83 protein-coding genes, 4 tRNA genes and 1 riboswitch (1 of these 88 only partly in view) are annotated in these 108,130 nt (G+C 55.1%); of the genes, 41 read left to right on the forward strand and 46 right to left on the reverse strand.

The window, feature by feature from the left end; translation table 11 throughout:
- Positions 1-1,033, forward strand: the end of a protein-coding gene (locus VPK24_RS13440; protein ID WP_393014074.1) for a M1 family aminopeptidase. Its footprint begins 1,628 nt before the window's first position; 1,033 of the gene's 2,661 nt are visible here — the last part of the coding sequence; its start codon lies beyond the left edge, outside the window; its stop codon occupies positions 1,031-1,033.
- Between the two features lie 102 nt (positions 1,034-1,135).
- On the opposite strand, the gene VPK24_RS13445 is transcribed toward VPK24_RS13440, so the two are convergent.
- Positions 1,136-2,395 carry an S-layer homology domain-containing protein gene (locus tag VPK24_RS13445; RefSeq protein WP_393014076.1) on the reverse strand — a complete coding sequence of 420 codons (1,260 nt, stop codon included), beginning with the start codon at positions 2,393-2,395 and terminating at the stop codon, positions 1,136-1,138.
- Between the two features lie 628 nt (positions 2,396-3,023).
- Here VPK24_RS13445 and VPK24_RS13450 point away from each other — a divergent pair.
- Complete coding sequence (locus VPK24_RS13450; RefSeq protein WP_393014078.1) at positions 3,024-4,211, forward strand: GNAT family N-acetyltransferase; 1,188 nt, start codon at positions 3,024-3,026, stop codon at positions 4,209-4,211.
- Between the two features lie 10 nt (positions 4,212-4,221).
- Here VPK24_RS13450 and radC read toward each other — a convergent pair whose 3' ends face one another.
- Together radC and VPK24_RS13460 are read right to left on the reverse strand one after the other, a co-directional pair.
- On the reverse strand, positions 4,222-4,953 hold the full coding sequence (gene radC / locus VPK24_RS13455; RefSeq protein WP_393014080.1) for a RadC family protein: 732 nt from the start codon (positions 4,951-4,953) through the stop codon (positions 4,222-4,224).
- A gap of 260 nt (positions 4,954-5,213) precedes the next feature.
- Positions 5,214-7,898: a DUF3536 domain-containing protein gene (locus VPK24_RS13460; RefSeq protein ID WP_393014082.1), complete on the reverse strand. Its 2,685-nt coding sequence runs from the start codon at positions 7,896-7,898 to the stop codon at positions 5,214-5,216.
- 151 nt (positions 7,899-8,049) lie between these two features.
- On the opposite strand from VPK24_RS13460, the gene VPK24_RS13465 reads away from it, so the two are divergent.
- Together VPK24_RS13465 and VPK24_RS13470 are read left to right on the forward strand one after the other, a co-directional pair.
- Positions 8,050-10,263: a DNA polymerase III subunit gamma/tau gene (locus VPK24_RS13465; RefSeq protein WP_393014206.1), complete on the forward strand. Its 2,214-nt coding sequence runs from the start codon at positions 8,050-8,052 to the stop codon at positions 10,261-10,263.
- Positions 10,264-10,475: 212 nt separating this feature from the next.
- A tRNA-Met gene (locus VPK24_RS13470) sits at positions 10,476-10,552 on the forward strand.
- A gap of 194 nt (positions 10,553-10,746) precedes the next feature.
- On the opposite strand, the gene VPK24_RS13475 is transcribed toward VPK24_RS13470, so the two are convergent.
- Positions 10,747-11,439 (reverse strand): calcium-binding protein, encoded by a 693-nt coding sequence (locus VPK24_RS13475; RefSeq protein ID WP_393014084.1) that lies wholly within the window; start codon positions 11,437-11,439, stop codon positions 10,747-10,749.
- Positions 11,440-11,544: 105 nt separating this feature from the next.
- Complete coding sequence (locus VPK24_RS13480; protein WP_393014086.1) at positions 11,545-12,117, reverse strand: hypothetical protein; 573 nt, start codon at positions 12,115-12,117, stop codon at positions 11,545-11,547.
- An 818-nt stretch (positions 12,118-12,935) separates the two neighbouring features.
- Between VPK24_RS13480 and VPK24_RS13485 the strand changes: the two genes are divergently transcribed.
- The 5 genes from VPK24_RS13485 to VPK24_RS13505 all read left to right on the forward strand — a co-directional run bounded on the left by VPK24_RS13485 (position 12,936) and on the right by VPK24_RS13505 (position 18,943).
- Entirely contained in the window at positions 12,936-13,718 is a 783-nt protein-coding gene (locus VPK24_RS13485; RefSeq protein ID WP_393014088.1) for a TIGR03943 family putative permease subunit, read from the forward strand.
- Between the two features lie 146 nt (positions 13,719-13,864).
- Positions 13,865-15,502 (forward strand): Ig-like domain-containing protein, encoded by a 1,638-nt coding sequence (locus tag VPK24_RS13490; RefSeq protein ID WP_393014090.1) that lies wholly within the window; start codon positions 13,865-13,867, stop codon positions 15,500-15,502.
- 49 nt (positions 15,503-15,551) lie between these two features.
- Positions 15,552-16,667: a calcium/proton exchanger gene (gene cax, locus VPK24_RS13495; RefSeq protein WP_393014092.1), complete on the forward strand. Its 1,116-nt coding sequence runs from the start codon at positions 15,552-15,554 to the stop codon at positions 16,665-16,667.
- 30 nt (positions 16,668-16,697) lie between these two features.
- Entirely contained in the window at positions 16,698-17,558 is an 861-nt protein-coding gene (locus VPK24_RS13500) for a DUF6671 family protein (RefSeq protein ID WP_393014094.1), read from the forward strand.
- Between the two features lie 680 nt (positions 17,559-18,238).
- On the forward strand, positions 18,239-18,943 hold the full coding sequence (locus tag VPK24_RS13505) for a phycobilisome rod-core linker polypeptide (RefSeq protein WP_393014096.1): 705 nt from the start codon (positions 18,239-18,241) through the stop codon (positions 18,941-18,943).
- A 361-nt stretch (positions 18,944-19,304) separates the two neighbouring features.
- Here VPK24_RS13505 and VPK24_RS13510 read toward each other — a convergent pair whose 3' ends face one another.
- Both VPK24_RS13510 and VPK24_RS13515 read right to left on the reverse strand, forming a co-directional pair.
- Positions 19,305-19,598: a DUF3288 family protein gene (locus VPK24_RS13510; RefSeq protein ID WP_099534356.1), complete on the reverse strand. Its 294-nt coding sequence runs from the start codon at positions 19,596-19,598 to the stop codon at positions 19,305-19,307.
- A gap of 64 nt (positions 19,599-19,662) precedes the next feature.
- Positions 19,663-20,049: a hypothetical protein gene (locus VPK24_RS13515; protein ID WP_393014098.1), complete on the reverse strand. Its 387-nt coding sequence runs from the start codon at positions 20,047-20,049 to the stop codon at positions 19,663-19,665.
- Positions 20,050-20,224: 175 nt separating this feature from the next.
- Between VPK24_RS13515 and VPK24_RS13520 the strand changes: the two genes are divergently transcribed.
- Positions 20,225-20,671 (forward strand): DUF6636 domain-containing protein, encoded by a 447-nt coding sequence (locus tag VPK24_RS13520; protein ID WP_190355205.1) that lies wholly within the window; start codon positions 20,225-20,227, stop codon positions 20,669-20,671.
- Here the strand turns inward: VPK24_RS13520 and VPK24_RS13525 are convergent.
- The gene (locus VPK24_RS13525) at positions 20,668-21,477 is read right to left on the reverse strand and encodes a DUF362 domain-containing protein (protein WP_393014100.1); all 810 of its coding nucleotides are present in this window, start codon (positions 21,475-21,477) and stop codon (positions 20,668-20,670) included. The two genes, VPK24_RS13520 and VPK24_RS13525, sit on opposite strands and share 4 nt — an antisense overlap.
- A gap of 113 nt (positions 21,478-21,590) precedes the next feature.
- Positions 21,591-23,273: a GTPase family protein gene (locus tag VPK24_RS13530; protein WP_393014102.1), complete on the reverse strand. Its 1,683-nt coding sequence runs from the start codon at positions 23,271-23,273 to the stop codon at positions 21,591-21,593.
- Positions 23,274-23,697: 424 nt separating this feature from the next.
- Between VPK24_RS13530 and VPK24_RS13535 the strand changes: the two genes are divergently transcribed.
- Positions 23,698-24,984: a M16 family metallopeptidase gene (locus tag VPK24_RS13535; RefSeq protein ID WP_393014104.1), complete on the forward strand. Its 1,287-nt coding sequence runs from the start codon at positions 23,698-23,700 to the stop codon at positions 24,982-24,984.
- Positions 24,985-25,110: 126 nt separating this feature from the next.
- Here VPK24_RS13535 and VPK24_RS13540 read toward each other — a convergent pair whose 3' ends face one another.
- The 3 genes from VPK24_RS13540 to trpD all read right to left on the reverse strand — a co-directional run bounded on the left by VPK24_RS13540 (position 25,111) and on the right by trpD (position 30,131).
- Entirely contained in the window at positions 25,111-26,403 is a 1,293-nt protein-coding gene (locus tag VPK24_RS13540) for a lipopolysaccharide biosynthesis protein (RefSeq protein ID WP_393014106.1), read from the reverse strand.
- Between the two features lie 83 nt (positions 26,404-26,486).
- A complete protein-coding gene (locus VPK24_RS13545) occupies positions 26,487-28,409 on the reverse strand; it encodes a glycoside hydrolase family 9 protein (RefSeq protein WP_393014208.1) in 1,923 nt (640 codons plus the stop codon).
- A 657-nt stretch (positions 28,410-29,066) separates the two neighbouring features.
- On the reverse strand, positions 29,067-30,131 hold the full coding sequence (gene trpD / locus VPK24_RS13550; protein WP_393014108.1) for an anthranilate phosphoribosyltransferase: 1,065 nt from the start codon (positions 30,129-30,131) through the stop codon (positions 29,067-29,069).
- Positions 30,132-30,305: 174 nt separating this feature from the next.
- On the opposite strand from trpD, the gene VPK24_RS13555 reads away from it, so the two are divergent.
- A tRNA-Gly gene (locus VPK24_RS13555) sits at positions 30,306-30,377 on the forward strand.
- A 28-nt stretch (positions 30,378-30,405) separates the two neighbouring features.
- On the opposite strand, the gene VPK24_RS13560 is transcribed toward VPK24_RS13555, so the two are convergent.
- Entirely contained in the window at positions 30,406-31,230 is an 825-nt protein-coding gene (locus VPK24_RS13560; RefSeq protein ID WP_393014110.1) for an HAD family hydrolase, read from the reverse strand.
- A gap of 173 nt (positions 31,231-31,403) precedes the next feature.
- On the opposite strand from VPK24_RS13560, the gene VPK24_RS13565 reads away from it, so the two are divergent.
- A complete protein-coding gene (locus VPK24_RS13565) occupies positions 31,404-33,560 on the forward strand; it encodes a D-Ala-D-Ala carboxypeptidase family metallohydrolase (protein WP_393014112.1) in 2,157 nt (718 codons plus the stop codon).
- Positions 33,561-33,652: 92 nt separating this feature from the next.
- Here VPK24_RS13565 and VPK24_RS13570 read toward each other — a convergent pair whose 3' ends face one another.
- Positions 33,653-34,873 (reverse strand): molybdopterin molybdotransferase MoeA, encoded by a 1,221-nt coding sequence (locus VPK24_RS13570; RefSeq protein WP_393014210.1) that lies wholly within the window; start codon positions 34,871-34,873, stop codon positions 33,653-33,655.
- A 196-nt stretch (positions 34,874-35,069) separates the two neighbouring features.
- Here VPK24_RS13570 and xseB point away from each other — a divergent pair, with 196 nt between their 5' ends.
- Complete coding sequence (gene xseB / locus VPK24_RS13575) at positions 35,070-35,315, forward strand: exodeoxyribonuclease VII small subunit (protein ID WP_393014114.1); 246 nt, start codon at positions 35,070-35,072, stop codon at positions 35,313-35,315.
- A 78-nt stretch (positions 35,316-35,393) separates the two neighbouring features.
- On the opposite strand, the gene VPK24_RS13580 is transcribed toward xseB, so the two are convergent.
- Positions 35,394-36,236: a Uma2 family endonuclease gene (locus tag VPK24_RS13580; protein WP_393014116.1), complete on the reverse strand. Its 843-nt coding sequence runs from the start codon at positions 36,234-36,236 to the stop codon at positions 35,394-35,396.
- A gap of 269 nt (positions 36,237-36,505) precedes the next feature.
- On the opposite strand from VPK24_RS13580, the gene VPK24_RS13585 reads away from it, so the two are divergent.
- From VPK24_RS13585 to VPK24_RS13630, 10 genes are all read left to right on the forward strand, one after another.
- A complete protein-coding gene (locus VPK24_RS13585) occupies positions 36,506-38,110 on the forward strand; it encodes an NAD(P)H-quinone oxidoreductase subunit 4 (RefSeq protein WP_393014118.1) in 1,605 nt (534 codons plus the stop codon).
- Between the two features lie 276 nt (positions 38,111-38,386).
- Complete coding sequence (tsaE, locus tag VPK24_RS13590) at positions 38,387-38,890, forward strand: tRNA (adenosine(37)-N6)-threonylcarbamoyltransferase complex ATPase subunit type 1 TsaE (protein WP_393014120.1); 504 nt, start codon at positions 38,387-38,389, stop codon at positions 38,888-38,890.
- Between the two features lie 122 nt (positions 38,891-39,012).
- Positions 39,013-40,374, forward strand: a complete 1,362-nt coding sequence (locus VPK24_RS13595; RefSeq protein WP_393014122.1) for a GGDEF domain-containing protein — start codon at positions 39,013-39,015, stop codon at positions 40,372-40,374.
- Positions 40,375-40,658: 284 nt separating this feature from the next.
- Positions 40,659-41,837: a hypothetical protein gene (locus tag VPK24_RS13600; RefSeq protein WP_393014123.1), complete on the forward strand. Its 1,179-nt coding sequence runs from the start codon at positions 40,659-40,661 to the stop codon at positions 41,835-41,837.
- A gap of 236 nt (positions 41,838-42,073) precedes the next feature.
- Positions 42,074-43,486, forward strand: coding sequence for an O-antigen ligase family protein (locus tag VPK24_RS13605; protein ID WP_393014125.1), 1,413 nt, complete (start codon positions 42,074-42,076; stop codon positions 43,484-43,486).
- 475 nt (positions 43,487-43,961) lie between these two features.
- Positions 43,962-44,843, forward strand: coding sequence for a DUF6492 family protein (locus VPK24_RS13610; RefSeq protein ID WP_393014127.1), 882 nt, complete (start codon positions 43,962-43,964; stop codon positions 44,841-44,843).
- Positions 44,844-45,141: 298 nt separating this feature from the next.
- Positions 45,142-46,269 carry a Gfo/Idh/MocA family protein gene (locus tag VPK24_RS13615; protein ID WP_393014129.1) on the forward strand — a complete coding sequence of 376 codons (1,128 nt, stop codon included), beginning with the start codon at positions 45,142-45,144 and terminating at the stop codon, positions 46,267-46,269.
- A gap of 120 nt (positions 46,270-46,389) precedes the next feature.
- Positions 46,390-47,301, forward strand: coding sequence for a glycosyltransferase family 2 protein (locus tag VPK24_RS13620; protein WP_393014131.1), 912 nt, complete (start codon positions 46,390-46,392; stop codon positions 47,299-47,301).
- Positions 47,302-47,503: 202 nt separating this feature from the next.
- Positions 47,504-48,118, forward strand: a complete 615-nt coding sequence (locus tag VPK24_RS13625; protein WP_393014133.1) for a heavy metal-responsive transcriptional regulator — start codon at positions 47,504-47,506, stop codon at positions 48,116-48,118.
- A gap of 69 nt (positions 48,119-48,187) precedes the next feature.
- The gene (locus VPK24_RS13630) at positions 48,188-48,862 is read left to right on the forward strand and encodes a hypothetical protein (protein WP_393014135.1); all 675 of its coding nucleotides are present in this window, start codon (positions 48,188-48,190) and stop codon (positions 48,860-48,862) included.
- Here the strand turns inward: VPK24_RS13630 and VPK24_RS13635 are convergent.
- The 6 genes from VPK24_RS13635 to VPK24_RS13660 all read right to left on the reverse strand — a co-directional run bounded on the left by VPK24_RS13635 (position 48,801) and on the right by VPK24_RS13660 (position 58,921).
- Positions 48,801-50,270 carry a DUF697 domain-containing protein gene (locus VPK24_RS13635; protein WP_393014136.1) on the reverse strand — a complete coding sequence of 490 codons (1,470 nt, stop codon included), beginning with the start codon at positions 50,268-50,270 and terminating at the stop codon, positions 48,801-48,803. The two genes, VPK24_RS13630 and VPK24_RS13635, sit on opposite strands and share 62 nt — an antisense overlap.
- A 235-nt stretch (positions 50,271-50,505) precedes the next feature.
- A complete protein-coding gene (locus VPK24_RS13640) occupies positions 50,506-51,492 on the reverse strand; it encodes a phosphatidate cytidylyltransferase (RefSeq protein WP_190355920.1) in 987 nt (328 codons plus the stop codon).
- A 198-nt stretch (positions 51,493-51,690) separates the two neighbouring features.
- Positions 51,691-52,638, reverse strand: a complete 948-nt coding sequence (locus VPK24_RS13645; protein ID WP_393014138.1) for an NAD(+) kinase — start codon at positions 52,636-52,638, stop codon at positions 51,691-51,693.
- Between the two features lie 320 nt (positions 52,639-52,958).
- Positions 52,959-54,437 (reverse strand): alpha-amylase, encoded by a 1,479-nt coding sequence (locus VPK24_RS13650; protein WP_393014140.1) that lies wholly within the window; start codon positions 54,435-54,437, stop codon positions 52,959-52,961.
- Between the two features lie 193 nt (positions 54,438-54,630).
- Positions 54,631-57,117: an ATP-binding protein gene (locus VPK24_RS13655; RefSeq protein WP_393014142.1), complete on the reverse strand. Its 2,487-nt coding sequence runs from the start codon at positions 57,115-57,117 to the stop codon at positions 54,631-54,633.
- Positions 57,118-58,198: 1,081 nt separating this feature from the next.
- Positions 58,199-58,921: a response regulator transcription factor gene (locus tag VPK24_RS13660; protein ID WP_190355924.1), complete on the reverse strand. Its 723-nt coding sequence runs from the start codon at positions 58,919-58,921 to the stop codon at positions 58,199-58,201.
- An 831-nt stretch (positions 58,922-59,752) separates the two neighbouring features.
- Between VPK24_RS13660 and VPK24_RS13665 the strand changes: the two genes are divergently transcribed.
- Positions 59,753-60,373, forward strand: coding sequence for a CPP1-like family protein (locus VPK24_RS13665; protein WP_190531203.1), 621 nt, complete (start codon positions 59,753-59,755; stop codon positions 60,371-60,373).
- Between the two features lie 233 nt (positions 60,374-60,606).
- On the opposite strand, the gene VPK24_RS13670 is transcribed toward VPK24_RS13665, so the two are convergent.
- Positions 60,607-62,157, reverse strand: a complete 1,551-nt coding sequence (locus VPK24_RS13670; protein ID WP_393014145.1) for a trypsin-like peptidase domain-containing protein — start codon at positions 62,155-62,157, stop codon at positions 60,607-60,609.
- A 204-nt stretch (positions 62,158-62,361) separates the two neighbouring features.
- On the reverse strand, positions 62,362-64,170 hold the full coding sequence (locus VPK24_RS13675; RefSeq protein WP_393014147.1) for a tetratricopeptide repeat protein: 1,809 nt from the start codon (positions 64,168-64,170) through the stop codon (positions 62,362-62,364).
- Positions 64,171-64,535: 365 nt separating this feature from the next.
- Between VPK24_RS13675 and rpiA the strand changes: the two genes are divergently transcribed.
- Both rpiA and VPK24_RS13685 read left to right on the forward strand, forming a co-directional pair.
- Positions 64,536-65,246: a ribose-5-phosphate isomerase RpiA gene (rpiA, locus tag VPK24_RS13680; protein WP_099533153.1), complete on the forward strand. Its 711-nt coding sequence runs from the start codon at positions 64,536-64,538 to the stop codon at positions 65,244-65,246.
- Between the two features lie 448 nt (positions 65,247-65,694).
- Positions 65,695-66,552, forward strand: coding sequence for a cyanophycinase (locus tag VPK24_RS13685; protein WP_099533151.1), 858 nt, complete (start codon positions 65,695-65,697; stop codon positions 66,550-66,552).
- Between the two features lie 258 nt (positions 66,553-66,810).
- Here VPK24_RS13685 and petM read toward each other — a convergent pair whose 3' ends face one another.
- Both petM and VPK24_RS13695 read right to left on the reverse strand, forming a co-directional pair.
- Positions 66,811-66,915, reverse strand: a complete 105-nt coding sequence (gene petM / locus VPK24_RS13690; protein ID WP_099533150.1) for a cytochrome b6-f complex subunit PetM — start codon at positions 66,913-66,915, stop codon at positions 66,811-66,813.
- 230 nt (positions 66,916-67,145) lie between these two features.
- Positions 67,146-67,889: a pentapeptide repeat-containing protein gene (locus VPK24_RS13695; RefSeq protein WP_393014149.1), complete on the reverse strand. Its 744-nt coding sequence runs from the start codon at positions 67,887-67,889 to the stop codon at positions 67,146-67,148.
- Positions 67,890-68,736: 847 nt separating this feature from the next.
- On the opposite strand from VPK24_RS13695, the gene VPK24_RS13700 reads away from it, so the two are divergent.
- The 3 genes from VPK24_RS13700 to fba all read left to right on the forward strand — a co-directional run bounded on the left by VPK24_RS13700 (position 68,737) and on the right by fba (position 71,560).
- A complete protein-coding gene (locus VPK24_RS13700) occupies positions 68,737-69,759 on the forward strand; it encodes a glycosyltransferase family 2 protein (RefSeq protein ID WP_393014151.1) in 1,023 nt (340 codons plus the stop codon).
- 214 nt (positions 69,760-69,973) lie between these two features.
- A tRNA-Lys gene (locus VPK24_RS13705) sits at positions 69,974-70,045 on the forward strand.
- A 441-nt stretch (positions 70,046-70,486) separates the two neighbouring features.
- The gene (gene fba, locus VPK24_RS13710; protein ID WP_393014153.1) at positions 70,487-71,560 is read left to right on the forward strand and encodes a class II fructose-bisphosphate aldolase; all 1,074 of its coding nucleotides are present in this window, start codon (positions 70,487-70,489) and stop codon (positions 71,558-71,560) included.
- 411 nt (positions 71,561-71,971) lie between these two features.
- Here fba and VPK24_RS13715 read toward each other — a convergent pair whose 3' ends face one another.
- The 3 genes from VPK24_RS13715 to VPK24_RS13725 form a co-directional block, all read right to left on the reverse strand.
- Entirely contained in the window at positions 71,972-72,367 is a 396-nt protein-coding gene (locus VPK24_RS13715) for an aspartate 1-decarboxylase (RefSeq protein WP_190355930.1), read from the reverse strand.
- A gap of 268 nt (positions 72,368-72,635) precedes the next feature.
- Positions 72,636-73,721 (reverse strand): tRNA dihydrouridine synthase DusB, encoded by a 1,086-nt coding sequence (dusB, locus tag VPK24_RS13720; protein WP_393014212.1) that lies wholly within the window; start codon positions 73,719-73,721, stop codon positions 72,636-72,638.
- Positions 73,722-74,117: 396 nt separating this feature from the next.
- On the reverse strand, positions 74,118-74,819 hold the full coding sequence (locus VPK24_RS13725; protein ID WP_393014155.1) for a hypothetical protein: 702 nt from the start codon (positions 74,817-74,819) through the stop codon (positions 74,118-74,120).
- A gap of 528 nt (positions 74,820-75,347) precedes the next feature.
- Here VPK24_RS13725 and VPK24_RS13730 point away from each other — a divergent pair.
- Positions 75,348-75,420: transfer RNA gene (locus tag VPK24_RS13730), tRNA-Glu, on the forward strand.
- A 287-nt stretch (positions 75,421-75,707) separates the two neighbouring features.
- Here the strand turns inward: VPK24_RS13730 and VPK24_RS13735 are convergent.
- Positions 75,708-76,148, reverse strand: a complete 441-nt coding sequence (locus VPK24_RS13735; RefSeq protein ID WP_099533142.1) for a hypothetical protein — start codon at positions 76,146-76,148, stop codon at positions 75,708-75,710.
- Positions 76,149-76,345: 197 nt separating this feature from the next.
- Positions 76,346-76,446, forward strand: a riboswitch (TPP riboswitch).
- Between the two features lie 10 nt (positions 76,447-76,456).
- Here VPK24_RS13735 and thiC point away from each other — a divergent pair.
- On the forward strand, positions 76,457-77,845 hold the full coding sequence (thiC, locus tag VPK24_RS13740; RefSeq protein WP_099533161.1) for a phosphomethylpyrimidine synthase: 1,389 nt from the start codon (positions 76,457-76,459) through the stop codon (positions 77,843-77,845).
- Between the two features lie 83 nt (positions 77,846-77,928).
- Here the strand turns inward: thiC and VPK24_RS13745 are convergent, their stop codons facing one another.
- Complete coding sequence (locus VPK24_RS13745) at positions 77,929-79,194, reverse strand: leucine-rich repeat domain-containing protein (RefSeq protein WP_393014157.1); 1,266 nt, start codon at positions 79,192-79,194, stop codon at positions 77,929-77,931.
- A 454-nt stretch (positions 79,195-79,648) separates the two neighbouring features.
- Here VPK24_RS13745 and VPK24_RS13750 point away from each other — a divergent pair, with 454 nt between their 5' ends.
- Positions 79,649-80,332: a hypothetical protein gene (locus tag VPK24_RS13750; RefSeq protein ID WP_393014159.1), complete on the forward strand. Its 684-nt coding sequence runs from the start codon at positions 79,649-79,651 to the stop codon at positions 80,330-80,332.
- An 11-nt stretch (positions 80,333-80,343) separates the two neighbouring features.
- Here VPK24_RS13750 and VPK24_RS13755 read toward each other — a convergent pair whose 3' ends face one another.
- From VPK24_RS13755 to VPK24_RS13800, 10 genes are all read right to left on the reverse strand, one after another.
- Positions 80,344-81,402, reverse strand: a complete 1,059-nt coding sequence (locus VPK24_RS13755; protein WP_190531217.1) for a hypothetical protein — start codon at positions 81,400-81,402, stop codon at positions 80,344-80,346.
- Between the two features lie 217 nt (positions 81,403-81,619).
- Positions 81,620-82,324, reverse strand: coding sequence for a M15 family metallopeptidase (locus VPK24_RS13760; RefSeq protein WP_393014215.1), 705 nt, complete (start codon positions 82,322-82,324; stop codon positions 81,620-81,622).
- A 79-nt stretch (positions 82,325-82,403) separates the two neighbouring features.
- The gene (gene proC, locus VPK24_RS13765) at positions 82,404-83,237 is read right to left on the reverse strand and encodes a pyrroline-5-carboxylate reductase (protein ID WP_393014161.1); all 834 of its coding nucleotides are present in this window, start codon (positions 83,235-83,237) and stop codon (positions 82,404-82,406) included.
- A 177-nt stretch (positions 83,238-83,414) separates the two neighbouring features.
- Positions 83,415-84,116, reverse strand: coding sequence for a cell division protein SepF (locus tag VPK24_RS13770; protein WP_099533630.1), 702 nt, complete (start codon positions 84,114-84,116; stop codon positions 83,415-83,417).
- Between the two features lie 667 nt (positions 84,117-84,783).
- Positions 84,784-85,452, reverse strand: a complete 669-nt coding sequence (locus tag VPK24_RS13775) for a YggS family pyridoxal phosphate-dependent enzyme (RefSeq protein WP_393014217.1) — start codon at positions 85,450-85,452, stop codon at positions 84,784-84,786.
- Positions 85,453-85,524: 72 nt separating this feature from the next.
- The gene (locus VPK24_RS13780) at positions 85,525-85,794 is read right to left on the reverse strand and encodes a PipX family protein (RefSeq protein ID WP_099533635.1); all 270 of its coding nucleotides are present in this window, start codon (positions 85,792-85,794) and stop codon (positions 85,525-85,527) included.
- A 365-nt stretch (positions 85,795-86,159) separates the two neighbouring features.
- Positions 86,160-86,288, reverse strand: a complete 129-nt coding sequence (locus VPK24_RS13785; protein ID WP_393014163.1) for a hypothetical protein — start codon at positions 86,286-86,288, stop codon at positions 86,160-86,162.
- Positions 86,289-86,451: 163 nt separating this feature from the next.
- The gene (locus tag VPK24_RS13790) at positions 86,452-86,997 is read right to left on the reverse strand and encodes a holo-ACP synthase (RefSeq protein ID WP_393014165.1); all 546 of its coding nucleotides are present in this window, start codon (positions 86,995-86,997) and stop codon (positions 86,452-86,454) included.
- 58 nt (positions 86,998-87,055) lie between these two features.
- Positions 87,056-88,429, reverse strand: a complete 1,374-nt coding sequence (locus VPK24_RS13795) for a hypothetical protein (protein ID WP_393014167.1) — start codon at positions 88,427-88,429, stop codon at positions 87,056-87,058.
- A 137-nt stretch (positions 88,430-88,566) separates the two neighbouring features.
- Positions 88,567-89,826 (reverse strand): extracellular solute-binding protein, encoded by a 1,260-nt coding sequence (locus VPK24_RS13800; RefSeq protein WP_393014169.1) that lies wholly within the window; start codon positions 89,824-89,826, stop codon positions 88,567-88,569.
- Between the two features lie 507 nt (positions 89,827-90,333).
- On the opposite strand from VPK24_RS13800, the gene VPK24_RS13805 reads away from it, so the two are divergent.
- Together VPK24_RS13805 and VPK24_RS13810 are read left to right on the forward strand one after the other, a co-directional pair.
- Positions 90,334-90,585 (forward strand): hypothetical protein, encoded by a 252-nt coding sequence (locus VPK24_RS13805; RefSeq protein ID WP_393014170.1) that lies wholly within the window; start codon positions 90,334-90,336, stop codon positions 90,583-90,585.
- A gap of 767 nt (positions 90,586-91,352) precedes the next feature.
- Positions 91,353-92,477: a hypothetical protein gene (locus VPK24_RS13810; RefSeq protein ID WP_393014172.1), complete on the forward strand. Its 1,125-nt coding sequence runs from the start codon at positions 91,353-91,355 to the stop codon at positions 92,475-92,477.
- A 64-nt stretch (positions 92,478-92,541) separates the two neighbouring features.
- On the opposite strand, the gene VPK24_RS13815 is transcribed toward VPK24_RS13810, so the two are convergent.
- Together VPK24_RS13815 and leuB are read right to left on the reverse strand one after the other, a co-directional pair.
- On the reverse strand, positions 92,542-93,360 hold the full coding sequence (locus tag VPK24_RS13815; RefSeq protein ID WP_393014174.1) for a TlyA family RNA methyltransferase: 819 nt from the start codon (positions 93,358-93,360) through the stop codon (positions 92,542-92,544).
- Between the two features lie 142 nt (positions 93,361-93,502).
- Entirely contained in the window at positions 93,503-94,594 is a 1,092-nt protein-coding gene (gene leuB, locus VPK24_RS13820; RefSeq protein WP_393014176.1) for a 3-isopropylmalate dehydrogenase, read from the reverse strand.
- A 142-nt stretch (positions 94,595-94,736) separates the two neighbouring features.
- Here leuB and VPK24_RS13825 point away from each other — a divergent pair, with 142 nt between their 5' ends.
- From VPK24_RS13825 to VPK24_RS13835, 3 genes are all read left to right on the forward strand, one after another.
- Positions 94,737-95,753 (forward strand): thioredoxin domain-containing protein, encoded by a 1,017-nt coding sequence (locus VPK24_RS13825; protein ID WP_190356134.1) that lies wholly within the window; start codon positions 94,737-94,739, stop codon positions 95,751-95,753.
- 334 nt (positions 95,754-96,087) lie between these two features.
- Entirely contained in the window at positions 96,088-96,300 is a 213-nt protein-coding gene (locus VPK24_RS13830) for a hypothetical protein (RefSeq protein WP_099533621.1), read from the forward strand.
- 90 nt (positions 96,301-96,390) lie between these two features.
- Positions 96,391-96,948, forward strand: a complete 558-nt coding sequence (locus VPK24_RS13835) for a glutathione S-transferase family protein (RefSeq protein WP_393014177.1) — start codon at positions 96,391-96,393, stop codon at positions 96,946-96,948.
- A 206-nt stretch (positions 96,949-97,154) separates the two neighbouring features.
- Here VPK24_RS13835 and VPK24_RS13840 read toward each other — a convergent pair whose 3' ends face one another.
- The 3 genes from VPK24_RS13840 to VPK24_RS13850 form a co-directional block, all read right to left on the reverse strand.
- Positions 97,155-98,360: a hypothetical protein gene (locus tag VPK24_RS13840; protein ID WP_393014179.1), complete on the reverse strand. Its 1,206-nt coding sequence runs from the start codon at positions 98,358-98,360 to the stop codon at positions 97,155-97,157.
- 71 nt (positions 98,361-98,431) lie between these two features.
- Positions 98,432-99,838 (reverse strand): hypothetical protein, encoded by a 1,407-nt coding sequence (locus tag VPK24_RS13845; protein ID WP_393014181.1) that lies wholly within the window; start codon positions 99,836-99,838, stop codon positions 98,432-98,434.
- Between the two features lie 202 nt (positions 99,839-100,040).
- On the reverse strand, positions 100,041-100,307 hold the full coding sequence (locus VPK24_RS13850; RefSeq protein ID WP_393014183.1) for a hypothetical protein: 267 nt from the start codon (positions 100,305-100,307) through the stop codon (positions 100,041-100,043).
- An 887-nt stretch (positions 100,308-101,194) separates the two neighbouring features.
- Between VPK24_RS13850 and plsY the strand changes: the two genes are divergently transcribed.
- The 3 genes from plsY (at position 101,195) to VPK24_RS13865 (ending at position 104,627) form a co-directional block, all read left to right on the forward strand.
- Complete coding sequence (gene plsY, locus VPK24_RS13855) at positions 101,195-101,869, forward strand: glycerol-3-phosphate 1-O-acyltransferase PlsY (protein ID WP_393014184.1); 675 nt, start codon at positions 101,195-101,197, stop codon at positions 101,867-101,869.
- 342 nt (positions 101,870-102,211) lie between these two features.
- The gene (pds, locus tag VPK24_RS13860; protein ID WP_190356128.1) at positions 102,212-103,624 is read left to right on the forward strand and encodes a 15-cis-phytoene desaturase; all 1,413 of its coding nucleotides are present in this window, start codon (positions 102,212-102,214) and stop codon (positions 103,622-103,624) included.
- A gap of 49 nt (positions 103,625-103,673) precedes the next feature.
- The gene (locus VPK24_RS13865) at positions 103,674-104,627 is read left to right on the forward strand and encodes a phytoene synthase (protein ID WP_393014186.1); all 954 of its coding nucleotides are present in this window, start codon (positions 103,674-103,676) and stop codon (positions 104,625-104,627) included.
- Positions 104,628-104,706: 79 nt separating this feature from the next.
- Here the strand turns inward: VPK24_RS13865 and VPK24_RS13870 are convergent.
- Positions 104,707-108,130: ATP-binding protein (locus VPK24_RS13870; protein WP_393014188.1), on the reverse strand; the 3,424-nt coding region annotated here is incomplete at its 5' end.

A 108,130-nucleotide genomic window follows, 5' to 3' on the forward strand; every position in this document is an offset into this window, starting at 1 on the left:
TCGGGAACAAACTTTCTATTTCCCCTTGGAGCAAAAACCAGATTTCGTCAGTTTTGATCCGGGGAATCATTGGCTCAAAACGGTGGAGCTAGATTATCCGCTGCCGGAATTGAAAGCCCAATTGCAGTTTGATCCTGACCCGATCGCCCGGGTGTTTGCGGCTAAGGCGATCGCCCAAAAAGGCACGCTGGAGGCCTTGAATGCTTTGGCCCAATCCCTGACTCGCGATCGCTTCTGGGGGGTGCGTGCCGAGGTGGCCGATAACCTGGCCACCATTGGCTTGGATGGGGTGTTGGCGGCCCTGAAGCCGGGGTTGAAGGATTCGGATCCCCGCGTGCGTCGATCGGTAATTCAGGCCATTGCTTCCCTCAAAACCGAGGCGGCTTATTCGGTGCTGGAGCCGATCGCCAAAAAGGGTGATGCCAGCTATTCCACCGAGTCGGCGGCCTTGGCGGCCATCGGGTCGATCGCGGCCGCCCAGCCGGCCTTGGTCGATCGGGCGATTACGCTGCTCAAATCTGCCCTGAAGAAGCGATCGGGCTGGAATGAAGTGGTGCGATCGGGGGCCATCACTGGTCTGAGCGCCCTCAAAACCTCCGCCGCCGCCCTGGAACTAATTCTGGAAACCAGTCAACCGGGCATTCCCCAGGCCCTGCGCTTAGCGGCCATTCGGGCCCTGGGTGCGGTGGCCAACGGTCAAGAAGCCCCAGCGGTCGATCGGGTCTTGAATGGGCTGCAAACCTATGCCCGCGAGAGCTTTTTCCTAACCCAAGTGGCGGTGGTGGCTGCCCTGGGACAAATGGAAACCACCAAGGCGATCGGGATTTTGCAAGGGTTGGCTAGCCAGTCGCCCGATGGCCGCGTGCGCCGGATGGCAGAAGAAGCCGTGAAGCGAGTGCAGCACAATGCGGGTTCCGATCGCGCCTTGGATCAGGTACGCCAAGAGTTAGATCAACTGAAAAAAGACAACCAAACCCTGCGATCGCGCCTGGAAGATTTGGAAGCAAAATCGAAACCGCAACCCGCAAGCTAAGGGCCATTGCACTCGATCTCGCTCAACGGGATGCTCTCAACGGGACTGAGAACGCTCTGAATCAGGGTCTCAGTCCCGTTGCCGGGCTTGCGGACTTCCCGCCTAGCGAGCCGCCACCACAAAATCATCCGTGAGGGTCAGGTTCAGATTCGTTTCCGGTTGCACCACCAGCACATCGATGCTGTTGCGACCCAAGAACCGCTCGATCAGGCTCAAGAGCGCACCGCCACCCGCACCGATCAGCAGCTCTTCTGTGGCGATCGCCCGATCGCCCGTCACCGCCGAGATAGCCGCCGCCGCCGCCGTCCCGATCGCCGTATTCTTCAGCAACCGACCCAAATCAGCCCCCTTCCGCACCGTTTCCGTCGTTGTAATCACACTGGACGTGGCCTTCAGGGATCGCGTTGAACCATCGGGCATTACAATTTCCTGCGCCACAAATTGCGTCGCCTTGTCACCGGCCGGCTGCAGATTTCCCTTCACTTGGCTGCCCGCCGGAATCAACACCTGGCCCGTGGTGGTGGTGATGTTGTTGCGCACATTAAAAGTCACCGGCAAGGTTTCATCCGGCATCAGCAGGATTTTTTCCTTCATGTAGCTCACAGGAAGGGATGTGCCCGCCGCAATCCGATAGTTGGTGGCCACAGTTTGGGCATTAGCAATATAAGGCGAACTCAGAGCCGCCACGCGCCCTTCACTGGTCAAGGCTTGGTAGAGAAAAGCCGCCACTTCCGCTCGGGTGGCATTGCGCCCGGGGTTCAAATAGCTGACGTTCGGATAGTTCACCACCATCCGTTTTTCAGTGGCTGCCGCGATCGGGCCGCGGGCAAAATTGGAAATGGCTCCACTATCCGCAAAATTGCCTAAAACCTGTTCTGTGGGAGCCGCTGCTTGATAGTTCAAACCGTTTGCCAATGCCACCAAAACCTGTTCGCGCGGAATGTTTTGTTCCGGCAAAAAGATGCCATCGGGATAACCAGAAACAAAGCCCATTTCATAGGCGCGGCGAATGGCATCATAGGCCCAATGGCTGCTGGGCACATCTACAAAATTGATCGCACTGCGAATGCTGCCCCGTTGATAAACCTTGCGCAACATGGCTGAAAATTCTGCCCGAGTGACCGGTGCATCGGGGCGAAAAGTGCCATCGGGAAAACCCGCCAAAATGTTTTGAGAAACCAGCGCACGGATGTAATCACTGGCCCAATGATTGGCAGGTACATCAGGGAATGAAATGCTTTGGGCCACGGCTGGAGCAGGGGCAGCCAAAGGGGCAACCAGCATCGGGGTGATGGTGGTGACGTTCATTCCGAAGGTCATCAACAGAGCGGCGGCGGCTTTCCAGCGATTGCGATTCAGCATGGTTTTAAATCCTGAGGAGCGAGGGGGAACCCGATCAAGAATCCCCTAAAAAATTCTGAGAGAAGCCTTCTGTATGCTTCTTTGAATACTTCTGAAAAGGGGTTTGAAATCCGGAGATCGAAGGGATGGACAGTTGAAAAACTGGCAGATCTTAACGGAGCCGAGTATTTCAAAATTCTCAAACCCGATTGAATTCCGAGTTTTTCCTTCTCAGTTGCTTTATCAGACAACTGTGGCTCTTGGTTGGTTTCCTGGGGTGGGCCAGTTATCAATCTGTCAGGTTCGTAACTACTTGAAGCAACGAATCAGGGTGTTGAATTTTCTAAATTTTGAAGCCTGTGACAATTAAGAATTTGGATGTAAATCACTGAAAATTGGAGTGTTGACGAATAAAGAATCAAGCGATTCTTGAATCAGAAACCGAAAGTGTAAAATCGAAAATAACGAATCCAACGGCTTGAATAGCGGTTAAGGAAGGGGCTGAATTATCCACCCAAAAATTAAGGCCCTAGACCCGATCGCAGTACTGGCGTTTGGGATTGACGATCGGGATTCGCCAACGGTTACCCCACCTGGGAATCAAAACCGCTACAGTAGGAGCAATCTGCCATGTGGGAGCGGCTGCGCGATGCCTGCTTTTTTGCCTCAAAATGCCGATCTTGTCCTGCGAGGGGCCCAATATCGCGATTTGGATGCGATCGCCCAGCTTGCGGCGGACTCAGCGGACTTTGACGGGTTAGGAAGCCCCTTAGAAACGGCCGGGGTGGATTGGTCGCGGCTGCGCACTTGGTATGGCCTATCGGCGCTGGTGGAGATGATGGCTCCCAGCCAGCGACGGTTACGGGCCAGCGTGGCCGAGCGCGATCGGCGGGTTTGCGGGGCGATCGCGGTGATGCCCGTGAATCGATCGCGCAGCACTTGGCGTGTGAAGCAGGTGGCCGTGATGCCGGAATGTCGTAGCCAGGGCATCGGTTCCGAGCTGTTGCGCTACTGCTTTGAAACCATTTGGGAAGCACGCACCTGGATGCTGGAGGTGAATGTGCATGGCAAAGATGCCCTGGCGCTCTATCGCCAAAACGGATTCCAGCCGATCGCCCAGTTAACCTATTGGTCTATTCCGCCGGCCGCTCTCACAGCCCTGGCGGAGCGAGAACCGGACTTGCCCAACCTGATGCCGGTGGGGAACGCCGATGCGCCCTTGTTGTATCAACTGGATACGGCGGCTATGCCCCCCCATGTGCGCCAGGCCTTTGATTTGCGCGTGGATGACTTCAAAGCGGATTGGTTGGCGGCCCTGGCGGACACCCGGCAGCGGATGGATGGGCTGGAAACCACGATGGGTTATGTGTTTGAACCCCAACGGAAGGCCGCGATCGGCTATTTCCAAGTGCGATCGCACCGATATGCAGCGCTGCCCCATCGGACGGAGTTAACCGTGCATCCGGCCTATACCTGGCTCTATCCCGAGTTGATGGCTCAAATGGCGCGGATTACCCGATCGCTCAATCCCGATTTGCCCCTCTTGCTGGCTTCTGCGGACTACCAGCCGGAGCGAGAAGCCTATCTGGAAAGCATTGGGGCCGAGCGGTTTGAGCATTCCTTGCTGCTGTCGCGATCGGTTTGGCACAAGCTGCGGGAGACTCGATCGATCTCCTTGGATGCCCTGCAAGAGATGCTGAACGGCTGGCAACCGGCCAAACCAATGACCGGCGGCGGTCGGGTCTATTGGTCGAGTGCTTGGGATGGGCCCACCTTTGACCCGCCGGAAGACCCGCCGGAGAATCCCGAAACGCCGGAGCCACCCGCCCAACCTTGAGCTAGCCCCCTTAGCCCATGTCGGGATAGGCGGCCCAAAGATCGGTAGTTTCGCGCAGGCTGCGAAATTCCCCATAGCCCACCACCAAATGATCCAATAGCGGCAGTTCCAGAAAATGGGCCCCTGCCAAAAGCTGCTCCGTGAGGGTCAAATCCTCAGGGCTGGGGGTTAGGTCGCCCGAGGGGTGATTGTGGGCCACAATGCAGGCGGCAGCGCCCTGACGAATCAACTCCCGAAAAATATCGCGAGGATGGGCCAGGGTTTGGGTTTCCGTCCCGATCGTCAGGACTTGGGTGGCTAGGAGTCGATTTTTGGAATCTAACAACAGCAGGGCAAACCGTTCCTGCGGTTGCCACATCAAATCCTGACTGAGGGCTGCCGCTGCTGCTGCTGGGGTGTCAATCACGGTTCGATCGAGCGGTCGAGTTTGCAAAATCCGCTTGCCCAACTCCACCGCCGCCAAAATTGCCGTAGCCTTGGCATCCCCCACCCCGTGAATTTGGGTCAGTTCCGCCAAGGATGCATCGCGCAGAACAGCTAGCGGATCCTGGCGATCGCCCCCCAAGGTTTGCAAAATCAGTTGCCCCAACCCCACGGCCGAGAGTTTGCCCGGCCCTTGGCCCGTGCCCAACAAAATGGCCAATAGTTCCGCATTCGAGAGGCTGCGGGGGCCAAAGGCTGCCAACCGCTCCCGGGGGCGTTCTGTGGCGGGTAGATCCTGAATCCGAGGGTTGTAGGTCATAGGGCTGACATTTTGACCGCCCTTTATGATACTGAAAACCGCTGCCACAAAAGCAGGGTAAACCTCTGATATCCCCGAGATTTTTGCGATCCGGGTCAGGAGATACGGCGGCCCGACGGGATCGGCTTTGGGGGCGATCGCCTCGGATTGCCCCTGACCCCGTGGTCTAGTCGAGCAACTTCAGTTGTTTGGTTAGGGCCGGAATCCCCACGTCTTTAGGCTGGGGAGGATGTCAACGACTCAGATTGCTGCCAATTGGCTCAAGATGATCGGGGGCGATCGATCAGCAAATTACTGTAGGGGCCCGGTCGCAGCCGCACGGCCAAGGCTTGTCCCAAATCCCCCAAACAGCCCAACCACCGATCATCCAAGGGCGCGGCGGCCATGGAACCCTGCCACCAGAAAAAGAGCCGTTCCTGCACCAAATCCAGATCTAAGGTGAGTTGAAGCGATCGGCTGAGGCTGGTGAGTCGCTCGATCGCATCCACGGCCACTCGGAACCCGCCCAGGGACTGTTCTGGGTCGGCGGTAGGATGCCCGCTCAGTTCCGTTTCCACCAAGCCCAATGCCCGTTCCAGCAACCGCCCGATCGCCCGCGTAATCCAAGGGGCAATTTCCAGCCCATCCAATTGACAGTGGAGGCGCTGGGCTTCGGCGGCCACCGCTTCCAACTCCGTTAGCGTTCCCGGCCCGGCCTCGATCGCTGCCAAGGGCCAAGTTTCCAACTCGCCGGCCAACCGCTGCACCAAGGACAACACCCGCTGACCCAAGGCCAATTCCGCTGCCACCTGTAATTCACGGGGAACCGGCAGCGCATCTCGATAAAACCGGGTCATGATCCCGCAGTTGTCGCGATAGGCGCGATCGTATAGCGTATCCAGCCTTGCCGTTGTTTCCTGCACCAGCACCCGCATCAGCCGATCGCGATCCTCCGCACAGAGATCTGCCAAGGCAAATCCCCGGGACTGGCCGCCCATGGTGGCACTCAGGGCCAAGACCACCTGGGCCGCACTGGCAGACTCCAACGCCGCAAACAGCCGCTCCTTCAGCTTGCTGTAGGCTAATCGGCCTTGGAACGGCTGCACACAACAGTGAAAATCCCAACCGCCCAAGTGCAAGGCTCCAAAGACAAAATGGGCAGACTCGCCCGCAATATCCGAAGTCACCACCAACTCGCCCACGGCCAAAGCCAGGGATCCCAGCCGTTGCAGTTGGTAATCCTGCTGTTCGATCGTGTAGCAATAGGCTCGGCTTTGGCGCGGTTGGTTGGGAATCAAAGAGCCGATCGCATGGGCCGCCACCACCTGCTCAAAACTGACATGATCATCCAAAACCAACTGTCGATAAACCTCCGCCCCGTCGCCAAATTCCGGCACGTTGCTAGGGGCCGCCGCCAGTTGGGCCACAAAATCCGGCTCCAAATTCACGCCGGCCACTTCGGCCGCCAGCTCGATCGCCCGACTGGCATAGCGCAAAATCTGCACCCCTTCCGGGCGAGAGATTTCCTCAAAAAACCAGCCGCAACTGGTGAACATCAACAGGGCATGGCGCTGCATTTCCAACAGTCGCAGGGCATCGATCCGCTCCTGGGCTGACAGGGGGCGGGCCCGATGACGTTCCAAAAACGCTGTCATCCGATCGGGCGATCGATTCAAAACCAACTCAATATATTCATCACGCGCCTGCCAAGGATCCCGCAGCAGTGGTGTGGCATAGCGTTCAAACACCGCCACCAGTCGATCGCGCAAATAATTCAAACTGTCTCGCAACGGTCGCCGCCAGCGCTGGTGCCAGCCGCCGCCCCCGCCACAGCCGCAATCATCCTGCCAGCGATCGACCCCGTGGGAACAGCTCCAGGCCGTCACCGGCTTCATGGCCACCTCCCACTCCGGCGGATGCAGGCTCAGGTAATGGGCAAAATTGGTGGTACACCAGCCTCGCCCCGGAAACTCCATGGTGAGGGCATAGGCCAAGCACTTTTCCTTATCGCGCTTGTGGTGACCAAAGGTTTCCCCGTCGGTGGCCACGGAAATGACCTGGCTGGGGCGATCGGCCCGCACCGCCGATCCCAACCGATCAGCAAAGGAAGCGGCACTGGTCAGCACATCCCCAAAACCCATGTCGCCGGAAATTGGCCCATCGTAAAAAAACAGATCAATGTAGCGATCGCGGGCCAAGGTGGTCGCTGGATCCGAAGGCGCTGCCGGGTCGATCGGCTCCGGTTCCCCTCCCTTGGGCACAAAACACCGATAAGACCGAGTGGGATCAATTTGCCCCGATCCCACATCCACCCAATCCGGCTCCGGATCGGCTTCCGTGGGCAGCGGTCGGCAGCGCTGGGCCTGGGATGGGGCAAAAATCACAAACTTAATGCCCTCGTCGATTAGCACATCAAGGGTGGCGTAATCCACAGCTGTTTCCGCTAACCAAATGCCTTCGGGCGATCGACCAAAGCGTGATCGAAAATCCGCCACGCCCCATCGCACCTGGGTTTGCTTATCCCGCCGATTGGCTAGGGGCATGATGATGTGGTTATAGACCTGGGCGATCGCGTTGCCATGGCCCCCCAGCCGGGCCTCGCTCAGGCGATCGCCCTCCAAAATTCGGGCATAGGTGGCCGGGTCAAACCGCTCTAACCAGCTCAGCAGCGTTGGCCCCGCGTTAAAGCTCATCCACTCAAAATTGTTCACCAGTCCCACGATCGCCCCCGAATCATTAAAAATTCGGGCGAAGGCATTGGGTCGATAGCATTCCCGATAAACCCGCTCATTCCAATCGTGGCAAGGGGCTGCGCTGGGCTGCCGCACGATCGCCTCCAAATAGGGATTTTCGCGCGGGGGTTGATAAAAATGCCCATGCACCACCACATAAACCCCAGAAGCGGGGCGATCGGGCATTGGCGAAACGGGGGCTGCGACGGTGCCTTCGTTCGATCGTTTTGCCATCCCCAAGCTCCTAAGCGCCAATTTCCGGTTGATTAACCCTCTAGCGGTTTAACACAAGCGTCGATCTTCCGCAAAATCTCGATCAATCATTCCCATCTTTGTGGCGGTTGTAAGATGGCTGTCTGGTCGCTTCATTGACCCGCTCCTAGCCATGCCCTACGAACCGCTGCACCACAAATATCGCCCACAACGGTTTGCCGACTTGGTGGGCCAACAGGCGATCGCCCAAACGCTGACCAACGCGCTTCAGCAGAATCGAATTGCGCCGGCTTACCTGTTTGCGGGGCCTCGGGGAACGGGCAAAACCTCCAGCGCTCGGATTTTGGCGAAATCGTTGAACTGCCTGAGCAGCGAGGGGCCCACAGCGGAACCCTGCGGCCATTGCCAAACTTGCGTGGAAATTACGCAGGGGCGGGCGCTGGATGTGGTGGAAATTGACGCAGCCAGCAATACGGGGGTTGACAACATCCGGGAGCTGATTGAGCGGGCCCAATTTGCCCCGGTGCAATGCCGCTACAAGGTTTATGTGCTGGACGAGGTGCATATGCTGTCGGGGGCGGCGTTCAATGCGCTGCTGAAAACCCTGGAGGAACCGCCGGCCCATGTGGTGTTTGTGTTGGCCACGACGGATCCGCAGCGGGTTTTGCCGACGATTATTTCTCGCTGTCAGCGGTTTGACTTTCGGCGGATTCCCCTGGTGGATATGGTGAGCCATTTGGGGACGATCGCCCAACAGGAGTTGATCGAGATTGTGCCGGAAGCGTTGACTCTCGTGGCCCAAATTGCACAGGGGGGCTTGCGCGATGCGGAAAGCCTGCTGGATCAACTGAGCCTGGTTCCCACGGGGGTGACGGTGGAGGCCGTTTGGGATCTGGTGGGGGCTGTGCCGGAGCGGGATTTGCTGGCTTTGGTGTCCAGTTTGGCGGCGGGTGACGCGGAAGGGGCGGTGGACTGTTTGCGGCGGCTGATGGATCGGGGCCGGGAACCGACGATCGTGCTGCAAAATTTGGCGAGTTTCTATCGAGATCTGCTGATTGCGAAGACTGCGCCCGATCGGGGTGATTTGGTGGCCCTGACGGAGCCAACTTGGCAGCAACTCTGTGAATTTGCCCGTAGTCAGGAACTGAGCTGGATTTTGCATGGGCAGCAGTACCTCAAAACCGGCGAATCGCTGCTGAAAAACTCCACCCAGCCTCGGTTGTGGTTGGAGGTGACTTTAATGGGTCTGTTGCCGGGGGCAGTGGCTCCGGTGGGGGCTGTTGGGTCGGTGGCTCCAATGCCGCCTCGCCCTATCGCCCCGATCGCGCCTATTTCGGCTCCAATGCCGGCCCCGATCGCGCCTGTTTCGGTTCCTGTGCCGAGCGATCCGCTCTCGGCTCTGTTGGCCCAGTTGGGGCTAGATCCGGGGGCGATCGCCCAATTTGCCCAGGGCGTGACCCAATGGGCCCAAACGAATCCTGGTGCGCTGACGCAGTTGATCGGTTTGTTGCAGTCCATGGGAGGCGTGGCTCCAGCCCTGATCGCAACAAGCACCCCCACCGTAACTACCCCAAGCGCAACAACGACTCCGGCGACGATCGCTCCGGTGGCCGCTGCTCCGGCCCCCGCGCCAACTCCCGTTCCGGAGTCGGCCCCGGTCAGCGCTGGGCCCGATGAAACCTTTGCACCGGAACCCAGCCTGATCGCGCCGGTTCCCGCTTCTGCGGAGCTGGATCAACTGTGGCAAGCGATCTTGGTTCATGTTCAACCCCCGGCCACCAAGATGATGTTGTCGCAAATGGGGCAACTGCTGTCCTTTGATGGTCAAAACGCCGTCGTGGGGATTCCGCCCAGTTGGGTCGCCAAGTTTGAGTCCCGCACCAAGGCGATCGAAACGGCCTTTCAGCAGCACCTGCAACGGAGCGTCACGGTTGCGATTCGGGCGAATGTGGTGATGTCCCCCCAGGCCAGCGCGCCCGCGTCCTTCCCAAAAAATCCACCCAGGGGAACGCCCCCCCCGCCCCCGAACCCAGCCCGGAACCCGAATCCGATGCCGACTACGGCCGCGAACCCAACGGCGGGCGGGTTTGGTGGGATCGCGACTAGGGTGGCCTCACCGCCCACCGTATCCCCAGCCCTGTTGCCCACGGCTCCCGCTGCGAATCCCCTGCCGGCCCCGGGCCGGGCCCCCGCGCCCGCCCCCGATCGCCCTGTGCGATCGCCCCAACCGCCCCCCGCCGCATCCCCCCAATCCGTTTCGCCCCCTTCGCCAGCGGGGCCACCCCCGCCACCGGGGCCCGATGACTTGGTGGCCCGCAGTGCCCGTAGCTTGGCGCAATTGTTCAATGGCGAAATTGTGCAGGTAGACGATCTCGACATGTTTTGACCGGTGGTTGGGGCGATCGCTCAGTTGACCGGTGGGCGGATGGAGCCGATCTCGGCTAAGGCTGGGTCTGGTTGAACCGTTTGCTCAAACCGTTCGCTCAACGTTTTTTCAGCTTTTTCAGCCCCCCTTTGCGCCCTTGTGGGTGGCGCGGGAGAAAATTTTCAGAAAGTAGTTGCTTTTTCTAGAGCTTCCGGTTATATTTGAATTCGCGCCGCGGGGTAGAGCAGTCTGGTAGCTCGTCGGGCTCATAACCCGAAGGTCAGTGGTTCAAATCCGCTCCCCGCCACCAAATCATCTGAACATCAGGTCAGAGCGAACTGAAGAAGAGATCCCTCAAAAGTCTCGAAATCTGAAACCCTAAAGACCGCCCCGCCACGAATCCGTAGCGGGGCGCTTTTGGTTTAGTGCGATCGCCAGATTTTGGTGCGATCGCCGTAGCAACGGATTGATCAACCCTTTGATCAGCCCTCAATTGGCAGCGGGCTACAGGACTCGTGGCCCTTCGGCAAAGGCTTGGGCCACTTGGCGATCGGTCGCATCCACCACAACTCCGATGATGGGGCCCACGGCTCCGCCCACACGAATCAACACATCCTTCACATCGGGACTGCCAAAACCCACAATTCGCGAATAGTCGAGGGAATTATCAAAAAATAGGTCTACCTGACGACTGATCGCGATGAAATCTCCACCGTTGAAGTCAAAATCCACAATCACATCGGCGTTCGCAATGGTTGTGGTGGCATCATCAACCGCCACGACGAAGGTATCGCGCCCAGTGCCGCCGATTAGGGTGTCGATGCCCAAGTCGCCGGCCAGAAGATCATCACCCTCTTGGCCGTAGAGAATATCGTTGTCGCGACCGCCACGGAGGGTGTCGCGTCCTGCGCCGCCTTCTAGTTGGTCGTTGCCCAGGTTGCCCGTGAGCAGGTCATCCCCATCGCGACCAATCACAAAATCAAAGCCCTGGCCCCCAAAGAGCACATCGCTGCCTTCGTTGCCGATCAGGGTGTCGTTGTCGCTGTTGCCATAGAGGGTGTCGTTGTCGCTGGAACCGTTGATGTAATCGTTGCCTGCGAGGGCCCGCACACCCAGGCGGCCCTGCTGGCCGGCTGCGAGGGAGATGGTTTCGCTGTTGTTGGTGAGATCGAGATAGTCAATATCCGTCCGAGCCATGGTGAAGAATCTGTCCTCTGTTCAGGAATGGGTGGTTTTTAGGAATGGGTTAGGAACCGTCCAGCACTGCCGAGATTACTCGGGCAAGTTGAGCTGAGCTGGGTGTTATCGCCGCTCGCGGCTGTTCATGAGGGCTTCCCGAACGCGCTGAATTGACCAGCCCCCCCGCAGCCGTTCGAGGTAGGTGCGCATTCCTCGGCTGTCGGCCCGGCGACCCAAAATTTCTTGATAGGCGCGATCGATGGCGGATTCGGCCTCGCGGCTGTTGGCTAATTCGTCCCGCACCCGTTGCAGTGACCAGTTGCGATCGCGCACCCGATCCACGTAGGTACGCAGTCCGTTGCGATCGGCTGGCCGGCCCAACACTTCGCGATAGAGCCGATCGATCCGATCTTCCAAGTCCCGTCGATCGCCTCGATAGTTGTTGCGATCGTTGTCGTAGTCGTCGCGATACCGTTCTTCGTTGCGATCGTAGTAGCGATAATCATCCCGATCGCGGTCTCGATTCCGGTTGCGATCGCTGTCCGATCGGCTGCCATCATCGCAGCGCAACTGGCCCCCTTCCCAGCGGCAGGAACTTTGGGCCATGGCTGGTTCGATCGCGCCCCCATGGGCCACTCCCAAACCTAATAAGAATGCCGCCAATGCAGTACAGGTACGGTTCACAGAACGGTTCATAAGAATCATCTCCTGATTGAATGGTTGAGCCTCCATTGTGTCTCCCGGGGGGGATATCACGATGGATGAACTAGTTTTTGATTGTTTGACATCACTCTAAATTAGCCGCAAACCTCCAGGCTCAGCCTCTCGACTCTGGGGTCAGAATTCAGAAATTGCAAGGATTTTTTAGATTTTCGCTAGCAGCATTGCTGTTGACGCTTGAGCACTTGGTATTGATGTAAGCGAATCTTGAGGCAATTTTGGTGGAGCAATGGAGACATGATCTCCCATAACTTTGCTTACCACCATTTGCTGGCCACAAGGTCACGATTCACCATCGAAAGATAATCGAAAGATATCCGAGATGCATTGACTAAACCTGGGTTGCTAGTTCTGCTGCTGTTCTTGCATCAACATCAGTGAAATAGCATGGAACGATTCATGAAATTCTCTGTGAAACCATTCATGAAGCCCTCCAAGCAATCACCCGAAAAAGCATCAACAAAACTACTTATGAAACTATCAACAAAACCAGCCATGAACTATCAAGCCTGTGTTCAACGGTAAAGGGGACAACAACCGAATTTGGGCGGGTTTTAGCCGCTTGTTGCATTGTCTTGCCCTCGGAACTTTTTGGGCCATGAGGCCGTCTCGCGCCCCTTCTGAATATTCCGGTGATTGTTGGCTCAGAATGGAGGCTGGAGGGGGCTGAAAGGCTGATTCACTGGTCACTTGAGGGGTGGTGCGGCCACAGGAACGCTAGGTTGGGGTCAAGACCACCCCGTACAATGAAGCCATTCCTTAGCGCGACGGCTCCAATGGGAGCTGCTTCGGCCGTGTTGTCACAACCAAGTCGATCGAACTGGCTGCCTTGGGTCGATGTGGCAGCGATCGCAGCGTGGGGAGCGCTGATGTTGCACTACTGGCACGGTGGCCGCTTGGCCCTGCTGATCCATCCCGCCTATCACGGCTTGGTGGTGGTCACGGGATTTTTGTTGCTGATGACGGCCGCCAGTTTGGCGATTAATTTGGTGCAATCTGGGCGGTTGTTGCGGCGGCGATTGTCGTTGGCGGCGGATGCTGACTCAGAACAACACATCAGTCTGCTGCCCAAGGGGTGGGCAACGCTGTTATTGCTGTTGGCGGCGATCGGGGGGTTTTGGATTGCGCCGCAGCCCCTCACCAGCCACAAAGCTTTGCAACGGGGCATTGGCGACCCCACCACCGCGATCGCCCGTGCGCCCAAGGCCTTTCGCAGCAACAAGCGCCCGGAACAGCGATCGCTGATTGAGTGGGTGCGGACTTTGGAGGTTTATCCCGAACCGGAAGCCTACCGAAACCAACCGGTGAACATCAGCGGCTTTGTCACCAAGGTGGAGGGCTATCCGGCAGATGTGTTCTGGATTTCGCGGTTTACGATCACCTGCTGTGCGGCGGATGCTTACCCGATCGGGCTGCCCGTGCGCCGGCCGGCCAATATGCCGAACTATCCCCCTGATACTTGGCTAGAAATTCAGGGGCGAATGGCGGTGGATGAAATTAAGGGCGAGCGAGTGTTGAGCATTGCGCCACAAACGATGCGCCCGATTCCGGTTCCCAAAAATCCCTATGAGTTCTAGATGAGTGCTAGGCATGACCCTTGGGCGTGACTTTTGGGCGTGACTTTTGGGCGTGATTTTTAGGGGTGATCGGGCGAAAGCAAAGGCGCAATCCGGTGCAATTTGGCGCAATCCGGTGCAATCAACTGAGGAATTTCTGATTGGGTATGTGGCGATCCGTGCAACATCGATGGCAAAACAGCCCCAAGGGCAATCCCCAATGGCAACCCATTGACCGAGCCGCCTGGCTGGTGATCGCGGCTTTGGTGGTGGCGATCGCGGCTTTGTTGGTGCTGGGCGATCGATCGGCGGCGCGGGTGCGCGATTTCTCATGGGCCGATCGCACCATTGGAGCGGACGATCGCGCCTTTGTGTTGGCCTTCAATCGGCCGATGAATCGAGACAGTGTGGAGGCTAATTTAAAACTGGATCCTCCCCTGGAAGGGAAAGTTAGCTGGGCCGGAACTCGCATGGCCTTCACGCTCGATCGCCCAGCACCCTATGGCACCAGCTTTCAGCTCCAGTTGGGAGCCGGGGCCCGCGACACCCGCGAAGACAGCAAACCGGCGGAATCCTTCTCGGCGGCATTTCGATCGCGCGATCGGGTTTTTGCTTACATTGGCACCGAAGGCGAGGAAGCCGGCCGCCTGATTCTGTATGAACTGACCCAGCAGCGAAAAACCATCCTCACCCCGCCGAACCTGTTGGTGAACGACTTCAAGCCCTATCCCAACCGCGATCGGATCCTGTTTTCTGCCACCGAAACCAGCACCCTGGAAAAAACCGACAGCCCCAGCCTGCTCGAACAGCAGTTTTATACGGTCACCACAGGCTTGAGCGTCACCAACCAAGCGCCCGAACCGGCTGGCGAGGTGATGCCAGTCTTGGATAACCGGGATTATCAAAACTTGAAATTTGACTTGGCTCCCGACGGTTCGGCAGCCCTGGTGCAACGGGCGGAGCGCAAAAATGCCAGCAATGTCAGTCTGTGGCTGCTGCGCGATCGGCAAACGCCCCAAAAGCTGGAGAGCCAGGGTGGCGGCGAGTTTGTGATTACGCCCGACAGCCAATCGATCGCCATTACCCAGGGGCAAGGGGTGGCCATTTTGCCCCTACCCAACGTCGATCCGGGCAACAACGATCGCTACCGGCGGGAAATTCAACCCCTGGACTTTTTGCCCAAGTTTGGAACCGTGTTGGGATTTGCCAGCGACGGTTCAGCGGCGGCCCTGGTGAAATTCAACGGTGACTTTACCCGATCGCTCTTTGTGGTCACCCCCAGCGGCGAAACGGAACTGGCCCGAATTCAGGGATCGATTTTGCGTGCTGAATTCACCCCCGATAACCGTGTGCTCTACGCCTTGGTTACCCAACGGGTTGAGGATGAAAACTACCGCGAACAGCCCTATATCGGAGCCTTTGACCTAAAAACCAAGGCCCTGTCGCCCCTGTTGCTGTTGCCGGAGCAGCTCGATATTGCCCTTGATCTATCGCCGGATGGTGCAGCCCTGTTGTTTGACCAAATCGACACCAAGGCAAAGGCCAAGGGCGATCGCGCTGATCAGGCCGAATCAGGCGAAGAAGAAACCACCCAGGGCGATCGGGAGTCAGGACGGGGCAACCGTGCGGATCGATCGACCACCGACCCCGAAGCTGCCCGCCGACCCGAAGCGAGTGATGGCAATAAAATCGAGCACAGCCAACTTTGGTTGCTGCCCGTGGCCCAAAATCCCGATGGAACCTTTGCCAAATTGACCCCGCAGGCGTTACCACTGCCTGGGGCCCGTCCTCGCTGGCTCCCCTAACTGAAGTCCCCCAGCAGAAAACGCAAAAAGCAAACAAACACAAAAAAGAATGAGCAAAAAAGATCTCGTCTTCCTCATCCTTTTGGGGTTTATTCCCGTCTCGATCGCGGCGGAATGGTTGCACTGGAGTCCGCTGGTGGTGTTCATCACCGCTTGCTTGGCGATCGTGCCCCTCGCCGCCTGGATGGGCCATGCCACCGAAGAACTCGCCGGGCTGGTCGGCCCCTCCCTGGGGGGATTGCTGAACGCCACCTTTGGAAACGCCACCGAATTGATTGTGGCCTTGGTTGCGCTCAAAGAGGGCTACGTTGGCGTTGTGAAAGCCAGCTTGACCGGTTCAATCATCGGTAACCTGTTGCTGGTCATGGGGCTGTCGATGTTGTTGGGTGGCTTGCGCTTTAAGGAGCAAACCTTCCAGCCCGTCATTGCCCGCATGAATGCCTCGTCCATGAACCTGGCCGTGATTGCCATGCTGCTACCCACAGCGGTGAACTTCACCTCCGTGGGCATTGCCGAGAGCGTCTTGCAAAAGCTTTCGACGGCGGTGGCGGTGGTCTTGATTTTGGTCTATGTGATGACCCTGCTGTTTTCCATGAAAACCCACAGCTATCTCTACGATGTGGCCGTGGCAGAAGAGGAAGTGCCCGATCCGGAAGCCAGCGACGGATCGGCTGGCGAAGGGGAAGCGCACCGGCCAAACCTGCCCCTGTGGGTGGGGGTGTTGTTGGCGGCCACGATTTTTGTGGCGATCGAGTCGGAATTATTGGTGCATTCCCTGGAAATTGCCACCGAACAATTGGGCCTAACGGAACTGTTCACCGGGGTGATTTTGTTGCCGATTATTGGCAACGCGGCAGAGCACGCCACCGCTGTCACCGTGGCCATGAAAAACAAAATGGACTTGTCCGTTTCGGTGGCCATGGGTTCCAGCTTGCAAATTGCCCTATTTGTGGCTCCGGTGTTGGTGATTGCCGGTTGGTTCTTTGGGCAACCCATGGATTTGAACTTCCAACCCTTTGAACTGGTGGCCGTGGCCGTTTCGGTGTTGATCGCCAACTCCATCAGCTCCGACGGGGAATCCAACTGGCTGGAGGGGTTGCTGTTGTTGGCGGCCTATTTGGTGTTGGGTTTGGCCTTCTTCTTCCACCCCACAATTGCCAGTTAGGATCTTGAGAGCATCGGTTTTTTGGAACTAATGAACCTGACGGATGCTTGGGAAGGGGAGTCCATCACGATCGCCACGATGCATGGCAAGGAACAGGTGATTGCGCCGATTTTGGAGCAAACCTGGGGCCTGCGCTCGATCTTGCCGTCGGAACTGGATACGGATCGGTTTGGCACCTTTACCCGAGAAGTCGATCGACCCGGCGATCAGCTTGCCACGGCCCGGGCTAAGGCCCTGGCGGCCTTGGCGCTAACTGGTGGGTCGATCGCCCTAGCCAGTGAAGGTTCCTTTGGCCCCCATCCCAGTGTCCCCTTCGCGGCGGCTAACCGGGAATTGGTGCTGCTGATTGATCAATCCCTGGGGCTGGAGTTGGTCGGCGAGGCCATTTCCCTCAAAACCAACTATCGCCAAGGGCGGGTTCGCAGTTGGGCGGAAGTGGAAAAATTTGCTGAAACCATCGGCTTTCCCGATCACGGGCTGGTGGTGGGTTGGGGCGAACCCCACAACCTTCAGGGGGTGACGAAGGGCCTGCGCGATCGCTCGGCCCTAGCGGCGGCCGTCACCGAGGCCCTGACCCGATCGCCCGATGGTTCCCTGTGGGTGGAAACGGATATGCGAGCCATGCATAACCCCACGCGAATGCAGGTGATTGCCCAAGCCACGGAAAACCTGGTGGCCAAGGCGCGATTGACCTGTCCTGTTTGTCACTGGCCGGGGTTTTGGATCACGCAGCGGCTGCCGGGGTTGCCCTGTGGTGAATGTGGGTTGCCCACGCCGCTCATTCGCCTGCATCGCTCCATTTGCGATCGCTGCGGCCACCAACAGGACGATCCCTTTCCCCAAGGCGAAGCTACTGCGGATCCCACCTATTGCCCCTTCTGCAATCCTTAGGGCCTCAAAAACCAGGGCCTCAAAAACCGGCTCAAAGCTCGGAACCAAAATCAACAGCCAAATCAAAAGCTCCAGCAATCGATCGGGGACTGCGCCCAAACCGGCCCCGGATGGGTTCGATCGCTCCTCATGGAGATTACATTTTTTTACATACTCTCATTTTCAGAGATTTTGGATCAACAGGCGATCGAGAACAGAATCATTGGCGATCAAGCGCAAATCAAGCGTGAACCCGTTAGAATTTTGCAATTTCCAAGGAAGATCAAATTTGTTGAATTTTCAATCTCTGAGAAAAGCTTACAAATACTTGCAAGAAAACGCCTTTTGAGTTGAGAAGAATTGCGGAATCCTACTTTTCTCAAATGACTAAGCTTAATTACTCATGCCCTAACCTATGCTGAAGCAGGTTGTGGTTTAAACCTCAGAAGAATGTTGTTCAACATTGTTGGCAATTTGATGGATTAATCTATTCAGTTGCCTTCTTTAAAATCTCCTTCCCTGCTAGTGCCAATCTGCTCTGGACTGAACAATCTTTTGATTCCAATTTCCAGAGCAGTTCTTCAGCAAAACTGAGCAGATTCCAAAAATTTGGCTTCAGCTTTGGCTTCGGCTTTGGCTTCCAATCAGGAGCCACCGAGCTTCTATAAATCCGGAATTGAAACTGAAAGAGTGATTGGTTTATGGCACTTCCCCTTCTGGATTACCCCCTGACTTCTCAAAACCAGCGAGTGGATGGTTTTGAAGTTGCAAATCAAGGTGGTTTGCGTCTCATCACCAATGAGATTGATGAGGTGATTCACGCGGCCTATCGGCAAATTTTTAATGAGCAACAGCTAACGGCCAGCAGCCGTCTTTTGGCGCTGGAGTCTCAACTGCGTTGCGGTCAAATTTCGGTGCAAGACTTCATTCGCGGCCTGGCCACTTCCGAAGTGTTTCGCACGCGCAATTACGACACCAATAATAATTATCGCTTTGTGCAGATGTGTGTGCAGCGAATTTTGGGTCGTGAGGTTTATAACGATCGGGAAAAACTGTCTTGGTCGATCGTTTTGGCCACCAAAGGTTTGAATGGGTTCATTGACTCATTGCTCAATAGCGAGGAATATCAAACCCACTTTGGACGGGACACGGTTCCCTATCAACGGCGACGGATTTTGCCTCAGCGATCGAGCGGTGCAGTGACCTTTGCGCACACGGCTCGCTATGGCGAAGATTATCGCGATCGCTTGCCGAAACCCATGGATATGCAGTTTGCTTTGTTCAATTGGGAAACCTTTATGCGCCAGGCCGATTGGCCCACGGCGATCGGTCTGTTGGCGGGCATGTCGCTCTTGATTGCGGCGTTGTTGCTGTTCTCTGTGACGATCGGAAGCAGCGCGGCCTAAGCCGTTTCCCTTTTTTGGGGATGTAGATCAAGCCTTCCCTTACAGATCAACTCGGCTCAATGCAGCCTAGGATTCTGTGAGCAAAGCCAGACGACCCAGATGCTGCTTCGGGAGTTTTCCGTGCTCTCCCGAGGTAGTTTTTTAGATTTTCAAATCGCATTTTTAGATTTTCAGATCGCAATTACCAATCAAGACTGAAGTAGAGGATATCTGAAAGGTATTTTTTAACGTAGGTCAAGCACAAATCGTCGTTGGAGCAAGGGGCTTAAGCCCCTTGTCTTTGTTGGTTGGTTAGACCCGCACAAGGGGGCAATTTAGGCTTTTCAGACCTCCTTGTATTGATAGCCCAATTGATGAGGTTTTAACTCCAATCTTCTTCATCACGACGACGGCTGTTGACCTGATAAATATTGCCTTGGGCGTGCAGTTCGCGGGTTTTTTGATAGAGCGATTCCTCATCAAAACCCCAGCGGCTGAGGGCTTTGTCCAGGTCGGCTTGAATTTGTCTGGCTCCCGGAAAGTTGCGATAGCGAATTCTTAACCTGGCTAATTCACAAACATAAAAATCGGTGGGATCGCTGGTCAAAATGGCTTGCACCAGGTTGCGATCGACCATTTCTTGCGGGTGTTGTTGATCTTGCTGTTTCATATTCAATTACTTTTTTACTGTTTATTTACTTTCAGCTTGCCTTTCTCTCTGCTTTTTCCTTACTTTTCTCTTATTTTTGGTTACTATTTTTGGGCTTTACCGTTTCCCAAACGCCGGCCGTAGCGCTCGCTAAGCCTGATAGCCCCAATGTGGCCAATGTCCCGATCGCCTGGGATAAAAATAGATGCACCAAAAAGCCAAACCCAAGAAAGGGAATGATGCTGAAAATGGAGGCATAAAAAGCGTTTTGAGATTCGCGAACGGGCCGAGTTTTCTCAAATTCTTCCGTGGAAAAATAGAGCGATCGCTCGGCAAAGTCAAACCAGCGAATCAAGAGATCCATCAGCCGATCGCTCACGGCCGGCAACGCCAAATAAAGAGCGAGTGACCACAGGCCTGAACTTGCCAAAAGGGCTGCATCCACATGCAGAGACAATGGCAGCAGATCAGTAAACATAGGGCTTGGGGTCACTCATGGTGCTCGGTATTATACCCGGTTTGTAGCGTGATATACATTTCCTCGTTGTTCACCATCAGCTAGCATCAAGTGATGTTGCGGCAGAACGGCTCAAGGGCTGTTACTTGGCTCGCGATGAGAACAGGGCAAAAGGCCTTAGGAACTGTAGAAACTGATGGATTCTCTTTCGCGACTTTCTCGATGGTTAATTCCGGCGGCGGTGGCTGGCCTCAGTTGGGGCACGGTTCAGGTTCATCCTATGCAGGCTGATTCCGGGATTCAAGGGTTTGTGTTACCCAGCGGTAACATTATCTGTGGCTCTTGGATGGATGGCGGCCAGGGCTATTTGCGCTGCCATGTGCAGTCGGGGTTGCGGCCACTGCCCCCGCAGCCCGCCGATTGTAATTTGGATTGGGGGCACGAAATTTTACTGAATGCCAACGGCCAGACCGAGGTGCTTTGTGTGGGAGACACGATCGCGGGCCCATATCCTCGATTGAATTACAACCAGGTTTGGGAGCGAAATGGATTTCGTTGCGAAGCCAAAACCACCGGCTTAACCTGTCGCGCTCGGAATGGTCGGGGCATGTTCTTGAGTCGAGAACGCTGGCGGAAAATCTAGGAAACATCCATTTGGGTTCTGAGTCGATCGATGGCGGCCAAATAATCGGGCATCGGTTCTTGGCCGGTTTGGCAAGCGAGCCGATCGACTGCAATTAAATCACTGCCAAAAAAGATCCGATCGAGCGGCAGAGTTTGCCCTCGATCGGGTCGATAGTCGGGGCTGAAATATTTGACCGTGCCATCCACCACCGCCCCGTTAAACAGGTGGCCAATGCAGAAATAAACATCCTGCAAAACCTGCGGCACAGAGGGGCGATGGAGCTGGCCACGGGAGTGGGGGCTGCGTGCTTTGTAGCGATCGCGCGGAAAGAGACCGTAGAGATTTTTAAGGGAGGCGGAAATGAGGGGAGCCTCTTTCAAATGGGTGCGTTTGAGGGCCCCGATCGAGATTCGACAGTCCACCTCCCGCAACAGGGCCGGGGCCCACATGGAACGAAAGCGCACGGGCAAGGGCGATCGATTCTCGTATTCCGCCAAGGGCAGGCTGTCCGCATCAACCAGGGCCATGCCCTGATCCAATAACCGATGCAGACCGCGCCGCTGGGCAATTTCCGAAAGGGAAACCGGCGAGCACACGCCTTCCACAATCAAGATTTCCGCTTGGGGAGCAACCGATCGCAAGGTTTGCAAAACAGTGGCCAAGACTCGATCGCCCACGGTGACCGGCGGCCCCACGGGATAGCCCAAATTGGGTTTCACCAAAATTCGCTGTGCCCCGATCGCCTCGGCAGGGGGTTGATAGCTCCAAGCCTCGCTGGCCACAACGGCCGTGGGCGGGATGGCGGGGGAAAGGGTGGCAGTCATGGAGAAAGGGGGACGAAGCAATCGTGATGGAATCGTTGGGCTAGGTGACTTGCCGGCCCGGACAATCCGCAAGAATCATAAACTCGCAATTAACCAGCAAAGGGCGATCGACCCTAGGGAGCTGGTGGTGGGTTGGGTGCGTCGGTGGGTTCCGGATCGGGCGGATCAAGGCGGGAACGATCGAAGGCCCGATCAAACGTGGCTTTCATGGCGGCCTGGATTCGATCGGGATCCGGTTTGCGGCCGCCCATCAAGTCTCCGAAATAGACACAGGCTCCCTCTCCCAAGGCCAGGGTATAGGCCGCCGCCCAGGAAGCGGCGATCGCACTGCCAAAACCGGGGACAAATTTCACCAACTCCCGCCCGATCGCCTGGGCCAAAAATCCGCCCGCGATCGTGCTGATGATGCCCCCCACTTGCGATCGAGTGAGTTTTTGCCCATAGAGCTGTCCCAACAGGCCAACCATGGAAACTTGCAGCGCCGTCAGCACCGGCATGGATGCAAAGGGCAAGGGCACGGCCTCAACTGCCGCCGCTGCCGCCGCAAAGGCCAACACATAGCGCCGCCCCACATCCCGATAGAGGTTGCTGATTTGACGGCCCGGCTCCCCGTCCAAAACCGAATCCAACAATTGATGGATGGTGCGGGCTTCGGCTTCCGGCAGCAAATCCGCCAGGGCATCGCGCAAGGCTTCCAAACCATAAAAAGTGGGGTGATAGTCATCCTCCTCGCGGGTGAAATCCAACAGCACAGCGCGATCGAACAGGCCCGCAAAGGCTTCCTGCAACGCCGCAAAGGGCCGGGCCACCGCCTCCAAGCTCAGAGGATCCGCCGGGTGATCTTCAATCGTTGGTGGATAAACCTCATGCAAACAGGTGACCGCCAACAAGCAAGGCACGGCGGGATAGCGTTGGCGCAGGGTGGCGACCACTTGCCGCAGGGTTTCGGTGGCAAAGTCGTTGATCTTCACCGTGAGGATCAAAATCCTGGCCCGATCGGGATCTTCGTCAAAATCCGTCAGCAGGGCTTGGGCGATCGCCTGGCTGTCCCGTTCCGCATCCCCCAAACCCACCGTGTCCGTGAAAATCAGCAACGGCAACTCATCGGAGGGATAGGCATAGCGTGCCGTGTGTTGAGTATGGGGCCGAAAGCCTTGGCCCACAATTTCTGCCGAAACTCCCGTTAGCCCTCGGACGATCGAACTTTTGCCCGCCTGGGGTTTTCCCAACAGGGGCACTTCCGTGGTGGGCAGTTGGGCCCGCACTTCCGCCAACACCGCCGCCACCCGATCGTCACTGACGCTAAACCATTGGGTCAGGGATTGCACCCCCTGGGCCAGGGTTTCGCCGGGTTTGAGATGACCTAGGGCGGCAGATAGATCCGGCAAATTCTTTGGTAGATTCGGCAAATTTTTTGGCAAATTTGGCAAGTTCGGCAGATTAGGTAAATTCGGCAAATTAACCGACCAATTACGAGGCAAATTGGGTAATTCCGTCGGTAAGTTGGGCAGGTTTGGCAAACTGGGTAAATTCGGCAAACTCAAGCCCGTCAGCCGATCCTTCGCCGATTGCCAAGCATTGGTCCACAACCCCGGGCGCTGTGGCTCGCGGGGCGACTCCCCGATCGGCTCTGGAGACGGCTCCGCATCCTGGCCCGTTGTGCCTTCTGGAATCATGTCCGGCGGCATGACTTCCGGCGGCTCGATCGCCCCCGACGAGGGCCCATCAGCCTGGCGATCGGCCCCTGAGGCTTTTATTTCTGTTGGTTCAGGAGCGGGGGAATCAAAATCCGGCATATCAGCAATAGTTAGCGGTGGTTGCTGTCTGAAACGGGTCTTGAACAGGTCTTGGACGAAGATCGAGTGAAATTTGAATTTCCTTAAAGTTTGACTGGGAATTTTCGCTTGAAATTTAATGAATGCACTCAAATCTCAATAATCCAAAGCATAACTTTAAACCAAGGATTCAATCTCTCAAAATCGCGGCCGCAATCGGTTAGAACAGGTCTAGCGCCTGAAGATTGTCTGCAATTCCTACACCGCTCCTATCATTCAATGGCATTGGTTACGGGTGATGACAGGTGAGCATTCAGCCCTGGTCTGGGACAGCGATCGCCCGTCAAACTACAGAACTGGGATTTTGTAGCGAATCGATCGGTTCCTGATAAAAGGTGCTGGCTACGATGGCGGATCCCAGTTGTGTTTTAGGAGTGGCGATCGGATGGTACAGAGTCCTTGGAGAACTGAGCAAGCTCCTCGCCCCAACCGTCAACAGCCGGAGCTGTGGCAATTGGCCAATGGTTTGCGGGTGGTTTATCACTATGTGCCCGTTAGCCCGGTGGTGACCATGGATGTGTGGGTGAAGGCGGGGGCTGTGGCTGAACCGATCGCCTGGGATGGGATGGCGCACTTCCTAGAACACATGATTTTTAAGGGTACTGACCGGTTGGGCCCCGGGGAATTTGACCGGGCGATCGAGAGTCGTGGCGGAGCCACCAACGCCGCCACCAGTCACGATTATGCCCATTATTTCGTGACCACGGCGGTAGAACATGCGGAAGCCACCCTGCCCCACTTGGCGGAGTTGTTGCTGAATGCGACGATTCCCGACCAGGAATTTGAGCTGGAGCGATCGGTGGTGCTCGAAGAAATCCGCCAGGCCTATGACAGCCCCGATTGGGTGGGATTTCAGATGCTGCTGTCGCGGGTCTATCCCGACCATGCCTATGGGCGATCGGTCTTGGGCAGTGAAGAATCCTTGATGAAGCGATCGCCCGCTGAGATGCGGCGGTTCCATGCCTGTCACTACCAACCGGAAAATCTGGTGGTGGCCCTGGTGGGAGGATTGCCGCCCGATCGCGCCCGTCACTTGATGGAATCGGCCTTTGCGGCCTTTGGTCAGCCCCAAGCCTGTCCTCCCCAGCCGATCGGGCAAACTCCGCCGATTGCAGCCGTCCATCGCCAAGAACTGCATCGGCCCTATCTTGAACAGGCTCGGGTGATGATGGCCTGGACGGGGCCCAGCTTGCAGAACATTGAAGATACCTATGCTCTGGAAGTGCTGGCCACTGTCCTCGGCATCGGGCGCACCTCGCGTTTGGTCAGCGATTTGCGCGAAGACCGGCAATGGGTTTTGGCGATCGACTGCGAAGCCAGCGCCCAACGGGATGCCAGCTTACTCACGATCGGCGCTTGGCTAGATGTGCGAGATGTGGGCGTGGTGGAGGCCTGCATTTGTGATCATCTGGCCCTGCTGCGCGATCACCCCATTAACCCGATCGAGCTGAAGCGGGCCCAGCGTCTCCTGTGCAGCGACTATATTTTCGCCACGGAAACCCCCAACCAACTCGCCAGCCTCTATGGCTACTACGGCCTGTTGGATCAATTGCCAGAAGCAACGGTTTATCCTGATCGGATCCAGGCCGTGGGCCCCGAAGACGTGCAACGGGTGGCGCAAAAATATCTTTCCCCCGATCGCTATGCCATGGTTACTTTGGTTCCGTCCTAGAGTGGGATCGATCGACCAAGACAAGGGGTTTCAGTCCCTTGCGCCCACCACGATGAATGCTGGGCAAGTCCGAAAATCAATCGGCTTGCACAGCAACCAACTCCTAACCGTTGATTAACCCTTGGATTAACCCTTGGCTTTCATGGCCAACTCGCGCCGCCAGAAAAAGGCCGCCGCTCCCCACAATCCCACCATCTTGAACGTTTCCGAAGCCAGCGTCGCCCAAATGGCCCCTGCCCAAGAATAGGACGGAATCAAGATTAGGTTCAGCACCACATTCAACATGGCAGCGGTGACTTGAATTAAGCTCCGTTGCCCCTGGTGACCCGAAGAGGTGAGGCAATCGGCCGCCAAATACTGCATTCCCAAAATCAAATGCACGGGGGCGAACCAACGCAACACCCCGATCGCCTCGCGATATTCCGACCCCAAAATCCACTCCACCACCGGGGCACAGAAAAACATCCCCAATCCCCCCAGCACCCCGTAACCCACGATCAGCGGAAACAGGCGCTTAGCAAATTGAATACTGCCGTCAATGCCATTAGTGCCCGCCTGGAAAAAGCGAGCATAATTCGCCGCGCCAATGGCCAAGATCGGCTGGTAGCCCACATCCACAAACCGATAGCCCGCCCCATAGATCCCGGCAGCCTCTTCATTCACCAAACTGGAGAGCAGGGTTTTATCGGCATTGGCATTAATGGTTTCAGCGGAACCAGCAATGGAAAAGTAAAACCCTTGGCCCAATTCCCAATCGCAATTTGGTTTGGGCCAAAGGGGCCAGCCCGCCTGCCGACTGGCCAACACGAAGGCCGCAAAGGCCGGCAACACTGACGCAATGCAGTAAAAAATCGACCAAGTTTCTGCCGATCGCCAGTCGGGAACCAACCACAGGGCCCCCACCGCCAAAAGCTTCACGGCGCTGAAAGCCACCTTGAGCTGGGCTGGGCGAGCCGCCACCCCCACCGATAAAAACGCCGAGCTGCTAAATTCCAGCAGACAAACGCCCCAATAGTCCCCCAGGGCCATCCACAGCACCAACCAGGGGGAAACTTGGCTGCCCCAAATTCGACTCGCCAGCAACATCACCAACCCAATGCCCAGCAGGGAAGACCAGCCCCAAACGAATAGGGACTTGCCCCACTCGGTGCGGAAGCTGCTGCGATCGCGCGAAACCGTCCGCATCAACAAATGGGCATAACCAACCCCAATGAAAGGTGAAAGCATTGCCACCAAAGACAACACCCCGATCAGTTCGCCATACTCTTTGGATCCCAAAAACCGCGCCACAAAGATGAAGTACAGCGCCTGGATCGCCACGCTAATTACCCTGGCGGCAATCATCCAGAGGTTGTCTTGCACTGAGGATTTCCCCAGAGTGGTGCGCAGGTGTTGCAGGACTCCTCGAAGGTTGGGCATAGGAGCTAGTGAGTGAAGAGTGGAAAGGAGTGGAAAATTGCACCCAAACTAACACCGTCGCCCCACAAAACTTCTGAAAAAGATTACGGACTGGTAATACTGGCCAGCAAACGAACGTAGGCCGCTTGATAGTAAATGGCTGGTTCCGTAAGTTCCCAACTATTCACCGGCCAGCCGGTGGGTGAGTCGAGATAGCGCTTTTGAATCGGCTGTTGCTTCACGGATTCTTGGTTGCCGGTGTAGTCGCGGTTGGGCCCGCCCACCAAATATCCGGGAGCCGGGCCCGGCTTACCGGGGGCAACGCGCTCATACACACCGCGCCCCAACCATTCGTGATACATGCTGGTGATCGATCGCTCGGCTCCCAGACTGCCCATGTTGGTCAGGTACACAAACCCCAAGGGATTCACGCCATGGAGGTAGTGCAAGTGGGCCATGGCCCGGGCTTGTAGGCTGGCGTTGCGATCGGGCACTGCGCCATAGCGAATTGCGTCCCGGTTGCTGTTGCCATAATTGGCCTGGACTTGGTTGCTGCCCCAGTGATATTGCTCATCGGGCAGAGACACTCGATAGGGATCCAGATCCATACGCAAGCCGTAGGCCTGGGTTTGGGTGCGCACCATGTCCACGAATCGATCGCGAATTTGCTTGACCAAGGTGGCATCTGCGTTGGGCAAGCGGGTGTAGAGCAGCAGTGCATCGCCTTCGTGGGCCCGATACCGACCCCAAACGTTGTCGTTCCAAGGCTGGGAAGCGGTGAGATATTTTGCAAGTTGGGTGCTGTAGTCGGGGTTGCCGGTGAGGGCAAACAGGTGAACAGCGGCGGCGGCAGCGTTGCCCTGTTGCTCGGGCACGGGGCGATCGGCATCCCCGGCTTTAATTTCCTGGGTGTCGCAATCGGTCTTGAGGGGATTTTGCTGGAACCAGTTCCAAGCCCGAATGGCCCGCTGTTCCAAATCTCGGGACTCCCCTTGCAGGGCGGGAAACTGCCGATAGACTCGGGCCGCATGGGCAAAGGCGGCCGCCGTGGCGATCGTGGAGGAAGAGCATTTGGGCCCGTAATATCGGGGGCGACGATCTTGGCTGGGGCGATCGGCCGCATTGTGATCCAACACGCCCACCTTGATCAACACGCCGCCATCGGCTTCCTGCATTCGCTTCAGCCAATCCACCTCCCACTTAATCTCATCGATGAGGTCGGGGATACCGTTGCCCGATTCGGGAATGTTGAACCGATCGGTGAAGGCTCGGGGGTTTTCTTCGTAGGCCGTCAGCAGTTGATTCACCACGGGGCCCGCAAAGGTGCTGTATTTGTTCGTATCACCTGCATCAAACCATCCCCCTCGCAGGTCGCGGGCCGTGGCGGGGTCATCCTTGGCACTGACCGATCGAGCCTGGGAATCCTGATTGGGGCCCAAAAAAGCTGCCGCATCTTGCCACTTCCCAGCCACAGAACCCGTTTTGTTAAAACCCGCCCGCTGGTAATAAAACACACGCGTGGCGGTCACCAAGTTTTTTTGGTAAACATTGGCCTGAATTTGAAAGGGAAATGATCGCTCGCCCCGTTCTCGATCGACCACCACATAGGTTCCCGATTGTTTCACGGTCGAAAAATCAAAATGCCAGGCCCGATCGCCCGATTGACCGTGGATTTGGCCCCCATTCCAAGGGGTAAGAGCACCCGAAAAAACCACTGCATTAGTCGAGGTATTTCGGACTTCATAAACCGATCCCGGCGTGAAGGCTCGGTTGGCATTTTCACCCCGCTGCGGAGAAGCAATCACCGCCACTTTGGGATCCTGAGGTCGATAGCCAAACTGATCCACCAAAATTCGAGGAATGGGTTCATTACCACCCCCAGTTCCCCCGTTGAATGGCAGTAATGCCCAAGCCTGCATAGTGTATTGGAACAGCGATCGATTCGCTAAGGATTGAGACCCGAAATCCATAATCCCTAGCCCCGCCAGCAACGCTCCACCCAACCAAACCCACTTCCAACGTTGCATCACAAACCTTTCTCCTTGGGACAGGTGCTATTAGCCAAATTTGATTGCTAAGTAAAGCAATTGAGATCAGAACTCTAGGCAGTTATCTCAGATCATCATTTCAAGAAAAATGAGATTAACTACTTAAGAAAATGATTAGAGTTATTCAATATCAACAGATTATTTAAATATTTGGGTAAAGTAATATTGAAAAATTTTACTGAAAAGTTTGCTTGATATTTTTGGCTTGTATCAAATCAAACAACATAAGCAGGGAACAGAATTGGAATTAACTTCAAAGCTGATCACGATTGAACCAATGAATGGTTGCTTTCAGCCAATCAAATGGGTTGATACCTTGAGATGGTGCTTGTTAATTCCCAAATTTTCAACTTTAAAGTAGGTTGAGCGCAATGTTGCCATGACTGGCCTAGTATTCTTATCATACTAATGAAAAAAGCATCCAAACTCTGAAGGGGGATAGTCTTTAGATTGATCTTTTTTTGAGAGCGGTCTTTAACCGAATCTTCATAAATTAAGTTTCCAGATTTGCATCGTTTTTTGTACAAACTTTCTGGAAATTTGGCAATAATGCCAACGGGCTGCGATCGGGAAGGAGAAAGAACCGCCCAAAATCAGCCCTGATCCCGCCCGATCGCCCCCTGATCCTCGGCAGCTTTAGGCTTTTAGGAATTCTCGTAGCGCCACCAGTTTTTCCCAGGCGGCCCCGCTCGCCAGGATTTCCTTGGCCCGAGCCACACCAACAGCACAGGCTTCCGGCGACCCGATCGGCTCAGCGATCGCCCCGGCAACTTGGAGGGCCAGGGAAGCATTGAGGGCCACGGCATCCCGCTGGGCGATCGAGCCTTGACCCTGAAGCACTTGCCGCAGAATTTCGGCATTTTCGCTGGGATCACCACCCACCAAGGCGGCCGTGGGCGCGGCTGCACAACCGGCCGCCACCGGATCCAACTCAAAGCGGGCGATCGCCCCATCGGCTAAAACAGCCAGATCGGTCACATCGGCCAACCCCCCTTCATCTAAACCTTCGCGCCCATGGAGGACGATCGCCCGCTGAGTGCCCAGCCGATTCAGGGCCCCGGCCATCACCTCAATCAAATCGCTTTTGAAAGTACCGATCACCTGGCCCGTGGGCCGCAGGGGATTCACCAGGGGCCCCAACAGGTTAAACACGGTGCGCACCTTCAGGGCTTGGCGAATGGGCGCGACGGCCTTCATGGCCGGATGCCAACCGGGCGCAAACAGAAATGTGATCCCCACCTGGTGTGCCGCCGCTTGGATTTGGGCAGGATCTGCGCCGAGGCGAATTCCCAGCGCCTCAAGCACATCGGCGGATCCCGACTTGCTGGAAGCGGCCCGGTTCCCATGCTTCACCACCGTGACCCCAGCGGCGGCGGCCACAAAGGCGACGGCCGTGGAAATGTTGAAGGTGGAAGCCCCGTCGCCACCCGTGCCGCAAGTGTCGATCGAGGGGCTGGGCAGCGGATCGCCCATCACGCTCACCGATTGGCTCAGCAAAACCTGGGCCATCCCAGCCAGTTCATCGGCCGTTACCCCCTTGGCCTGGAGAGCAGCCAAAATTGCGCCCGATAGGGCCGGAGCCAGCCCATTATCCAACCAAGCTTGCATCAGTTGGGCGGCCTGAGCTTGGGACAGGGAGGCTCGATCGAGCAGTTGCTTCAACAGGGTGGGCCCATCAAAGGTCGTGGCGGCGGCAGTCATAACCGAAGCTCCAGGGGCGATCGCGCGAGAAAGTCCAGTGCTAGAATACTATCCGCGCTCAAAATTCCGGGCCCCCAAGCCGAGAATCAGCCCACCAATCCCCCTTGCTTGAGGGCTGGCTAGAGGTTGATTCAGTGGCTCAAAGGCAAGCAATTGGGGTAAAGTAACAACCGCGCGGGTGTAGTTCAGTGGTAGAACGTCAGCTTCCCAAGCTGAATGTCGTGGGTTCGAGTCCCATCACCCGCTTGCAATTCACCATACTCAGGTGTCGCCATCAGGCTCCTGAAATCTCAACCTTTTCCTCTGCAAGAATAGCGGCCACTAGTTCGCAAAAACCTTCTCCCTCAGCGCTGGGAGTGATGTGCGCCGGTTGATGGAGCAGCTCGCTGAGGTAGGAACGCACGTTGGCCACGCCGACGGAGCGGGGAAAAAGGGTCGGGTCAAATAGGCTTTCATCATTGGGGCTGTCCCCGATCGTCAGGACTTGATCGAGGGAACAACCGGGCCACAACAGTTCGATCGCCCGTTGGAGTCCCGCAGCCTTGTTTTGTTCTGGGAGCTTGATGTGGGCTTGCACGGCACTGTAGGTAAATCCCCAGCCCAAGGCCGCCAGCGATTCCCCCATGGCCGATAGGGTTTGGCGATCGATGCCCGGCAAATCTGCCAGATCAAAAGTCCAATCGGTGATTCGAAAGCGGTTATCGGGGGCCGGGTGCAGGCGGGGAAAATGATGATGAAATTCTGTTTGGAGGATGCCAAAGACATCGGCCAAGGCATCGCGATGGGTGATCGGGTCGGTTACGTCCACTAGCCATTGTCCCTCGGGTTGATCGCGCCGATAGAGCAGACCGCCGTTTTCCGCGATCGCCCCTGCGATCGGCAGGTATTCCACCAGGGCGCTAACCCAACCGGCCGATCGCCCGGTGACGATCAGGACGGGAATTCCGGCCTGTTGCAAGCGCTCCAAGGCCAAAAACAGGTGACTGGAAAATCGACCCGATCGGGTCAAGGTGCCGTCCATATCGGTGGCGATCGCCCGGAGGCCGGGAGCAAGGGCAGCGGCCATCGCCGCCAGCGAGGACTGAGGAGACAAGGGCATAGCGATCGACCCGTTTGCAAATATCGCAATGTACAGTGGGGAATGTTTTGGCCGCAAGTGGCGCGATCGCCCCATTGTCTGAACAGATTCTGATTCGGCCTTCAACACTCCTTCAAGGCCGTCTAAACCCTGCAAACGTATTTAAACGTATTTAACGGATTGGCTGGACCCATATGGCTACCACCGCACTTGATCGGGACGCGCATCTGTTTCACCTGGCTGCCCAGCGAGCGGGAATTCATATGCCCATTTTGCCCGCGCTCCAGGAAGCCCATGATCAGCCAACCCCAGAAGGGGAAAGGGGGTTGGGCTTAACCAGTGCGGATCAAGAGCAGGTGGACAGCCTGCCAGATCAGGTGATGGAAGCGGCCCTGTTGGTGCGACGGTTAACGGATTCTTTGATCCAATCCGGTTGGAAGGCCGATCGAATCTGGCAGGTGAGTGTTGAGCAATATAGCCCTGAGGTGTTGGCCGTGTTGGCCCGGGGCTTTGAAGACAAAACCAGTGGCGGGCTGATCCTGGCTGGTTGCTCGCTTGATCGGCTCATGGCCGCCTATCGCCAATTTTGCACCTTGGAGCGATCGACCCAGATTGCTCCCGCCAACACCGCCCTCACCGGCAGCACCTTCACCATCGATCGGGCCCTGCTCGACACGATCGAGCGCCTGCCCCAGTTTTATCAAGGCTACGTGCATCAACGGGAAGCCCTGATTGAAGCGACCCGCATTTGGCGCGGCCTGGCCACCCGGGAGGACACCTTGGTTTCCCTGGGATTGCCGGCCTTGAACTATACCGATGTTGCCCTCGACACGGCCTTGGTCACCTTCATCCGGCGTTTGTCGCCCAACTATTCCGGCTTTCCGCACCAACGAGAGGCCCTATTGCGGTTGGTGCAAATTTGGCGGCAACTGGATTCGCGCCAATCGGCGATCGCCTCACTCAGCGACAGCAACTTAAGCCTGTTGCCCCGTAATTACGATCCGGCCCTGCTGGCCTTTGTGCTGCGGGTTCCGGAGTTCTATGCGGGCAGCGGCACTCAGCGCAATGCGGCCACCGAAACCGTCCGCATGTGGCGAGATTTGGACAATCGCAACGCGGCCCTCACCAGCTTGGGGGTGAATCCGATTGTGTTTGCGAATCCGGTGGCCCCCGAAGCCAGCACCGCCGCCGCCCAGCTCGATCGGGAATTGCTCTCTTTTCTGCGGCGGTTGCCAGCCGCCTACCGAGCAACCCCAAATCAACAGGGCGCTTTGACTCGGTTGGTGCAACTGTGGCGCGGTTTGGAAACCCAGCAGGCCGCGATCGGCTCCCTGGAAACGGATCTGCGCACCATGCAATGGCAGGTGATGATCCTGAAACAGAACACTGTTCTCAAAAGTCAACCGGTTCAGGCTAGCGCCCTGCCGCGAAACGAGGTGGCCGCCATGCCCGCCGGGGAACTGTCGCTGATTGACTCGATCGAGCAGGGAACCCACTATCGAATCCTGACCGTGGAGCCAATCCGCGATCGACGGGAATGGTTTGTTTACCGGGGCCATGCAGACTTTTTGGAACCGGCCACCATGTTGGTGAAAACCAGTACCTTCCTCAAAACCCGCCCCTTGCAGTCCAGCAGCTTGGGAAATGCAGAAAAGGTGGCCCTGTCCCCCGGAGAATTCCAAATTCGCAGCTACGAGGATGTGGGTGATCACCTGCGGATTCGGCTGGTGAAACCCATCAATAACCGGCTTGAATGGTTCATTTTTGAAGGCCACATCACCTTGCTGAATGTGGATGACTATCCCTCGCCTCGGGATCCTCAGCCTGCTCCCGCGCCTGCTCCTGTGCCTGCTCCTGTGCCTGCTCCTGTGCCTGCGCCCACGCCCAAGCCAACCCCGGTTCCTACCCCTGCTCCTGTGCCCGATCGGGGACGGCGGATTCAAGTGCCCGGTCTGGGTACGGTCTGGACTCGTGACCCGATTATTCCTCGCGGTAACTTTAGTTGGGGTGAAGCCACCAAAGATGGCACGCGGATTCCCGAAAATTCCACCATCACCCAAAACATCATTGCCATGGCCCGACGAATGCAAGAGGTGCGGGCTCGGCTGGGCAATCGCACCATCACCATCACGAGCTGGTATCGGCCCCCGGCCGTGAACCGGGCCGTGGGCGGGGCCCGCAACTCAACCCACATTCGCGGTTATGGTGTGGACTTTGTGGTGGCGGGGTTGTCGCCGCGTGCGGCCCAACGGATTTTGGATCCTTGGTGGCCCGGTGGTTTGGGCTATGGCTCCTCCTTTACCCATTTGGATAATCGGGGATATCGGGCCCGGTGGAATTACACCAATTAGTGATCCAACGTTTTAACGAGTGATCCAACGTTTTAACGAGTGATCCAACCAATGGGGATGGCAGGGGAGGCCCATCGGGTTCAGTCAAGGGATCACCCAACGGCTCCGCCAAGCAGCAGCACTTGAATTTCGCTGTGGGCGGCGATTTCGCTGGTTCCTTGGGGAACTTTGGCCAGGGCGGTGGTTCCTGCTAGGTTGATCAGGTTGCCAGAACTGTGGCTGCCTTTAGCCTGGCTAAAGACCAGTTGCCCTTCGATGATCTGCAACGACCCCCAAAGGTAAGTTTCTCGCCGCCCGGCCCCTTGCAGATCCTGAGCCGATCGCGCCGTCAGCCACTGCACCCCGTGGGGGCCCGATCGCCCCGATAGCTTCCGCAGCATGGGAGCCACAAATCGCCAACAACCCACCAGGGCCGAAACGGGATTTCCCGGCAAGCCCACATAGACCTTGGGGCCAAAGGTGGCCAGGGTCAGCGGCTTCCCGGGCCGCACGGCCACGGATTTGACGTGTATTTCGCCGCCCAACTCTGCCAAAACCGCATCCACATAGTCATAATCCCCCACGGACACGCCCCCCGTGGACAGCACCAGATCCGCTTGGTCGATCGCCTGCTCAACGGCGGCTTTCAAAGCGGCGCGATCGTCCCGTACCACCCCAAGGGTGATCGGTTCCACGCCCATTTGTTGCAAAAAGGCGATCAGGGCGTATTGATTGGAATCGACAATTTGCCCCGGTTGTAGGGGTTGGTCGATCGTGCCCAGTTCATCACCCGTGGAAAACACCGCGACCCGCGGCCGTCGCACCACCGCGACCCGATCGCACTGAGCCGCTGCCAACACCGCCAATTCAGCGGGCCCGATCGCTAACCCCGCAGGCAAAATCTGATCGCCCGATCGGCAAAACATCCCTTTTGCCCGCACAAATTCCCCAACGGCCGGCTGGCTCAACACTTTCACCCGATCGGGCCCAGCCGGTTCCGTGTCCTCTTGAATGGCAATCGCATCGGCCCCCGGCGGCATCATTGCCCCGGTGAAAATTCGCGCTGCCTGGCCGGGGCCCAAGGTTTGTTGCGGAGCCACCCCAGCCGGAATCGTTTCAATCACCTGCAATTCCGTTGGCCCTTGGGCTAGGTCAGCTTGGCGCACCGCGTAGCCGTCCATGGCGGAGTTGTCCCAGTGGGGAAAGTCCAAGCACGATCGCACCGGTTCCGCCAACACCCGACCCAGGGCCGCCACGCTGGCGATCGATTCAGTGTCAGTGAGCGGTGGCGTGATCCGTAGGGCGATCGCTTCGGCTTCTTGGGCGGAAATCATTGGTGAGTTGGGCATAGGGAGCGATCGTCAGTTTAAAACTCCCGGCCCGTGACCACAATTCCCGCAAGGTGCGATCGCAACTAGCCCGTCTCCATCCTGACCGCCCCAGCAGAATGCGATATCGTTGGGGGCAAGGGGTTGAAACCCCTTGTCTATAGATTGTGATCTGTTACCTGCTTGTTATTACTTTTTGATCATGCCCCGCGCCAAAGCCCAACCCAGCCCTCCTGAAACCGCTCCCGATTGGCATTACGAAACGGCCATGGCCGAGGTGGAAACGATCGTGCGGCAACTGGAAACGGGCGATTTGGATTTGGATCAAGCCTTTGCCCAATTCACCGCTGCGGTCGATCGCCTGCAACAGTGTGATCGGTTCCTGCGCGATCGACAGGCCCAAGTGAGCCTAGCGATCGAAACATTGGATAATCTCGACCTGGAATAAACCAGATATTTCTGATCGTAAAATTAGTAATCTAAGTAATCCATCCGTAGGGGCGCACCGCTGTGCGCCCTTCCGTATCTACCCTTCAGCCTGCCATTGCTGGAGTAACCAAGCGCTGACTTGGCCATGGTCGGCCTCGCGCGATCGCCGCAGGGCTTCTTCAAGAATGTCCAAACTCAGACCCGGCAACACGATCGATTCTTGGATCCGCCGACTGCCGCGCTCAATAATTTCAAACCCGAGGATCAGCGCCTCCGCCACATTCACCACCCAATATTCCCGCACGCCCAAATCTTCATAGAGCAAGCGTTTGCGCCCACAGTCATCGGGCAGGGTGCTATCGGAAATTTCGATCGCCAAGTCCGGCGGCGGCAACTGATCTAAGTCCACAATCTTGGTTTCCCAGTCCAGCGATCCCACCCGATCGCCCACATAAACTGATAAATCCGGTTGAGCTTCCCGTAACCCAGCTTTCCGATAGGTGCAATTGTCGTGGCCATCGATCGGCAAATTCCGCAAAGCCGCGTACAGGCCAAGGGCCGCAATGATAATGAAATGGTCACGGGAGTGGGGGTTTCCGACGGGAGACATTTCGAGCCTCATCATTCCGTCGTGATAATAACCTTTTGTTTTCTCACTGGCTTGGGCGATCGCTTGCTGATATATCTCCCAATCTGCCTTTTGCCAGTCATCGGGTGAGTCTTCGGCAATCACATCGCCTCCTTCAACCAGTTCGGATGCCGGTGTGGCGGCCAATGACTGAGGCTGATCAGATGCAGCAGCCCCAGCGGCAGTCCTAGCAATTGTTGTGGAGTGGTTGGGCCGGATGGCAACCATGGCGGGCAAGTGGGGGCGATCGACTGCTTGGATTTTAGCAATCTCTCCGTTCGGACAGAATGGGTTCTCCGAGCCTGCCGCCATTCAGCCTGAGCGATTGATCTAGTCCGGTGACAAAATGACCGCCCTTGCCCTGCCCATTCGATCGTTAGCTTTGGATCTGCGATCGGCGGAGCGATCCCCTTGGGCGATCGATTGCAGACATGAACTTAACTTTTTGAAACAAATCGTGATCATCAGGAAAAACGATTGGTCACCGTATGTAAAGTTTATTAAACTAAAGTCAGGTAAGTAATTATCCCTACCTCCTTCTCATCGAGTTCGTACCCGACCTTTGCAGCCGGGTGGAGTCAATGGACGCAACATTTCCCTGGTTAAGTTTGATTACGCTGCTGCCTTTGGTGGCGGCGCTGCCGATTCCCTTCCTGCCCGATCGCGACGGAAAAACGATCCGTTGGTATGCGCTGGCAGTGGGCATTGTGGAGTTGGCCCTGATTTCCTACACCTGCTTCGGGCAGTTTGATTTCACCAACACTGAGTTTCAACTGGCGGAAACCTACGCTTGGTTGCCGCAAATTGGCTTGAACTGGTCTTTGGCGATCGATGGCATCTCCATGCCGCTGGTGGCCCTGACCGGTTTGGTCACCACCCTGGCGATCGGCGCTTCCTGGAATGTCACCAAGAAACCCCGGCTGTTCTACACCCTGCTGCTGGCCATGTACAGCGCCCAAATCGGGGTGTTTGTTTCCAAAGACCTACTCCTGTTCTTCTTGATGTGGGAACTGGAGTTAGTACCGGTCTACCTGCTGATTTCGATTTGGGGTGGTGCGAAACGTCGTTACGCCGCCACTAAGTTCATTCTTTACACGGCTCTTGCTTCCCTGTTCATCCTGGTGGCGGCGCTGGCCATGGCCTTCTCAGGCGGCCCGGTCACCTTTGATATGGATGCCTTGGGGCTGAAGAACTACTCCCTGACGGCGGAACTCCTGCTCTACGCGGCCTTCTCGATCGCCTTCCTGGTGAAACTGCCCGCCTTCCCGGGTCACACCTGGTTGCCCGATGCCCACGGTGAAGCGCCCACGCCCGTTTCTATGCTGCTGGCCGGTGTGCTGCTGAAGATGGCGGGCTATGGCTTGATTCGGATGAACATGGAGATGCTGCCGAATGCGCACATCTACTTTGCGCCGGTTTTGGCCATCCTGGGTGTGGTGAACATCATCTACGGTGCGCTGAATGCCTTTGCCCAACGGAATCTGAAGCGACGGATTGCCTACTCGTCAATGTCCCACATGGGCTTTGTATTGCTGGGTATTGCTTCTTTCACCGATGTGGGTCTGAGCGGCGCGGTGCTGCAAATGGTGTCCCACGGGTTGATTGCGGCGGCGATGTTCTTCCTGACGGGCGTAACCTACGAGCGCACCCACACCCTCTCGATCGACGACATGGGCGGCATTGGGCAAAAGATGCCCCGCACCTTCGCGCTGTTTGTGGCGACGACCATGGCTTCTTTGGCCCTGCCCGGCATGAGCGGCTTTGTGGGTGAGCTGACGGTGTTCCTCGGCTTAACCACCAGTGAGGTCTACAGCGCTCCGTTCCGGGCCACGGTGGTGGTGTTGGCGGCGGTGGGCGTGATTCTCTCGGCGGTTTATCTGCTGTCGATGCTGCGGGAAATTTTCTACGGCAAGGAGAATACGGCTCTGACTGAGGTGAATTGGTCGGATCTGAAGCTGCGGGAACTGGCGATCTCCCTGGTGCTGCTGGCCCCGATCGTGGGTGTGGGTATCTATCCCAAGCTGGCAACCCAAACCTATGAAATGAAGTCCACGGAAGTGGCCAGCCGAGTGCGCAGCAGCTTCGCGATCGTGGCAAAGGCTCAGGATTCCCGATTCTACTCAGCGGTGTTGAATGCTCCGAAGCTGGCGGATACGGAGTTGGCGGCATCGGTACTCACCAACTAAGGATCGCTAGCGAAGGGTCTCTAGCGAAGGCTCTCAATGTTGCCCCTGAAGAGGTAACGAACCCCCAACAAATCTCGATGAGATGATTCCATAATCCCGATTTTTCCCTGGTGGAGAATCGGGATTTTGTTTTGATCACCAATCAGCAGCCGTGCGATTCTGAGTTGATGGAATTCCACAGCGATAGTTTTACAGATACCGTTGACTCACCCCCTTGACTAATCCTTGGGGTTTCCTGGTAATGGTTTTCTTTGGCAACCCGGCGACTTTGGTGCAATGACTCTGGAATTCTTTTTGGCAGATGCGACTGCGACCCAAGCCCTGGGCCGGGCGATCGGGCAGATCTTGCGGCCCGGTGCAGTGATCCTGCTGGATGGAGAGTTGGGAGCCGGCAAAACAACGCTGGTGCAAGGCTTGGCGGCGGGGCTGGGCATTGCGGAGCCGGTGGTGAGTCCCACCTTTGTGCTGGTGAATGAATATTTGGAGGGCGCGATTCCGCTGTATCACTTTGACCTCTATCGGTTGAGTCCGGAAGAGGTGGAGCCGCTGGCCCTGGAGCAATATTGGGAAGGGGGCGAGGTGGCTGCGGGAATTGTGGCGATCGAGTGGTCGGAGCGGTTGCCGGAACTGCCGATCGATTATCTCCAAGTGGCCTTGCGATCGGGCATGACGGGCCGCCAGGTGTCGATTGATGTGGTGGGTGAAGTGCCTGGCTGGAACCCTCAACATCTTGAAGATCTTTGCGCAAATTTGGGCGGACTCACGCTGAATCAGGAATGATGGAGGGTGGGCGCTGGTCTGTCGCTAGGTGAACTTTGAGTGAATGCGATTTCTTCATCTCCGATGCTCCCATGGCGCTCCCGTCCTGGAGAACTTAATCAACTCAGTGGGTAAGCCAACCGGTGACGCGCTTTTCTAGTCCGCCGATCAACTGGAATCGATCGCTGCCAACCAAAGTCGGTGCGGCAGTGTTTTTAAGTGTTTTGGGGGGCTGGTTTCTGTGGGCGAGTTGGGAGCCGTTTCCCTTGGCCAAGGTGGCGAGCTGGGCCTTGGCTGTCAGTCTTTTAACGGGAATGACTGCGGCTTGGATCTGTAGTCGGGCCTTGGACTCTATTCGCCTTGCTTGGGTGCTGTTGAGCTGTTTGGATCAGGAGTCTTCTTTTACGAGTGGTTTGGCGGCGAAGGTCAGCGCCCTGACGCAATTGGACGATCAGGATGATTGTGCGCAGTTTGTGCGGCTCACCAGTCGCTTGCTAGTGCGGTATGGCGATCGATTGCAGTTTTTGGAACGACAACGATTAGCCCTGGAAAGTTGGCTCCATGAACATCGCGATCGACTGATTTTGATGGAAGCGGAACAGGAAAAATTGCAAGTGGCCCTCGCCCAGGCCCAAGACCGAATCCGACAGTTGGAAGGCGTTGATCTGGAAACGGGTTTGGCGAATCATCATCGCTTTTATGAAGCGTTGCAGCACACTTGGCAACAGGCGCTGCGATCGGAACAGGTGCTATCGATTGTGGCCTGCGAGGTGGATCATTTGGCGGATTGGGTGAATCTCCAAGGCGAGGCCTTTGGTCAACAAACGATCCACAATCTGGCAACGGTCTTAAGACAACAGGTGCAACGCAGTTCCGATGTGGTTGGCCGCGATCGGGGCGATCGATTCTTGATTCTGCTGCCCAACACCGACTCGATCGGCGCTTTGGCCGTCGCGGAATCGATTCGTAATCAATTCAATCGCTGTGAGACCCAGCAGTCTATGACCCCCACAATTCACCACTGGCCGAGTCACTACGATGACGCTCCGGCTTCTCCCTGGGCTGCTGGTTCATCTTTGCATTTCGCCATTGATTTTCCCCCAACGCGAGATCGGCTACGAAGCAACTTCACCGCCACCAATGACCGGGTTACTGAGCAAGAGGCATCCAGGCCGATCAGTGCCAACATCGATGCCAACGCAGATTTAGCCGATGCGTTCTCGGCAACTGGTTCTGAACCTGCAATGCCTTTTGAAGTAACCCCTGAAACCTCTCCCGAAATCTCTCCTGAAATTCCTTCCGAAATGCCAATGGATCGCTCCCCAGTCGCCCAGGAGCAGATCACAACCGTCGGCGGAGAAGTGACCCTATCTTTAGGCATTGGCACGTTGGTGCCTGATCTCCAGCAACTGCCCGACGCGGCCGTGCGATCGGCCTTGCGGGCCCTTGAGCGGGCCCGTCGGCATGGGGGGAATTGCGTTGAGATGGACGGGCTGGAATATTAACCCGGTTGTTGGTTGTGTTGGCTGGTTGTGTTGGCTGGTTGTGTTGGCTGGTTGTGTTGGCTGGTTGTGTTGGCTGGTCTCGTCCGTTGATTCTGTCTGCTGGTTTTTTCTGCTGGTTTGGTTGGTCTCGTCCGTTGATTCTGTCTGCTGGTTTTTTCTGCTGGTTTGGTTGGTCTCGGTCTGGCTCTGTTGATCCCTTGGTATAGATTGGGGTAATCCATGGATTGGGGTAATCAGCAGTTAAGTTATGGCTACGATCGCATAGTTCAGATGGTGTGTTAGCAGTGAATCGCAATTGGTGGATCGCAGGCACGGTCGCGTTTAGCTTAGGCCTTGGCATTGGGGTTGTGACCGATCGCCAATGGCAAAAGGCCCTCGGTCTCGGAGCCATTGCCCTGTCCGGTGCAGCGGCGATCACCGCCTTAACGCCCGATCGCTCCCGATCACAGCCCGAACCCTGGGATCCTCGCCTCAGGGAAACCATCTCCCCTGAATATGCCAACTGGTTACCCAGCGATCGTCGCCCACCAACCATCAACCCGCCCCTCAGCAGCGACCTCGCCAGCGCCTTGCGCGTGGAGGTCGATCGCCTTGAACGAGAACTGGAACAATCCCTCACCCGTAAGCAGCAACTCGAAGCGGTGATTGGTGTTCTACGCAAGGAAAAGGAAGCAATTCAGTCCCAAATTGATGAAGGCAGCAGTCGAACGCAGAAGATGTATCGCGTGTTGGCTGATCTGGAAACCCAGCGCCAGCAACTCGAAGACAAAATTGTTCAGCATCAAACTCAATTAGCCGATCTGGACGGTCGCAAGGCCAGCATGGAGCGCGACCTTGCTCAGGTCGATCGACTGCGCGCTGAGACAATTGCCCTAGAACAAGAGGCCCAAGAGCGCCAAGCCAACCTCAGCAACCTCCGCCAGCGAGAACAAACCCTCCTCAACAACTGCACCAGCCTTGAGGCCCAAGCGGCCGAACTCAGCGAGCGCACGGCCACCCTCACGCGATCGCTCGCTGACACCATGCGAGAACAGCAGAGCGTAGAAATGACCCTGCAACAACAGCAAACGGCCCTCGAACAAATTCGCACCCAGGCCGATGCCCATCACCGGCGGCGCTACGAACTTCGCCAACAGATCGAAACCCTGCAACAGCAATGCGACGGACTGCCCGCCGCCGTCGCTAAACTACAGGCAGAGCACGATCGACTCGCGGCCCTCTGTCGCGATCGGCAAGTGGAATTAAACCAAATTCACGAAAACATGGCCCAAGCTCGTGCTCAGCAGCAAGCAATCCAAACCGAATTACAGCGCGATCGCCAAGCACTCCTGCGGGTCAACCACAAAAAACAACAGGAAACCAACTCCTTACGGCTATGGCTCAATTTTTTCCTCAAAGACCTGTCCTCCAATGAGCCACCATCACCCAAGCACCGCCGCGCCCCCCGCAAACCCAACGCCTAGTTGCAAGTCAGATAAACTCGCTTAAGAATTGGACTGTAACTACTGAACTCACGGCTCCAGCCGGCGAACCCATGAATCAAACTTGAGCTTGGCATTGAATTAATGTTGTTAATATTGATCTGCCATTGATCTTAAATTGTTTTATTTCGAGTTCGTTTTGAATTTATTTTGATTGTTTACGAATATTGTTCCAAATTCGTTGCCAAACCCCTTGACTAGTATTTGATCAAAAAGAAATGAGCATTTTTTTGATTACAAAGGAAGCAACAGCAAAACTAAAAGAGGTTTATAACCGCAATCCTCTCTTTCTCTTAGAACACATTTTTGTTGTTTTCTTTCTCATTCGCTACTCCCTTGGCATTCTAGAGGTTATTTTAACCAACGGAGCCAGTGAAGGTGATGGGCAAGATATCTTATCTTTTAATTATAAACCGAGCGTGGCGCTCTATTTTTTGAACTACATCGTCACTAATATTTTATTAATTATGCGATGGAAAAAAGTCATTGTGATGCTAATGGCAGCTCCCACAGTGGTTTTTCTCATTGCCATGTTTCCCGTTTCGTTTCTCTGGTCGATCGAGCCGTCTAAGACCCTTAATGCCTCGATCGCCATGATTGGCACCTTTCAATTTGGTCTTTATCTCGCCACTCGCTATTCCCTTAGGGATCAAGTTCGCATCTTGGGAGTAATGTTTGGCATTTCCCAAGTGCTCTGTTTCGTCTTTGGTGTTGCCCTGCGTAAATATGGCGTTATGAGCGCAGTTCATGCCGGCAAATGGCGTGGCATCTATTCCCACAAAAACCAACTGGGTAAAATGATGGCCCTCGCTTCCGGGGTCTTTGTGTTGCTTGGTATTTCCGAAACCTATCGACGATATCGCTATTTAGCTTGGTTTGGCCTCATCACTGCTTTTGTTCTCATTCAACTCTCTGGCTCCAAAAGTCCCTTTATTAATATTGGATTGCTGATTGCCATGAGTGCATTTGGCCAGATTTTTCGCCTACCACACAAATGGATGGTTCGCGCCCTAATTTGGTCAGCCGTCATTGGAATTAATTTATTTTTCTATTGGGATGACATCGTAATCAATATCCTAGGCGCGTTAGGTAAAGATGCAAGCCTAACCGGCAGAACAGATGTTTGGGAATTTGTGATCGATCGAATTAAAGACCGACCAATTTTAGGCTATGGTTTCGGCACATTTTGGAATGGCTTAGATGGAAAGTCAGCCTATGTTGTTCGTGCAGTTCGGTGGCCCGTCCCTGATGCCCATAATGGATTTTTGGAAATATGTATTGATTTAGGTCTCGTGGGCTTAGCAATTTACATTTGGGTCGTTTTTCAAACAATTATCAAAACCCTAGCGCTCATTCGTGCCACTAAAAGCAACGAATATATCTGGGTTTTAATGTTCTTTACCTACAGCACGGTTGCTAATCTTTCAGAAAGCTCCTTGCTGTTTCGTAATTCTTTGCCAAGTGTCATTTTTGCCGCCGTCTCCTTCACAGTGGCAGCAAACTATTATCAACAATTTAAAGTCAACCCTCCAAATTTTTCCACTCAGATTCCGGAACAACCCTTGCCCGAGACCGCTGAGTTCTTGTCGGATGAGTCAAGAGTTGGAATTGAGTATAAGTCCAATTCTTGACTACGAGAAAAACTGAAGGTACTTTAAGAAAATTCAAAATACTTACTTGTAAGCAAATTCTTTAAGAAAAACTCACTTTCTACAATTTACAACTTCTTCTTGATCAAAAATAAAAATTCCTCGAAAATTCTCAAAAAATTCTATAAATCTAAATACAAATCAATTTCGGCAATGCAGTATAATAATAGCGAAAATCTTTGGCTTACAATGGGTGCTTGAAACATAACCTGAAAAGTTGCTTGAACATTACTTCAGGCTTACAAAGCTTCAATCTTGAAAACAGAACAATTTATTTCATGACTGAGAAACTTTTTCTTGATTTACTTTTTCCTGATTCAAATAAAATCAATAAGAATAATTGTTCAGTGCCTTGTTTTCAACTGTCCTGTTTTTAAAAGAACCCTTTGAGTCAGTATTTCGCTTGAAGACGCTTAAGAATCGATAACCTAGCTCTACCTTCAACACCAGTCATCCCATGCAAATCGATAATTCTCAAAATCTGTCTTCCTTTGCAATCATTACTCCGAGCTATGATCAGGATTTCCAACGCTGTCAACTTCTCTGTAAAAGTATATCACGCTTTGTTCAGCCGCCTTTCAAGCACTACATTGTTGTAGAAAAGCGCGATCTCAAACTGTTTTCACAACTCAATAATCAACATACAGAAATTATTATTGTTCAAGATCTGCTCCCCTTTTGGCTTTTTAGGCTACCCAAAATCCGAAAAACCTGGTTCAGCCTAAAAGGAGTTCCAGTTCGTAGCTGGATTATGCAACAAATTTCCAAAATCGCACTCGCTAGAGTAATTGATGAAGAAATTTCAGTATTTCTGGATTCGGATGAAATGTTTATCCGAGACTTTGGCATTTCGAACCTGGTCAAGAACAACCAAGTTCGATTCTATGCTGAGCCAAAAGGCAATCCACTTGGAATGGATACGCCGCATCAACATTGGCACCAATCGGCTAGTCGATTGTTGGGTTTAACGGAAACACCCATGCCAGCCCCCGACTACATTGCTGATGTGATCACGTGGAAACGAGAAAATGTGACAGCGATGTGTCGTCACATTGAGCGAATTTATCATCAATCATGGTTCGAGGCAGTTTCAAAAACCTGGCATTTTTCTGAATACACACTCTATGGAACCTATATTGACCGGGTGCTCCAAGACCGAAGCGGTCATTACTGGGATCCAACCAAAATTCTCAATTCCTATTACGATCCCAATGTGATGACCGAAGAAGAGTTGCGCAACTTTGTTAACTCAACTCGACCTGAGCATGTTGCCATCATGATTTCTGCTAAGGCTAAAATAGCAGTTGATCGATACGCGAGCTTGTTAGAGCTTGAATAGGCTGGTTGTTAATGGTGTGCATGTGTAATCGATCGCTCTTCATGATGGGCGGAGAGTAAATGTTGAGCGAGTCGAAGCAGCCAGCATACGATCGAAAACCCTCGGGCTACTTTCAATGATCCGGTTCCTAGCCACAAATCTTGGTAAAGGATGAAAGTTTGGCCAGGTTTGTGGGGGCCCGCTGCCCAAGGAGTTGGCCAATAGTGATGTTCTTGGTCCTGAAGCCGCCAAAACTAGCTGACTATTTGGGGCATCCCCCTTGTTCTGTTTTTGATCAATATAGACGGGCAATAGTTCCATGAATGTTGCATTGATCGGCTGTGGATTTGTTGCTGATTATTATGTGCGAACCCTAGAAAATCATCCTTCATTAAAAATTCTGGGCGTAATGGATCGAGATTCAGCACGCACAGAGCATTTTTCTCAATTTCATAAACTTCCTAAGTACCCCAGTTTGGAAGCGGTGTTGGCAGATGAGCGCGTGCAAATTGTCATCAACCTAACCAATCCTCGCAGTCACTACGAAGTTTCCAAAGCAGCTTTGTTGGCGGGCAAACATGTTTACTCGGAAAAACCGCTGGGGATGACTTTTGAAGAGGCCAAAGAACTGGTTGAACTAGCGGAATCTAAGCAACTGGAAATTTCCGGTGCGCCTTGCAGCCTTTTGGGCGAAACGGCACAGACAATTTGGAAAGCTTTGCGCGAGCAAGCGGTTGGCCAAGTCAGCTTGGTTTATGCGGAAATGGACGATGGGTTTGTGCCTGCGATGGCTTACCAAACCTGGCTGAGTGAATCGGGAATACCGTGGCCCTACAAAGATGAATTTGAAGTGGGTTGCACGTTGGAACATGCGGGCTATTACTTAACTTGGTTACCTGCTTTCTTTGGGTCGGCTGTTAGCGTCACTGCCTTTGCGGATTGTACGATTCCCAATAAGGGTGTTGATCATCTAGATCCACCCAATACGCCGGATTTTTCAGTTGCCTGTATTAAGTTTGCCTCGGGAGTTGTGGCTCGCTTGACCTGTAGTATTGTGGCTTCCCATGATCACGAATTACGAATTTTTGGAGATCAGGGGGTGATGTATACGGAAGATTGTTGGTTTTATCGATCGCCCGTTTATATTAAACGTCGTCTACGAATTCGTCGCAAAACGATCGAGGGGCCGCTCGCGCAGCGATACCCATTGGTGGGGCCAGTCACCAAGCGGCAAAAGTATCGAGGCGCTCAACAAATGGATTTTGCGCGGGGAATTGCCGACTTAGCAGAGGCAATTGAAAATCAGCGATCGCCCAGGTTGTCAGGACGCTATTCATTACATGTGAATGAAATGGTTTTGGCAATTCACTACGCAACGGCTCAAGGATGTACCTATCAAATGCAAACCGATTGTCCGGTGGTGGAACCGTTGCCTTGGGCACTTTGATCGTGAGGCTTCGATTCAACTAGTCATCATCGCAAAATGAGGGATCACGGGCGGTTTAGGTGCGATTGGTGAGTGCGACTGATTAAGTGTGGCTAATTGAAGGTGATCAATTAAATTTTCATGAAAGTTTCCATCTGCGTTGCCACCTATAAACGACAAGATTTACTGCATCAACTGATCTTGAGCTTGCAGGCACTCAAGTTTGAGCAAATTGCAACTCCTGAAATTGAAATCATTGTGGTTGACAATGATGCAAATGGGTCGGCGCGCGAAACTGTGTCCACTTGGCAAGAAAGCTCTCGCTGGCCAATTCGCTACGATGTTGAAATGCGATCGGGTGTGACCTATGCCAGAAATCGCACCATTCAAAATGCGGCTGAAGATAGTGACTTCATCGCCATCATTGATGATGATGAACAAGCTTGCCACTCTTGGCTAGAGGCGCTTTTAACTACGCAAGCGCAATTTCAAGCAGATATTGTGGGCGGGCCAATCTTGCCCGTGTTTCAATCCAATCAAGTGCCTAACTGGATTCATCAGGGAGAATTCTTTGCGCCTCCTGCCTATAAAACAGGTCAGAACTTGCATGTGGCTTTCACGAACAATGTGTTGCTCCCTGCGCCGTATCTGAAGCAAATGCCCTGTGTTTTTGATGAGCGATTTGCGGTGGGAGGTGGAGAAGATACGCATCTATTTATGCGTCTCCATCAAGCGGGCCTAAAAATTGTTTGGTCAGCAGAGGCGATCGCCTATGAATCGATTCCAGCTAGTCGAACTACGTTTCAATGGTTGTTACGGCGCAACTATTGGGGTTGGAGCATTTACAGTTTGGTTGAAAAAGAACTCTACCCACAGCCCAAGATATTTCTAGTTCGGCTCTGCAAAGGACTTGCGTTAATGATTTTGGGAATTCTGGCGCTAATTCCTGGATTGTTGCGAGGAAAGCATCATTTATATCGAGCTTGTATTCGAACGGCGCAGGGAGCGGGCACAATTATGGGACTACTGGGACGCAGAACCACTTGGGTTTAGCAATAATTCAAGCTCAATTTAATAAAGTTTAGTGAGAGATTGTTGATGCTGCTAGAACCTGAGAGCTGACTCAGGATTTCAACCAAAGCTGAATCTGTAAATCCCTCAATGTAGATATCCTCAAAAGTTGAATGCATGATTGATAAATATTGATAAGCTTAGGTGAACAAAGTCAGATGAATAAAAAATTTCTGAGGTTCCAGTGTCTTGGGAATTTGCAGAGCGTGCTGAAGCACCAGCCCAAAATCTGTTGAAAATTGGAGAGGTGCGATCGCGCAGTGGTTGCTCCATTCAAACAATTCGCTACTACGAAAGTTTGGGACTGATCCAGGCGATCGATCGAACGGCTGGCGGGTTTCGGTTGTTTGCACCGTCCACGCTCGATCGCTTGGCCTTTGTGAAGCAGGCCCAATCTTTGGGCATGAGTTTGCAAGATATCAGTGAGCTGCTGACGGTTTATGACAGTGGTAATGCTCCCTGTTCAACGGTGAAGCATAAGCTGCGGGATAAGTTGGCAGATTTGGATCGCCGCATTCAATCGCTTCAGCGGTTGCGAGATGAGTTGCAATCCCTGTTGGCGGTGGCGGATGACTTGGAACAATCCCCGGGCAATATTTGTCCGATTGTGGAGCGAGCGAGTCAGCTTCATCAGGCAATGGAGGGTGCTGCTTTTGAGGCGGAGACTGCGGTTACTCAGGATTCAATGATTACTCAGTCCCCGATCGCCCAGTCCCCGATCGCCCAGTCAATCCTGCCGCCGTCTGCTGCCGCCGGTTGCTGTGCGAATCGATCACCAAACCCTGGCACTGAACCTTGAAGCCGATCACGCCCTCTAAAATCTTCAAAATTGCCCGTTGCAAGCTGCCGCCAGGATGGTGCAAAAGTCATGCCCAGTCTTTATCGTGTTGCTAACCGTGCTGCTATTGGTTGGGCCATTGGTTTAGGGCTGGGGTTGGGGTTACCGGTGGCAATTGCGCCCGGTGCGATCGCCCGGGAAGGGCCGCCCAAGGCCGATCCGGTGCAGGTGTCCGTGTCGCCAGCCGTGGAAACTTCGGCTTCGGAGGCTGCGGCGGCAGCCGTCACCAGCGGCAGCGATGCACTGTCCGATCAACCCTTGGGGGATCCGGTGGCTGTGGAACTGGAGCCAACCCGAATCTTTCGGCGGACGGGCTGCTTTGGCGATCAACCCATGGCCACCGATCAGGAAATTCGCCAACAGGGCCTGACTCCGCCTAGCCTCTGGCTCACGCGGGATTTGCTGGGGGGAAAAATTGTCGATCGCTGGACGATCCACCGGGGTGATGAGCAGTTGCCGCCTTGGGTGGAAGTGACGTTTAATTTGCAACCTTGGAATAATTTGGAATACCCACGCCAATATGCCTACCTGAATGAATTTGGGCGGGTGGCAAGGGAATATGGCTTTAATGTGCGAGTTTGCAATGGCTCGGGCGATGCATTGGCAGCCCAATTTTGTGATTGGTCACAAATGCGAGCGGGGGTCACTTGTCCGATTTATCTGCCGGGGGGATTTTCGGCGCGGGCACGATCGCGACTGTTTTAGCGGGGTCGGTGGGTTTGGAATCAAGGCCGCCCAGGCCAATGCGCGATCGCCACTCGTCTCGCAGTTGGTGCAGGACGGTTCCCGGCTCCACAAAATCCAGCAAGTCTTTAGCGAGGGTGTCGGGGCCGTCATCTCCCCAAGTGCAGCCCGCTTCGAGGGAACTGCGGGTGGTTTTGGCGATCGCTAAGCTGCCAAAGGCCGCCGCCGCCGCCTGCACCAGGGCCGCCCCCAGGTAGCCACTGAAGCCGTCGCTGCCCGCTTGGAGCGATCGCCCGTCATTCCCGCCCAAAAAACCGCCCCCCACTTCTCCAAGCAGCATGGCTCCCAAGCTGACCAAGCCCGTTTTCCAAAACGACTGCCAAGCCGATCGCACCAGGGGCAAACCATAGAGCCGCGACAGCGATCGCACCAAAAACCAATCCACCAACACCGCCGCGATCGCATCCAACAGCACAAAGGGACTGAGGGCCACGATTACGGCCTTTACTTGAATGAACCGCCAGGTTTGGGCTTCCGCATCGTCGCGTAGGTGGGTGAGGGTTTTTTGGGCGATGGTTTGCTGGGCAGTGCGAGCCTGCATCAGAGCATTCAGGGCCAACAGAGCTTCCCCTTCCCGATCGATGGTGGCCAAAATGGCCGATCGCAAGGCCTCAATCTCCGGTGGGGGCGACTCCCAACCATAGGTCACCCGGCCATCGGGCCATTCTTCCCGCACTTGAATCGGGGCCGGTTCCGCCGCCGCCAGCACAATTTCATCCACGGGCAAGAACGGATCCCAGCGACGTTCAGCAGGATTGTTGGGCGGGTGGGTGGGTGGGGGCTGGTCAGTCGCTTCCAACTGCATGAGCGATCGCAGCCGCTCCACAATCGCCGGCCGCTCCGTTTCGGGAAACAAATCAATTTTGTTGAAGACCAAAATCAGGGGCTTATGGGCCTGGCGCAAGGTTCGCAAGGCCGCATATTCCACCTGGGTTAAGTCGCCAGCGGTGATGAATAGGATCAAGTCCGATCGCTCGGCCACTTCCCGCGAAAGTTCGGCGCGGCTTTCTCCGTCAATTTCATCCAGCCCCGGTGTGTCAATGAATTCCACCTCGATCGGGCGATCACGCCCGGGAGGATGCCACCGCACCGATCGGGGCAAGCGCGTCAGGCCATTCAGGGGCCCCGTTTCCAGCAGGTGTTCCCCCAACAGGGCATTCAAAACGGCGGATTTGCCCCGGCTAACCAAGCCAAAGGCCGCAATCCGCACCACGAATCGATCGAGCTTGTCGAGGGCCCCCGCCAACCGATCCAAATCCGGTTGAATCAGGGCATTCCACCGTTGTGAATCGCGAGTACCCAACTGCTCGATCGCCCGTCGCAGGCTCGATCGGACGCGCTCAAATTGTTCCGACTGGGGCGCGTTCAAGGCTGTGAACTCATCCAAATCAAACTAGTCGCCCCCATTGTAGAAGCGAGGCGATCGTCTCGTTGCATTGGCTCCCGAAAATCCAGCTAGCAGGCGCAGATCGGGTCATTCCTGCCATCAGCACCACGGCCATAGGGCAACTCCTTAGGGAATCGGAGTTTAAGGAATTTAAGGAATCGGAGTTTTTAGAAAATCATGCGCTTTGAACGATTCAGCGGCGGATTCGCTAACACAACTAATTCAACTGAGAAACGAACGGGAGCAATAGGGTCGTGAAGTAATACACCAGGGGAGCCGTGAAAATGTAGCTGTCGGCGCGATCGAGAATGCCGCCATGGCCCGGAATCAAATTCCCGGAATCTTTGACCCCCGCATCTCGCTTCATCAGGGACTCAATCAAATCTCCCAGCAGACTGGAAACACCCACCAGCAGCCCCAACAAAGGCCCCGTGATGAACCACAGGGGCCAATGGCAATAGGCCGCGCCCAGAGTTCCCACCAGTGCGCTGCCCAACGTGCCGGCCAAAGAGCCTTCTACGGTTTTCTTGGGGCTGATGTCCGAGAGGCGGGTTTTGCCCACCCATTTGCCCATGATGTAGGCCCCAATATCGGCCGCCCAAATGCAGCAAAAGGCCAAAATCGTCACCATCAGAGCCTCGGGCCAGGCAGCCGGGTTCCAAGATTCGGGCCAGAACCCATTCAGCGGCAACCGGGCCACGGCTCCATCGTCCAAGGCCAGCCCCGCCCCGACCCGCAGCCGCACCCAATAGCTGGGCAAATAGCCACAGTAAAACAGGCCCATCACCGAGCTGGACAGATCGGCGATCGAGGCCATCTTGGGCATAAACAGCAAATAGAAACAAACCAGGGTGCTGGCGATCGGGACGATCGCATCGGCCACGGACGGCATCCAAGCCGAGGCCGCCACAATCGCTAAACAGGCAATGGTGACGGTTTTCACGGCGGGGACGGCCCCTTTGGCCTGCACCAGGGCGAAATATTCACCCAAGCCCAGATAGACCAACAGGCCAAACCCCGCCGTGAAATACCAGCCGCCCAACACCAGCATGGTGAGGGCGATCGAGATTCCCACCACGGCACTGAAAATTCGCCGCCAGGGCCACCCTGCTAATCGATCGCCCCAACTGCGGCCGGCATTGCCCTGGGCCGCCTTTGGCAAAGCAGACTTGATCGCAGCGGAACTTGATTCACTCAAAGACATGGGACGCAACCAGCACGAGGACAGCAAGGGCAAGCGCAGCGACCAAGAACTGCGACACAGGGTTAAGGAAACGGGGAACCGAGGTTAAGTTGGCCTTAATTAAGGATAAGGCAGTGCGCCTCGGTGTTGTGTGCCGTAGCCCACTAGGGTGATCGCCCTAAAGCCCTCCCTATTCCAGGTTTAGGCTGGGTGCTGGGCTTAATTGCGGCTGGCATGGCCATAGTCAATGCGGGCCCCGGCCCAAAGCAATTTCTCGCGTAGGGTGCGGTAGTAGGAATAGTTTTCCCGCAAGATCACAAACTTGGCCACGCAATCCGCCATTCGCACATCAACCCGCTGACCGGGCCAAAGGGAAGCCCCAAAAACCCCGTCCATCCAAACTTTGGTGGCCAGCTCGTAATCCCCCAAGGGCCAAATGCTGACCACACAGCGGGGGGGCAACACGATCGGGCGGCTAGACAAACTGAGGGGGCAAATGGGGGTAACAGTGATGGCATCCAGGCCAGAATGGAGAATGGGCCCGTTGGCGGAAACGGTATAGCAGGTGGAACCGGTGGGGGTGGCCACAATTAGCCCGTCGCCGTGGTAGCGATCGACGATTTCGCCATCGATTTCCACTTCCAGCATGGTGGTCATCAGGCGATCGTTGGAAATGGGCTTCACGCAAATTTCGTTCAGGGCCAGGAAAGTTTCCCCCACCGGTTCCGTACCCTTGTAGCTGCCATCTTCCAAAGCGGCGAGGGTTTTTCCTTCAAAGACCTGCCCTTGCAACATCATCCGTTGTTGAACGGCAAAGCGATCGCTCTGGAGCCGTTCCCACACCGCTTGGGAGTTTTCAAACAGCTCAAAGGGTTCCGTTAAAAACCCCAAGTGCCCTCCCACGTTCACGGCCAAAATGGGCACTTGCTCCGGGGCCAGGTGCCGGGCAGCGGCCAACACCGTGCCATCCCCCCCCAAGACAATCGCCAGATCGATCGGCTGGGTGACCGAGGCCAAAAACACCGGGTAGGGATTGTCCTTGGGGCCGCTGGGTCCCACGAGCGATCGCGTGCCTAGGGCATCCAGTTCTCGAGAGCAACGTTCTGCCCAGCCTTGGCTGCGAGAGTCTCCGGCTTTATAGATGATGATGACTTGTTTCAGATTCATGGCAAAGGGGGAATGATTCGGTGCAGGTCAGGGCGATCGGCCAAGAGAACGCAGAACAAGACGAGAACTTGGCCCTTGCACCATGTCTCTCTTGCACCATTTCTTTTTGTAGCGTTTCTGGCCAATGCAGAATGCTCGAATCGCACCACCATGCCACCGCAATTCAACCGTTGCGATCGGTCCTCATGATTTGGCTGCTTGATAGTTTGGGATTCGCTGATCTAGCTGGCTTGCCGATCTAGTTTGGCCGATCTAGTTTGGTTGGCCGATCCAGTGGGTTTGCTGACTCGGCGGCTGGATGCAACCATTCCCGAGCGGGATTAAGCCTGCTGAATCCACACCGACACCGATCCCCCGGCACAGCGGAACTCACCCCAGCCCCACTCGTTGGTGTAAACCAGCTCCTTCACATGATCCGTTAGGTCATAGAACGTGGCGTTTGATCGCCCCGTTTCCATCCAAAGGCTGCTGGGGCCACCGTTGCTCAACACCACCGCCATGCTCAGGGGATGAGTAGCATCGCCTAACCGAGTCCAGCCGATCGTGTTGCTGCCAGAGAAGTAGTCATACTGCGGCCCCCAACCAAAGCGCCGACGGGCATAAAGAAACTTATCCAACAGCCAATTGTGTTTGGACAGCGAAACGGTGTGTTGATGGCCATCCCGTCCCCGATCGGTATATTCCGTGCCGTAATAGTCCCCGTAGAACACACAGGGATAGCCCTCCCGCCGCAGCAAAATGATCGCGTAGGCAAGGGGTTTAAACCAAGCCTCCACAGGCGATTCCAGGGCTTGCAGAGGTTGGCTGTTGTGGTTGTCCACAAAGGTGACGGCCAAAGTGGGCTGCTGTTGCATCAGGGTGCGATCGAGAATGGTGCGCAGGTCATAGGCACTGCCCGATCGACTGGCTTGGTGGAAGTTGTAGTGCAACGGCACATCAAACAGCGACATCCGCCCCTCCGTGGCAGCCAAATACCGATGCAGGGCCTCCACGTCGTTTTCCCAATATTCCCCCACCGCAAACAGCTTCCGATGGGGACAGTGATGGCGCACCGCATCGAGCCACTCATTGAAAAAGCTCGATCGAATGTACTTCACCGCATCCAGCCGAAAGCCATCCGTGCCCAGGGTGTCTTGGATCCATTTGCCCCAATGCACTAGTTCTTGGCGCACTTCCGGGTGATTCGTATCCAAATCGCAAGCCATCAAAAAGTCATAGTGGCTATAGCGATGGCTCACTTCCGACTCGAAAATTTTGGGACTGAGGCGATAAACGGCGTGATCGTCCGGATCGTCGGCATTGTGGTTCACCGAATCAAAACAGCGGGCATCCCACTTCATGGCCGAGTAGCGATCGCCCCGACCGAGAAAGGTGAACTTCGACCAAATGCTAATTTCCCGGGCTTCCCCCAGTTCCCAATTGCGGTTATCACTGGCAACGGGCGTGGCCCACACCGTTTCCGTGGCATCGCCCCCATTTTTGTGATTAAACGCCGTGTCCAAATAAACCTGCAAACCCGCTGCCCGCGAGGCTTTCACGGCCGCGATCAGCTCTTCCTTTGTGCCATATTTGGTGCGAATGGTGCCTTTTTGGTCAAACTCGCCTAAATCAAACAGGTCATAGGTGCCGTAGCCCACATCAGAGCTGCTGGTGCCCTTATAAACCGGCGGTAACCAAAGGGCCGTGATGCCTTTTGCGGCCAACTCCCGAGCTTGATCCTGCACCTGACCCCAAAGGGAGCCATCGGCGGGGCAGTACCACTCGAAGTACTGCATGATGACACCGTTTGTTTCTACCATGACCGTTTTCTCCGCTTCCTGGGCTGGCCCTTATCCATGACTGTAGGCCGATCGCCCAGAACTCAGCCCGGTAGTTTGCACAAACTTAAACTCTTTCAGAAAGGGGGCCAATGAACGGATTGGTCGCGATGGCTTTGAGGGGGATGTTGGTGGGTTGGGTGTCAGCAAGCGGTCACGAGAAGGCGGCAGTGGCCTAGCTCACGGCAGCCACAGCCTGGGAAAGGGCCGGACTGGGAATGTCTTGATGAATCGGGATTTCGATATGAAATGCTGTGCCACGCCCCACCTGCGAATCAAACCAGAGCCGCCCTCGATGGGTTTGATGAATGACTTGGTGACTGATTGAAAGCCCCAAACCTGTGCCCTTGCCCACGGGTTTTGAAGTCACAAAAGAATTGAAGACCTGCCCCTGCAAATGTTCAGGAATGCCACTACCATTATCGGCGATCGTGATCCGAATCAGCCGTCCTTCACAGAGGCGTGTTTGAATCCGAATAATGCCAGGATTTTCCCGAATTTCATCAAAAGTCCAACCGGATTGGGATTCTTCGATCGCGTCGATCGCATTGCTCAAAAGGTTCATGAACACCTGATTCAGGGGCCCTAAACAACATTCCACCAAGGGCAAATCCGCATATTCTCGCAACACCTGAATTTCCGGCCGTTCACTGGAAGCCTTAATGCGATGGTTCAAGATAATTAAGGTGCTGTCGAGTCCTTCATGGATATTGGTCACCTGAAAATCGTTGTCATTGGCTCGCGAGAAGGATCGGAGCGATCGCACAATATCCCGCACGCGCTCGGATCCCAATCGCATTGATCGCACCATTTGGGTCAAATCATCCAACAGAAAATCAGGATCAACTTCCTCCAACACCTCTTGTAACTCGTCCGGTACTTCGGGAAAGTAATGTTGATAGCTGCGAATGATGCGGCCCAAATCCTGAACATAGTGGCCCAGGTGTTCCACATTGCCGGAGATAAAGCTAATGGGATTATTAATTTCGTGGGCTACCCCTGCCAACATTTGCCCAACCGCCGCCATTTTTTCGCTTTGAATCACCTGAAGTTGGGTATCTTTCAGTTGATTCAGGGTATTTTGCAAAGAGCTAAGCGAGGTTTCCAATTGCCGATACATGGCTTGGAAAGCATCTTGCAAAAGATCAATTTCATCGAGTCCCAGGGTGGGATCAATCGCAGTGGCAGACTTGGTTGCTAAGGCTGCGGAAGGGTCGATCGCCCCCACCGCGCCCGCTCCTGCGCCGGGAAAGGGCGGCGCGGCGCTGGCCAAGGTAGCCATAGGGGCGATCGATTCGGGCGATCGCGCCGACTCTGGCCCTTTGGGGTTGCTGGGGATTCCCCCTGCCGGGGGCGATGTTTCCTCTTCATTGGTAATTCCGCTAGCAAGCAGCGCCATTTGGCTGCTGTGAACCAGTTCCCGGCAGCCATCAATCATGGGCTTCAAGCGCTGATTCAACCGGTGCACAAAAAACCAAATGCTGCCCAACAGCACCAAACTGGCCACCAAGCTGGTTCCCAAGGCCGTTTGGAAAATGGGGGTAAACAGTCGGCGGCGCGGCACCACCGCCACCATCATCCAGTCTGTTCCCGCGATCGGGCGATAGGCCAAAAACTCAGCGGGAGTTGTCCGAAAACCCAACCGAGATTGGCGAATTTTGGGCCAAATTCGTTCCAGGGAGGGAATTTTCTGGTAGCTCGATAGGCCCGTGGCCCGCTGCGGATCCGGTGGATAGGCCAGCAGTTCCCCCTCATAGCTCAGCAGCACGAAATAGCCGTCCTGCCCCAACACCGGCCGCGCCAAACGTTCACTAAGGTTGGTGATGTCAATATCCGCCACCGTGGATCCCACCTTGTGGCGATCGCGACTGCGCACCGGACTCAGCAGCGTCACCAGCACCTGTTGATTCCAGCGGTAGGGCTTGAGCCACCTTGGCTCCGCCGCACTTGCCTCCTTAGGGGACACCAGGCGGGCTTCCGAAGGGGTGAGTCGCTCCGTCAGGGACTCGGTGCGATCGAGCTGGGCCAAGCGATCGGGGGTTGAAGGCGTGGCCGTGGGCGATGGAGTAGAAGGGGGAATACCATCGCGGATCAACACATAGGGCGGAGCCAGCCGCTTATGGATCATGCTTGGCTCCGAAAAAGCGGTTTTCGGTTCCGACACCGTGGATCGGGGGCCAGCGGGCGTGGGCCGCGATCGCCCTAATTCCGAAGCCCGGTTTACCAACCGCTGCGGCACGATCGAATAATACGGATCGAACTGCTCCCGGCCCTTCAGCAGGGCAAACGGTTCCTGTTGCAACCCCAAACCCGCCACCAGAGGCGGCCGGTTTTTCAAAAATTCCAAAATAATCTGTTCACAACTTTGGGCGATCGCCGCCTCATCCTGGCCCAGTCGGCTGACCTCATAGACAGCAACCCCGAACCCATCCGCAAATTCTTCCACCTGCTTCAGATCGCTTTCGAGGCCTTGCACCTCAATCCTCAGGGTTTTTTGAATCTCATCAACCGTCTGATCCTTCAGCAGGTTGTAAGTAATCCCGGTCATGATGCCCAGCGTTGACAAAATGCCCAGCATCGTCCACAAGAGCATCTGAGCACCAATGGAAGAAAGCCTCGTGGCCTTCAGAATCAGTAGCAGTTCAAAGACGCGATGTCTCATGTGGTCAAGAGGGGGTGAAGACGCGATGCTGATTGGCCAATAGAATGACCATCACTGCAAAACTAGGTAATCTCGGGGTGCGATGGCATGACAATGCCTCAGCTCTCTCGACAACTACACATTTCCTATATCTCAATCAAATTTTGCAGATTCGGGAAACTTCAGAACTTTCTGACCCATCTCATTTTAACGACCTCATCCTGATGACGGACTTTTGATGGAATTTCGGCTAGATCTAGTCTCCAAATGCATCTTTAGCGACAAAATGAGTCGTTGGCAACTGAAGGATAAACCCAATAATTTAGGTTTTTTTCGATTGCTGTTGTAAAGGATGATGCAATGACGATCAAAACAGGAATCGCCTAATACTAATTTGTTAGGCTTTTCTGAAAATTGACTAAAACCAAAAAAGAATAATGAGAAATGACTGCAATCTTGAGCCATTCCTTCAATTAATCATTTTTGAAATTAGTCATTTTTGAAATTATTGGTTCACTCTGAATTTACTCCTAAATTTACTCCTCATCAAACTTCTTCAAGATTGACAAATTTCTCTTGAGAATTGGTGCAATTGACTATTGCCTGAAAACTACCGAATTAGGGCATTAGCTAAACGGTCTGGAATGCACCCATGGGGAGTAGAAAGGACAATTTGATTTATCCAAAATTCCCCTTAGCTTAGGAGATCACCTGGCCTGATCTTGTATTCAAGGCTACCGTATTCCGATGATGATGCTCGGGATTCGCGCCCCAGGTTTCACAAGGCCTTGCGCGAAGGATGTCTGAAAAGCCAGAGTTGACGGCGAGAAAACGGGCTACCTTCGCTGATGCAATGCTGATTCAACATTGACGATTGGGTTTTGAAGTCCCGATCGACCGCCCGATCGACCGCCCCAGCATTTCCCTCTAAATACCCTCGGTAATCCTTAGAGGATGGCTAAAAAGCCGAAACTGCCACCTTATGGGTTTGCATTGAGCGACGAAGACAAGAGGCTTAAGCCCCTTGCCCCTACGGCTACTAGCCTCTTTGCAAGTACCCCAAGTTACTGTTCAGACATCCTCTTAGAACATCCTATTGAGCCTATTGAGCCGGTGGTGCAGCATCGGGAGGATTAAATCGATAACCAACTCCACGCACCGTTTGGATAATTTGGGTTTTCGCGCCTGCACTTTCCATCTTTTTGCGAATTTGACCAATGTGGACATCAACAACCCGTTGGTCGCCCACATAGTCGTAATCCCAAACTCTTTGCAAAAGTTCTTGGCGATTCCAGACTCGTCCTGGATGATTGGCCAAAAAATGCAAAATATTGAACTCTAAGGCCGTTAGGGTAATTAATTGATCATCAAGGGTGACTTCGTGGCGTTCTGGATCGATGATTAGACTGCCAAAGTTAAGGGAAGGTTGCGGTAAATCGCGCGGAGAATTGCCCCGACCCCGCTTGAGAATGGCACTAACTCGCACCCCTAATTCCATCAAGCTAAAGGGCTTTGTCAGGTAATCATCTGCTCCTTGGCGAAACCCCTTAATCTTATCGGCTTCATCGGAACGACTGGTGAGCATCAAAACGTAGACACCCGTTTTGGCTTGCATTTCTCGACACAGTTCGTACCCCGTTGCATCCGGTAGATTGACATCCAAAATCACCAGATCGGGTTGAAACTTTTCAAAGAGCGCTAAGGCCGTCTTCCCGTCAGGAGCCGACTCCATTTGATATTGCTGCTTGCTTAAGAAGCGATGGATCAACTTTCGGATCGCTGGATCGTCATCCACAACCAGCAGCTTTGGAGGCGTGTCAGTCATCGCTTTGAAGCCAAGATAATCGGCAGAGAAATATTATGGGGCCATTGGGGGTGCGACGGTCATCGCGGGGTGGGGATTTGGGTAGCTGTGATGAACCCAAATAAATAGGGGCTGCTCAATTGTGCCCCTTTCACTCAATCAGGTGCAAATCGTGGCCCAATGATCCAACTAGAATTTGTCCAAATTTGTCCAAATAGGATGATTGTCCAAATCATTTGCGGGGCTAATTGGGGTTGCACGCCAGTTTATTGACCCTTTCTACGGGGATCAGGGATCAACCGGATGTGACCAAACGCATCTTTAGCGCATTTGGGTGCTTGATCGCTTGCGGGGGAGTGTTTAGGAAAGTTTTGGACAGTGGACTGCATGTTATTGCGCGTATTCTATCAAACCGGCACTATTTCACTAACGGTTGCGGCGATTCGCTTTTGACCAACTGATGATTGGCAATTGATGGGCCATCATCCCAAACCCTTGGGGGCTGACTGGTGCAAGGTTTTGGCCCAAGGATCCGACTTGTCTGGCGCGGTGGGCCGATTCCTATAGATCCAGATAGATCCGGATAGATCCAGTAGATCTGGCTGAAGATTCGGCTATCTGGCGCAAGGCTTGGGGGGCAAACTGGTTCAATGATGAGGACTTGTTGCCAATCCGAACTGCTCAGGTGCCGGTTGCTTAGAATTTAGACTAGATTTAAATAGTGTTTTCACGGTATTAGGGCGATCGCCAAGTGCCGCGATCATGCAGTGATCACTAAAACAGTACTGAACAGATAGCGTCGAAGTCGCTGTTTCACTCGATCGCCGCCAAGAGACTAGCCCCACCCAACGCATGAGCAACCCGAACCCCTACGAACAGCTTGGCGTGACCGAGGATGCGTCTTTTGATGAGATTCAATCGGCGCGCAATCGGCTCCTCAAGGAACATGAAACAGACCGCCAACGGATGGAAGCGGTTGAAATGGCCTATGACGCAGTGTTGATGGATCGGCTGCGGCTGCGGCAGGAGGGACGAATTAAAGTCCCCGATCGAATCCGGTTTGCGGAGCAGGACGATCGCCCTGCGCCGGCCGCTCCCCAGCCCAGTCAGCCGCCGCAACTGCCCAATTGGTTAGCGGGGTCGATCGATCAGCCCACCCGTACCGATTGGATCCAGGCCGGCGGCACGTTTTCGGTGCTGTTGGTGCTGGGGTTGTTGAACCCTGGTGGTGATGGTGCGCTGCTGCAATTGGTGCTGGCGATCGGGGCAGGGGCGAGCTTGTTTTTCCTCAATCGCAAGGAACGGCGTTTTGGCCGAGCGGTGTTGCTGACGCTGCTGGGGCTGATTGGCGGTCTGATTTTGGGTTCGTTGATCACGGGTCTGATTCCGCCTGTGGTTGGCTTGCGCACGGAGCAGTTGGTGGCGGTGGTGACGCTGATTATCCTTTGGCTTACCAGTTGCTTGTTGCGATAAGCAGGGCGATCGTCATTGCAGACAAGGGCCAAGACTCGGAATTCAAGAGCAAAATCCGAGGGCAAAATCCCAGGACAAAATTCAAGGCAAACGGCAACAATCAAGAACTAAAACTTGAAAGTTAGAGCCAAAACTTGAAAGCCAAAAATGCCCAGCGATCAAGGATAACCGCTGATCGCTGGGCATTTGCCGTTTAGAGGGGTTGGTTGCTGGTTAGTTCATGGAACGCTCCCCTAGTTGCTAACCTCGCGCACCGTGAGTTGATAGCGTCCTCGCCCTTGGGGATCATAGGCATTGACGATGATCCGGTAGGTTCCGGTGCTGGGTAACTGCACCACAAGAGCGGCGTTGGTGTTGGTGTCGCTGATGTCGTCGGCATCGGCCAGTTTTTCATCTTGGGGATCCGCCACCATGAGGTAGGGATCAAAGTCATTGCTCTCCAGCAGGATTTCAATTCGTTGGCCGGCCCGCCCATTGAATCGATATTCCTGGTAGGGGCTGTTGTCGGATTGCAGACGGGGCGAACTGGCGGTCAGGCTGCCGGAATCTTGCAGGATGAGGGAGCCGGGCTGTATGCCGGGATTAGTGGCGGCGGGGCCACCCGATCTCGCCCGCAGGGTATAGCGTCCTTGTTGGTTGGTGGCGGCGGTATTTACAAACACGGTGTACAGACCGCTGCTGGGCAGGGTGGCGGTGATGCGGGCGTTGGTTTGGCCGCCGCTGTCGTCGTCCTGGGCTAGCTCTTCTCCGTCGGGATTGAGCACGATCAGGTAAGCATCGAAGTCGCCGCTGGCCAGGTCGATCGTGACTTGGTTGCCCGCTTCGCCCGTGAAGGTGTAAATGTCGTAGAGGGTTTGGTCTTGGCTCAAAACCCGATCGCCCTCGGCCAGTTCGCCGACCAGGGGCTGATTATTCAAAGCCAGGGTGGTGACGGGGATGGAGGGGCGCAAATCTCCCGATCGCGCCTTGGCCAGAAAGTCCAACACGCGATCGGTGGAGATGGCGAAGCCAATGCCGATGTTGCCACCGCCGTCGCGATCGACATAGATCGAAGTGTTGACCCCAATCAGTTGCCCTTTGCTGTTGAGCAGTGGGCCGCCGGAGTTGCCGGGGTTGATGGCCGCGTCGGTTTGAATTAGCCCTTCAAGGTTGTCCAGACGGCTGACAATGCCCACGGTGAAGGTGTTTTGGAATTTGCCAAAGGGATTCCCGATCGCAAAGGCCCGCTGCCCCACTTCCACGGAACCGGGCGGCGCAATGGGCACCACCGGCAACCCACTCGCCCCCCGCAGCTTCAGCATGGCGAGGTCTAGGCTGCCTTCTGCAAATCCCAGAATATCCGCCTCAAATTTTTGACCATCGGCCAACACCACGGTCACGGGGCTGGCGGCATCATCCACCACATGGGCGTTGGTCAGAATCAGGCCATCGGTGCTGACGATGCTGCCGCTGCCGGTGCTGCTGCTGGTTTCGATCGACACAACGGCGGGGCTGGCGGTGCGATAAACCCGCACGTTCACTTCTTCATCGCTGTTGCCTTGGGCCCGGTGACCGGGAACCACGGGGCGCAACGGCTCGATCGACTCGTTCGCCGGGCCCAGCCGTCTTGCATCGGGGGGCATTTGCCGCGCTGCGCCGGGACTGGCTGCCCAGCCAATGGAGCCGATCGAGAGGAGGATCATTCCTCCCAGCCCCCAGAGGGCATGGGGAAGCCGATATGGCGGCATAGGCTGCGATCGCTGATTGATACTCATGGCCCCAAACCCTTCTGCAACGATGGTCACAACGTGGTCACAACAAAACCGCCAGCGCCGGGCCCCGCTGGTGGGTGCGCTGGCGTTGGCATTGTACTTTTCTTGAACTTAGCAGACCGATCGGGAGATACCGATGCGATCGCAGACAAATCCTGTCTTGGTTTCTGTCTTAGCGGCTCGCTGGGTTGGTGGTTGGAAGCTGAAGAACGTGAGGTTAATCAACCGAAAATTCACTCAGGAACGGGGCCCAAAGGGGGCTAGTCCCGATCGCCATTGGTCGATCGCCTGAGCTAGGGCGGGCCGAACCTGCTGCCAAACGCCCGCCCAATCCCGGGGTTGGAGCTGACGAAACAACCGAGCCGTGGGATACCAAGGGCAATCGGCGCGATCGAGCATCCAGCGCCAATTGGGCATCTGTGGCAACAAAACCCAAGTGGGCAAGCCCAGACCGCCTGCCAAGTGGGTGACAGAGGTGTCAACACAAATCACCAAATCCATTTGGGCCGCGAGGGCGGCGGTGTCAGCAAAATCCCGAAGTCGATCGTGCCAGGCCTGGACTTGCGGAAATTGGGCGATCGCCCCGGCATCATGCCCCACTTGCAAGCTATGCAGTTGCACCTCCGGGCAATTCAGATGCTCCACAAATTGGGCTAGGGGAATTGATCGATTGTGATAGTCCCGGCGGCCGTCGCGATTGGCTTGGTAACCACTGGCCCAAGCAATGCCCACATGGAGTCGATCGCGCCGAAAGGTAAATTCCTGCTCTGGTTGCCAGTCCGTGGCCTGGGCTGACAGGTAAGGAATCGATCGGGGAATGGCCGCCAAGCTGGGCGTGAACACCTTAGGCAGGCTCAGGAAGGAAATTTGCCAATCGAAGGCCGGCAGGGCCGCCCCTTGAACCACCACTTGCTCCACCCCTGGCAGGGCCGCCAAAATTCGGGCCGTGGGCTGCGGTGACTCCACCACCACCCTTGCACCCCGAGCCGCCAACAGGGGCAAATATCGCGCAAAGTGCAAAATATCGCCCAAACCACACTGGGCATAGACCAAGATGGTTTGCCCCGCGATCGGCTCCCCATTCCAGGCCGGTTGCTGGAAGGGCCGCCGGGGCAAAACGTTGGGCCAGCGCCATTCAAATTCCGCAAAGCCCCGTTCATAGTCGCCCTGGTGTAACCAAAGGTTGGCCCGTCCCCAGTGAACATCCGCTTCAGCGGGTTGATGGCGGAGGGCGGCTTCGTAGCAGTCGGCGGCGGCGGCCAATTCCGCCAGCTCAAAGTGGCAATTCCCGATCGCTCCCAGGGCCCGCGCCTGCACACCGGGATCGGGCGGAGCCAGGGTCAGCCCCCGTTGGTGGGCGGCGATCGCCTCCCGAAATTCTTGGCGATAAAAACAAACCCGTCCCAACTGGAACCAAGCACCGGGATAGTGAGGATCCAATGCCAACGATCGCTGAACCGCTGCATAGGCCAGCTCAGGATCGTCCCCTGTGTCGCGATCGAGCGCAATCCAACTTTGTAGCAGGTGGGCCAGGGCGCGATCGGGGTTGCGTTGCAAGGCCTGCTCGATCGCCGCCGCCGCTTCCGGCCACCGACATTGCTGGCAAAGACTTTGGGCCAGATAAAGATGCAAGTCCGGTAGCTCAGGATTAGCCTGAATGGCTTGCTGATAGTGTGTGGTGGACGTTGCCCAATCCTGTTGTTGCAGGGCAATGGTGCCCCGATTAGCCCAGACTTCTGCCCAATCGGGCCGATAGTGCAAGGCCCAGCCATAGGCGCGATCGGCCGCGGCCCACTGACCTTGCCCCTGCAAACCATTGCCCAACCAACGGTAAGGCTCTGGGCGATCGGGAACCAGCCGAATGGCCCGTCGGGCTTGCTCGATCGCCCCTTGGGCCTGGCCCTGTCGCCAAGCCGCCTCGGCCGCCGCCAAAGCCTGGTCAAACTCCATCACCAGCATTTTCAAGGCGATCGGGGGTGCAGTCTTGGGGGTGATTGCTGCGATCGTTTCTTCCTGTCTGGGGGCTGTGGTTTCGCCTGCTTGCATGGATCTCCTCGCATCTGCCCGCATTTGGCTGCTGATAACCGGGCTGGCTCAATCTAGTGGGTTAAATCGGGCTGGGTAAATCTAGTGGGGTAAATCTAGTGGGGTAAATCGGGCTGACCGAACTTGATCGCTTGGATTTTCTTGATCGCTTCAATTGGCTTGATGGAATCTGAATTGATGGAATTTGGCTGATGACACGACACCTGTTCCAGGTCGCGGTTTAGGGCCTGGGTTTCCGGATCCCGCTGCAATCTCGGCCGCCGGAACTCGCGATCGGGTCAGCCATCCGGTGTTTAATTGAACCCGGTTTGCATAACCCGATCCCCCTGAGATCAATCTTTCAAAACTTCACAGGAGTTTGACCCATGAGCCAGCTCGATCCCGCAACCATCATGAAGCAACAAGTGGCCCGGGCCGCCGTGGCCCGCGTTAAGTCGGGAACCGTCGTGGGGTTGGGCAGCGGCTCAACGGCGGCCTTTGCGATCGAATATTTGGGCGATCGGCTCAAGTCCGGTGAACTCACCGACATCATCGGCGTGCCCACGTCGTTCCAGTCGGAAGTGCTGGCCAAGCAGTTTGGCATTCCCTTGGCCACACCCAACGATGTGGATCGGATTGATGTGGCGATCGACGGGGCCGACGAAGTGGATCCGCAAAAGAACCTGATCAAGGGCGGCGGCGCAGCCCACACTCGGGAAAAAATTGTGGACTGCTTGGCAGCGGAATTTATTGTGGTGGTGGATGCCAGCAAATTGGTCGATCGGCTGGGAACCACCTTCCTGTTGCCTGTGGAAGTGTTGCCCATGGCTTTGGAACCGGTGAAGCGGGCGATCGTCGCCCTGGGTGGTGAGCCGCAATTGCGGATGGCCGTCAAAAAAGCCGGCCCCGTGGTGACGGATCAGGGCAACTTGGTTCTGGATGTGAAGTTCCCCAACGGCATTGACGATCCCGCCACCTTGGAAAAAGCCCTGAATAATATTCCCGGAGTTCTGGAAAACGGCCTGTTTGTGGGAACCACAGACTGCGTGCTGATTGGGGAAATTGTGGACGGGGAACCGCAAGTCCGCCAAATGTAGGATGAATGCCGTCTGGGCTAGATCGGGGTGGGTAATGCCCACCCTGCTATCGAGTCAAGGTCTAACTGAATGCCTGACTCAGTAACTGGCTGAATGTCTGCCCCATCGCTAACCAATTCATAGAAATTCATTAGTCGTTGAGCAACACTCGGACGATTGAAGGGCCCGCGATCGCCATCATGGTCCATTCTGTCGGTCAAAATCTTTGCCAATTGCAGGATAGAAAGATGATTAAATATCTGTGCGATCGCTAATTACTCCTAAGTTGAGTCTTGTGCGCGATCCTTGCCCGAATGTTTACCTGTTTCGGTCATTCGGCAGAATGACAATCCAGTCAAAATTGAGCGCAGAGTGAAGCGCAGGGTTGAGTGCCAATGCCATCTGCAACCACTCAACGCAAGAGATCATGGCTCCTCAATTTGGCTCTCCCCCTCGCACGTTTAAGCCCATGGTGCAAGCTCACACGCGAATGTTGGATCGTTCAGTTCCCCAAGCCGTAAAAGCCGCAGTCATGGTCATTGGCGGCGCAGAAGACAAGATTCACGGTCGTGAAATTCTGCACGCCTTCTTTCAGCGATCGGGCGGAACCGGTGCCAGAATCGCCATCATTCCGAGTGCTTCGCGGGAGCCATCGGTGATTGGCAGCAAGTACCGCATGATTTTCGAGAGCATGGGAGCCGAGTCGATCGAAATTCTTGATGTGCGCGATCGCGACCAAGGCTCCAACGAAAGCTATCTGGAATATGTCTACAGTTGTACGGGCGTGTTCATGACCGGTGGCGATCAGTTGCGGCTGTGTGGCCTGCTGGCGGAAACGCGGCTGATGGAAAGCATTCTGGAGCGGGTGCGGCGACGGGAAATTTCCCTGGCCGGAACCAGTGCCGGGGCGGCGGTGATGGGCCACCACATGATCGCGGGCGGTGGCTCGGGCGAGTCCCCCAATCGATCGCTGGTGGACATGGCCACGGGGTTTGGTGTGTTGCCCCATGTGATTGTGGATCAGCACTTTCACAACCGAAATCGGATGGCGCGGCTCTTGAGTGCCGTGTCCCTGCATCCCGATCGCTTGGGCATTGGCATTGATGAAGATACCTGCGCCTGTTTTGAGGATGACGGTTCGATCGAAGTGCTTGGTAAAGGCACGGTCACCATCATTGACCCAGGCGACATCACCTACACCAATCAATCCTTGGTGGGAGCCAACGATCCCGTTAGTCTGCATCACCTCCGCCTGCATGTGCTCAGCTATGGCGATCGATACTCAATTCCCATGCGGCGTGTGGTCAGCACTGGGCAACCGCGCTAGTCGTTAAACCATTTCCGTGATCTTCCGTGATCTAACGACTCTCGCGCTCTTGGGCTAATCCAACCGAAAGAGCACTGTTCAAAACCACAAAACCCAGCCTCAGTGATGTACCGGGGCTGGGTTTTGCGTTTGAGCTTTGAAATCTTGACCCGATCGCGCGAACCGGCATTGAACGGGCAGCGAATTGAGAATCGAGGATTGAGCCGATCGACGCTGGACTAGCCACCGATGAAATCGGCAAACGCTGTTCCAAGTTGCCTACTTATCGGCTCCTTGCAACCGCAGCAACAGGAAACCACCGCCCAAGCCAATCAAAATCAAGGTGAATGCCAAAAAAGCCGTGCTAAAAATTTCGCCGCTCATGGTGTTATTTCGGTTTCGGTAACGTGCCTCGCCATTGTATCAACGCGCGTAGGACTGGGACTCGAATTGAGACTCGAATTACGGCTTGAATAGCGGCTCAAATTGCGGCCCGAATTGCGGCTCAAATTGCGGCCCGAATTGCGGCCCGAATTGAGACTTGGATTCAGCCCTTTGCTGGCTTCCCCTGCGAGCCAACTGGTGGCCTGGCTGGCCGCCCAACCCAGCCAAACTTACGGTGCGCTGCGAATCAGCAGAGCGGTGCTTTCCTTTTGGGTTGCCAAAATAGTGCCCTGCAAGCGAGCGTTTTCCAAGCGGGCATTCGCCACATTCGCCCCATGCAACTTAGCAAACCGCAAATCAGCATTGGTCAGGTTGGCTCCGGCCAAGTCAGCCCCTTCCAAGCTGGCGCGACTGAGGGAAGCGTTGTGTAAATTCGCATCCCGCAAATTAATCCCCGCCACATCCATCGGCACATCCATGTTGCCGTAGCTGGCCTGTTGCCACCGCAGCAACCCGGCCATGGTCTGGCGAGCATTGTTCAGGTTGGCCCCAGCTAACTCGGCCCCTTCCATATTGGCTCCCAACAGGTTGGCATCCTGGAGATTGGCCGAGCGCAAATCCGCCAACACCAATCCCACCAGGGTCAAATCCGCCTGTTGCAGGTTGGCTTGGGCGAGCTTAACTGCGTGCATCCGCGCCTCGATCGCGCTGGCCCGGCTCAAGTTAGCGGCCGTCAAGTCCGTGCGCCACAGTTTGGCTCCATTCAAATTCGCCCCTTGCAGGTTGGCCCCGGCCAGATCAAGATCAGACAGGTCAGCACCACTCAGGTCACAATTTGCGCAACTTTTGGTTTCCAGCAGTTGGCGCACATGGGCAGGGTTTTCCGCAACGCTCGGGAGCGCCGTCACTGCCAATGTGCTGGCGAAGAATGCAACGCCCGCCACTACTTTCGTTAACACTTGAACTGAATTCATTGCGCCTTCCCCTCGTTCAACCTGCCTCTAATATCTAGGATAAATTGGGTGGGGGCGGTGACCGCTTGCTGTTGCGGAATGCGATCGTTACGCTTTAATACGCCGGCCGCCATTACAGAGCAATGGTGATCTCGATCGCACATCCCATCAAATACCCTTGGTTTCCATTGACTCGCGAAATTGTGCGGCAAAAAATCGCGATGTGACAGTTTTTGAACCAGATAAATCAACGGTTCCAGGCTTTAGTTCGGAAATCCGTCCCTACAGCGCAAAATTAATCCAGTGATTGATCGCGCTGATCATCGCTGCCTCGCCAGATCAAAGTAAATCAACGCTTGTGGGGATCGATTTTGTTAAGATCTGCTGAAAAAAAGGATTCCTCTCCAGCAAGAACCCTATCGATTTGTCCTTTATCTCAAATTCAGATTTGCAGAATGTAAAGAATAGATTGCTGTTTTCGTGAAACCATAATCGACTGAGCTAAACGGTGCTGCTGACTTTCAACTATTAATCTGAGTATCGATCTGAGTACCGATCTGAGTATTGATTTAAGTATTGACTTGAGCATTGATTACGCTCGCGGATCCAGTGCTGACTTAGATATCGACCCGATATCCACCAGATATTTACATCCAAGCGATCGGGGCTGGGCCAAAGTATCACTTGAGGGTCAATTGGAAGATTGGCTAAAGCCTGGATCTGAGCAACATCAAGTTTCGATGAAGATTCTTGACCGTTGCGCAAAATATAGCTGGCCGCCTTGGCCCATGGTTCTGTTGCGGTCTGCCCCAAGGGCGGTAGGCTAAATGCGGGCGATCGCCCCTAGCGTCTTCCTGGCGACTGAACCGTGACTAAGCTGATTATTCAGATTCCCTGCTTCAACGAAGAAGAAACCCTGGGCATTACGCTCCAAGCCTTGCCCCGCGAGGTGCCCGGCTGCGATGTGGTGGAGTGGTTGGTGATTGATGATGGCAGCGTTGATCGCACTGCTGAGGTGGCTTTGGCCCATGGGGTAGACCACGTTGTGCGACTGTCCACCAATCAGGGACTGGCAAAGGCGTTCATGGCCGGTTTGGATGCTTGCCTGAAGGCCGGAGCAGACATCATCGTTAATACCGATGCGGACAATCAATATTGTGCCGATGACATTCCGGCGCTGGTGTTTCCAATCCTGGCCCATCAAGCAGAGATGGTGATTGGGGCCCGCCCGATCGCGGAAATTGAGCATTTCTCGCCCGTCAAGAAGGCCCTGCAAAAGTTTGGCAGTTGGGTGGTGCGCTTGGCCAGCGACACGGACATTCCCGATGCACCCAGCGGCTTTCGGGCCCTGAGTCGGGAGGCGGCCCTGCGGGTCAATGTGTTCAATGGCTATACCTACACCCTGGAAACGATTATCCAAGCGGGGCAACAGGGAATCGCAATTGTTTCCGTGCCGATTCGCACCAATGGCTACTTGCGCCCCTCGCGCCTGGTGAAGAGCATCCGCAGCTACATCCAACGATCGATCTTCACGATCCTGCGGATTTTCATGACCTACAAGCCCCTGCGATCGTTTCTGATTTTGGGGACAGTTCCTTTCTCGATCGGGGTGTTGCTGGGAATTCGCTGGCTGCTGCTTTACTTTAGCGGCTCACCCCGGGCCCACGTGCCTAGCTTGATCCTGGCGGCGATCGGGATCTTGGTGGGAGTGCAGCTCTGGATTTTGGGATTGGTGGCGGATTTGCTGGCCGTGAACCGCAAAATGCTCGAAGACATCCAACTGCGGGCCCGCCGGGCAGAAATTGAAGCCGCCCGCCAAGGAAGCGATCCTCCGGTCAGCGGCCCCCTGGCTTCGCTATATCCCATGCATGACAACCGTTCCAGCCGCTAAAGTGACCTTGGATCATGTCGCACACGCCAAAATTTGATCGACTGGCGGATCAATTTGGCGCAATTTGGCGCAATGATTTGCAACGATCAGTTGACGGGCTTCAAAAAGCCTGCTAGATTAATCACCCGTGTTCGGAATTTCACTGCGACACCCAACCAGCCCGGTTGTTCTTGCAGTTCCCAACACCGCCTCATAGCCCCCAAAAGGGCGATGGGGGTCGCTAACTCAACGGTAGAGTACTCGGCTTTTAACCGATTAGTTCTGGGTTCGAATCCCAGGCGACCCATTTTTTAGAATCCACAGTCCCCCAAAATAGTCTTCGGAGATAGTCTTCAGACCCTGTCTTTGGGATCCTGCTCTGGATTGAACTGCCTGGATCTCTCCACACTCCACCATGCCTGCGCAACACCCCAAGGGCTGGTTTTGGGCGATCGAGTCGATCGGGAGATCAAGTCACTTTCCAAAACTCCCTGCCAAAATTCCCTGCAACTCAGGATTTTCCACGGGCCAGAATCGCCCGAATCCTGTCGAGATCAGGTCTCTAGGCTTGGTTGATCGGGCGTTGGGTCAATTCAAGATCTCCAAAACCGCCAAATCGTCGAAATTTTACTTCTTGCTTCCAGAAAAACAGAGGGGCTGGCAACAATTGTTTTAAGATTAGTGCCAAGCACTCGACCGGCCGAGAGTTATCGAGGCATCGATATAAATCTATCTTAGGAGGATTCCTATGGCGCTCGTACCCATGCGGCTTCTGCTCGACCACGCGGCAGAAAATGGCTACGGCATTCCTGCCTTCAACGTCAACAACATGGAGCAGATCCAAGCGATCATGCGGGCAGCCGATGAAACCGATAGCCCCGTGATCCTGCAAGCGTCGCGTGGTGCTCGTAACTACGCTGGCGAAAACTTCCTGCGTCACTTGATCTTGGCAGCTGTGGAAACCTATCCCCACATCCCCATCAGCATGCACCAAGACCACGGTAACGAGCCGGCCACCTGCTACTCGGCCATCAAAAACGGCTTCACCAGCGTGATGATGGATGGCTCGCTGGAAGCTGATGCGAAGACCCCCGCAAGCTACGAGTACAACGTGAACGTGACCCGCGAAGTGGTGAAAGTTGCCCACTCGCTGGGTGTGAGCGTGGAAGGCGAACTGGGTTGCTTGGGTTCGCTGGAAACCGGCATGGGCGAAGCAGAAGATGGTCACGGCTTTGAAGGCAAGCTGGATCACTCCCAACTGCTGACCGACCCCGATGAAGCAGCCGACTTCGTGGAAAAAACCCAAGTGGATGCTCTGGCAGTGGCGATCGGCACCAGCCACGGTGCTTACAAGTTCACCCGCAAGCCGACCGGCGAAATTCTGGCCATCAGCCGCATTGAAGAAATCCACAACCGTCTCCCCAATACCCACTTGGTGATGCATGGTTCGTCTTCGGTTCCCGAAGATCTGCTGGCCCTGATCAACCAATATGGCGGCACGATCCCTGAAACCTACGGCGTGCCCGTGGAAGAAATCCAAAAGGGTATCAAGTGCGGTGTGCGCAAGGTGAACATCGACACCGACAACCGCTTGGCGATCACCGCTGCGGTGCGCGAAGCGCTAGCTGCCAACACCAAGGAATTTGACCCCCGTCACTTCCTGAAGCCCTCGATCAAGTACATGCAAAAGGTGTGTGCCGATCGCTATAGCGAGTTCTGGACCGCTGGCAACGCTAGCAAGATCAAGCAAGTCTCGGTGGACGAGTTTGCTCGCAAGTATGCCAAGGGTGAATTGGTGGCCAAGGCTGCTGCCAAGGTCTAAAAGGCTTGATCGAGAAGTTGGGTGATGAATGATTCAAAATGAATCGGGTGATCGCCCAACTCTGCCTCCGATGCTAGCAAGATCAAGCAAGTCTCGGTGGACGAGTTTGCTCGCAAGTATGCCAAGGGTGAATTGGTGGCCAAGGCTGCTGCCAAGGTCTAAAAGGCTTGATCGAGAAGTTGGGTGATGAATGATTCAAAATGAATCGGGTGATCGCCCAACTCTGCCTCCGATTGATCATTAATTGGTCATTGATTAATCACTAAGTTTTTGACCCAAAAAGGACAATAGCGGTGAAGCCAAGTGCCTCGCCGCTATTTTTTCTGTTTAGGGGGGTTGCCTTTGGGTTATTTGCCCTTGGGTTTGTGGCTTGGGTTGATTGTTGATGTCGATCGGCCAACAGCAACAAGCTTAATGAACCGGAACCACCCAATCGTTATGGCCCGTCAGGTTGCCGCCTTGAATGTGGTATTGCATGGTGTCAGCAATGGCATTGTTTTCATCACAAAAAACAACGGGAGCCGTGAAGGGTCGATCGCTCAAGCGATAGGCGATCGCTAAACATTTGTCGCCCACTTCTCCCAACCGCGCAGAACCACCATTGAGCGTAAATTCGCCCGGCCCGGCAGGAATGGCGTAGGTGACCCAACGTTCACCATTGCGCAGATTAACCAAATGCACTTGCTCATAGGCTTCAATGCCAGCTCGCTCCATCAACGCCGCATCAATGCCGACGCTGCCGTTGTAATCCACACTTTTGTCGGTGACGCGGATACCGTGAATTTTCCCGGAAACAAAGGTCTTCATAAACAAAACTCTCGGGTCTGAAACCCCGCCCTTTTAGGGCAGATTTGCACTACAGTTGAACACATACCGAGGGGCATCCGGGAATTTAAGCCTGTGGAGCAAACATAAGACCGAGAAACCTTTGGGGTGGAGGCAGTTGCTAAGAAGCAGGAATCTAAGTCGTGAGGCTTAGAGAATCCCCGCTCCTTTAGGGCGGGGAGTATGTCAATTCAGAGTCTTTCCTGTTTCAGGGCCTTTTAGTTGACAGGTTCTGAGGAGTCGATCGGGGCTAGGCCAAAACGGGTTCGTTAATTGGCTCGTTTGGTTGTTCTGATTCTGGGCCGATCGTGCCGAATTCGGCTTCGTGGCGTTCAATTTGGGCAATGGTGCGATCGATCAGGGCCACCCCTTCGGCGGCCGTTTCAATCCGGCAGAGTTGGCCGCGCAACTCCGCTGCCCCATAGAACCCCTTGGCATACCAGGTCATGTGCTTCCGGGCTTGGCGAACACCCCGATCGCCCTTGTAAGCGGCCAACATGGTCAGGTGTTCTTGGGCACAACGCAACCGCTCGATCGGGCTGGGCTGGGGGCGCAACTCGCCGGTTTTCAGGAAATGGTCAATTTCACCCACCAAGAACGGATAGCCCATGGTTCCCCGCGAGCACATCACCCCATCCGCGCCGGTTTCCGCCAAACAACGCACCGCAGCCTCCACGGAAAAAATATCCCCGTTGGCAATGACCGGCACGGAAACCGCTTCCTTCACCCGTTGAATCCAAATCCATTTGGCGGGACCGTTATAGCCCTGGGCCCTGGTGCGACCGTGAATGGTCAGCATGGCTGCGCCGGCCGCTTCCATCCGCCGGGCAAAATCCACGATATTAATTTCGCTTTCGTTCCAGCCAATCCGTGATTTTACGGTGACCGGCACGTTCACCGCCGCCACCACAGCCCGCACGATCGCCTCGGCCGTTTCTGGGTCGCGCAACAGGGAAGAACCGCCACCGTTTTTGGTGATTTTGTTCACCGGGCAGCCCATGTTGATGTCCACGGTGTCGGCCCCTTCTTCAACGGCCATTTGGGCCGCCTCGGCCAAAAATTGCGGGCGACAGTCAAACAGTTGAATGCTGATGGGGCGCTCTTCGGCGGAAACCTCCATGATTTGCGGAAGCTGCCGTGCGTAGTGCAGCCCGGTGGCGTTCACCATTTCGGTGTACATCATCGAGGTGGGTGCATAGCGCCGCACCAAACGCCGAAAGACCAAATCCGTGACACCAGACAGGGGCGCTTGCAACACGCGGCTCTGAAGGGTGACGGAACCAATTTGGAGTGGTTCGGCCAAACGGGCTTTGAGTTCAGGGGATAGGGTCAACATGGGCGATCGAAAGGGGCGATCGAGGCATTGGTCACCGGCTGCAACCGTGGGCAATGCGATCGGGACAGGAAACCGTGGCTGAGGGATGGGGAATTTCCCCTAAAAGTTGGCTTTTGAATATCGCCTAAGAAATATTGCCTAAGAAATATCGTCTCAAGAGGATGTCTGGAAAGTGTCTTTCGACACGGACCAAGCATCAACCGTCGCGAGGCAAGGAGCTTAAGCCCCTTGTTTATGTTGATCGCTGGGGCCCGCAAGGTAGCCAGTTGGGCTGTTCAGACATTCCCTAAAAATCTTGTTTTAAATCTTTCTTCAAGAATACATGGGAATTTGATCGCCCCTTCTGGAAATCGAGCGGCGGCGACAGGGCCTTAGATTGGCACTGTTGCCAAGGATTCATCGCTTCGTGGGGGCCCCAGCGGGCGGCAGTTCTCCACCGATGACGGTTGATCGCTCAAAGAGCAACTGTCGAGCGCGGGCAGCTCCCAATTCTCCATAAACTCGCAAGGTGTAGGAACCGGGCGGCAAGGGGCCGATCGTGCCGGTAATTTGGTAATCGCATAGACAGCGACAATGTTCCCCCTCATTGCGTTCCACGACGGTGATGATCGATTGGCCGCCTTCGCGATCGAGGGAGCGATCGAGCACAAAAGCCGCACAGCAGGTGTAGGTCAAATCATGGCCAAAGACCAGCGTTCTGCCTTCGGTGCTGATGGCGATGTTGCTGACCAACTCTCGTCCCAAGGCCAAGGGGGAACGGATCAACCCCTCGGATGCCCCACTTTTGCAGGTTAGGGCCCGAGCCGCCGCCCAAAGAGGCGCAACCGCAGGCGATATCGAGGCATCTTCGCAACCGGAAACCGAATAGTCAAACTTCAGCTCACGATCCGGGCCGGGCGCAGTCACCCGGGGCGCAGGCTGAGGTTGCCCAACCCGGTCGATCGCTCCCGGGAGCGCCTGGGCCACCGCCGATCGCCCTTGATCAATCGCCTCAATGGCCAACAGGGCCACACAACCCAGCACCACAGCCCAGCCCAAGGGTGATCGGAAGGGCGATCGCTGGCCCGATCGGTCACGCGATCGATGAATTTGTTGCATTCCCCCAATCCTCCCTTGCGCCTCGTGCAATTTACCAGCTCCCGATCGCCCCAATACTCCACTGATTCATGGCCGCCTGTCGCCATTCCGCCAGGGTGGCCAACCAATCTCGCTCGATCGCCCCAGACTTCCGCAGTCAAACATCAAGCAGGCTGGTTTGGGATCTGGCCGGCGCTGAATCGGGCTGGTCTTGGATTTTGTCTAGGATCTGCTCCAATCATAACGATCACCCCCGGGCCGGAGTCATCTATCAAAGCAATTGCCATAGCGGCCTGAACCGGTGCATCGTGCAGGTTAATGAATTGACCGCTGGCTGACCCGAGCGATCGGGATGCTGAGATCAATTGTTAACGATTGTTAAGAATTAATTGAGTGCTTGACACTTCTAGAGGAGTTCGCTAATTTAGATATCGCGAAAGGCGCGGACGGCAAGCAAAACGCGAGCGAAACGCCCACAGCAAAAGAACTCAAGCGATGGTAAAGTAAGTTTACCGAGCCTGAGCGCTCCGAGCGAAAGCTCAATGATACGCCCCCATCGTCTAGAGGCCTAGGACACCTCCCTTTCACGGAGGCGACGGGGATTCGAATTCCCCTGGGGGTATCAAAAATAAAACTGACTAGCAAGACGGATCACGCCGGAAGTTAGGAAGGATTAAGAGTCGAGAGTCTGTCGTAATTACGACAGGCTCTCAGCCCATTGGGGGATTCCCGTAATCCTTGGGTGTTCCCAGGGGGGACAGGGTTAGGGCGATCGCCCGGGTTAGGGTTGGGAGACCCAACCCCTACGGCGATGGAAATGACGACAGGCCCTAAGCCCCTTGTCTAGGGCGGCGGCGACCGTTGAGGTATGGAAACAACCGTTATTCCAGGAAATCGACCCTAACGCCCTTACAGAACCGCGCCGAGTTGTCGCTCCAGTTTCCGAATCAGGCCCGCACGACTGACCACGGTGGCCGTTTGCCGCTCGATGCGCACAAACACACGCCCCGAAAACCACTTGCGCCAGGAAGCGCGTTCATAAACCTGGATGCCGGTGCGATCGCCCAGCACGGTTGTGGGATCCACCGTCACAAATTCCCAGCTCGTGAGCAGTTGCTCCAGTTGCGTTTGCAGATCATTGCCCGATCGCACCGTCAGCTCCAGCGAAGCCGTGCGGTTGAAATAAGCCCCCAACAGCCCCAACACCAGCCCGATCGGCAAGGCTGTTTCGATCGCCTCCAGACCCAACCGTCCACCAAACAGCAACGGCGCACTCGAGAAAGTGGCCACCACCGTCGCCATCACGGTGTAGTAGACAAATGTGAACAAAAATCCTGGCCCCTGTGGCATGGTCTGGCGACTCCGTACAACGTTTCCAACACAATTTCCCACCCAATTTAGACGCGATCGCCCGCCAATCAAACCCCGATCGCGATTCTGAGGCTTTCCCTAAATTGATCCTTTCCCAGTCGATCCCCGCCCGGTTTTCCAGCCCATGGCAGCCAAGGCAAAATGGTAGGATGAAACCTCAGCGCCAGCTCCACCACTGGCCAAGCTAGGGGTGTCTGGGATCCTTGCCCAGGCTGAGAACACACCCTTAGAACCTGATCCGGTTCAAACCGGCGTAGGAAAGCTACTTTTTTGAGGAACCAAATATGTTGCGTAGCGAATGGGTTGCCAAGCGTCGCGGTCAAGAAAACGTGTCGCAAATGCACTACGCACGTCAGGGCATCATCACCGAGGAGATGCTCTACGTTGCCCAACGCGAAAACCTCACCCCCGAACTGATTCGCGACGAGGTGGCCCGCGGCCGGATGATCATTCCGGCTAACATCAACCACCCCAACTTGGAGCCGATGGCGATCGGGATTGCCTCCAAGTGCAAAGTGAACGCCAACATCGGCGCATCGCCCAACTCCTCCAACCTGGCCGAAGAAGTGGCCAAGCTGGAACTGGCGGTGAAGTATGGCGCGGACACCGTGATGGACTTGTCCACCGGCGGCGGCAATCTGGACGAAATCCGCACGGCGATCATCAACGCCTCGCCCGTGCCGATCGGGACGGTGCCGATCTACCAAGCCCTGGAAAGCGTCCATGGTCGGATCGAAAACCTGACCGCCGATGATTTCCTGCACATCATCGAAAAGCACGCCCAACAAGGTGTGGACTACATGACGATCCACGCCGGGATCTTGATTGAGCACCTGCCCTTGGTCAAGAGCCGGATCACCGGCATCGTGTCGCGTGGCGGCGGCATCATCGCCCGCTGGATGCTGCACCACCACAAGCAAAACCCGCTCTACACGCACTTCGACGACATCATCCAAATCTTCAAGAAGTACGATGTGTCCTTCAGCTTGGGCGACTCGCTGCGCCCCGGCTGTACCCACGATGCGTCCGATGAAGCGCAATTGGCCGAGCTGAAAACCCTGGGCCAACTGACTCGCCGCGCCTGGGAGCACGATGTGCAGGTGATGGTGGAAGGCCCCGGCCATGTGCCGATGGATCAGATTGAGTTCAACGTGAAGAAGCAGATGGAAGAGTGCTCCGAAGCGCCTTTCTATGTGTTGGGGCCGCTGGTGACGGACATCGCACCGGGCTACGACCACATCACCAGTGCGATCGGGGCGGCCATGGCCGGCTGGTATGGCACGGCGATGCTCTGCTATGTCACGCCGAAGGAGCACCTGGGCTTGCCGAACGCGGAAGACGTGCGCAACGGTTTGATCGCCTACAAGATCGCGGCCCACGCGGCGGACATTGCTCGCCACCGGCCCGGCGCGCGCGATCGGGACGATGAACTCTCGGCCGCTCGCTACAACTTCGATTGGAACAAGCAGTTTGAGCTGTCCCTCGATCCGGAGCGGGCCAAGGAATACCACGACGAAACCTTGCCGGCCGACATCTACAAAACCGCTGAGTTCTGCTCGATGTGTGGGCCGAAGTTCTGCCCGATGCAAACCAAGGTGGATGCGGATCAGTTGACGGAGCTGGAGAAGTTCCTGGCCAGCGAAGCCGCGAAGAAAGACCTGGTGGCGGCTCCGTAAGGGTCAATCACTGGACTGATGGGTGGCTCGATCAAACCTAACGGGGCGATCGCGCCGCCTAGCTAGCAAGGGGTGGGATTTTCCTACCCCAGTTTCCAGCACTTGGGATCCAGCCATATTGTCTGTTCTTGTAGTTGAGCGATCGACTCCGGTAACTCACTCAGTTGGTTGTCTTGGAGGTCAAGACTTGTCAGATTTTTCAGTTCAAGGATGACTGCTGGTAGCTCAGTCAGTTGGTTGCCTTTGAGGTAAAGCTCAGTCAGATTTTTCAGTTGCCCAAGCTCTGCCGGTAGATCAGTTAGTTGGTTGCCATCGAGGGAAAGACTTGTCAGATTTTTCAGTTGCCCAAGCTCTGCCGGTAGATCAGTTAGTTGGTTGCCATCGAGGGAAAGACTTGTCAGATTTTGCAGTTGTCCAAGCTCTGCTGGTAGCTCAGTTAGTTGGTTGCCATCGAGGGAAAGACTTGTCAAATTTTGCAGTTGTCCAAGCTCTGCTGGTAGTTTGCTTAGTTGGTTGCGCCTGAGGTCAAGCGTGGTCAGATTTTGTAGTTGCGCGATCGCTGCCGGTAACTCCCTCAGCGGGTTATGGCTGAGGTAAAGCGTGGTCAGATTTTGTAGTTGCGCGATTGCTGCCGGTAACTCCCTCAGTTGATTGAAGTTGAAAAACAGCTCTTTCAAATTTTTCAGTTGCCCAAACTCTGCCGGTAGCTCGCTCAGTTGGTTGTAGCTGAGAACCAGTTCAGTCAGACTTTGCAGTTGCCCAAACTCTGCCGGTAGCTCGCTCAATTGGTTGATGTAGAAGGAAAGCTTTGTCAAATTTTTCAGTTGCCCAAACTCCGCTGGAAGCTTACTCAGTTGGTTTCTGTCGAAGTCAATCTTGGTCAGATTTTGCAGTTGCCCAAACTCTGCCGGTAGCTCGCTCAGTTGGTTAGAGCAGAGAGACAGCTCACGCAGATTTTTTAGTTGCCCAAACTCTGCCGGTAGCTCGCTCAGTTGGTTGTAGCCGAGAAACAGCTCTTCCAAATTTCGCAGCTGCCCAAACTCTGCTGGTAACTCTTTCAGTTGGTTGGAAGGGAGATTAAGCAGTCTCAGATTTTGTAGTTGACCAATTTCTGCTGGTAGTTCTCTCAATTGGTTGTCGCTGAGCAACAGCTCGATCAGATTTCTCAGTTGACCAATTTCTGCTGGTAGCTCTCTCAAAGAACACCCGATGCGTAGCTCAGTCAGATTTTGCAGTTGACCAATTTCTGCTGGTAATAGGGCAGGCCCCCGCCCCCACCAAATAGCCAACTGCGTTCGTTCCTCCGCTTTAGCCTGCTCCAGCAGCGCCAACAACTCCGCTCGTTCCATGCCGCCGCCCCCTTACATCACCGCTCCCATTGTAGGAGCCTATCCCCAACATCCCGTAGGGGCGCATCGCCATGCGCCCTCCGATACGCAAGATCTCCGAGGATCGATTCATTTCCAGCGATCGGCCCCGGCGGAGGGCGTACCGCTGTACGCCCCTACCTGGTTTGGGAAAAATGATTTTCGTGGGGCCAGATCGCCATGCGCCCTCCGTTACGCAAGATCTCCGAGGGTCGATTCATTTCCAGCGATCGGCCCCAGCGGAGGGCGTACCGCTGTACGCCCCTACCTGGTTTGGGAAAAATGATTTTCGTGGGGCCAGATCGCCATGCGCCCTCCGTTACGCAAGATCTCCAAGGATCGATTCATTTCCAGCGATCGCCCATCACGACAAGCCCACCCCAAAAATGCAAGACTGAATTGCCCAGCCGCCCGATCGCGATTGGAGTCTCAAACCATGCTGAAACGACCCATCCTCGATCCCGATCGCAACTACACCTTTCGGTCTTATTTTGAATTGCCCTACGAAACCGATGAAGTCCTAGCCGAATTTGGCTATGAACTCAGAACCGATCGGCTCGCCTTGCCCCACAGCCCAAACTTGCCCCCACGCCTACCAGCTATTGCTCAAGAAATCGAAGAGATTTTGCGCCTAACCCTCCTATCTTCCGAGGCTGCAAAACGCGAATTATTAATCGCGCCAATCATTGCAGAAGTGGCGCGATTCTGTCGTTGTTCACTTCGTATTGAATACAACCTGACGGTGAACCAATGGCTGAAAGGAGAACTGGATTATCTGTTGCGATCGCACCCTACTCAACCCGAGACCAAGCAAGATTCTGTTTTGGTGATTGAAGCCAAACGCGATGACTTAACCAGGGGGTTCACGCAACTGGCCGTAGAATTAATCGCCCTAGCCGAAGTGGAACCGGGCGATGTGTTTTATGGAGCCGTCACCACCGGCAATATTTGGCAATTTGGCCGGCTCGATCGCCCCACTCAAACCATCACCCAAGATCTGCAACAACGCTCAATCTTCAGTAATTTGCCAGAAATTGCCAGCATCCTCGTGGGCATCCTCAAGCCGATCGAGGCAAGCTCCCACCAATCCCCAGCCGAATCAGCCCCTCGATCGGGATGATGGCCATGGTTCTAGCGTCCCCAGATCCAATGCAAGAGCAGAATCAGCAAATACACCACCGCCAAAATCGCCAGACCATAAAACAGAATCGATCGCTCGTCCTTGGGGCTGGGTAGCGAGGGATCCGCCTCCACCGGACAAAAACGCACTAAACTCCGATTTACAAAAGCCTCGCCTAACACAGGATTGCTGAAATAGGCCAACAGTTGCTTACCCAACGTGGTTTCAATGCCCAGCCCATCGCGGGACACACCCACGCGGGAAATACCCCCATAGGCAAAAGCAGCCAGCTCCCGCACCGGTTGCTGGCTCCAAAAAGAGGGCAGGGCGATCGCGCAAAGTCGGGTACTGGTCACCAGCAACACCGCCGGCCCGTCATCAATGCGCACGGAAACCACGTCAATGAGCTGTTCTTCCGGTGCGTTCAGGAAATACACCAAAAATTCCGCCAGCTTAGGAATTGCCCCCTGCATCGGGAAACCCAGTTGGCCCGTTTCCGCCAGCCAATCTTCATAGACCTTTTCCGGTTGAATCAGGTCGATCGCCTCTTCGGGGTTGGGATAGGTCGGCTCAGGATAAATCGGCGGGAGTTGGGGCGCGGGGGCTGGGTTGGGCGCGGGGGCCGGCGCAACAAACCCGGTATTCCCCGGATCGTAGGTGGCGCTGATCTCCGAGGGGGCGGGGGCTGGGCTGGGGGCGATCGTGTAGCTGGGCGAACCGGTCAGGCCCAGAGCGCTCAACGGGGGTGTGGCCAAGGACATGCCAGAGCCATCATTGGCCAGATAGAGGGCATCGGTCCAGGTGGGTGCGCCGGCCCCGGCCGCCCAACCGGAGACCCGCACCACGCCCACGGGTTCCACCTTCAAGATGTTCATGCCCTTGCGAACAAAGGTCATCAGCGCCGGGCGATCGGGGGCGCGATCGGCCCCTAACAGATTCAAAATTAGGCAATTGCCATCAAGGCTCACTTCCACCGCAATCCCCGCCGTCTGTAACTTGCGGTTCATGAGGGTGGCGATCGCCTCTACATTGCCCTGCCGGGCGAGCAGTAACAATTCCGTCTGAGACATAGACCGGTGGTTCAATTGCCTGAAAGCCTGGAGGCTGCTCACCCAATCAACAGGGCCCGGGGGCTGCTGTTGGCCGGAAGCGCCATTTCTCGCAATCATACACCTGGTTTTCGGTGGCTCGCCCATGGTGGCTTGTCGTGGGGGTGCGGCATCCTCAGGCGCGATTCCTTAGGCGCGATGCGCGATCCCTCAGGTGCGACTCCTCAGACCCGGCCTCTCAGGCGCGGCCATATTGGGCTAGGGGTTGACCGGTGCGATCGGCCCACAGTTGATCGCCCCAGGAAAAGTGCCACCACTCTTGGGCATGTTGAGCAAACCCGCCCGCGGCCATGGCCCGTCGCAACAGTTGGCGATGGGCGTGGAACTGCTGGTGTTGGGGATCGGTGGCGGGGGCGAAGTGGTCGGGAAATGAGCGATCGGAACATTCATCGATCGGGGATCCCATGTCCAGCGGCAGCCCGGCCGCGTCAATCAGGGTCAGATCCAGGGCGGCTCCGGTGCTGTGGGGTGGTGGGGTGGCGGGGTGGTCGCTGGGGCTAGCCCAAAACTGGCTAACGCGCGATCGCAGGGCTTGGGTTTGGGGATGCTGGGGATTTTGCGCCAGGGCAACGGGATCGAACCCTTCCATGAGGGCCAATTCGGCAAAGGTGTAATCCACCATGAATTGCTGAACGGCCAAGGGGCGATAGGCATCAAAGATGGCCAGTTGCCAGCCCGGTTGTTGTTGGGCTAACCATTGGGCGGCCTGCAACAGCCGATCGAGCACACCCGATCGCACCCAAAAGGGCGATTGGTCACCATAGGGCGCACCCAACACCGCGTAGGGATGCGGATTCCAGAGATGGAAGCGATCGGGCGGAATGGGCACTAGGGGTTCGCCACAGTCCGCGATCGGGATTTTTTGATAGGGCTTGAGGGCCATGGGGTTCATGGGTGCGGCGGTTGCGGAGCCTGAGGGCAGAGCCTGAGGGTAAAGCTTGAGGGTTCATCAACGGCGAACCCTAGGTGCGGCCCAATTCCTGCGATCGTTGCCAGGCTGCGCGCACCGCTTCAATGGTGGCGGAACGGAATCCAGCTTGCTCCAGGGCGGCCACCCCCGCGATCGTTGTGCCGCCGGGACTGGTCACCCGATCTTTCAGGATTGCCGGGTGCAGTTGGCTGTCTTGCAACAGTTGGGCGGTTCCCAAAACCGTTTGCAGGGCCAGGGTGCTGGCAGTGGCTCGGGGCAACCCGGCCGCCACACCCCCATCGGTGAGCGCTTCCACAAACAAGGCCACAAAGGCCGGCCCCGACCCAGACAACCCGGTGACCGCATCCATCAAAGATTCCGGCACTTCCACCACTTGCCCGATCGCCCCAAAAATCTGGCGAGCCTGTTCCATGGCCGCCTGCTCGGCCAAAGAACCGGGGGCGATCGCCGTGACCCCTGCGCCCACGGTGGCCGGTGTGTTGGGCATGGCTCGCACCACCGGACAGCCACCGAAGGCCGCTTCCAGTTTGGCCAAGGTTGTGCCGGCCAAAATCGACAGGATCAGGGGCGATCGCGCGGGATCCCAAGCACCGGCCACCTGGGCCGCCACCGTGGCAAAAACTTGGGGCTTGATGGCCAAAAGAACGATTTGGGATTGGGCCAGGAGCGATCGATTGTCATCGGTGACCTGTACCCCATAGCGCTCGGCCAGGGTCGCTCGGCGCTCGGCCATGGGTTCACTGACGCAAATTTGCGCTCCAGGAATCACGTCCCGATCGCACAACCGGGCCAAAATTGCCTCGGCCATCACGCCCCCGCCAATTACGCCCAACTGCCAAACCGCACCGGCCCCGGAATCCGTCATAAACCTTGTCTCATGCTGAATTTTTCGATCCAATCGATGCGGATTGGATTGACCTAGGGCAAAAATATAGGGCAATAGATTGACTACTGCCCTACAGTTTGGCCCGGTGTTCAAGGGCCCCTCGATCGTGATTGATCGTTGAAGATTGAGCCGTGATTAAACCTACTGAGCGGCGGCCTACTGAGCGGCGGCCTGCTGGAAGCGATCGGTTGCCCAAACGGGGGCTTGGCCAGGGCGAGCGGCAGCCTGGGCCGCAGCCTGAGCTTGGAACACTTCGCGCACCAAACCGCTGTGGGTGCTGACCTGCACACAACTGGGCGTGAACAGGAAAATGCTTTCGCCAATCCGCTCTTGGTGACCATCCAGGGCGTAGGTTCCGCCAGCGATGAAGTCCACGGAGCGTTGGGCCTGGTCAGGATCCATCATCGTTAGGTTCAACACCACCGACTTCCGCTCCCGCAGGGCCTGAATCGCTTGGGGCATTTCCTCAAACGAGCGCGGCTCCATCACCACCACTTCGGAAATTCCGTTTACCGCACCCGGCATACCAATCACGTTGCTCATAGAAGAAGTTGTTGGGGTTCCAGTTGTCGCGCGGGGGCTGGGCGGCACAATCGGCTCGGGCGATCGGGCCGCAGCCGGTGCCGGAAACCCACCGGCCAACGAAGCGGATGCATCAGCAACGGCGGCATAGCGACGGCTACGGCGGGCGTTGGCCTCATCCGTGGGAGCCGCAGCGGGCTGGGATTCCGCCGCTGGTTGCTGATACGAACCACGGTAGCCATTGTTATTGCTATCGTTTTCGTCGTAGTCGTAATCGTATTCCACTGGATCACCCAGACCCACAAAATCCCGAAGTTTCGTAAAAATAGCGTTCACCTCGTCCTCTCCACTTACTAACCACGTTGGGGGCTGGAGTACCGACGAGTTTCTAGGGGCTGATTGAACGCCGCCAAAACTCCGTCGGCTTGGTTGCCTAACATCCACTCCTCGACGAACCACCATTAACCACTATTTAAACCGCCATTGACCACAAGAGTTGCATCATTGCTTCCGGCGGGATTGATCGTCACCTTCAGCGTTTTTAGCGCTTGTTGTCTTGAAAATGGGGTTCCAGCGCGGGGCTGTTCAATGATTGTTGAATGGGTTGGGGTTTAGGTCGCCCCGATTTTATCAGACTGGACTAAAAGCCGCCTGCTGAAAGGTCTGAATTCTGAATCCAGACCCAGATTCCCCAATCAGCACCCCAATGAGCTATTCAAAAGGAGCCATATATTGATTGGCCGCCCATTTTTTGGTCAATAGTCTACTCCAATTTTTTTGATTCCACCATGATCGGGTTGGCCGCTGAAGGATGGATGGTTGCCAAGGACGATCGGGCTGCGGAGGGGGAGCGATCGGGGTTGGCGGTTATCTATGGTCACCATTCACGAAGATCAGTGGTCGATCGGGTCAAAATTGGCCACTTTCAGGCAGATCTTGACAGATCTTGCTGAATGGTTGGGGAATTTTTTGTGCAATCTCCTCAATTCAACGGGTGAGGAATCTAGGCCCGATCGCCAAATAGGGTTCGTCCTAGGCGAATCATGGTGGCTCCCGCTTGCAGGGCGATCGGCCAATCGTTAGACATGCCCATCGATCGCTCCGTCATGGCCAAGCGTTGCCAAGGTTGGGCTTGGATTTGATCCGCCAGCGATCGGGCTTCGGCAAAAAAGTCCGCTAATTCCGCTTCGCTTAAGCCCAGGGGAGGAATTGCCATCAATCCTCGAATTTGCAGATGGGTTAACCGATCCAGCTCGGGCAAGGCCGCTTGCAGTTCACTCGGCGACCAACCGGCCTTGTTGGGGTCGGGCCGCAACTTCACTTGCAGACAAATTTGGGGCGGGCGATCGCGCTCGGCGGCCAAGCGATCGAGCCGTTGGGCCAACTCCAGTCGATCGACCGAATGAATCGACTCAAACAGTTCCAGGGCTTTTTTGGCCTTGTTGCTTTGCAGTTGGCCAATTAAGTGCCAGCGAATATCCGTCAGGTCACTGAGGGCGGCGCGTTTTTCTGCCGCTTCCTGCACGCGATTTTCCCCAAAGTCCCGAATCCCGCATTCATAGGCTTCTCGCACGCGATCGGGGCCAAAGGTTTTGGAAACGGCCATGAATCGCACCGAGTCCGGCAAATGATCGCGCAAAAACTCGACCCGCTGGGACAAACGGGGCAGCATAGCCAAAGCCTGCACCCAATCCTGGGACATAGACGGCGCACTCATGGCAACAGGATGATTCGTAAGGCGATTTTACTGGAAGGTGCGCTGGTAGGCGGCCCGCACCGCTTGATATTCCTCTCGGTTGCCATTGCGCTGAAGCGCTCGCATTCTGACCTCGACCATGGTTCGGGCATCGCTGCGGGTAACCGGTTCAAACCGGAGGCCCGTCTCCGCGATCGACACCAAAAAGAACAGACGATGGGCGTATAGCGTCGTAAATAATTCGCGACTGTTTTCCAGCCGACAAATCATCAGCAATAACCCAAACGTGGGGTGATTTAGATAGGCTTCGAGGCTCATTCCAGCTCTAGTGGGGTAGGACAGCAAGCCGGCCACCCAGAGCGCTTGGCTCGGGATGGCCAAGGAAGTGCGATCGGGTTAGTTCATGGCGTGCAGATTGCCATCAAATCATGACGCAGCAAAACGTTCGTGTCGAACAGTTGCATCGAACAGTTAATAGTATCGGAATGCGATCGCCTTTCGCCGGGATAGCCTGTGAAATCTCTGCGGGGTTTCTCAAATTTCCAGGAATTTGGCAAGTCTTTGCTAACGGGCGATCGGGCTTTTGGGTCAAAATTTGATCGGGGGATTGACCAAAATTCAGCCCGATCTGGTTGAAATGCCAAGTTCCGATGACTGCGCCGGGATCAGAGACCGGGGATCAGTCAAACACAATCCTTGTCTAGGTTTGCTGCTTTGTTGGGGCGATCGAGCCGATCGGCTCCCAGATCCGATTCTGGATGGTTTGGCTGCCTAACGTTGAGCCGTGGGGCCGGGGCGAGAACCGTTTTCATGGCCAGGATCATCCCGAAACCCAAGATGCTGCGGTTTCAGGGAAATGTTACGGCGGGCTAACTTTCTCAGGATCCGTCGAATTCCACCCCAAATTTTCGCCCCCAGAGACAGCGCCCAATTCAATCTCCGATCCGATACCTAATCCAATACCTAATCCAATATTCAACATTCAACGTCCGAGCCTGTGCGGGCTGCCTTGGGAGCTGGGCCCAAAGAGCCAGACTCCGATCCACAAACCAGAATGGCGGAAGCGGTGGCATAGTCCCGATCGTGGCTGAAACTAACTTGCCAATGGGCTTCGGGTCCAGCACTGGCAGCGGCGGGATGGGTTTGGCAATGGAGGGCACAGCGGCGATCGAGGGCGGCCAGGGCCCGGCCATGCAAACAAACGCCCGGTTCGCCCGTGGCCCGGCGGGTAATTTCCACATCCTTGTAACCCACCCCATGCCAGCCTGTGCCCAGGGCCTTGACCACGGCTTCTTTGGCGGCCCAACGACCCGCCAACCGATTCACCACATCGGGCGTGAGGTGGTCGTTCAGCAGAGTTTCGGGATTGAGGGTTTCCCAAGGGATCGATCGAGCCAGCGATCGCCAACAAGTTTGCTGTTCCTGGGGAGTATAGATCCGTTGCAGAAAGCGGCCCCCGAATCGATCGAGGGCTGCTCGGATGCGGGGGATATAAACCAAGTCAGTACCCAGATAAAACACGGCGACCTAATATCCAAAGTCCAAACCCGAAATCTAAACCCCAATCCCTGACCCCTGCCTAGTCCGCAGAGCCAGCGGAGTTCAGCCGCTGTTGCCAAGCCCGATCGACCGCTTCCGGGTTCAGGGCTTCTTGCTCCGTCACGTCCATTTCTGTGGTGTAGGTCAAATCCCGATCGGTGATTTGGTTGCGGGCTTGGGTCAGTTGCTGTCGGGCGGCCAACTTGCGGGACAAGTCAGGATCTGGATTGGTCACCAAATCCGCCAGGGCACTGCGCTGCTGGTTGCGTCGCTCGATCGCCCGATTGCGCCCCGAAATCACCCACCAGCGAACCGCCGGAATGCTCAAAAATGCGCCGCTGTAGCCCAATCCCAACAGACAGGTAAAGCGCAAGAACCCATAGGCCTCGCCAAAGGTTGCCGCATCCCCCGCCGCAATCAGCCCCCCTAACACCAAGGACAACGCCAACAGCGCCACCCCGAGGGCGATCGCCCCGGCCCGTTGCCCCGAGCTGGCGCGACTGAAGTTATAGATACGCTCCGACTGGAATCGCGGCAGGGTTTCGGGCAGATCAGCCAAATCCTGCACGGTGGTTTGCAAGTCGGGGAACTGATAGATAATTTCGCCGCGATCGGTCACCTGGGGATGGCCATTAAACCGCACCAAAACTGGCAACATCCAATCTTCGTCAAGGTCTTGGACCTTGGGCATTGCCCGATCGGGCAGCTCCAGATAGGGAGCCACCTGTTCCACCACCACCGCCCCTTGGTTTTGGCGAATCACTTGGGCAATCAGTCGCCAACGTTCCTTTTCCAAATACAAATTCGGGTTGCCATCCCCAAACAAAAAGGAATAGATCGCCTCTAAAAAGTTGAGATCGGGCTTTTCCCGTCGCCGTTGGTAAGCGTAGTTGTCGTAGTCGAGCCACCAGATCCAAGTCCAATCGGACCAGCCGTAGTAGCCACCCCCGATCGGGAAACCAATATTCCAACTGCCCGAGCTGGAGCCAGCCCCCCGCGAATCGCCGCCACCACCACTATCACTGTCGTTGTCCCGCGAGCTGCTGAGGGCCACCAAAGCCACCACGATCGCCGCCACCACTGCCACAATCAACAGCAACAGCACAATGCCAACGGACAGCCGAATCAGGTAAAACAGGACTTTCCAAATCTTGGCCCAGGTTTCCTGGAGTTGGAGTTGCCAGAACTTGTTGCGCAGAATGTCGCGAAAGTCGCGGGAGAAAACGTAAACCACATCACCGGACTCGGCCACCTGCAGGTTACCGCCGGCCGAAGTCGCCAACACCATCAACCCCCGTTCTGCCAGGTTTAGATCCAAACCCGCTTGGGCAGCCACATCGGCCACGGTGACACGGTAGTTCAGTTGCTCAACGGCTTCTAACAAGCCAGATTCGATCGCGGGCGCAGCAGCCATAGGTCTATAATCAGCCGCTCTGGGTCTTTTGCGGTTTTGCTCAGTGCTGTTCTCAGTATAGGGAAGCCCTTTGGGTTTGAGCTTGGGCCTGAGCCGATCCCAACCGGTTCGGGCCGCTGGGCTAAACCTGGGATTGCTTAAGCGACCGATCGACGCATCGCCACCCACAGGTCTTGATATTGCCGTAGCGACTCGACCGGCAACGGCTGCAACAGTTCGCAGCGATCGAGCCGCTCAGGCGTTGGCAACAACACATTTCGCTGAACGTTTGCCGTCATGGCCGCGCGATCGCCCTCCAGCCAAGGAGCCGGAGCCGCATCTACCCACCCGGCCAACCCTTGGGCAATGTCCGATCGCCAAGCAAGACTGGCCCACAGGGTCGCCAAATCCAGCGATTCCGGAGCCGCATGAACCGGCCGCACCCACAGATCCGCCCACAGGGCCGTGCCCGACTGGGGAACCACCGCCCGCAAACTCCGTTGGCGAGCCAGGGCCGTCACTACCTCATGGGACCAACCCACCGCCACCCAAGCATCCCCCAACAGCAGCGGTTGCAAATAATCCTGAGTGGCATAGATCAGGGCCTGTTGATTGAGGGCCGCCAGGGCAGCGGTTAAGCCGGTTACGGACTGGGGCTGAGCTTCGTTATACGATCGCCCCAATCGCTTCAGGGTCAGCCCAATCACCTCCCGAGGTTGATCGAGCAGCACCACCTTGCCCCGCAACTCCGACCGCCATAAGTCCGCCCAATCCTGCGGTTCCCATCCCAAGGCCGCAAACCGATCGGGCCGGTAAACCAAAACCGTCGTTCCCCAACGGTAGGGAATTCCCCACAGAGATCCGGCGCGATCGGGCAATCCTTGGCGATTGAGTTGGGTGACGGACTGCCAGCGATCACCCAAAGTTACCCCTGTCGGGCGATCGGGCCAGGGCTGGATCCAACCGCGCCGCACTGCCCCCGCCAGCCATTCATGGCCCAGCAAGCCCGTTAGCCCCACCGGACCCGCCCCCGCCGGCCGCAAAAACGGAATCCACGATCGCCAATCACCTTGGCCAATGGTGGTTCCCGCCGGATCCCGCTGCCAGTCTTGCAACTGTTGCATCAACAATTCCGCTTGATCCAGCAAAGTCAGGTGAATGCCTCGGGTGGCTCCCTGCGCGTTAGCCAGCCGTCGAAAGGCTTGGAGTAATTGGGCAGGAACCGTATTTTCGATCGCCAGCACTGTCAAATCATTGGGATTGCGCCGTCCACAGCCCCCCAGCAACAGTCCCGCCGCGATCGCCCCAGTTCCGAGCAACCATTGCCGCCGCCCCCACCGAGGCTCCAGATCCACCGCCATTCCGGGCGATCGATCCCCCCTCAACTCCGCCCTTGCCTCGGAATTTTGCAAAGTCATGGCCGCCTAAATTGCCTTATTGATGCGAAATTGATGCGAAATTGATGCGAAATTGATGCGAATTGCGCGTCGTTTGCTCGTTAATTGCGCATTCATCGCGCATTCATTGTGCAGTGGTTTGCCAGGTCATTTTAGCGATCAATCCTCGATATTTGAAGTTTTATAAAGTTTTGACAAGTTTTTTATGGATCTTTTTCTAAAAGATCATTCTTCGGAAAAATACGAAACACTTTCCAAAACAACAATATCCTGCACAATCTACCATGCGGATAATCGTTAAATGATTCAGCGATTGCTGAACTTTTGAGGATGGGCTATTTACGATAAAAACACAAGCATTCGCCAGTGCAATCCAAAACCATGCGCTGACCTCCTATGGAACCATTGCAAGATCAAATTACACTCCTCAACCACAAGCTCGATGCGCTACATCAGTCGATTGAAACACTCTTGGGACGTTTAGCAAGTCGTGTTTCTTCCGAAGAGTCATCGTCCTTACATGAACCAATGGCTCAGATTCTTCAACGGGGTGCGGCCTTGGTTGATTCTCCCAGCCCTGTCCTCTATTCCATGGCTGATCTGAATGCTGAATATAAAGATATTCTGATCGATGATAGCTATCGAGAACCGAGCGATCGCGCGGGAGACAAGGAACTCACGCCGGAAATTCAAGTGCAACGGTTAATGGCTCAATTAACTGCTGCCTACAATCGGATTGCCGACTTAGAGGAACAGCTCCTTTCGCGACGGATCCATTAACTTGGATGCCGCCAAGCAACGAGTCGATCGACCCTTTGCCTTGGCCTCAATCCGATTGTAGGCAAGTCTTAAATTGACAGTCATTCGTCGATGACGGTTCGGATTTGGGTCAATTTCATCATGCCTTTCTCATCTCCCAAAGGGGCAACTTTGAGACTGCTGTTGTTAGCTCGTGATCAAAAATTTGATCAGATCCTTGAAGTTTTTTTGAAGAAATTTCTCTGAATTTTGTGGGATCAGCGGATCGCGTGGAAGTAATTCTGTTAAAGATCCCCAACCATCGCCCATGCTTCACGCATCAGGCTTCAGCAAGGGCAGAACGTGCCACCGCTGATAGATCACGATCGGTGCGCAATATTCAATTCTGGAACCTTCAAGCTCAGTGGTTACTCCAGAATTCGTAATCACCCTCTGACTTCCTTAGCAGATTGGTGGAAAGACTTTACAAACCACTATGTGGCTGCTTATCCTCTGGCTCGAAGGGGGTGATGTAATGCCAATGGCCGATTTAGGGGGGCTTGGGTTGCGATCGATCGCCCCCTGAAAGCCCTGAACAGCCCTGCAAAATCTTGAACAATCAGCGTTGTCGCCCAGTCCAAAGTCATTGGTCGGAATGATGGATCGGGGCGCATCGCTGTTCATCCTGATCCGGACTCTCGGCTAGCGTTTCTGACCTGTGCAAATTTATGGGGCGAGAATGGTCTCAATTAGGATTACTTGTCCAATCTCGTTCTCTTGCATTCCATCTCGTTCTCTTGCATTCCATCATGCAGTACTCCACGCTTGCACGCTCTGGCCGCCACATCACGATCCTCATCAGTGCGATCATCCTGCCACTCCCCTGGCTGAGTGCTTGTGCTCCTAGCCGCCTTAGCCCGGAAGTGACGATTGCGCTCGCCCCGTTGGCCGTTGCCTGTAGTGGTCAGCCAGTTGCTGAAGCCGCCGACTACGATCCCAAAAATCCAACACCCCCGATCGTGGCGATGGTGGCAGATGGTAGCAATTTTGTTGCTGACGCTCTGTACCTAGATGCCAAAGCCAAACAGGCAACCGTCATTAAAGAAACCCAACTCGTGCTGTGTGTTGCCCCCGAAAAGCCAGAAGTCATCGAAACCTGTCGCTACTCATCAGGTTCCAGTGTTGAACGGTTTTCCCAAAAAGTTGGTCTGAAATTAGTCAGCGCCAAAACGGGCAAAGTGCTCACAGAAGCCCAGCCGACCGCCGAGGCCAAACCCTGCCCCGAATCGTTGACCACGCGCGAAGGATCAACCCCCAATACCGACCCCCTGACAGCCGAAATTCCGCTCATGGATCTCGTCCAGTCTTGGGGCCTCACGGCGATCGCCAGTGCCACCCCAACCGTGCAGACTTCCTCCACGGCCAACGCATCACCAGCCGCCCCAGGGGCCAGCAACGCCAGCACGCCCAAGGAACAGTGCAAAGCCCTAGAAGCCCTCACCAAGAGCGACTTTGGCTACGGATTAAAGGCTCAAATTGAAGTGCAGTCCAGAGCCAACCAAATCAAAGATCCGAATGACGATATCCAGTTGCGTGTTGCGAATAACATGGGCAAACAATCCATGGCAGCGCATTTGCCGGCCGTGGCGAAGGCGATCGCCCAAGCTGAAGCACTGTCATTATCAGACAGCTCCTTGCAAGCCACTCGCGATCGCTTCTTAGCAGGATTGCAGGGGATGGAGAAAGACTTAAAAGCCTTTGACGGTTTAGTGAAAGAGTCGGCAGTAGCGATCGAAAACCAGCCCATCGATCGCCAAAAAATCCAAGCCATGAACCCCAAAATGAAGCAAATTGCTGATGCTCTGACGCAAAAATCTAAGGAGCTATCAGAAATCACGATCAATGTTTCTGTTCTTTGCTCAACCATCAAATAATTGCGTTTACTCTAATTGCGTTTATCCAATCATAATTTGAGGTGTGTTTGGGCTTCATTAATAACTAGTCATCAGCGGCTTGTGCCACGGCCAAAAATTCCGCCAAATTGGGAGCCGATCGCCCCGCAATTTCTTCGTCACGCAACCAAAGCAAAAATTCCACATTGCCCGCTGGGCCGGTGATGGGCGATCGCACCAGGCCGCCGTAGTGCCAACCGATCGCCTCGGCCGCTTGCCAAACCGTGGCGATCGCCTCCGCCCGATCGCGCGGATTCCGCACCACGCCGTTTTTGCCCAGGCGATCGCGCCCCACTTCAAACTGCGGCTTCACCAGCAAAATCACCTCGCGCGGCGGTTGCAACAGCGCCCATAGGGCCGGCAACACCTTCGTCAGGGAAATAAACGACACATCCGCCACACCCAAATCGGGGAGCGGATCGTCCGGCCCGTAAAGTTCCGCTGGGGTCAGGTGGCGCAGATTGGTGCGTTCGCGCAACACCACACGCGGATCCTGGCGCAGGCTCCAGGCCACTTGCCCATAGCCCACATCCACGCCATAAACCTTGGCCGCACCCGCTTGCAACAGGCAATCGGTGAAGCCGCCCGTGGAAATGCCGCCATCGAGACAGACCCGACCCGTGGGATCGATCGGGAAGGCCTCCAGGGCGTGGATCAACTTTTCGCCACCCCGGGACACAAAGCGCGATCGGGCCGCTACTTCAATCTCGGCATCTTCGGCGATTAGGGTTCCGGGCTTGTCGATGCAGGCGCGATCGACCCGCACTTCACCAGCCCGAATCCACCGTTGGGCCAACTGACGCGACTCGCACAATCCGCGACTCACCAACAGCGCATCTAATCGTTGTTTGCCCGTTTTTGCCACCCAATCAACCGAAATTAAAGGATTTCTGCCAAGATCCTGGATTTGGGCGCACAGCGGTGCGCCCCTACAGACCGGAAACATTGGGTAGGGGCGCACCGACGTGCGCCCTCCGGTTTCCCGATTCCGTGCGCCTTCCGGTGTCTTACGCTTCGTTCAACACGGCGATCAAGGCCTCGCCCATGGCCGTGCAACCCACCAGGGTCTTGCCTTCGGACATGATGTCACCCGTGCGGAAACCCCGATCGAGCACTTCATTCACCGCCTTTTCAATTCGGTCAGCGCCCTCGGGCAGATCTAACCCATAGCGCAACATCATCGCCGCGCTCAACACATGGGCCAACGGATTCGCCTTGTCTTGGCCCGCAATGTCCGGCGCGGAACCATGCACCGGCTCAAACACACCCGGCTTGCCCGGTTCGCCCAAGCTCGCCGAGGGCAACATGCCGATACTGCCGGTCAACATCGCCGCCGCATCCGAAAGAATGTCGCCAAACAGGTTGCCCGTGACGATCGTATCGAACTGTTTCGGTGCGCGAACTAACTGCATCGCCGCGTTGTCCACATAGAGATGAGACAACTCCACATCGGGATAGTCCGCAGCCACGGCCGTCACCCGATCGCGCCACAGTTGCGACACTTCCAACACGTTCGACTTATCCACCGAGCAAAGCTTGCTGCCCCGACGTTTCGCCGTTTCAAAGGCCACGCGGGCGATTCGATCGACCTCGCCTTCGGAATAAACCATCGTGTTGACACCGCGCTTTTCGCCGTTTTCGCCCTCAAAGATGCCGCGCGGTTGCCCAAAGTAAATGCCACCGGTCAGCTCGCGCACCACCATGATGTCCGTGCCTTCGACGACTTCCCGCTTGAGGGTCGAGGCATCCACCAACTGGGGCAAAATCGTCGCCGGCCGCAGGTTGGCAAACAGACCCAAACCCGCCCGCAGACCCAGCAGACCGCGCTCGGGCCGTTGGGCATTGGGCAAGCTGTCCCACTTGTAGCCGCCGATCGCCGCTAGCAGCACCGAGTCACTGTTGCGGCAAATTTCCAGGGTGCTGGCGGGCAAGGGTTCGCCGGTTTGGTTGATCGCGCAGCCCCCGATCGGCGCTTCGGTGAATTCAAAGGTCACCCCAATCTTTTGGGCGACAGTTTCGAGCACCTGAACAGCAACGCGGGTAATTTCGGGGCCAATGCCATCACCGGGCAGCAGCGCAATGCGATAGGTCTGGGTCACGGGTCGGTCAAATGTCGGGAGGGTTGAACGGATTTCATCATAGGACGGGAGGCGGCCCTTTCCATGGAAGATTTTCCCGACGACTTAGGGCATAGTCGTGAAGACAAATGATTGATGGTTATCCAGATAAAAGGTCTAAATCATGAGTTCCAAAGTTGATATCACAGCCCAAAATTTTCAGAGCGAGGTGGTGAGCAAATCCAGCGAGAAGCCGGTGGTTCTGTACTTTTCCTCGCCCACTTGCAGCGCCTGCCAACAGCTCAGCCCAGTTCTAGAAGAGATCGTTAAAAACTACGACGTGGTTTTGGCCAAGGTGAACACTCAACAGGAAGTGGGCTTGGTGCAACAGGCGGGTGTGCGATCGACCCCCGATGTGCGCTTGGTGCAAAGTGGCCGCGCAACGGATCAGTTTGTGGGTGCAGTGTCCGGCAACGAGGTACGCAGCTTTCTCACTCGCAACAGCGTGAACTTGTTGGCGGGGCCTAAATTTTTGGACTTGACCAATGACAGCGATAACCGTGTTATTCCCGTCAATAGTCTCAGTGAATATCCCAGCGGGGTGCGGGCCTTGGGTGGCAATGACACCGTGACTGGTTCTAGTGACGTGGATGTGCTGTTTGGCAATGCGGGCAATGACCTGCTGTTGGGCAACGATGCCAACGATGTGCTCAATGGCGGTGCTGATAATGATGCGCTGGATGGCGGCTTGGGCAATGATCTCCTAAGTGGCAACCGGGGCAATGATTCTCTGGTGGGTGGCGATGGCAATGACATTCTGCGGGGTGGTCGGGAGAACGACACGCTGTTGGGTGGTGATGGGGATGATGTGTTGTCCGGCGACTTTGGCACGGATGTGCTGACGGGGGGCGCGGGCCGAGATTTGTTTGTGTTGCGGGCTGAGGAAGCCGTGGCCGGAGCCGGGGTGCAAACGGTCGATCGAATTGTGGATCTCAGCGTTAGCCAAGGAGATGTGGTGCTGCTGGCGGCGGATTTCGCCATTGCTGATGTGACGGTGACCGCTGGCAACGTGAACAACAGCGGAGCGGCCGATGCCATCATCAGCCGTACCTCCACCGGGGCCCTGTTGGGGGTGGTGCTGGATCAAACGCCGGATGTGGTGCGATCGGCCTTGCAGGTGATCCCGCCTTCCTCCCTCTAAACCGGCCCTGCTCAGTTGGCTGGGGGCTGCTAGGCGATCGCCCTGGCAGTCCCTTTTGTTTTGGTTGGTCTGGATATCAGGCTGCTCGGGTTGCAAGGGAGGTTCCTGGAGCGGAGATGGTTAAAAACCAGTTACAAAACTGGACGCTGAATCGCTGCCACCGCCAACGAGATGATCAGCCTTTCAGCGATCGGGCGATCGGCCAGCCTCCGTAGTTTCACGGCTGCCCCTCTCCGGATTTGCAACGCCCACGACAGTAAGAGTCATCAGGAGCGCGACGCAATCCAATCGCGACCCTGGCTGACCTTCACGACTCGCATCAGGGGCTTGAATCATGACCGCACTTCAAACTTGCACCCGCATTGGCCAAAGCTTGACCCTCGTGGGCGTAATTCTGGGTTCGGCCGCCGTGATGCAACCGATCGATGGCCATTCGATCGATGCCGCGCTGGTGGCGGCCGTCGCGCCCCAAAGTGCCTCAGCCGCCCAGCCCACGCCCCCCGACAACGGTGGCCCCAGCCGCACTCAAGGTACGGGCACTCGCTAATTCTCCGGGGCGGGGGTTTCGGTTGGGGCCCTGCGTTAATGATTAAAATTTCAGTCTGAGCAAATTAATCAAAACTGGGACTGAAATTCAATGGCTATTAAGCTTTATGGCGGTGCGCGCAGCCGGGCCTCGATCGTGCAGTGGTATCTCGAAGAGTTGGGCCTAGACTACGAGTTCATTTTGCTCGACATGCAGGCCGGCGAACACCGCCAACCGCCGCTGACGGACATTAACCCCTTTGGCAAAGTGCCGGCCATTGAAGATGGCGACTTCAAATTGTGGGAATCCGGCGCGATTTTGCTCTATTTGGATGCTAAGTACGGCCCCGAAAAATCCACGGAGCAACGGGCAGTGGATCAACAATGGACGCTGTTTGCCAATTCCACCGTTGCCACCGGAATTTTTGTGGAAGCTAACCGCGATCGGGAAGCTCCGCGCTTGTTGGGCGGCATCAACGAGCTGTTGAGCCAGTCGTCCTATATCACGGGTGAAACTTTCGGGGTGGCGGATGTGGCCCTGGGGTCAATTTTGGCCTACATCCCCATGATGCTGAAAATGGATCTGTCGCCCTATCCAGCACTGAGCGCTTACCTGAAACGGCTGAGTGAGCGGTCGGCCTTCCACAAGGCGATCGGCTCGCGAGCTTAGACAGCGCGGCCGGCCCAGGGATCGGGATCAACCTCAAGATCTCAACAAAAAAGCTCCCAACGAATACGCAAAGGAAAGTGGGGGCCGATCGGGCGATCGGCCCCCATGCTTCGTGCTCAATTCGTGCTCAATCTGAACGGATCAGTTCGCTCACGCCCCGATCGCCCGCTGGTGGGTGGCAACGGGAATTGCAAGCATCGCAGGAACTACTTGCCTTCCACAAACGCCTGGCAGCAACAGAAGGGTTGCGCGGCCGGCGCAGGCGTTGGCGTGGGGGTTGGCGCAGGGGCCGGAATCACCGTCTTGCTGCCGCAGATCACCTTTTGCAGCAGTCCCGTAAAACCACTCAGGGCATCTTGCGAAGTGAAACCCTGCCCGCCGGTTTCCTTGGCCACGCGAGCATATTCACCCTCGATTTCTTTTTTCACACTGGCCTTCACACCGGATGTCCCCAAATAGGTGTGGACTTTCACCTTGGTTTGCTTGGCCGTGGCGATCGCCCGGTTGGCGGCTTCGATATCTGCCTGATCCTGCTTGGCGTTCTCGTTGCCCCCTTCCAAGGACTCATCACCCAGGAAGAAGATGGCCCGCGATGCGCCCGATCGCCAGTCAAAGTTCAGGGACACATCTTCGATCGCCCTTGCGCCGTCCTCTTGGGCCCCGCCGCCGGCCACCGTGCCCACCTTGCGGCCCTTCAGCACCGATTCCGACACCTTAGCCGTTTCCGTTAGGTAATTGCGCACGGTGCGATCGAACCGCGTTCCCTTAAACACCCCCTCAATCCCCAAATAAGTCACCCGCAAATCAGAAGGGCAACTGGTTTTGGCCGCCTCGATCGCTGCGCCCACCGCCTCACTCAGGGCCGTCGCCTCATCCTTCATCGACACGCTGGAATCGATCACCACCACCAGATCCACCTTGGGAATCGTCAAGACCTCCGTGGGCGAGGGCGTTGGCACCGGGGCGGGCGCGGGAACCGGCGCGGCGGATCCGCCCTGGCCGGTCATGGTGGCCGGAGCCAAGGTGGGCCATTGCAGCCGCTTTTGGGTTGAAACATCCCCATTGCCCCGGTGACCGGAAATGGGGCCCAGGCGGTTCGGTTGGGCTTGGCCAGCGGTCATGCCGTGGCTGTTGTAGGGATGGTTCCAGAGGTTGAAATCAAACCGATAGTGGGCCCCCTGCCAACCATTCGTCCAGTTGAAATTAATCAGTGCGCTGATATCCAGCGTGCCCGTCACCGGGTCGCTATACCAAAACGACAGCATCTTATTCGCCGTTCCGCCGGCCGACGTGCCGAAGTTGTATTGAATATCAACCCCATCCGGCGGCCCTTCATAGGCAAAACAGCCCCGGCCATAAACCGAACCATCCGGATTCAAGGTGTGAAAAACAAAACTCGTGACCTGAGGCATAGCAGCAAATTCCTGTGAGGTTTGGGCTTGGTGATCGTGAAACGTTGGGCAAACCGCTGATTAGTGAACCCTTATGATTCAACGTAGGCCTGGCAGCAACAGAAGGGATGTTCAATGCGACGCGGTTCGGGCTTGCTGCCGCAAATCACGTCTTGCAGCAGGGATTGGAAGCCCCGCAGTGCATCCTGGGAGGTGAAGGATTGACCGCCTGTTTCCCGGGCCACCCTGGCGTATTCCCCTTCAATTTCCCGGCGAACTTTGTCTTTCACTGACGAAGTCCCAAAATAGGTATGCACCCGCACGCCAGCTTCCTTGGCCACCGCGATCGCGAGGTTGGCGGCTTCGATGTCTCCTTGATCTTGCTTGGCATCCTGGTTCCCACCATCCAAGGACTCATCGCCCAGGAAGAACAGGGCCCGCCCAGCCCCCGGCCGCCAGTCAAAATGGCGACTCAGATCCTCGATCGCCCTTGCGCCGTCTTCTTGGGCCCCGCCGCCGGCCACCGTGCCGCGTTGGCGACCCCGCAACTCGGACTCCGCCGCTTTGGCCGTTGTGGTGAGGTATTTGCGAATGGATTGATTAAAACGGGTGTCTCGGAACGTGCCTTCAATGCCCAGATAGACCACTCGCAAGTCAGAGGGGCAATGGGCCCGGGCCGCCTCGATCGCGGCGGAAACGGCCGCATCCAGCGCCACCGCTTCGTCCTTCATGGAAACGCTGGAGTCGATCGCCACCACCAAGTCCACCAGCGGGATCGTCACGCCATCGTCTTCGATGACTTCGATCGTGGGCTGCCCGATCGCCACCCACTCCAACTTGCGCCCTTGACAGCTTCCGTCTTCCGTCGCCCCCCGGTGCGCAGACACATGACCCAGTTGCTCCGGCGTTGCACCACCGGCCACCAAGCCCCGATCGAAGTCTGGCTGGGCCCAGGCATTGAACCGAAACTGTTGCTCGCCTGCTCGATCGCTAAAACTCAAGCTCAACAGAGCGCTGAGATCCAACACACCAACGATCGGGTCGCGATACCAAAACGCCGTCAAGGTTTCCGCACTGCCCCGGCGATAGTCCACCGAAGACTCGCTGCCATTCCCTAGGGTAAAGCACCCTTTTCCAAACTCAGTGCCGTCGTTGTTCAGTACCCGAAAGGTGTAGGACATCGCTTGGGTGGACGGTGCTGAGGTAGAAGAATCTGCTGTTGCATTTGTTGTTTCCGTGGCCGAACTCCAGGGAATCACAACACTGGGCGTGACATCCAGCCAACCACCATCCGTGACCGTGCCCACATCCACCAGCGATTGTGCGTCCAAAAACTCCATCAACCGCTCACCATCGTCCTCAAACCGATAGTGGCAAATGCCCTGATCAGCAAAAACAACCAGGTCTGAATCTTGACGATAGACGACCTTAACGAAATTGGCTCCATCAATTTCCCAGCGGTAGCCAGGCATCGCTTCCACAATCTTTTGATTCTTCACAAATCACTTCTCCAAAAAGCACTGCAACCCTAGGGAAACACCAGGCAACTGATTTGGTTGATCGAGTCGATCGAGCTAATGGGGCTAAGGAGTCTGTCGATGGGTTCTCAATTGGAATCTTGTTTGAGTGGCTAACCTGCGTTCTTGCGAAATTTAGCCATCACCCTTGAATTAGCCCATTGCTGATCTCGATCGCCGTGATCTACTCCAAACGAATCTGCTTATTGGCTAATTCCAAATCAAACGGGTAATCTTCATTTCCCCCCGCAAGGGCCTTTTGGAAAGTTTCCTCATTCGCAAACTCACTGACGCGAAACCACCAATCTTCAAATACAATCACCCGCCCATCGGGACAGCGGTAGACCAAGACATGGTAGTCGTCGCGAAATTCGTTGCTGAGATCAAGAACCTCACCACCCATTGCTTGAGCAGCGGGTTCTGCACTGTTCACTTTCCAATCCACTGACATGTTGCACAATCTCCAGCTTAATTGGAGGGTTGATCAGACTTTCCAATTGGACTCTACAAATTGTGCCTCAAGCTAATTGGAATTTGAGAGAAGTTAATGTTAATTTTTTCATTTTTCTGAATAGTTCCGTATAAACACGCAATTGAAAATTAGCAATAATCTTTCTTAAGAGAAATCATTTTATTTTTAAATATTTGCAATACATTTTTTACACAAAACTTCAATTAATTCCGATTCTCAGTCTAATTGAGTTCTCGTTTTGTTGAAACTTTTAGTGTTTGACCCCAAAAAAGATTTAAGAATCATTTTCTGAAAACTTCAACTTAATTGAACTTTATTTGATGCTTGAGTATGAGTGAGATAATTGCTGAAATTTGCAAAATTCCCAAAAATTCAAAAATTAAATATTTTTTCTTGATTTCAAATCATTTTCAATATCTGTATTTTATTTTACATTGATATTTTTGAAAGAAAAATAATGCCTGAAACAGAAACTTTGGACTGAAAGGCATTTAAAAAAACTGACTTTGCCTGTTGATACAAGCGATCCACGATCGACTCCCGTTGACGATCGAAAGTGATCCGCCATTTTTAGGTTGGCTGGCGTTCGATCGTCTGAATTTTGAGGATGATTTGTGGTGGCTTTGGGCTGCTGCTGCCCAGCCAAAGACGAGGATCAGGGCGATCGGGGGTTGAAGTCAGGGTTGGCAATTTTTTTGACCTGTCTGCCGGGCGCTGGTGTGATAAATGATGCAGCCGGACTGAGAGAGCGCAGCAAACGGTCACCATTGCCCTGTGACAAAGCAACACGATCAAGGCGACTGCATGGGCTGCATTGGCTGATAAAGTGGCGTTGAATTCAGCTTGGCGTTGGCGGACTGGAAACTATGGCTGTTGCGATCGCACTAGGATTACTCGTTTTGGCCTACCTGCTCGGCTCCATCCCCGCTGGATATCTAGCCGGGCGCTGGCTCAAAGGTATCGACATCCGCCAATATGGTTCCGGCTCCACCGGGGCCACCAACGTGATGCGCACCGTGGGCAAACCAGCCGGGATCACTGTCTTTATCTTCGACATCCTGAAAGGGGCGATCGCCATTGGACTGGTGCGCGCCCTTTGGACTGGCGACCTCATCGTCGATCCCACCTGGCTGGCAATCAAGCCCTGGTTAGAAGTGGTCGCCGGTCTCACCGCCGTGATTGGCCACAGCAAATCCCTGTGGCTGAATTTCCAGGGCGGCAAATCCGTCGCCACCAGCTTGGGCACGTTGCTGGCCCTGTCTTGGCAAGTGGGCTTGGGCGGGTTCGCGGCCTTCTGCGTGGTGCTGGCCATTTGGCGATATGTGTCCCTCGGGTCGATCGTCGGGGCAATCATGGTCAGCGTGTTGATGCTGTCTTTGCAAAATCCCTTGCCCTACTGTTTATTTGGCTTGGCAATTACGGTGTTTGTGATTGCGCGACACAAGACCAACATCAGCCGCCTGTTGAAGGGAACAGAACCCAAATTTGGACAAAAGGTGCAAATTCCCGAGCCTGTGTCCGACAGCGCCAGCGGTTCTTAGGATTTTGGCCCTACTTCTGTGGTGGTGTGCCGGGTCGAAAGCAGGCCGGTCAAAGATCGGTTAAGTCTTAAAAGCTTGACGAAGCGCCACTTAACCTTGATGGATTGGGGGCTTGGGCCTCTGGCCTGGCTCGATCGGGAAGTGGCCTGGGGATGACCATCTTCTGATTTGCCCCCAAATGTAACGAATTGCAACGTATAATAGCTCTGAAAAATTAATTCTTAAGAATTATTCAAGGGAATCCAACACCCATCGCATTTCAAGCGCGATCGGGCGGTTTCCACCCCCATCAGCCCTGTGGCTTCCGTTGTTTACCCCTAGCGAGTAGGACTGTTGAAATCCATGCGAGTTGCAATCGCCGGTGGCGGCCTAGCGGGCCTGGCCTGTGCCAAATATTTGGTCGATGCGGGACACCAGCCGATCGTGTTGGAACGCGAGGCCGTGTTGGGTGGTTTGGTGGCCGCTTGGAAAGATGAGGATGGTGATTGGCTGGAAACGGGGCTGCACGCCTTTTTCGGCGCTTATCACAACATGAAGCAACTGATGGGCGAGCTAGACATTCTCGATCGCCTGCAATGGAAGCGCCACGCTCTGGTGTTTAACCAACCGGAAAAGCCGGGAACCCTGTCTTGGTTTGATGTGCCGGACATTCCCGCCCCTTTTAATGTGATCATGTCGATTCTGCGGAATAACGACATGCTGACCTGGGAGCAAAAAATTCGATTCGCGATCGGGCTATTGCCGGCGATCGTGCGGGGTCAGCAGTACGTGGAATCCATGGATAAGTACAGCCTCTTGGAATGGCTGCGGCTCCAGGGGGTGGATGAGCAGGTGAACACTGACATTTTCATCGCCGCCTCCAAGGCCCTGACGTTTATTAATCCTGAGGATGTGTCGGCTACGGTTCCCCTGACGGCGCTGAATCGGTTTTTGCAAGAGCGCTATGGGTCCAAGGTGGCTTTTTTGGATGGGGCCCCGCCGGAGCGGTTGTGCCAGCCGATTGTGGACTATGTGACGGCTCGGGGCGGGGAAGTGCGCACCCAAGCGCCGCTGAAGGAAATTGTCTTGAATGGCGATCGATCGGTGAAGTCTTTCATTGTGCGCGGTCAAAACGGCGCGCCCGATGAGGAAATTGTGGCCGATGCTTTTGTGTCCGCCATGTCGGTGGATGCCTTAAAGATCATGATGCCGGATGCTTGGAAAGCCGTGCCGGAGTTCGAGAAGCTGCAAGGCCTCGAAGGTGTGCCGGTGATCAATGTGCAAATTTGGTTTGATTGCAAGTTGCCGACGATCGACCAGTTGTTGTTCTCCCGATCGGATATCCTCAGTGTTTATGCGGATATGAGCCGCACCACTCGGGAATACGAAGACCCGGATCGATCGATGCTGGAATTGGTGTTGGCTCCGGCCAAGGATTGGATCGGCCGCTCCGATGAAGACATCATTGCTGCCACCATGGACGAGCTGGCAAAGCTGTTCCCCGATCACATTCCCCACCAGGCAAAAGTTCGCAAAGCCAAGGTGAAAAAAACGCCCCGATCGGTCTACACGGCCCGGCCGGGATGCCAGGCCCTGCGCCCCCAACAGGAAACCTCGATCGGGAATTTTTTCCTGTCCGGTAGCTACACCATGCAAGAGTTTCTAGGCAGCATGGAAGGGGCTGTGCTTTCTGGTAAGCTGACAGCGCAAGCGATTGTCCGCAATGCCGCGCGCCTTGAGCGCGATCGCGATTTGGCCCTGGCCGCTTCCGCCTAAGCCACTCCTTTGACTGACCCATCGACCTTTCCCAGCCCCGCCGGTCTTCATGCTGCACTTGCCTGACCCGCCACGCACTAACACCCTGGCGACCCTGGAAGAATCCTATGAGTTGTGTCGCCAGGTCACAGCCAAGTACTCCAAAACGTTCTATTGGGGCAGTGCGCTGATGCCGTTGGCTAAGCGGCGGGCCATCTGGGCAATTTATGTTTGGTGTCGGCGCACTGATGAACTGGTCGATGGGCCCATGGCCAAATTGACCACGCCGGAAACCCTGGACGATTGGGAACGGCGACTCGAACAGCTTTTTGGTGGCCATGCGCTGGATGATTCTGATGTGGCCCTGGTTGACACGATCGGGCGCTACAACCTAGATATTCAGCCCTTCCGCGACATGATCGCCGGGCAGCGAATGGATCTCTATCGCAGTCGCTACCAGACCTACGAAGAGCTAGAGCTATATTGCTATCGCGTGGCGGGCACGGTGGGCCTGATGACCACGCCGGTTTTGGGGGTGGCTAGCGAGCCGACCCGCGCCCCTTGGGATGGGTTTTTGCAAATGCAAACCAGCCCCGATCGCAACCCGGATGACCCCACGGAACGGGCGATCGCCCTCGGCATTGCCAACCAGCTCACCAACATCCTGCGAGACGTGGGCGAAGACCGCCACCGGGGCCGAATTTATCTACCCTTAGAAGATTTGGAGCGATTCCGCTACACCGAGCAGGACTTGATGAATGGTGTGGTTGACGATCGCTGGCGTGCCCTAATGCAGTTCCAAATTCAGCGGGCCCGCACCATTTTCGACAGCGCCGCCAAGGGCATTCGCCTGCTCCACCCCGATGCTCGCTGGCCCGTTTGGGCTGCTTTGATGCTCTACAGCCGAATTTTGCACTCGATCGAACGCAATGGTTACGACGTGTTCAATAAACGCGCCTATGTCCCTACTACGGGGAAAGTGCGCTGTCTGCCCGTGGCCCTGATGCGATCGCAGGTTCTCTAGGCCAAGCTGTCAACCCGTCGCGCAAAATCGTTGGGCCAGTTGATCGGTGCTCGTCAGCGGCTGGCTCAATTCAAACTGCTCAGCCCTTGATCGGCAATTGAATTCGGAATGCAGCGCCTTGTCCTGGCTCCGATTCAACGGTCAGACTGCCGCTATGTTTATCCACTACGATTTGTTGGGCGATCGCAAGACCCAACCCTGTGCCTTTACCCACGGATTTTGTGGTGAACAAGTGGTCAAAGATTCTTGACTGCACTTCTGCATTCATCCCCTTGCCATTGTCCCGAATCGTAATTTGTACCTGGTCGTTAACCAGCGTTGTGCTGATGGTGATCTGTTGAGGATGCGCTTCTAATTCCTTGAACGATCGCCCCTGGGCTATCTCATCAAACATATCGATCGCGTTAGCCAGAATATTCATAAATACCTGGTTGAGCTGTCCCGGGAAGCAATCGATCAGTGGTATTTCACCATAGTTGGTAATCACCTCGATCGCGGGTCGATTGGCATTCGCCTTGAGTCGATATTTCAGAATCAGCAGCGTGCTATCAATCCCTTCATGCAGGTTGGCGCTGACTTTATACTCCGTATCGGCACGGGAGAAGGTACGCAGGCTGGTGCTAATGCTTTTGATGCGATCGGTTGCTCCTTGCATTGAATTCAGGAGTTGGGGCAAATCTTCGCAAACATATTCCAAATCAATATCTTCAGCGTGATCTTGAATCGGAGAAGTGGGACTAGGATAATGCTGCTGATATAGGGCTAGATGTTCAAGCAAGTCTCGCACATGCTCTTTGCCATTATTGATGCTGCCATTGAGGAAGCCGATCGGGTTGTTAATTTCATGGGCAACCCCCGCCACTAGGTTCCCCAAAGATGCCATCTTCTCGCTCTGCACCATTTGCAATTGGGATTGTTCTAATTGTTGAGCATAAAGTTGAGCTTGTTGAGCATAAAGTTGAGCTTTTTGGTAAAGGCTGGCATTTTCTAAAGAAATAGCAGCCTGAATGCAAAGAAAGTTGAGCACTGCGATGCGATCGCTCGTAAATACATCGCTAGTGGAGTGATTTTCCAAATACAAAATCGCTCGTAGCTTTCCTTGATTGAGAATCGGCAAACATAGAACACTCTTCGGCTGATACTGCTTCAGGTAATCACCAATTACTGGAAGATCAGTTTTGAGATCATCAACCATCACCGTCGTCGCAGTGTTTTTTACATATTGAATAAGCTTTACAGGAACTGTTAGGTTATTATCTAGCGGTGCAGACTGCAAAGTTACTCGCTCTAGGTCTGCCATCACCCGCACTTGCCATTGGTTTTCTTCGCAGAGCATTAAAGCACATCGGTCTGCCCCAGAGTTCTCAAGCATTGTCTGAGCTAGCGTTTGTAGGAGTTCATCCAGGGCGATCGTGCTAGCAAAGGTCTGAGAAATTTGCAACAGAGTCGATAAATCTAGAGTGTGATTGATGTTGCTGGATGAATGCGTGCGAGGTATGGAATGAATTGAATAAGCAGGAGTAGCAAGACTTGAGAGGGTATCTAAGATAGTCAAGCGCTGGCTGGTTGCTTGCAAAACGGGTTGCAATAATTGAGGATAACGTTCCTCTAAATCTGCAACTTTAGCTTTTGCGCCCCAGCGAGAATAGCAGTAATAGGCTTCTTGCATGTGAATCGCAGCAATTTTGTCCTTACCCCAATCGAGATAAAACTTAGCAGCAAGTTCATTAGCGAGAGCTTCTTCTTGAAGGTATCTATTTTCTTTAGCTCCAACAATGGCAAGATCGTAATACTCTATTGCTTTATAGAACTCACCCAATATCCGACAATATTCAGCTTCCATTAAATGAAATTTATGCTGATAATTATTTGGGGCGTGAATTGCCCATTGTTGCATACTCAATTTCCTATTATTTAATGTCTTTAACATGCTAGATTGATCGGAACTATTCAAATCAAAGTAAGATGCAACCTTGGCTAGATAATCATAAAATGTAAATATTGATAACGCGATATTACCTGTCACAGCATCTAGATGCTTTTCTGCATGTTGTAGAGCTTCTTGTGATTCAGAAATATACCCCATCAAGAAAAATAAGCTACCATGATTTAAAAGTGCATGAAATAATCCGTGAAAGTCTTGTTGTTGACCGAGACGTTCCAAAGTATTAGCCCGATCAGATTGCACTTTTGGGGTATTAACGTGTTTTTCCTGTAGTAATGACAGAATCGACTCCAAGTAAAATTGAGTCCAATTCATGGCCGAGTCTTGGTTCAAGCTTTTCAGTATTTCAACACCATCAGCCAATTGTTCCTTGAGTGAACTCAAGTTGATTCCGGAAAAATAAGAGCAAAATGAATAATGAAACATTGCGTACCCAGAGAACTCGAGTTCACCTTGCTCAATTCCCCATTGGTGTACGTTCTTCAGCAATGCAACTACATCATCAATATGATCTCTCCAAACATTAATGAACACACTGACACAAAACATGGTTCTAACTTGAATTTTGCGATCATTAAATTGCTCAGCTAATATCGCTGCAAGATGTCCAAATTGATATCCATTTTCTATTTGATTTTTGTCGCAAAGCAAAAGTCCATAGCAAGCATAGCCAAATGATGAAAAAGCAGTATTTCCATAGTCCAAAGATAGATCAATGAGCTTAAAGACCATTATTTGAAACAATGGTGCATTGATTTGATAAATCGTAGGGACAGCGCATTGAAGAACTTGAACTACAGCCAACCATTTTCTATCTGTCATTCTTGACAGTTGACTGAGAGTTTCAATCGAGTTGTTTACCAGGCGAAATATCTTAGTCTGTAGCTCTGTGAAGCTTTGATCTACTGCTTCTGGGCTGGGTTTCTCTGGACAGTTAATACCTAATTTTTCAAGAACTTGTAACGCAAGGTTGACAACTTCTTGCTGTTTAGTTTGAGCAGTATATGCTTGAATTTTTGTCTGATAAGCATCAATTTGGTCTAGTACACTGGTAGTCTGATTTAGTAGAACAGATAACCACCGCTCCATCAATATAAAATCTCCCGAAAGGTAAGCCGTTTCTCCGGCGAGGCTATACAAATCGAGAGCCAAGTTATATTGAGAACTCCAAACATTTGGAGGTAGTAGAGAAATAGAAATCTTGAGATAACCAAGTGCTGCATCATAGGCAATGGAGTTCTTTGCTTTCCGACCGGCCAAAATATCCAGGTGAATGAGGCTCATCCTATCTGCTTCACTGGACAAGATCAGATCCAGAGCTTGATTCCAGTGATTCACAATATCGAAAATGCTATATTCCAGTGTCTCAATGCTCGTGCTTTCTAATAGCAATCGACCAATGCTTAAATGAGTTGATTGTTTTTGATCCCTGGCAATCAAAGAATAAGCCGCCTGTTGCACCCGATCGTGCAGGAATCGATAGGCTGGATTGGCATGATTCTGAGCTTCAATCTGCTCAACTGCCTCAGACTGAAAAAACTTGTAAACCTGCGTGATC

The sequence above is a fragment of the Limnothrix redekei LRLZ20PSL1 genome, assembly GCF_043235035.1.
GTDB lineage: Bacteria > Cyanobacteriota > Cyanobacteriia > CACIAM-69d > CACIAM-69d > CACIAM-69d.

Bases quoted from the DNA above. Each gene is read 5' to 3' on its own strand.
- VPK24_RS13660 (WP_190355924.1), bottom strand. From the start codon at position 58,921: ATGACTGACACGCCTCCAAAGCTGCTGGTTGTGGATGACGATCCAGCG.
- VPK24_RS13685 (WP_099533151.1), top strand. From the start codon at position 65,695: ATGGTGCAAGCTCACACGCGAATGTTGGATCGTTCAGTTCCCCAAGCC.
- VPK24_RS13580 (WP_393014116.1), bottom strand. From the start codon at position 36,236: ATGGCGGCAGGCTCGGAGAACCCATTCTGTCCGAACGGAGAGATTGCT.
- VPK24_RS13775 (WP_393014217.1), bottom strand. From the start codon at position 85,452: ATGCTGCCCCGTTTGTCCCAGCGGGTCGAGTTTTTGCGCGATCATTTG.
- VPK24_RS13480 (WP_393014086.1), bottom strand. From the start codon at position 12,117: ATGAACCGTTCTGTGAACCGTACCTGTACTGCATTGGCGGCATTCTTA.
- fba (WP_393014153.1), top strand. From the start codon at position 70,487: ATGGCGCTCGTACCCATGCGGCTTCTGCTCGACCACGCGGCAGAAAAT.
- VPK24_RS13490 (WP_393014090.1), top strand. From the start codon at position 13,865: ATGTGGCGATCCGTGCAACATCGATGGCAAAACAGCCCCAAGGGCAAT.
- VPK24_RS13515 (WP_393014098.1), bottom strand. From the start codon at position 20,049: ATGTTTACTGATCTGCTGCCATTGTCTCTGCATGTGGATGCAGCCCTT.
- pds (WP_190356128.1), top strand. From the start codon at position 102,212: ATGCGAGTTGCAATCGCCGGTGGCGGCCTAGCGGGCCTGGCCTGTGCC.
- dusB (WP_393014212.1), bottom strand. From the start codon at position 73,721: ATGTTGACCCTATCCCCTGAACTCAAAGCCCGTTTGGCCGAACCACTC.
- plsY (WP_393014184.1), top strand. From the start codon at position 101,195: ATGGCTGTTGCGATCGCACTAGGATTACTCGTTTTGGCCTACCTGCTC.
- VPK24_RS13475 (WP_393014084.1), bottom strand. From the start codon at position 11,439: ATGGCTCGGACGGATATTGACTATCTCGATCTCACCAACAACAGCGAA.
- VPK24_RS13610 (WP_393014127.1), top strand. From the start codon at position 43,962: ATGCAAATCGATAATTCTCAAAATCTGTCTTCCTTTGCAATCATTACT.
- VPK24_RS13755 (WP_190531217.1), bottom strand. From the start codon at position 81,402: ATGTCTCAGACGGAATTGTTACTGCTCGCCCGGCAGGGCAATGTAGAG.
- petM (WP_099533150.1), bottom strand. From the start codon at position 66,915: ATGAGCGGCGAAATTTTTAGCACGGCTTTTTTGGCATTCACCTTGATT.
- VPK24_RS13620 (WP_393014131.1), top strand. From the start codon at position 46,390: ATGAAAGTTTCCATCTGCGTTGCCACCTATAAACGACAAGATTTACTG.
- VPK24_RS13785 (WP_393014163.1), bottom strand. From the start codon at position 86,288: ATGAAAACGGTTCTCGCCCCGGCCCCACGGCTCAACGTTAGGCAGCCA.
- tsaE (WP_393014120.1), top strand. From the start codon at position 38,387: ATGACTCTGGAATTCTTTTTGGCAGATGCGACTGCGACCCAAGCCCTG.
- trpD (WP_393014108.1), bottom strand. From the start codon at position 30,131: ATGACTGCCGCCGCCACGACCTTTGATGGGCCCACCCTGTTGAAGCAA.
- VPK24_RS13830 (WP_099533621.1), top strand. From the start codon at position 96,088: ATGACCGCACTTCAAACTTGCACCCGCATTGGCCAAAGCTTGACCCTC.
- VPK24_RS13565 (WP_393014112.1), top strand. From the start codon at position 31,404: ATGGCTACCACCGCACTTGATCGGGACGCGCATCTGTTTCACCTGGCT.
- VPK24_RS13535 (WP_393014104.1), top strand. From the start codon at position 23,698: ATGGTACAGAGTCCTTGGAGAACTGAGCAAGCTCCTCGCCCCAACCGT.
- VPK24_RS13760 (WP_393014215.1), bottom strand. From the start codon at position 82,324: ATGGCCCTCAAGCCCTATCAAAAAATCCCGATCGCGGACTGTGGCGAA.
- VPK24_RS13800 (WP_393014169.1), bottom strand. From the start codon at position 89,826: ATGACTTTGCAAAATTCCGAGGCAAGGGCGGAGTTGAGGGGGGATCGA.
- VPK24_RS13850 (WP_393014183.1), bottom strand. From the start codon at position 100,307: ATGTCAGTGGATTGGAAAGTGAACAGTGCAGAACCCGCTGCTCAAGCA.
- VPK24_RS13500 (WP_393014094.1), top strand. From the start codon at position 16,698: ATGAACCTGACGGATGCTTGGGAAGGGGAGTCCATCACGATCGCCACG.
- VPK24_RS13450 (WP_393014078.1), top strand. From the start codon at position 3,024: ATGCCTGCTTTTTTGCCTCAAAATGCCGATCTTGTCCTGCGAGGGGCC.
- VPK24_RS13570 (WP_393014210.1), bottom strand. From the start codon at position 34,873: ATGATTTCCGCCCAAGAAGCCGAAGCGATCGCCCTACGGATCACGCCA.
- cax (WP_393014092.1), top strand. From the start codon at position 15,552: ATGAGCAAAAAAGATCTCGTCTTCCTCATCCTTTTGGGGTTTATTCCC.
- VPK24_RS13675 (WP_393014147.1), bottom strand. From the start codon at position 64,170: ATGCAAGCAGGCGAAACCACAGCCCCCAGACAGGAAGAAACGATCGCA.
- xseB (WP_393014114.1), top strand. From the start codon at position 35,070: ATGCCCCGCGCCAAAGCCCAACCCAGCCCTCCTGAAACCGCTCCCGAT.
- VPK24_RS13805 (WP_393014170.1), top strand. From the start codon at position 90,334: ATGGCTCAGATTCTTCAACGGGGTGCGGCCTTGGTTGATTCTCCCAGC.
- VPK24_RS13460 (WP_393014082.1), bottom strand. From the start codon at position 7,898: ATGGCAAAACGATCGAACGAAGGCACCGTCGCAGCCCCCGTTTCGCCA.
- VPK24_RS13840 (WP_393014179.1), bottom strand. From the start codon at position 98,360: ATGCCTCAGGTCACGAGTTTTGTTTTTCACACCTTGAATCCGGATGGT.
- VPK24_RS13810 (WP_393014172.1), top strand. From the start codon at position 91,353: ATGCAGTACTCCACGCTTGCACGCTCTGGCCGCCACATCACGATCCTC.
- VPK24_RS13865 (WP_393014186.1), top strand. From the start codon at position 103,674: ATGCTGCACTTGCCTGACCCGCCACGCACTAACACCCTGGCGACCCTG.
- VPK24_RS13650 (WP_393014140.1), bottom strand. From the start codon at position 54,437: ATGGTAGAAACAAACGGTGTCATCATGCAGTACTTCGAGTGGTACTGC.
- VPK24_RS13505 (WP_393014096.1), top strand. From the start codon at position 18,239: ATGGCACTTCCCCTTCTGGATTACCCCCTGACTTCTCAAAACCAGCGA.
- VPK24_RS13540 (WP_393014106.1), bottom strand. From the start codon at position 26,403: ATGCCCAACCTTCGAGGAGTCCTGCAACACCTGCGCACCACTCTGGGG.
- VPK24_RS13735 (WP_099533142.1), bottom strand. From the start codon at position 76,148: ATGCCACAGGGGCCAGGATTTTTGTTCACATTTGTCTACTACACCGTG.
- VPK24_RS13655 (WP_393014142.1), bottom strand. From the start codon at position 57,117: ATGAGACATCGCGTCTTTGAACTGCTACTGATTCTGAAGGCCACGAGG.
- VPK24_RS13695 (WP_393014149.1), bottom strand. From the start codon at position 67,889: ATGAATTCAGTTCAAGTGTTAACGAAAGTAGTGGCGGGCGTTGCATTC.
- radC (WP_393014080.1), bottom strand. From the start codon at position 4,953: ATGACCTACAACCCTCGGATTCAGGATCTACCCGCCACAGAACGCCCC.
- VPK24_RS13750 (WP_393014159.1), top strand. From the start codon at position 79,649: ATGCTGAAACGACCCATCCTCGATCCCGATCGCAACTACACCTTTCGG.
- rpiA (WP_099533153.1), top strand. From the start codon at position 64,536: ATGAGCCAGCTCGATCCCGCAACCATCATGAAGCAACAAGTGGCCCGG.
- VPK24_RS13645 (WP_393014138.1), bottom strand. From the start codon at position 52,638: ATGAATCTGAAACAAGTCATCATCATCTATAAAGCCGGAGACTCTCGC.
- VPK24_RS13630 (WP_393014135.1), top strand. From the start codon at position 48,188: ATGCCCAGTCTTTATCGTGTTGCTAACCGTGCTGCTATTGGTTGGGCC.
- VPK24_RS13585 (WP_393014118.1), top strand. From the start codon at position 36,506: ATGGACGCAACATTTCCCTGGTTAAGTTTGATTACGCTGCTGCCTTTG.
- VPK24_RS13530 (WP_393014102.1), bottom strand. From the start codon at position 23,273: ATGCCGGATTTTGATTCCCCCGCTCCTGAACCAACAGAAATAAAAGCC.
- VPK24_RS13445 (WP_393014076.1), bottom strand. From the start codon at position 2,395: ATGCTGAATCGCAATCGCTGGAAAGCCGCCGCCGCTCTGTTGATGACC.
- VPK24_RS13465 (WP_393014206.1), top strand. From the start codon at position 8,050: ATGCCCTACGAACCGCTGCACCACAAATATCGCCCACAACGGTTTGCC.
- VPK24_RS13525 (WP_393014100.1), bottom strand. From the start codon at position 21,477: ATGACTGCCACCCTTTCCCCCGCCATCCCGCCCACGGCCGTTGTGGCC.
- VPK24_RS13745 (WP_393014157.1), bottom strand. From the start codon at position 79,194: ATGGAACGAGCGGAGTTGTTGGCGCTGCTGGAGCAGGCTAAAGCGGAG.
- proC (WP_393014161.1), bottom strand. From the start codon at position 83,237: ATGACGGATTCCGGGGCCGGTGCGGTTTGGCAGTTGGGCGTAATTGGC.
- VPK24_RS13615 (WP_393014129.1), top strand. From the start codon at position 45,142: ATGAATGTTGCATTGATCGGCTGTGGATTTGTTGCTGATTATTATGTG.
- VPK24_RS13780 (WP_099533635.1), bottom strand. From the start codon at position 85,794: ATGAGCCTCGAAGCCTATCTAAATCACCCCACGTTTGGGTTATTGCTG.
- VPK24_RS13560 (WP_393014110.1), bottom strand. From the start codon at position 31,230: ATGCCCTTGTCTCCTCAGTCCTCGCTGGCGGCGATGGCCGCTGCCCTT.
- VPK24_RS13520 (WP_190355205.1), top strand. From the start codon at position 20,225: ATGGATTCTCTTTCGCGACTTTCTCGATGGTTAATTCCGGCGGCGGTG.
- VPK24_RS13545 (WP_393014208.1), bottom strand. From the start codon at position 28,409: ATGCAACGTTGGAAGTGGGTTTGGTTGGGTGGAGCGTTGCTGGCGGGG.
- VPK24_RS13605 (WP_393014125.1), top strand. From the start codon at position 42,074: ATGAGCATTTTTTTGATTACAAAGGAAGCAACAGCAAAACTAAAAGAG.
- VPK24_RS13665 (WP_190531203.1), top strand. From the start codon at position 59,753: ATGAGCAACCCGAACCCCTACGAACAGCTTGGCGTGACCGAGGATGCG.
- VPK24_RS13795 (WP_393014167.1), bottom strand. From the start codon at position 88,429: ATGGCTGCTGCGCCCGCGATCGAATCTGGCTTGTTAGAAGCCGTTGAG.
- VPK24_RS13725 (WP_393014155.1), bottom strand. From the start codon at position 74,819: ATGCAACAAATTCATCGATCGCGTGACCGATCGGGCCAGCGATCGCCC.
- VPK24_RS13835 (WP_393014177.1), top strand. From the start codon at position 96,391: ATGGCTATTAAGCTTTATGGCGGTGCGCGCAGCCGGGCCTCGATCGTG.
- VPK24_RS13640 (WP_190355920.1), bottom strand. From the start codon at position 51,492: ATGTCTTTGAGTGAATCAAGTTCCGCTGCGATCAAGTCTGCTTTGCCA.
- VPK24_RS13825 (WP_190356134.1), top strand. From the start codon at position 94,737: ATGAGTTCCAAAGTTGATATCACAGCCCAAAATTTTCAGAGCGAGGTG.
- VPK24_RS13715 (WP_190355930.1), bottom strand. From the start codon at position 72,367: ATGAAGACCTTTGTTTCCGGGAAAATTCACGGTATCCGCGTCACCGAC.